General features: G+C 69.6%; 103 protein-coding genes and 1 riboswitch (2 of these 104 cut by a window edge). Of the genes, 41 read left to right on the forward strand and 62 right to left on the reverse strand.

The annotated features are described in order from the left end of the window. On the reverse strand, positions 1-439 hold the 5' portion of the coding sequence (locus AC07O8_RS00490; RefSeq protein WP_495046949.1) for a substrate-binding periplasmic protein. The gene continues 350 nt to the left of window position 1, outside the view; the window shows 439 of its 789 coding nt (coding positions 1-439); the start codon lies at positions 437-439; its stop codon lies beyond the left edge, outside the window. Positions 440-728: 289 nt separating this feature from the next. Between AC07O8_RS00490 and AC07O8_RS00495 the strand changes: the two genes are divergently transcribed. Together AC07O8_RS00495 and AC07O8_RS00500 are read left to right on the forward strand one after the other, a co-directional pair. Beyond that, positions 729-1,346: a helix-turn-helix domain-containing protein gene (locus AC07O8_RS00495; protein ID WP_297531678.1), complete on the forward strand. Its 618-nt coding sequence runs from the start codon at positions 729-731 to the stop codon at positions 1,344-1,346. Positions 1,347-1,396: 50 nt separating this feature from the next. Then, entirely contained in the window at positions 1,397-2,104 is a 708-nt protein-coding gene (locus AC07O8_RS00500) for a response regulator (RefSeq protein ID WP_495046181.1), read from the forward strand. Between the two features lie 39 nt (positions 2,105-2,143). Here the strand turns inward: AC07O8_RS00500 and AC07O8_RS00505 are convergent, their stop codons facing one another. Both AC07O8_RS00505 and hemE read right to left on the reverse strand, forming a co-directional pair. Then, entirely contained in the window at positions 2,144-4,267 is a 2,124-nt protein-coding gene (locus tag AC07O8_RS00505; RefSeq protein ID WP_495046182.1) for a primosomal protein N', read from the reverse strand. 408 nt (positions 4,268-4,675) lie between these two features. Further along, a complete protein-coding gene (gene hemE, locus AC07O8_RS00510; RefSeq protein ID WP_495046183.1) occupies positions 4,676-5,770 on the reverse strand; it encodes a uroporphyrinogen decarboxylase in 1,095 nt (364 codons plus the stop codon). Between the two features lie 95 nt (positions 5,771-5,865). On the opposite strand from hemE, the gene AC07O8_RS00515 reads away from it, so the two are divergent. From AC07O8_RS00515 to AC07O8_RS00525, 3 genes are read left to right on the forward strand one after another with little or no spacing between them, the layout of a single operon-like run. After that, positions 5,866-6,561 carry a LemA family protein gene (locus AC07O8_RS00515; RefSeq protein WP_495046184.1) on the forward strand — a complete coding sequence of 232 codons (696 nt, stop codon included), beginning with the start codon at positions 5,866-5,868 and terminating at the stop codon, positions 6,559-6,561. A 10-nt stretch (positions 6,562-6,571) separates the two neighbouring features. Then, complete coding sequence (locus AC07O8_RS00520) at positions 6,572-7,537, forward strand: TPM domain-containing protein (RefSeq protein ID WP_495046185.1); 966 nt, start codon at positions 6,572-6,574, stop codon at positions 7,535-7,537. Beyond that, on the forward strand, positions 7,537-8,085 hold the full coding sequence (locus tag AC07O8_RS00525) for a TPM domain-containing protein (RefSeq protein WP_495046186.1): 549 nt from the start codon (positions 7,537-7,539) through the stop codon (positions 8,083-8,085). The genes AC07O8_RS00520 and AC07O8_RS00525 overlap by 1 nt, the downstream gene beginning before the upstream one ends. Positions 8,086-8,301: 216 nt before the next feature. Here the strand turns inward: AC07O8_RS00525 and ppk2 are convergent, their stop codons facing one another. The 23 genes from ppk2 to AC07O8_RS00640 all read right to left on the reverse strand — a co-directional run bounded on the left by ppk2 (position 8,302) and on the right by AC07O8_RS00640 (position 26,998). Then, a complete protein-coding gene (ppk2, locus tag AC07O8_RS00530; protein WP_495046187.1) occupies positions 8,302-9,174 on the reverse strand; it encodes a polyphosphate kinase 2 in 873 nt (290 codons plus the stop codon). Between the two features lie 80 nt (positions 9,175-9,254). Then, positions 9,255-9,824 carry a hypothetical protein gene (locus AC07O8_RS00535; RefSeq protein ID WP_495046188.1) on the reverse strand — a complete coding sequence of 190 codons (570 nt, stop codon included), beginning with the start codon at positions 9,822-9,824 and terminating at the stop codon, positions 9,255-9,257. A gap of 36 nt (positions 9,825-9,860) precedes the next feature. Continuing rightward, positions 9,861-10,373: a hypothetical protein gene (locus AC07O8_RS00540; RefSeq protein WP_495046189.1), complete on the reverse strand. Its 513-nt coding sequence runs from the start codon at positions 10,371-10,373 to the stop codon at positions 9,861-9,863. A 134-nt stretch (positions 10,374-10,507) separates the two neighbouring features. Beyond that, a complete protein-coding gene (locus AC07O8_RS00545; protein ID WP_495046190.1) occupies positions 10,508-11,353 on the reverse strand; it encodes a D-hexose-6-phosphate mutarotase in 846 nt (281 codons plus the stop codon). Positions 11,354-11,447: 94 nt separating this feature from the next. Then, positions 11,448-12,110, reverse strand: coding sequence for a DUF799 domain-containing protein (locus AC07O8_RS00550; RefSeq protein ID WP_495046191.1), 663 nt, complete (start codon positions 12,108-12,110; stop codon positions 11,448-11,450). Between the two features lie 20 nt (positions 12,111-12,130). Continuing rightward, the gene (locus AC07O8_RS00555) at positions 12,131-12,547 is read right to left on the reverse strand and encodes a DUF4810 domain-containing protein (RefSeq protein WP_495046192.1); all 417 of its coding nucleotides are present in this window, start codon (positions 12,545-12,547) and stop codon (positions 12,131-12,133) included. Between the two features lie 14 nt (positions 12,548-12,561). Then, on the reverse strand, positions 12,562-13,251 hold the full coding sequence (locus AC07O8_RS00560) for a CsgG/HfaB family protein (RefSeq protein WP_495046193.1): 690 nt from the start codon (positions 13,249-13,251) through the stop codon (positions 12,562-12,564). Positions 13,252-13,461: 210 nt separating this feature from the next. After that, on the reverse strand, positions 13,462-13,878 hold the full coding sequence (locus tag AC07O8_RS00565; RefSeq protein WP_088405913.1) for a F0F1 ATP synthase subunit epsilon: 417 nt from the start codon (positions 13,876-13,878) through the stop codon (positions 13,462-13,464). Between the two features lie 81 nt (positions 13,879-13,959). After that, the gene (gene atpD / locus AC07O8_RS00570; RefSeq protein WP_495046194.1) at positions 13,960-15,372 is read right to left on the reverse strand and encodes a F0F1 ATP synthase subunit beta; all 1,413 of its coding nucleotides are present in this window, start codon (positions 15,370-15,372) and stop codon (positions 13,960-13,962) included. Positions 15,373-15,420: 48 nt separating this feature from the next. Next, positions 15,421-16,296 (reverse strand): F0F1 ATP synthase subunit gamma, encoded by an 876-nt coding sequence (gene atpG, locus AC07O8_RS00575; protein ID WP_297530792.1) that lies wholly within the window; start codon positions 16,294-16,296, stop codon positions 15,421-15,423. A 58-nt stretch (positions 16,297-16,354) separates the two neighbouring features. Beyond that, positions 16,355-17,908, reverse strand: coding sequence for a F0F1 ATP synthase subunit alpha (gene atpA / locus AC07O8_RS00580; protein ID WP_067279194.1), 1,554 nt, complete (start codon positions 17,906-17,908; stop codon positions 16,355-16,357). Between the two features lie 91 nt (positions 17,909-17,999). Further along, positions 18,000-18,533: a F0F1 ATP synthase subunit delta gene (locus AC07O8_RS00585; RefSeq protein ID WP_495046195.1), complete on the reverse strand. Its 534-nt coding sequence runs from the start codon at positions 18,531-18,533 to the stop codon at positions 18,000-18,002. Positions 18,534-18,535: 2 nt separating this feature from the next. Next, positions 18,536-19,006, reverse strand: a complete 471-nt coding sequence (locus tag AC07O8_RS00590; protein ID WP_495046196.1) for a F0F1 ATP synthase subunit B — start codon at positions 19,004-19,006, stop codon at positions 18,536-18,538. A gap of 38 nt (positions 19,007-19,044) precedes the next feature. Beyond that, a complete protein-coding gene (gene atpE / locus AC07O8_RS00595) occupies positions 19,045-19,314 on the reverse strand; it encodes a F0F1 ATP synthase subunit C (protein WP_067066400.1) in 270 nt (89 codons plus the stop codon). Between the two features lie 79 nt (positions 19,315-19,393). Beyond that, positions 19,394-20,263: a F0F1 ATP synthase subunit A gene (gene atpB / locus AC07O8_RS00600; protein WP_495046197.1), complete on the reverse strand. Its 870-nt coding sequence runs from the start codon at positions 20,261-20,263 to the stop codon at positions 19,394-19,396. Positions 20,264-20,279: 16 nt separating this feature from the next. Then, positions 20,280-20,771 (reverse strand): ATP synthase subunit I, encoded by a 492-nt coding sequence (locus AC07O8_RS00605; RefSeq protein ID WP_495046198.1) that lies wholly within the window; start codon positions 20,769-20,771, stop codon positions 20,280-20,282. Between the two features lie 342 nt (positions 20,772-21,113). Beyond that, the gene (locus AC07O8_RS00610) at positions 21,114-22,058 is read right to left on the reverse strand and encodes an SMP-30/gluconolactonase/LRE family protein (protein WP_495046199.1); all 945 of its coding nucleotides are present in this window, start codon (positions 22,056-22,058) and stop codon (positions 21,114-21,116) included. Between the two features lie 83 nt (positions 22,059-22,141). Then, positions 22,142-22,633 (reverse strand): GNAT family N-acetyltransferase, encoded by a 492-nt coding sequence (locus AC07O8_RS00615; RefSeq protein WP_495046200.1) that lies wholly within the window; start codon positions 22,631-22,633, stop codon positions 22,142-22,144. Between the two features lie 58 nt (positions 22,634-22,691). After that, on the reverse strand, positions 22,692-23,318 hold the full coding sequence (locus tag AC07O8_RS00620) for a glutathione S-transferase family protein (protein ID WP_495046201.1): 627 nt from the start codon (positions 23,316-23,318) through the stop codon (positions 22,692-22,694). Then, a complete protein-coding gene (locus AC07O8_RS00625; protein ID WP_495046202.1) occupies positions 23,315-24,070 on the reverse strand; it encodes an alanyl-tRNA editing protein in 756 nt (251 codons plus the stop codon). Before AC07O8_RS00625 ends, AC07O8_RS00620 begins: the two co-directional genes overlap by 4 nt. Positions 24,071-24,148: 78 nt before the next feature. Beyond that, complete coding sequence (locus AC07O8_RS00630; RefSeq protein WP_495046203.1) at positions 24,149-24,799, reverse strand: VOC family protein; 651 nt, start codon at positions 24,797-24,799, stop codon at positions 24,149-24,151. 10 nt (positions 24,800-24,809) lie between these two features. Continuing rightward, entirely contained in the window at positions 24,810-25,649 is an 840-nt protein-coding gene (locus AC07O8_RS00635) for a PhzF family phenazine biosynthesis protein (protein WP_495046204.1), read from the reverse strand. 134 nt (positions 25,650-25,783) lie between these two features. Then, the gene (locus AC07O8_RS00640; RefSeq protein ID WP_495046205.1) at positions 25,784-26,998 is read right to left on the reverse strand and encodes an aminotransferase-like domain-containing protein; all 1,215 of its coding nucleotides are present in this window, start codon (positions 26,996-26,998) and stop codon (positions 25,784-25,786) included. Positions 26,999-27,117: 119 nt separating this feature from the next. Here AC07O8_RS00640 and AC07O8_RS00645 point away from each other — a divergent pair, with 119 nt between their 5' ends. Continuing rightward, positions 27,118-28,560, forward strand: a complete 1,443-nt coding sequence (locus AC07O8_RS00645) for an aminotransferase-like domain-containing protein (protein WP_495046950.1) — start codon at positions 27,118-27,120, stop codon at positions 28,558-28,560. 16 nt (positions 28,561-28,576) lie between these two features. Here the strand turns inward: AC07O8_RS00645 and AC07O8_RS00650 are convergent, their stop codons facing one another. After that, positions 28,577-28,879: an energy transducer TonB gene (locus tag AC07O8_RS00650; protein ID WP_495046206.1), complete on the reverse strand. Its 303-nt coding sequence runs from the start codon at positions 28,877-28,879 to the stop codon at positions 28,577-28,579. Between the two features lie 62 nt (positions 28,880-28,941). Further along, on the reverse strand, positions 28,942-30,669 hold the full coding sequence (locus AC07O8_RS00655; protein WP_495046207.1) for a hypothetical protein: 1,728 nt from the start codon (positions 30,667-30,669) through the stop codon (positions 28,942-28,944). A 168-nt stretch (positions 30,670-30,837) separates the two neighbouring features. Between AC07O8_RS00655 and AC07O8_RS00660 the strand changes: the two genes are divergently transcribed. Next, a complete protein-coding gene (locus AC07O8_RS00660; RefSeq protein ID WP_495046208.1) occupies positions 30,838-31,623 on the forward strand; it encodes a fumarylacetoacetate hydrolase family protein in 786 nt (261 codons plus the stop codon). An 85-nt stretch (positions 31,624-31,708) separates the two neighbouring features. Here the strand turns inward: AC07O8_RS00660 and AC07O8_RS00665 are convergent, their stop codons facing one another. Beyond that, positions 31,709-33,586 (reverse strand): ATP-binding cassette domain-containing protein, encoded by a 1,878-nt coding sequence (locus tag AC07O8_RS00665; protein ID WP_495046209.1) that lies wholly within the window; start codon positions 33,584-33,586, stop codon positions 31,709-31,711. Between the two features lie 174 nt (positions 33,587-33,760). Next, positions 33,761-34,327, reverse strand: coding sequence for a helix-turn-helix transcriptional regulator (locus AC07O8_RS00670; protein WP_495046210.1), 567 nt, complete (start codon positions 34,325-34,327; stop codon positions 33,761-33,763). A gap of 92 nt (positions 34,328-34,419) precedes the next feature. Here AC07O8_RS00670 and AC07O8_RS00675 point away from each other — a divergent pair, with 92 nt between their 5' ends. Further along, positions 34,420-35,625: an MFS transporter gene (locus tag AC07O8_RS00675; RefSeq protein ID WP_495046211.1), complete on the forward strand. Its 1,206-nt coding sequence runs from the start codon at positions 34,420-34,422 to the stop codon at positions 35,623-35,625. Positions 35,626-35,636: 11 nt separating this feature from the next. After that, complete coding sequence (locus AC07O8_RS00680) at positions 35,637-36,095, forward strand: hypothetical protein (protein ID WP_495046212.1); 459 nt, start codon at positions 35,637-35,639, stop codon at positions 36,093-36,095. An 82-nt stretch (positions 36,096-36,177) separates the two neighbouring features. On the opposite strand, the gene AC07O8_RS00685 is transcribed toward AC07O8_RS00680, so the two are convergent. Both AC07O8_RS00685 and AC07O8_RS00690 read right to left on the reverse strand, forming a co-directional pair. Next, positions 36,178-37,173: a Bug family tripartite tricarboxylate transporter substrate binding protein gene (locus AC07O8_RS00685; protein WP_495046213.1), complete on the reverse strand. Its 996-nt coding sequence runs from the start codon at positions 37,171-37,173 to the stop codon at positions 36,178-36,180. Positions 37,174-37,308: 135 nt separating this feature from the next. Continuing rightward, positions 37,309-37,821, reverse strand: coding sequence for a MarR family winged helix-turn-helix transcriptional regulator (locus tag AC07O8_RS00690; RefSeq protein WP_495046214.1), 513 nt, complete (start codon positions 37,819-37,821; stop codon positions 37,309-37,311). Positions 37,822-37,893: 72 nt separating this feature from the next. Here AC07O8_RS00690 and AC07O8_RS00695 point away from each other — a divergent pair, with 72 nt between their 5' ends. Beyond that, positions 37,894-39,180, forward strand: a complete 1,287-nt coding sequence (locus AC07O8_RS00695) for a flavin-dependent oxidoreductase (protein WP_495046215.1) — start codon at positions 37,894-37,896, stop codon at positions 39,178-39,180. 147 nt (positions 39,181-39,327) lie between these two features. After that, positions 39,328-39,789, forward strand: coding sequence for a hypothetical protein (locus AC07O8_RS00700; protein ID WP_495046216.1), 462 nt, complete (start codon positions 39,328-39,330; stop codon positions 39,787-39,789). Positions 39,790-40,271: 482 nt separating this feature from the next. Here the strand turns inward: AC07O8_RS00700 and AC07O8_RS00705 are convergent, their stop codons facing one another. The 6 genes from AC07O8_RS00705 to AC07O8_RS00730 form a co-directional block, all read right to left on the reverse strand. Then, on the reverse strand, positions 40,272-41,015 hold the full coding sequence (locus AC07O8_RS00705) for a metallophosphoesterase family protein (protein WP_495046217.1): 744 nt from the start codon (positions 41,013-41,015) through the stop codon (positions 40,272-40,274). A gap of 33 nt (positions 41,016-41,048) precedes the next feature. Continuing rightward, positions 41,049-41,909 carry an S-formylglutathione hydrolase gene (gene fghA / locus AC07O8_RS00710; protein ID WP_495046218.1) on the reverse strand — a complete coding sequence of 287 codons (861 nt, stop codon included), beginning with the start codon at positions 41,907-41,909 and terminating at the stop codon, positions 41,049-41,051. Between the two features lie 61 nt (positions 41,910-41,970). Continuing rightward, positions 41,971-42,954 carry a glutathione synthase gene (gene gshB, locus AC07O8_RS00715; RefSeq protein WP_495046219.1) on the reverse strand — a complete coding sequence of 328 codons (984 nt, stop codon included), beginning with the start codon at positions 42,952-42,954 and terminating at the stop codon, positions 41,971-41,973. A 22-nt stretch (positions 42,955-42,976) separates the two neighbouring features. Continuing rightward, on the reverse strand, positions 42,977-44,143 hold the full coding sequence (locus AC07O8_RS00720; protein ID WP_495046220.1) for a benzoate/H(+) symporter BenE family transporter: 1,167 nt from the start codon (positions 44,141-44,143) through the stop codon (positions 42,977-42,979). A gap of 179 nt (positions 44,144-44,322) precedes the next feature. Then, the gene (locus AC07O8_RS00725; RefSeq protein WP_495046221.1) at positions 44,323-46,206 is read right to left on the reverse strand and encodes a potassium transporter Kup; all 1,884 of its coding nucleotides are present in this window, start codon (positions 46,204-46,206) and stop codon (positions 44,323-44,325) included. A gap of 116 nt (positions 46,207-46,322) precedes the next feature. Further along, positions 46,323-49,337, reverse strand: coding sequence for a TonB-dependent receptor domain-containing protein (locus tag AC07O8_RS00730; RefSeq protein WP_495046222.1), 3,015 nt, complete (start codon positions 49,335-49,337; stop codon positions 46,323-46,325). Positions 49,338-49,506: 169 nt separating this feature from the next. Here AC07O8_RS00730 and AC07O8_RS00735 point away from each other — a divergent pair, with 169 nt between their 5' ends. Next, positions 49,507-50,415 carry a LysR family transcriptional regulator gene (locus AC07O8_RS00735; RefSeq protein ID WP_495046223.1) on the forward strand — a complete coding sequence of 303 codons (909 nt, stop codon included), beginning with the start codon at positions 49,507-49,509 and terminating at the stop codon, positions 50,413-50,415. A 65-nt stretch (positions 50,416-50,480) separates the two neighbouring features. Here AC07O8_RS00735 and gshA read toward each other — a convergent pair whose 3' ends face one another. The 8 genes from gshA to AC07O8_RS00775 form a co-directional block, all read right to left on the reverse strand. After that, a complete protein-coding gene (gene gshA, locus AC07O8_RS00740) occupies positions 50,481-51,776 on the reverse strand; it encodes a glutamate--cysteine ligase (protein WP_495046224.1) in 1,296 nt (431 codons plus the stop codon). Between the two features lie 88 nt (positions 51,777-51,864). Further along, entirely contained in the window at positions 51,865-55,560 is a 3,696-nt protein-coding gene (locus tag AC07O8_RS00745; RefSeq protein WP_495046225.1) for a hydantoinase B/oxoprolinase family protein, read from the reverse strand. Positions 55,561-55,581: 21 nt separating this feature from the next. Then, entirely contained in the window at positions 55,582-56,820 is a 1,239-nt protein-coding gene (locus AC07O8_RS00750) for an MFS transporter (protein ID WP_495046226.1), read from the reverse strand. Positions 56,821-56,847: 27 nt separating this feature from the next. Beyond that, positions 56,848-57,660: a putative hydro-lyase gene (locus AC07O8_RS00755; protein WP_495046227.1), complete on the reverse strand. Its 813-nt coding sequence runs from the start codon at positions 57,658-57,660 to the stop codon at positions 56,848-56,850. Between the two features lie 123 nt (positions 57,661-57,783). Then, entirely contained in the window at positions 57,784-58,737 is a 954-nt protein-coding gene (locus tag AC07O8_RS00760; protein ID WP_495046228.1) for a LysR family transcriptional regulator, read from the reverse strand. 236 nt (positions 58,738-58,973) lie between these two features. After that, on the reverse strand, positions 58,974-60,515 hold the full coding sequence (amt, locus tag AC07O8_RS00765; RefSeq protein ID WP_495046229.1) for an ammonium transporter: 1,542 nt from the start codon (positions 60,513-60,515) through the stop codon (positions 58,974-58,976). 123 nt (positions 60,516-60,638) lie between these two features. Next, positions 60,639-60,977, reverse strand: a complete 339-nt coding sequence (glnK, locus tag AC07O8_RS00770) for a P-II family nitrogen regulator (protein WP_067279313.1) — start codon at positions 60,975-60,977, stop codon at positions 60,639-60,641. Positions 60,978-60,986: 9 nt separating this feature from the next. Then, a complete protein-coding gene (locus AC07O8_RS00775; RefSeq protein WP_495046230.1) occupies positions 60,987-61,709 on the reverse strand; it encodes a TorF family putative porin in 723 nt (240 codons plus the stop codon). A 377-nt stretch (positions 61,710-62,086) separates the two neighbouring features. Between AC07O8_RS00775 and AC07O8_RS00780 the strand changes: the two genes are divergently transcribed. Beyond that, positions 62,087-63,604, forward strand: a complete 1,518-nt coding sequence (locus AC07O8_RS00780) for a YifB family Mg chelatase-like AAA ATPase (RefSeq protein ID WP_495046231.1) — start codon at positions 62,087-62,089, stop codon at positions 63,602-63,604. Positions 63,605-63,701: 97 nt separating this feature from the next. Here AC07O8_RS00780 and AC07O8_RS00785 read toward each other — a convergent pair whose 3' ends face one another. After that, positions 63,702-64,379: a glycine zipper 2TM domain-containing protein gene (locus AC07O8_RS00785; protein WP_495046232.1), complete on the reverse strand. Its 678-nt coding sequence runs from the start codon at positions 64,377-64,379 to the stop codon at positions 63,702-63,704. Positions 64,380-64,567: 188 nt separating this feature from the next. Then, positions 64,568-67,351, reverse strand: coding sequence for a methionine synthase (gene metH, locus AC07O8_RS00790; RefSeq protein WP_495046233.1), 2,784 nt, complete (start codon positions 67,349-67,351; stop codon positions 64,568-64,570). A gap of 82 nt (positions 67,352-67,433) precedes the next feature. Beyond that, positions 67,434-67,538: riboswitch (S-adenosyl-L-homocysteine riboswitch) on the reverse strand. A gap of 178 nt (positions 67,539-67,716) precedes the next feature. On the opposite strand from metH, the gene AC07O8_RS00795 reads away from it, so the two are divergent. Then, on the forward strand, positions 67,717-68,928 hold the full coding sequence (locus AC07O8_RS00795) for an HD-GYP domain-containing protein (RefSeq protein WP_495046234.1): 1,212 nt from the start codon (positions 67,717-67,719) through the stop codon (positions 68,926-68,928). Positions 68,929-69,032: 104 nt separating this feature from the next. Here AC07O8_RS00795 and AC07O8_RS00800 read toward each other — a convergent pair whose 3' ends face one another. Genes AC07O8_RS00800 through AC07O8_RS00815 form a run of 4 tightly spaced genes read right to left on the reverse strand, consistent with a single transcriptional unit; the run spans position 69,033 to position 72,513 of the window. Continuing rightward, the gene (locus AC07O8_RS00800; RefSeq protein WP_495046235.1) at positions 69,033-70,121 is read right to left on the reverse strand and encodes a homocysteine S-methyltransferase family protein; all 1,089 of its coding nucleotides are present in this window, start codon (positions 70,119-70,121) and stop codon (positions 69,033-69,035) included. Between the two features lie 22 nt (positions 70,122-70,143). Then, the gene (locus AC07O8_RS00805) at positions 70,144-70,806 is read right to left on the reverse strand and encodes a pyridoxamine 5'-phosphate oxidase family protein (RefSeq protein ID WP_495046236.1); all 663 of its coding nucleotides are present in this window, start codon (positions 70,804-70,806) and stop codon (positions 70,144-70,146) included. Further along, the gene (locus tag AC07O8_RS00810; RefSeq protein ID WP_495046237.1) at positions 70,803-71,480 is read right to left on the reverse strand and encodes a DUF4197 domain-containing protein; all 678 of its coding nucleotides are present in this window, start codon (positions 71,478-71,480) and stop codon (positions 70,803-70,805) included. Before AC07O8_RS00810 ends, AC07O8_RS00805 begins: the two co-directional genes overlap by 4 nt. Further along, positions 71,461-72,513 carry a fumarylacetoacetate hydrolase family protein gene (locus tag AC07O8_RS00815; protein ID WP_495046238.1) on the reverse strand — a complete coding sequence of 351 codons (1,053 nt, stop codon included), beginning with the start codon at positions 72,511-72,513 and terminating at the stop codon, positions 71,461-71,463. Before AC07O8_RS00815 ends, AC07O8_RS00810 begins: the two co-directional genes overlap by 20 nt. A 34-nt stretch (positions 72,514-72,547) precedes the next feature. On the opposite strand from AC07O8_RS00815, the gene AC07O8_RS00820 reads away from it, so the two are divergent. The 17 genes from AC07O8_RS00820 (at position 72,548) to pssA (ending at position 91,196) form a co-directional block, all read left to right on the forward strand. Further along, the gene (locus tag AC07O8_RS00820; RefSeq protein ID WP_495046239.1) at positions 72,548-73,474 is read left to right on the forward strand and encodes a hypothetical protein; all 927 of its coding nucleotides are present in this window, start codon (positions 72,548-72,550) and stop codon (positions 73,472-73,474) included. 219 nt (positions 73,475-73,693) lie between these two features. Continuing rightward, entirely contained in the window at positions 73,694-73,999 is a 306-nt protein-coding gene (locus AC07O8_RS00825) for a BTH_I0359 family protein (protein WP_331616858.1), read from the forward strand. Between the two features lie 109 nt (positions 74,000-74,108). After that, on the forward strand, positions 74,109-75,290 hold the full coding sequence (locus AC07O8_RS00830; protein WP_495046240.1) for a TraB/GumN family protein: 1,182 nt from the start codon (positions 74,109-74,111) through the stop codon (positions 75,288-75,290). A 121-nt stretch (positions 75,291-75,411) separates the two neighbouring features. Next, positions 75,412-76,083, forward strand: a complete 672-nt coding sequence (locus AC07O8_RS00835) for a MarC family protein (protein WP_495046241.1) — start codon at positions 75,412-75,414, stop codon at positions 76,081-76,083. Positions 76,084-76,207: 124 nt separating this feature from the next. Next, positions 76,208-76,825, forward strand: a complete 618-nt coding sequence (locus tag AC07O8_RS00840; RefSeq protein WP_495046242.1) for a PhaM family polyhydroxyalkanoate granule multifunctional regulatory protein — start codon at positions 76,208-76,210, stop codon at positions 76,823-76,825. A gap of 26 nt (positions 76,826-76,851) precedes the next feature. Next, positions 76,852-77,991 (forward strand): FIST signal transduction protein, encoded by a 1,140-nt coding sequence (locus AC07O8_RS00845; protein ID WP_495046243.1) that lies wholly within the window; start codon positions 76,852-76,854, stop codon positions 77,989-77,991. Beyond that, the gene (locus AC07O8_RS00850) at positions 77,991-78,941 is read left to right on the forward strand and encodes a substrate-binding periplasmic protein (protein ID WP_495046244.1); all 951 of its coding nucleotides are present in this window, start codon (positions 77,991-77,993) and stop codon (positions 78,939-78,941) included. The genes AC07O8_RS00845 and AC07O8_RS00850 overlap by 1 nt, the downstream gene beginning before the upstream one ends. Positions 78,942-78,998: 57 nt before the next feature. Continuing rightward, positions 78,999-80,525, forward strand: a complete 1,527-nt coding sequence (locus AC07O8_RS00855) for an FAD-linked oxidase C-terminal domain-containing protein (protein WP_495046245.1) — start codon at positions 78,999-79,001, stop codon at positions 80,523-80,525. 74 nt (positions 80,526-80,599) lie between these two features. Next, positions 80,600-81,688, forward strand: a complete 1,089-nt coding sequence (gene glcE / locus AC07O8_RS00860; protein WP_495046951.1) for a glycolate oxidase subunit GlcE — start codon at positions 80,600-80,602, stop codon at positions 81,686-81,688. Positions 81,689-81,764: 76 nt separating this feature from the next. After that, on the forward strand, positions 81,765-83,021 hold the full coding sequence (gene glcF / locus AC07O8_RS00865) for a glycolate oxidase subunit GlcF (protein ID WP_495046246.1): 1,257 nt from the start codon (positions 81,765-81,767) through the stop codon (positions 83,019-83,021). 312 nt (positions 83,022-83,333) lie between these two features. Continuing rightward, positions 83,334-85,040, forward strand: coding sequence for an alkaline phosphatase family protein (locus AC07O8_RS00870; protein WP_495046247.1), 1,707 nt, complete (start codon positions 83,334-83,336; stop codon positions 85,038-85,040). A 127-nt stretch (positions 85,041-85,167) separates the two neighbouring features. Continuing rightward, entirely contained in the window at positions 85,168-87,177 is a 2,010-nt protein-coding gene (locus tag AC07O8_RS00875; RefSeq protein WP_495046248.1) for an ABC transporter ATP-binding protein, read from the forward strand. Positions 87,178-87,355: 178 nt separating this feature from the next. Then, positions 87,356-88,039, forward strand: a complete 684-nt coding sequence (locus tag AC07O8_RS00880) for a hypothetical protein (RefSeq protein WP_495046249.1) — start codon at positions 87,356-87,358, stop codon at positions 88,037-88,039. Between the two features lie 41 nt (positions 88,040-88,080). Then, a complete protein-coding gene (locus AC07O8_RS00885; RefSeq protein WP_495046250.1) occupies positions 88,081-88,368 on the forward strand; it encodes an HPr-rel-A system PqqD family peptide chaperone in 288 nt (95 codons plus the stop codon). Further along, complete coding sequence (locus tag AC07O8_RS00890) at positions 88,365-89,279, forward strand: HprK-related kinase A (RefSeq protein ID WP_495046251.1); 915 nt, start codon at positions 88,365-88,367, stop codon at positions 89,277-89,279. The genes AC07O8_RS00885 and AC07O8_RS00890 overlap by 4 nt, the downstream gene beginning before the upstream one ends. Then, positions 89,276-90,463 carry a nucleotidyltransferase domain-containing protein gene (locus AC07O8_RS00895; RefSeq protein ID WP_495046252.1) on the forward strand — a complete coding sequence of 396 codons (1,188 nt, stop codon included), beginning with the start codon at positions 89,276-89,278 and terminating at the stop codon, positions 90,461-90,463. The genes AC07O8_RS00890 and AC07O8_RS00895 overlap by 4 nt, the downstream gene beginning before the upstream one ends. Before the next feature lie 115 nt (positions 90,464-90,578). Continuing rightward, entirely contained in the window at positions 90,579-91,196 is a 618-nt protein-coding gene (gene pssA, locus AC07O8_RS00900; protein ID WP_495046253.1) for a CDP-diacylglycerol--serine O-phosphatidyltransferase, read from the forward strand. A gap of 53 nt (positions 91,197-91,249) precedes the next feature. On the opposite strand, the gene AC07O8_RS00905 is transcribed toward pssA, so the two are convergent. The 3 genes from AC07O8_RS00905 to AC07O8_RS00915 form a co-directional block, all read right to left on the reverse strand. After that, positions 91,250-93,256, reverse strand: coding sequence for a S41 family peptidase (locus AC07O8_RS00905; RefSeq protein ID WP_495046254.1), 2,007 nt, complete (start codon positions 93,254-93,256; stop codon positions 91,250-91,252). Between the two features lie 170 nt (positions 93,257-93,426). Beyond that, entirely contained in the window at positions 93,427-95,097 is a 1,671-nt protein-coding gene (locus AC07O8_RS00910) for a S41 family peptidase (RefSeq protein ID WP_495046255.1), read from the reverse strand. 121 nt (positions 95,098-95,218) lie between these two features. Then, on the reverse strand, positions 95,219-95,452 hold the full coding sequence (locus AC07O8_RS00915; protein ID WP_495046256.1) for a DUF2917 domain-containing protein: 234 nt from the start codon (positions 95,450-95,452) through the stop codon (positions 95,219-95,221). A gap of 254 nt (positions 95,453-95,706) precedes the next feature. On the opposite strand from AC07O8_RS00915, the gene AC07O8_RS00920 reads away from it, so the two are divergent. Continuing rightward, on the forward strand, positions 95,707-97,179 hold the full coding sequence (locus AC07O8_RS00920) for an aminotransferase-like domain-containing protein (protein ID WP_495046257.1): 1,473 nt from the start codon (positions 95,707-95,709) through the stop codon (positions 97,177-97,179). 6 nt (positions 97,180-97,185) lie between these two features. On the opposite strand, the gene AC07O8_RS00925 is transcribed toward AC07O8_RS00920, so the two are convergent. From AC07O8_RS00925 to AC07O8_RS00945, 5 genes are all read right to left on the reverse strand, one after another. After that, positions 97,186-98,289: an alpha/beta hydrolase family protein gene (locus AC07O8_RS00925; protein ID WP_495046258.1), complete on the reverse strand. Its 1,104-nt coding sequence runs from the start codon at positions 98,287-98,289 to the stop codon at positions 97,186-97,188. After that, positions 98,286-99,269 (reverse strand): DMT family transporter, encoded by a 984-nt coding sequence (locus AC07O8_RS00930; RefSeq protein WP_495046259.1) that lies wholly within the window; start codon positions 99,267-99,269, stop codon positions 98,286-98,288. The genes AC07O8_RS00925 and AC07O8_RS00930 overlap by 4 nt, the downstream gene beginning before the upstream one ends. Positions 99,270-99,290: 21 nt before the next feature. After that, entirely contained in the window at positions 99,291-100,118 is an 828-nt protein-coding gene (locus AC07O8_RS00935) for an AraC family transcriptional regulator (RefSeq protein ID WP_495046260.1), read from the reverse strand. 114 nt (positions 100,119-100,232) lie between these two features. Next, positions 100,233-101,318, reverse strand: a complete 1,086-nt coding sequence (locus tag AC07O8_RS00940; protein WP_495046261.1) for an AraC family transcriptional regulator — start codon at positions 101,316-101,318, stop codon at positions 100,233-100,235. Next, positions 101,315-102,265, reverse strand: a complete 951-nt coding sequence (locus AC07O8_RS00945) for a GGDEF domain-containing protein (RefSeq protein ID WP_495046262.1) — start codon at positions 102,263-102,265, stop codon at positions 101,315-101,317. Before AC07O8_RS00945 ends, AC07O8_RS00940 begins: the two co-directional genes overlap by 4 nt. A gap of 231 nt (positions 102,266-102,496) precedes the next feature. On the opposite strand from AC07O8_RS00945, the gene AC07O8_RS00950 reads away from it, so the two are divergent. After that, positions 102,497-105,130, forward strand: coding sequence for a TonB-dependent receptor (locus tag AC07O8_RS00950; RefSeq protein ID WP_495046263.1), 2,634 nt, complete (start codon positions 102,497-102,499; stop codon positions 105,128-105,130). Positions 105,131-105,153: 23 nt separating this feature from the next. Further along, positions 105,154-106,821, forward strand: a complete 1,668-nt coding sequence (locus AC07O8_RS00955; protein ID WP_495046264.1) for a phytase — start codon at positions 105,154-105,156, stop codon at positions 106,819-106,821. A 65-nt stretch (positions 106,822-106,886) separates the two neighbouring features. Here the strand turns inward: AC07O8_RS00955 and AC07O8_RS00960 are convergent, their stop codons facing one another. After that, positions 106,887-107,477 carry a diguanylate cyclase domain-containing protein gene (locus AC07O8_RS00960; protein ID WP_495046265.1) on the reverse strand — a complete coding sequence of 197 codons (591 nt, stop codon included), beginning with the start codon at positions 107,475-107,477 and terminating at the stop codon, positions 106,887-106,889. Positions 107,478-107,784: 307 nt separating this feature from the next. Between AC07O8_RS00960 and AC07O8_RS00965 the strand changes: the two genes are divergently transcribed. The 3 genes from AC07O8_RS00965 (at position 107,785) to AC07O8_RS00975 (ending at position 111,551) form a co-directional block, all read left to right on the forward strand. Next, entirely contained in the window at positions 107,785-108,339 is a 555-nt protein-coding gene (locus AC07O8_RS00965) for an ECF-type sigma factor (RefSeq protein ID WP_495046266.1), read from the forward strand. Between the two features lie 89 nt (positions 108,340-108,428). After that, on the forward strand, positions 108,429-111,140 hold the full coding sequence (locus AC07O8_RS00970) for a serine/threonine-protein kinase (RefSeq protein WP_495046267.1): 2,712 nt from the start codon (positions 108,429-108,431) through the stop codon (positions 111,138-111,140). A 27-nt stretch (positions 111,141-111,167) separates the two neighbouring features. Next, positions 111,168-111,551: a hypothetical protein gene (locus AC07O8_RS00975; RefSeq protein ID WP_495046268.1), complete on the forward strand. Its 384-nt coding sequence runs from the start codon at positions 111,168-111,170 to the stop codon at positions 111,549-111,551. Between the two features lie 4 nt (positions 111,552-111,555). On the opposite strand, the gene AC07O8_RS00980 is transcribed toward AC07O8_RS00975, so the two are convergent. After that, entirely contained in the window at positions 111,556-112,170 is a 615-nt protein-coding gene (locus tag AC07O8_RS00980; RefSeq protein WP_495046269.1) for a hypothetical protein, read from the reverse strand. A 63-nt stretch (positions 112,171-112,233) separates the two neighbouring features. Here AC07O8_RS00980 and AC07O8_RS00985 point away from each other — a divergent pair, with 63 nt between their 5' ends. The 4 genes from AC07O8_RS00985 to AC07O8_RS01000 form a co-directional block, all read left to right on the forward strand. Beyond that, complete coding sequence (locus AC07O8_RS00985; protein WP_495046270.1) at positions 112,234-112,758, forward strand: hypothetical protein; 525 nt, start codon at positions 112,234-112,236, stop codon at positions 112,756-112,758. Positions 112,759-112,910: 152 nt separating this feature from the next. Next, entirely contained in the window at positions 112,911-113,150 is a 240-nt protein-coding gene (locus tag AC07O8_RS00990) for a hypothetical protein (RefSeq protein WP_495046271.1), read from the forward strand. After that, positions 113,143-113,649 (forward strand): putative toxin-antitoxin system toxin component, PIN family, encoded by a 507-nt coding sequence (locus AC07O8_RS00995; protein WP_495046272.1) that lies wholly within the window; start codon positions 113,143-113,145, stop codon positions 113,647-113,649. The genes AC07O8_RS00990 and AC07O8_RS00995 overlap by 8 nt, the downstream gene beginning before the upstream one ends. A gap of 62 nt (positions 113,650-113,711) precedes the next feature. Continuing rightward, positions 113,712-114,114, forward strand: partial view of an RDD family protein gene (locus AC07O8_RS01000; protein ID WP_495046273.1) — the 5' portion only. It continues 1,574 nt past the right edge of the window; only the first 403 of its 1,977 coding nucleotides appear in the window; the start codon lies at positions 113,712-113,714; its stop codon lies off the right edge, out of view.

A 114,114-nucleotide genomic window follows, 5' to 3' on the forward strand; every position in this document is an offset into this window, starting at 1 on the left:
CCACCACCACGGCCGGCTGGTCGATGTCCTCCCAGCGCTTGACGACACGGCTCGCGCGGCTGGCGATGGCGTAGATGTCGCTCTGCAGATACGGTCGCGTGAAGGACAAGGCCACCTGGCGGTGCGGCAGCACGGCGACGGCGAACATCGCGACATCGCAGCGCTCGCCCTCCAGGTCGGGGATCAGGCGCTGGAACGAGGATTCGACATAGCGCAGACGCACGCCGAGGTCCTTGGCCAGTTCGTTGGACAGGTCGATGTCCAGGCCGCTGAGCGTCTCGTCGCGGGGGTGGCGGTAGGTGATGCCGTAGTAGTCCGGCCAGATGCAGACCCGCAGCACGCCCTGCGCGAGGACGCGCTGCAGCACGGGGCTGGTCGCGGAGGCCGGCGCGGGCACGGGCGCGGACGCCGGGGCGCTCCACGCGCCCGGCGTCGCCATCGCCGCCATCGCCGCCATCGCCGCCACCGCCCCCATGCGGCCGGCCGCCCAGATCCGGACTCCCCGGACCGTCGCGGCCGGTCCGGTCCATCGCTTGGTCATCGCATCTCCTCGGCTCCGGATTGCACCAGAGTTCGCACCGTTCCATGGCGGGGGAAGCCCCCCTCTCCGACCGAAGTCACACCCGATATCACTTTTATCGCTTATAACTGGGGATATTGCCCACCTGCAAGTTTGGTTAATTCGGCAAAATCGACTCATGACTGCCATTGCCCGTACACCTGACGACATGCAAGAGGACTTCAGCACGCGCGAAGTCGCGCAGCGCCTCGGCATGGCCGTCCGATCGGTGCAGCTGATGGTCGACCGCGGTGAGCTGCAGGCCTGGCGCACGCCGGGCGGGCACCGCCGGATCCTGAGGACCTCGCTGGACGCCTGGCTGACGGGCCGGGGCCTGGCGCCGACCAAGCCGGCCGACCTGTCGCCCAACGACGGCGTCCCGCCGCGGCTGAAGGCGCTGCTGATCGAGGACTCGGTCCACTACCAGAACCTCGTGATGCTGCTCGCGCAGCAGGAGTACCCCGACCTCGACCTGCACACGGCCAACGACGGCATCGGCGGCCTGGTCATGTACGGACAGCTGCAGCCCGAGATCCTGCTGGTCGACATCCTGCTGCCCGGCATCGACGGCGCGGCGCTGGTGACCAGCCTGCGCTCGCAGCCGCAGTTCGCCAGCAGCGAACTGATCTTCGTCACCGCGCTCGACGAGCAGCAACGGGCGCCTTATGCCTTCGCGCTAGCGGGCCTGCCGCTGGTGCACAAGCCGCGGCTCGTGACCGATCTGCCGCCGCTGCTCGGCGCCGCCATCCAGCGCATCCAGGCCCGACAGCCGCAGTTCGCCGGTTGACGCCGGCGGGAGCGGGCGGAAGTGGGCGGGTTCTGATCATGGCGTCCCGTGTGCGGGTCCTCCTGGTGGAGGACGATCCCACCCTGCAGCGTTTCGTCGCCATGGCGCTCGAGGACGACGAGGTGCGCATGCAGGGCTGCATCTCCGTGGACGAGGCGCTGCTCGCGCTCGCGACGCAGAGTTTCGACCTGGTCATCAGCGACCTGATGCTGCCGGGTCGGCACGGCCTCGATCTGCTGCAGACGCTCAAGCAACGGCCCGAACTGCGCGGCAACGCGCGGCTGGCCGTGTTCAGCGCGGGGCTCAATCCGACCGTGCGCGAGCAGCTGGAGGCGCTGGGCGTGACGCGATTCCTGTCCAAGCCCTGCTCGCTGGGTGATCTGCAATCCTGCCTGGACGGCCTGCGCGACGCCCCGGCGCCGGCCGCGATGCCGTCGATCCACCACGCCGCCATCGAGCAGTACTTCGGCGGCAATGCCGCGCTGTACCAGGCCTTCCTGGCGCGCTGCCGGATGCAGTTCCCGCTCGACATCGCCAGCGGTCGCGGCGCCTGCGAGCGCGGTGAGCACGTCAAGCTGCGCCACCTCGCGCACAGCCTCAAGAGCGTGCTGCTGACGCTGGGCCACGCGGAGGCGGCCGACGTCGCGCGGCAACTGGAGCTCGATGCGGAACAGGCGGCGACAGGGTCCGAAGACGCCCTCGCCGCCGCGCGCGCCGCCTGGCCGGTGCTGGAAGAGGCGCTGGCGCGGCTCCTTTGATCCTGCCGTCCCGGCCCCCCGCGGCGGGCGCTCCGGGTCCTAGATCGCCAAGGGATCCACGTCCACGGCCCACCGCGTCAGGCCCTTCTGGCGGCGCTTGAGCGCGTGCAGCTCAGGCAGCCAGGCCCGCAGGAAACGCAGCAGCTGCGCACGGCTGCCGGCCTCGATCAGCATCTGGAACCGCTCGCTGTCGGCCACGCGCGCGATGGCCATCGGCACCGGGGGATACAGCAGCAGGCCGAGCGACAAGGGCAGCGCCTGCGCCGCCTCCTGCGCCGCGGTGAGGAAGTCGCGCGCGGCCTCGACGCTGCGGCCTTCCGCGCGCACCAGCGCCAGGTGCGAGAACGGCGGCAGGTTGGCCGTCATCCGCTCGTGCAGCTGACTGCCGGCGAAGGCTTCGAAGTCGTGTTTCAGCAGCGACTGGTAGAGCGCGTGCTCCGGATACCAGGTCTGGATCCACATCTCGCTGCGGGCCGCCTGGGCGGCGTCGCGCCCCGCGCGGCCGCCGGCCTGCATCAGCAGCGAGAAGAGCCGCTCCGGCGCGCGGAAATCGCTGCTGAACAACGCGCCGTCCGGGTTCACCGCGGCGACCAGGGTGATGCGGCGGAAATCGTGCCCCTTGGCGATCATCTGCGTGCCGACGAGGATGTCGACGTCGCCCTCGTGCACCGCCGCGAGCTGCGATTCGAGGCTGCCCTTGAGCCGGGTCGTGTCCGCATCGATGCGGGCCACGCGCGCGCCGGGCAGCGCCTGCGCCAGCTGCTCCTCCAGCCGCTCCGTGCCGCGCCCCAGCGGCGCCACGTCCGGGTTGCCGCAGGACGGGCAGGCGCGCGGCACGCGGGTCGTCACGCCGCAGTGGTGGCAGCGCAGCGTCCTATCCTCCTTGTGGAAGACCTGGTGCGCGCTGCAATGCGGGCAGTCGCTCTTCCAGTTGCACTGGTCGCAATGCAGCACCGGCGCATAGCCGCGGCGGTTCAGGAACACGAGGCTCTGCTCGCCGCGCTCCAGCCGCTTGCGCATCGCGTCCAGCAAGGGCACCGACAGCGCCGTCGTGACACCCTTCTTGCGTTCGAGCCGGTTCATGTCGAAGAGCCGTACCCGCGGCAGCGCGCCGCCGCCGATGCGCTCCGTGAGGTCGATGCGCCGGTAACGCCCGCCGAGCGCGTGTTGCCAGCTCTCCAGCGACGGCGTCGCGGAACCGAGCACCACGGGCACCTTCTCCAGGTGACCGCGATAGACCGCCAGATCGCGCGCCGAGTAGCGCGCACCGTCCTGCTGCTTGTAGGAGGGGTCGTGCTCCTCGTCGACGACGATCAGCCCCAGACGGGGCAAGGATGCGAAGACCGCCAGCCGCGTGCCCAGCACCAGTTGCGCGCGGCCCAGGTGCGCGGCGAGCCAATGGCGCAGCCGCTGCGCCGGGGTCAGCGCGCTGTGCAGCGAGACGATGGAACGGCCGGCGAAGCGTTCGGCGAAGCGCGCCTCGAGCTGCGGCGTCAGGTTGATCTCGGGCACCAGCACGAGCACCTGCTGGCCGCGTTCGAGCGCGGCTTCGGCCGCGCGCAGATAGATCTCGGTCTTGCCGCTGCCAGTCAGGCCCCAGAGCAACGCGGGCTGCGGCGCCTCGCGGCTGGACTGCTCGGCCAGCGCGTCCAGCGCCGACTGCTGCTGCGCGGTCAGCGCGGGGCGCTCGGGCACGGGGGTCGGCGTCTCCGCGTCCCCCTCGGTCGCCACCACGGCGGCCTTCGCCGCCTCCGCATCCGCCTTGTCGAGCTTCTTCAGCCGGGCCTGCAGCTGCTTGGCATCGAGGTCCCGCAGCTGCGGTGGCAGCACCGCCAACGCCAGCTCGCCGATGCTGCGCTGGTAGTAGCCCGCCGCGAACTCGACCAGTCTGCGCCAGCGGTCGGACAGCGGCGGCAGCGCATCGAGCGCCTCGCCGACGGGACGCAACTCGGATTCCGGCAACTGGTCCTGCTCGGGCAAGTCCTGGCCCTCGGCCGGGTCGTCCCACACCAGGCCCATCACGTCGCGACGACCCAGCGTTACATGCACCAGCGTCCCGGGGGTCAAGTCTTGCGGGCCGAGGTAGTCCAGCGGCCCGGTCAGCCCGCTGTGCTGAGGCGCCTCCACGGCCACCCGCACGCGACGCAATGAGGACTCGCTCATCCTGATCACCGCGCCACGCCGAGGTCAGCGGATGTCGGTGGGGCCGGAATGGGGCTGGGGGGTCCTGGAGGGATCCCCCCTGCCCCGTGGAGAGCCCGCGCTTGGCCGCTCGCATGCTGCGGCTCCGCGTCCCTCGAGGCCTCCATCAGCCATGAGGAAAGCGCGCCAAGTGCCTGATTTCCAAGGGTGTTCACAACGGGGTCGAAAGCCTGTGGATAACTTTGTGGGAAACGCCCCGGCTTTTCAGGGGCCGCCGGGATTGCCGCCGCGGAGCCTCGTCGGCGTCAAATCCTGGGGAAACGCGACGCTCCCTTTGAAATCAACGACTTACGCTCCCATCGGGGAAAGCCCTAGCTGCGATGCCCGGCATGTGCTGCGTTTCGGTGACATGCACGGATTTGGGGATAACTACGCCGAGGCCTTGCGCAGTGTGCGCGAATGCTGATGCACTTCGTCGACCAGTTCGGCAACGCTTTCCGGCGGCGTGAACTGGCTGATGCCGTGGCCCAGGTTGAACACGTGCCCGCCCCAGCCGCCGTCCGCGCGCTGCGGCGCGCCGAAGCTGTCGAGCACCGCGCGCGCCTGCTCGCGCACCGCGGCCGGCGGTGCGAACAACACGTTCGGATCAAGGTTGCCCTGCAGCGCGACGCGGTCCTGCACCTGCGCCCGCGCGCGGCCGAGGTTCACCGTCCAGTCCAGGCCGACGACGTCGGCACCGGCGGTGGCGATCTCGTCCAGCCACAGCCCGCCGCCCTTGGTGAACAGGAGCTTGGGAATGCGGCGGCCCTCGTGTTCCCCCTTGAGCTGCGACAGCACGCGGCGCGAGTACGCCAGGCTGAACTGCTGGAACTGGCCGTCGGCCAGCACGCCGCCCCAGGAGTCGAAGACCATCACGGCTTGCGCGCCGGCTTCGATCTGTGCGTTGAGGTAGGCGGCGACCGCATCGGCGTTGATGGCCAGGATGCGGTGCATCAGGTCGGGACGCGCGTACAGGAGGCTCTTGACGTGGCGGTAGTCGTCAGAGCCGCCGCCCTCGACCATGTAGCAGGCCAGCGTCCACGGGCTGCCGGAGAAGCCGATCAGCGGCACGCGCCCGTTCAGCGCGCCGCGGATCGACGTCACCGCGTCGAAGACGTAGCGCAGCTTGTCCATGTCGGGCACGGCCAGCGCGTTCACCGCGGCCTCGTCGCGGACGACCTTCTCGAACTTCGGGCCCTCGCCCTGCGCGAACGACAGGCCCAGGCCCATCGCGTCGGGCACGGTCAGGATGTCGCTGAACAGGATCGCCGCATCGAGCGGATAGCGCTCCAGCGGTTGGAGGGTGACCTCCGTCGCGTAGTCCCTGTTGGTGGCGAGCCCCATGAAGCTGCCGGCCTTGGCGCGCGTGTCGCGGTACTCGGGCAGGTAGCGGCCCGCCTGGCGCATCAGCCAGACGGGCGTGTACTCGGTGGGTTCGCGCAGGCAGGCGCGCAGGAAGACGTCGTTCTGAAGGGGGGCGCTCATGGGGAGGGGATTATGCTCGGGCCCCTGCCCTTGAATTCCGCGGCCCGGCACACGATATGCCGGTGCGCACAAGGAGCAATCAGGAGGAACCGCAGATGACTTCGACCCCGTCCCGCCCGCTCACCACCGTTCGCGCGTCGCTGCGCGCCACCGCGGCCGCCGCGCTGATCGTCGGCGCGCCGATGGCGCTGACCGGCTGCGGCTACAACGAGTTCCAGAGCCTGGACGAACAGGTCAACGCCAGCTGGTCCGAGGTGCTCAGCCAGTACCAGCGCCGCAGCGACCTGATCCCGAACATCGTCAACACGGTCAAGGGCGAGGCCAACTTCGAGCAGGACACCTTGACCAAGGTCGTCGAGGCCCGCGCCAAGGCCACCAGCATCCAGGTCACGCCCGAACTGGCGCGCGATCCGGCCGCGCTGCAGAAGTTCCAGGCCGCGCAGGGCGAGCTCTCCGGCGCGCTGAGCCGGCTGATGGTCGTCAGCGAACGCTATCCGCAGCTGCAGGCCAACCAGGGCTTCCGCGACCTGCGCGTGCAGCTGGAGGGCACCGAGAACCGCATCACCGTCGCCCGCAACCGCTACATCAAGTCGGTGCAGGAGTACAACGTGCTGACCCGCCGCTTCCCGTCCAACCTGACGGCGAAGATCTTCGGTTACGAGACCAAGCCCAACTTCACCGTGCAGAACGAGGCCGCGATCTCCGCGCCGCCGACGGTGAGCTTCGACAAGCCGGCCGCGCCGGCCACGACGCCGGCACCGGCCCCGGCCGCCTCGCCCGCGTCGAACTGAGGCCCCGCGCATGCGGGCGGTTCGATTCCTGGCCCTTGTCCTTTTCGGCCTGCTGATGAGCGTGGGCCTGCTGCCGCGGGCGCGCGCGCAGGACGTCCAGCCGATACCGCCGCTCAGCGGCCGGGTGATCGACCAGACCGGGACCTTGAACGCCGCGCAGCGCGAGGCGCTCGATGCGAAGCTCGCCGCCTTCGAGCGCGAGGCCGGTCCGCAGATCGTCGTGCTGATGGTGCGCACGACCGCGCCGGAGGACATCGCCGCCTTCGCGCAGCGCCTCGGCGACCAGTGGAAGATCGGCCGGCGCGATGTCGGCGACGGGCTGCTGATCATCGTCGCGAAGGACGACCGGCGCATCAACATCCAGACCGCGAAGGCGCTCGAGGGCGCGGTGCCCGACCTCGCCGCCCGGCAGATCATCGAGCGCGACATCACGCCGGCGTTCAAGGCCGGCGATTACGCCGGCGGACTGAACCGCGCGATCGACGCGCTGCAGGCGCGCATCCGCGGCGAGCACCTGCCGGCGCCGACGCAGCGGCCCGCGAAGTCCGGCGGCGGCCACAACATCGACATCGGCGAGATCGCCATGATCGCGTTCCTCGGCGTGCCGCTGGTGGGCGCGGTGCTGACCTCGATCTTCGGCCGCAAGATCGGCAGCCTGTTCACCGGCGTCGGCGCGGGGGCCGTCGGCTGGACGCTGAGCAACAGCCTGCTGCTGGGAGCCGGCGCGGCCGTCGCGTCGCTGATCCTGGTCGGCGTGCTCGGCATCGGCGCGGCGCGACGACGCAGCGCGAGCCCTTCCTCCGGCGGCTACCGGCGCAGCGCGCATGGGTCGGGCGGCATCGTGCCGCCGATCATCTGGGGCGCCGGTGGTGGCAGTGGCGGCGGCAGCTGGGGCGGCGGCAGCAGCGACGGCGGCGGCTTCTCGTCCGGCGGCGGTGGCGACTTCGGCGGCGGCGGCGCTTCGGGAGACTGGTGATGGAACGACCGAGCGACCACGACGTCCGCCACACCGGTGACACGAGCCGGCTCGGGCGCTTCTTCCGCCACCGCTTCTGGGACGAGGCCGACGTGCGGCGGGTCCTGCCCGAGGCGGCGTTGGCACGCCTGTCAGCGCGCGTCACCGAGAGCGAGCTGAACCATGCCGGCGAGATCCGCCTGTGCGTGGAAGCCAGCCTGCCGATCAGCTACCTGTGGCGCGGGCTCACGGCGCGGCAGCGCGCGCTGGCGCTGTTCGGCAAGCTGCGCGTGTGGGACACGGAGCACAACAACGGCGTGCTCATCTATCTGCTGCTTGCGGAGCACGCGATCGAGATCGTCGCGGACCGCGGGCTGAACCAGCGCGTCAGCGCGGCGCAGTGGCAGCCCATCGTCGAGGGGCTGCGGCAGTCGCTGCGCGGCGGACAGTTCGAACAGGGACTGGTGGAGGCGATCCGTGCGGTCGAGGCGCTGCTGGCCAAGCACTTCCCGCCGGAAGCCGGCGCGATGCCGCGCAACGAGCTGCCTGACGCCGTCGTCGTGTTGTAGCGCTTTTTCTTTGACTGCCCAGGCCGCTGGCCCTCACCCCGGCCCTCTCCCGCAAGCGGGAGAGGGAGTGAGCATGCACCGAGCTGACCTCCTCACGGCGCCACCCTTCCCCCTTCCCTTCACTCTCCACCCTTCACCCTTCTTACTCCCTCTCCCGCTTGCGGGAGAGGGTCGGGGTGAGGGCCAGCGGCGGTGGCAGTGCGCAACCCTGCGATCTCAGAGGCTCTTGATCGGCTTGAGCTTCCAGCCAAAGCGCTCTTCCTTCAGCCCGCCGGCCACCGGCGGGAATTCAAGCGGCTTGGCCGGCAAGCTCACATCCGGCAGATGGTCCAGCAGATGCCGGATCAGCGTCAGCCGGCCGCGCCGCTGGTCGTTGAAGTCGACCAGCGTCCACGGCGCCTGCTTCGTGTGCGTGTGCTTGAGCATGCGGTCGCGCGCGCGGCCGTAGTCCTCGTAGTGCTGGCGGGCCTCGAGGTCGATGGGGGAGAGCTTCCACTGCTTGAGCGGATCTTCGGCGCGCTCGGCGAAGCGTTCTTCCTGAAGCTGCTGATCGACCGTCAGCCAGTACTTGAACAGCAGCAGGCCGTCGTCGACGAGCAGGCGCTCCAGGACGGGGGCCTGCTCCAGGAATTCGTCGGTCTGCTGCGGGGTGCAGAACCCCATCACCGCCTCCACGCCGGCGCGGTTGTACCAGCTGCGGTCGAAGAGCACGATCTCTCCCGCGGACGGCAGGTGCGTCATGTAGCGCTGGAAGTACCACTCGCCCTGTTCGCGCTCGCTGGGCTTGCCCAGCGCGACGGTGCGGCACTGGCGCGGGCTCAGCGTCTCGGAGATCGCGCTGATGACGCCGCCCTTGCCGGCGGTGTCGCGGCCCTCGACGATGACCAGCAGCCGCTTGCGCGTGTGCTGCAGCCAGCGTCCGAGGTTGTTGAGCTCGACCTGCATCGGCTGCAGGCGGTCCAGGTAGTCCGACTTCGAGAGCTTGCCGCTGTTTCCGGTCGACTTGCCGGATTTGCCGGACTTGCCGCCCGCGCCGGGCTTCCCAGCCTTGGCGGGCTTGCTGTCCTTGGACTTGCGGGTGTCGGACATGCGGACTCCTTCAACGATGGAGTCCGCAGCTTAGCGCCACGCGCAGCGATCACGACGGCGCCCACGCGGGCGCCGACCGATCACTTCGCCAGTTGCACGCCGGCAGCGGCGACCTTCAGCGCGACCAGGTCGTTGATCAGCTGCGTGATGTTGCTGCGGATCGCGCCTTCGTTGGCGAGCTTCAGCCGCTCGGTACCGATGAAGGCCGAGTTCCATTCCGCCGTGAAAGGCACGGCGACGTCACGCTCGAGCACGGTCTTGCCCGAGGCGCGGTCCACCAGCGTGTACTTCACCGTGGCGGTCACCGTCATGCTGGCGCCGAACAACGGCTGGTCCAGCTTCTGCAGGTTGGCCGTCAACGTGTACTTGCTGCCCTGGCGGTTCCCCGACAGCAGGCCGGCATCCTTCAGCGAGGCTTCCAGCGCGCGCTCGAAGTCGGCGCTCGACACGTTGGACACCCACAGCGGGTTGGTGTCCTTGCCGCCGGTCACGTCCTTGATGCCGATGTTCTCCTTGAGTTCGGACTGGGCCGCGGCCGTGCGGACCTGCAGCGAGCTGCTGACCTGCATCTGGTCGATGCGGGCGGGGCTCGCGCAGCCCACGAGCAGGACGGCGGCGGTCAGGGCGGCCGTCTTTGCGGCGCGATGCATGAGAGTCACGGGGTGCTTTCCTTTGAGGTTCAAGAATCAACGGACGGCGCTGGCGGCGCCTTCCAAGGGGATGGGCGCGGAAGCCGCGGGATCGGCAGCCGCCACCACGGCGAGCGCAGGCGTCGCGCCAGGCGCGGCCGATGGGGCGGGCTGGGCCGCCGCGGCCACCTTGTTGTCGGCGGCACACCGCTTCTGGATCAGCGTCTGCTGGACAGCGTCGTACTCGCCGCGCAGGCGGCCGTATTCGGCCTCCTGGGACTTGGTCCCGCCCAGCGCGAACAGCGCGGGCCAGAAGAGGATGAGGCCGACGCCCATCAAGGTCTTGTCGTTGGTGGCGGCCTGGTCGAGGCGGCCGCCGAGTTCGACATACCGCGCCTGCAGGCGCTGGGTCTCACCGGTCAGCTGTCCGCAGTCGTAGGACTGGTACTGGGCCGGCGACACGTAGGTCGCCGAGATGTCTTTCGACGCGGTGGAACAGCCGGCGACCAATGCGGCGGCGGTGAGCAACGCGGTCGCGCGAACGGCGACCACGCGAATGGAGCTTCGCATGCTTCCTCCCTGGAATCGGAATCGTTATGGCACTACGGGAACGATTCTTGCCCAGGGCGGTCAGCGCGCGATACGTGCGAACCCGGAATCTGGCGATCGACGCGACACCTTCCCCCACATTCGCGGGGGAGCGATCAGAGCAGCTCCAGCGTCTGCATCCCCGCCCAGGTCTCGCCCGGCGGCAGCTCGACGGGCTTGAGCACCTGCGCGGCCTCGACGCACAGCATCTGCTTCCAGCCGCCCTCCGGCATGTCGGCCAGGGCGTCGCCCTTCTCCTGGCCAGGATTCCAGACCACGGCGTCGGTGAAGCCCTGCTGGCGGATGGCGAGGCGGCGGTCGCCGTCGCGCAGGGTCAGGTCGTGCTTCGCGTCCTGGTAGATGCGGTCCGTCTCGCCGTCCAGGCGCAGCAGGTCCTCGTGCTGGGTGCCGGCGCGCTCGGCGGCCGAGTCCCAGTACGCCAGGCCGGACAGCCCCTGCACGGACGCCGACATGATCTGCGTCAGCCGCAGGTAGGTGTGCAGCGCGGCGGTGAAGGACAGCGGCGCTTCCCCCTTGTTCTCGCAGGCGAGCTCGATCTGCAGCACGCGGCCGGCGATGCGGATGCTGATCTCCGCCTCGAAGGCATGCGGCCACACCATGCGGGTGGCGTCGTCGTCGGTCAGGCGCAGGACGGCCAGCGCGTCTTCCTTGCCCGACTCGGCGCTGACCAGCTGCCAGGGCTTGCCGCGCGCGAAGCCGTGGCGCTGCAGCGGTCCACGGGTCGCGAACTGGGGAAAGATCACCGGCACGCCGCCGCGGATCGCCTGGCCGGTCACGAAGGCGCTCCGGGGGGACATGAAGAGCTGCTCGTCGGCGCCGGCGGGCACCCACGACACCAGGTGGGCGCCGTGCAGCAGCAGCGTCGCGCGGGCGCCGCCGGGCGCGCGGAGTTCAAGGGCTTCGAGGCCCTGGTGGCGGGTGATGGCGATCGGAGTGGTCATGCTCAAAAAGAAAAAACCCACCGGCGCGAACCGGTGGGTGGTCGACCCGCCGGCCGCTGAGGGCCGTCGGGTGCCGGGGTTCTTGACGAAGCCCTTAGTTTTTCACAACCGGACGCGCCCGCGGTCCGGGCAGCAGTCCGTTGGGGGCGGTGACCAGACGGTTGCCCGCCAGGCTCGCGATCTGGAAGCTGCGATCGGACAGGTTGGCGGCGATCTGGTCCACCACCGCCTTCACCAGCAGGCCGATCAGGCCGCCCTGGCTGTTGTTGTTCTGCTCGGCGCTGGACGCGGTCGCCTTGCCTTCCCAGAGCAGCGTGCCGGTGCGGAGGTCGATCAGCTTGGCCTGCATCTCGACGACGGTCTCGCTCGACAGCACCTTGTAGACCGAGCCGTACTGCTTCACGCCCACATACAGCGCCGCGTCGGCGCCGAAGATCTGGCGCAGCTTGACGGTGTCGATGTTGTGGGCGTCGGACGGCGTCGTGATGCCGTTGGTGCGCAGGGTCTCGTCGACCAGCGTCACCGGCAGCACGTAGTAGCCGGCTTCGCCCAGCGGCATCGACAGGTTGGACAGCACGCCGTAGGTGGCGTTCACGTCCGGCGTGTCATTCACCGGCGGCAGCACCAGCAGGGACGCCGGCTTGGCTTCCTTGAACGCGGTGTAGTCGTAGGGCTTGGGCGGCGCGGCGCAGGCGGTCAGCGCGGCCAGCACGGCCACGGCGCCCACGCGCTTGATCAGGGACATCAGGGTCGTCATGGTGTCTTTCTCCTGCACGCTCAGACGCCGCTCGCGGCCTTGGCGGGCGCGGCGGCCGCTGCGGCGGCGGTCTTCTCCGAGGGCTTCTTCAGCAGGAAGTCCACGTAGCCGGCGGACTCCGGGAACAGCGCGCGTTCGGCTTCCAGGTGCGCGCGGGCGGCGTCGTCGTTGCCGACCTTCGCGTACAGCAGCGCCAGGTGGCCGTGCAGGCCGGGGGGCGTCGCTTCGTTGGCCGCCTTGTTCTTGATCAGCTGCGATTCGAGCTGCGTGATCTGGTCGCCGGGCGTCGCGCCGTTGGTCTTGAAGTACTGGTAGACGCTGCTCTGGTAGCCGCTCCACTGGTACAGCGGCTTCTGCGGCGTGCCGCAGGCGGTCAGCAAGGCGGCCACGGCCGCGAGGGCGCTCACGCGGAGCGCGCGGGTCATGCGGATGCTCATGATCGGTCTCCGGTTCAGCGGGCGGCTTGCGGCTTCCAGGCGCCGCTGTCGATGCCGGCGACCATCGTGTTGACGGCCTCCTTGATGGCCAGGTCCAGGACCTTGCCGTTCAGCGTCGCGTCATAGCTCGCGGTGCTGCCGAAGCCGACGATCTCGCGGGTCGACAGTTCGTACTCGCCGGCGCCCTGCGCGGAGTACACGACTTCGGAGGTCTGGCTGTTGACGATGTTCAGCGTCACCTTGGCATAGGCGATCTGCTTCTTGCCGCGGCCCAGCACGCCGAAGAGCGCCTGGTCGCCGACTTCCTTGCGGCCGAACTCGGTCACCGAGCCGGTCACCAGGAAATCCGCGCCCTTGATGGCCAGGTTGCTGTTCTTGAACTTGGCTTCCTGCTGCGCCTCGTCGAGGTTGTCGCGGTCCAGCACGCTGAAGCGGTTGGTCTGCTGCAGGTGCGCCACGAGGATCGACTTCGACTGGTTGCCCAGGCGGTCGATGGCGTCGGCGAACATGCCGCGCATGAAGCTGGAGCGGTTCTCGAACTTGCCGACGGCGATCGGGGCGCGCTGACCCTGGTACTGGGCCGGCGGCGGCGTGGTGGCGCGCGGGACCTCGATGCTGCGGGACTGTTCGGTGGCGGCGCAGCCGACCAGGGCGGTCACGGCGAGCGCCAGCGAGGCGCGACGCGCCAGGACGTTGAATGACATGGGAACTCCCTCAAAAAGATGCCGGCTTGATGCCGGCTGCCTCTCCGGTTCGAACCGGATGTGAGCAGTGTGCGCCATCGCACAGAGGCGAATCGGCAACGCCGAAAGGAACATCGGCAGGAGTGCGAGTTTTTCGCAGTCCTGCCGATGCAGTGTGGTGTCCTCGCCGCACCGTGCGGCCGGTGCGACGTGGGGACTGGCCGGGTGGGCTCAGCGCTTGGCGCGGAACTTCCGCAGGGCCGCGATCTGCGCGGCCATCGCGGCGAACTCGCTTTGCGCCTTGGCGAAGTCGATGTCGCTCTTGGCGTTCTTCATCGCGTCCTCGGCGGCCTTCTTCGCGGCCTCGGCACGGGCCTCGTCGAGGTCCTTGCCGCGGATCGCGGTGTCGGCCAGCACGGTCACGACGTCGGGTTGCACTTCCAGCAGACCGCCGGCGACGAAGACGAACTCTTCATCGCCGTTGGGACGCTGGATGCGCACGGCGCCTGGCTTGATGCGGGTGATCAGCGGGGTGTGCTTGGGCAGGATGCCCAGCTCGCCGCCTTCGCCCGGCAGCGCCACGAATTTCGCCTCGCCCGAGAAGATCTGCTCTTCCGCCGAGACCACGTTCACGTGGAGGGTTGCCATTGCGTTTCCTTGATCGAGAAGTGAGAAGTCCGTTCGGAGATCGATGGAGCGCCGCTTTCACGGCGCGCCGTCGATGGCTCTTTACTGGATCTTCTTCGCCTTTTCGAAAGCTTCATCAATCGTGCCGACCATGTAGAAGGCCTGCTCGGGCAGGTGATCACACTCGCCGTTCACGATCATCTTGAAGCCGCGGATGGTTTCCTTCAGCGGGACGTACTTGCCGGGCGCGCCGGTGAACACTTCCGCGACGTGGAACGGCTGCGACAGGAAACGCTGGATCTTGCGGGCGCGGGCCACGGCCTGCTTGTCTTCCGGCGACAGCTCGTCCATGCCCAGGATCGCGATGATGTCGCGCAGTTCCTTGTAGCGCTGCAGCACCGACTGCACCGAACGCGTCACGTTGTAGTGCTCTTCGCCGATGACGTTCGGGTCGATCTGACGCGAGGTCGAGTCCAGCGGGTCCACGGCCGGGTAGATGCCCAGCGACGCGATGTCACGCGACAGCACGACGGTGGCGTCCAAGTGGGCGAAGGTCGTGGCGGGCGACGGGTCGGTCAGGTCGTCCGCAGGGACGTACACGGCCTGGATCGAGGTGATCGAGCCGACCTTGGTCGACGTGATCCGCTCTTGCAGGCGGCCCATTTCCTCGGCCAGCGTCGGCTGGTAGCCCACCGCGGACGGCATGCGACCCAGCAGCGCGGACACTTCGGTGCCGGCCAGCGTGTAGCGGTAGATGTTGTCCACGAAGAACAGCACGTCGCGGCCTTCGTCGCGGAAGGCCTCGGCCATCGTCAGGCCGGTCAGCGCGACGCGCAGACGGTTGCCCGGGGGCTCGTTCATCTGGCCGTAGACCATGGCGACCTTCGACTTGCTCAGGTCCTCCTGGTTCACGACGCCCGCGTCGGACATCTCGTGATAGAAGTCGTTGCCCTCGCGGGTACGCTCGCCGACACCCGCGAACACCGACAGACCCGAGTGAGCCTTGGCGATGTTGTTGATCAGCTCCATCATGTTGACGGTCTTGCCGACGCCGGCGCCGCCGAACAGGCCGACCTTGCCGCCCTTGGCGAACGGGCAGATCAGGTCGATGACCTTGATGCCGGTTTCCAGCAGCTCCTGCGACGGGCTCAGCTCGTCGTAGGCCGGGGCCTTGCGGTGGATGGCCGCGGTCTTCTCGCGCGACACGTCGCCGCGCTCGTCGATCGGGTTGCCCAGCACGTCCATGATGCGGCCCAGCGTGGGCTGGCCGACCGGGACCTGGATCATGTCGCCGGTGTTGTAGACCTCGCTGCCGCGGCGCAGGCCGTCGGACGAGCCCAGCGCGATGGTGCGCACCACGCCGTCGCCCAGCTGCTGCTGAACTTCCAGCGTCAGGGTCGTGCCTTCCATCTTGAGGGCGTCGAACACCTTCGGCATCTGGTCGCGCGGGAATTCCACGTCCACCACGGCGCCGATGCACTGAACGATCTTGCCCACCGATTGAGTGTTAGCCATTTTTTCGTTCCTTCAATTCAAATCTGTTGCCTGCGGTCGATCGCGAGATCAACCGCTGATGGCGGCGGCGCCGCTGACGATTTCCGACAGTTCCTTCGTGATCGCGGCCTGGCGGGTCTTGTTGTAGACCAGCTTCAGCTCACCGATCAGCGTGCCGGCGTTGTCGGTCGCGGCCTTCATGGCCACCATGCGCGCCGATTGCTCGGACGCCATGTTCTCGGCCACGGCCTGATAGACCAGGGCTTCGGTGTAGCGCACCAGCAGCTCGTTGATCACCGTCGGGGCGTCGGGCTCGTACAGGTAGTCCCATGCGTGACCCGCGGCATCCGTCTCCAGCGACTCGGCCGTCAGCGGCAGCAGCTGCTGCACCACCGGCTCCTGCTTCATCGTGTTGACGAAGCGCGTGTAGCAGAGATAGACCGCCGACAGCTTGCCGTCCGCATACGCGTCCAGCAGCGTCTTGACCGGGCCGACCAGCTTCTCGAGCTGGGGGCTGTCGCCGAGCTGCGTCGCATGCGCGACGACCTTGGCGCCGATCCGGTTCATGAAACCGAGACCCTTGTTGCCGATCGCCACCACTTCGGACTTCTGACCCGCGGACTCAACTTCCTTGAGCTTGCCGGTCGCCGCACGAAGCAGGTTGGTGTTCAGACCACCGCACAGACCCTTGTCCGTCGTGACCACCACGAAGCCCACCGACTTGGCGTCCGGATTCGCCACCATGAACGGGTGACGGTATTCCGGGTTGGCCTTCGAGAGATTGGCGGCGATGTTGCCGACCTTCTCCGCGTACGGACGGGCCGCGCGCATCCGATCCTGCGCCTTGCGCATTTTCGAAGCGGCGACCATCTCCATGGCCTTGGTGATCTTCTTGGTGTTCTCGACCGACTTGATCTTGCCGCGAATTTCCTTGCCTGCTGCCATGATTTCTCCTGTGAGGGCCGGGTCTTGCCTGACTTCAACGAGACCCGGTCATGGTTGCTTAGGCGAAGGACTTCTTGAACGACGTGATCGCGGCGTTCAGTTCAGCTTCCGCGTCCTTGTCCATCGCCTTGTCGTTTTCCAGCTTCGTCAGCAGGGCGGCATGCGAGGTCTTCAGGAACTGGTGCAGGCCGTGCTCGAAGGACAGGACCTTCTTGACCTCGATGTCGTCCATGAAGCCCTTGTTGGCGGCGTACAGCGACGCGCCCATCAGGCTGATCGACAGCGGGCTGTACTGCGCCTGCTTCAGCAGTTCCGTCACGCGGGCACCGCGGTCCAGCTGCTTGCGGGTCGCGGCGTCCAGGTCGGAAGCGAACTGCGCGAACGCAGCCAGTTCCCGGTACTGGGCCAGGTCGGTACGGATACCGCCGGACAGCGACTTGATCAGCTTGGTCTGCGCAGCGCCACCGACGCGCGACACCGAGATACCGGCGTTGATCGCGGGACGGATGCCGGCGTTGAACAGGTTGGTTTCCAGGAAGATCTGGCCGTCGGTGATCGAGATCACGTTCGTCGGGACGAAGGCGGACACGTCGCCGGCTTGCGTCTCGATGATCGGCAGCGCGGTCAGCGAACCGGTCTTGCCCTTGACTTCACCCTTGGTGAAGGCTTCGACGTACTCGGCGTTGACGCGGGCGGCGCGCTCCAGCAGACGGCTGTGGAGATAGAACACGTCGCCGGGGAAGGCTTCGCGGCCCGGGGGACGGCGCAGCAACAGCGAGACCTGACGGTAGGCGACGGCCTGCTTGGACAGGTCGTCGTACACGATCAGCGCGTCCTGGCCGCGGTCGCGGAAGTATTCGCCCATCGTGCAGCCCGAGTAGGCCGACACGTACTGCATCGCAGCGGATTCGGACGCGGACGCGGCGACGACGATGGTGTAGTCCATCGCGCCGGCGGCTTCCAGGGCGCGCACGACGTTCTTGATCGAGGACGCCTTCTGTCCGATCGCGACGTACACGCAGGTCATGTTCTGACCCTTCTGGTTGATGATCGCGTCGATCGCCACGGCGGTCTTGCCGGTCTGGCGGTCGCCGATGATCAGCTCGCGCTGGCCACGGCCGACGGGCACCATCGAGTCGATCGACTTCAGGCCGGTCTGCACCGGCTGGTCGACGGACTTGCGGGCGATCACGCCCGGGGCGACCTTCTCGATGACGTCGGTCATCTTGGCGTTGATCGGGCCCTTGCCGTCGATCGGCTGACCCAGCGCGTTCACGACGCGGCCGATCAGCTCGGGGCCGACCGGCACTTCGAGGATGCGGCCCGTGCACTTCACGGTGTCGCCTTCGACGATGTGCTCGTAGGCGCCCAGGATCACGGCGCCGACGGAGTCACGCTCCAGGTTCAGCGCGAGACCGAAGGTCTGCGTGCCGTCGGCGGCGACCGGGAACTCCAGCATTTCGCCTTGCATCACGTCGGACAGGCCGTGCACGCGCACGATGCCGTCGGACACGGACACGACGGTGCCCTGGTTGCGCACGTCGGTGGACGCGCCAAGGCCTTCGATGCGGCTCTTGATCAGTTCGGAAATTTCAGCAGGATTCAGTTGCATTGCTTGCTCCCAGCGGCATCCCGCCGAAGCGGGACACCAGGGTGAATCGGGGGGATCTCAGGCAGTCGGGCCGAAGCCTGAAGCCGAGGCTTCAGGCAGTCAGCGCCACTTTCATGCGTTCCAGACGGGCCTTCACCGAGGTGTCCAGCACCTCGTCGCCGACCACCACACGGATACCGCCGATCAGGCCAGGCTCCAGCTCAACCTGCGCTTGCAGCTTGCGGCCGAAGCGCTTCTCCAGCGACGCGACCACGTCGGCCAGCTGGGCCGGCTCGATCGGGAACGCGCTGAAGATGTGCGCATCGGACACGCCGGACGCGGCGTTGGCCAGTTCGTGGAACTGCTGGACCATCGCCGGCAGCGCCGACAGGCGGCCGTTGGCGATCACCTCGCGCAGGAAGTTCTGAACGCCGGGCACCAGCGTCTGCTTGCTCGCCGCGGACACCACGTCGAACACCTGGTCGGCGCTCACCTTGGGGTCTTCGGCGAACTGGCGCAGTTGGCTGTCGCCGGCGACGAGCGCCAGCGCGGCGAGCTGCTCGTTCCAGGTCTTGAGGTCCTGGGAGGACGCGACCTGGAACAGCGCTTCGGCGTAGGGACGGGCAATGGTTGCGAGTTCAGCCATGATTACAGCTCCGTCTTGAGACGGTTCAGCAATTCGGCGTGCACACCGGCATTGACCTCGCGCTGCAGGATCTGCTCGGCGCCCTTGACGGCCAGCGCGGCGACCTGCTCGCGCAGGGCCTCGCGGGCACGCGCCGACTGCTGCTCGGCTTCGGCCTTGGCAGCGGCGATGATCTTGGCGCCTTCGTCTTCCGCGCGCTTCTTCGCTTCGTCCACGATGGCGGCGCCGCGCTTCTCAGCGTCGGACAGCAGCTTGGTGGTTTCGTTGCGGGTCTGCGCCAGTTGCTCGTCGACCTTCTTGTTGGCGTTGGCCAGTTCGGCCTTGGCCTGGTCTGCGGCGGTCAGGCCGGCACGGATCTTGTCCGCGCGCTCGTCCAGTGCCTTCACGATCGGTGGCCAGATGAACTTCATCGTGACGAACACGAGAAGCGCAAACGGGATCCACTGGATGAAGAGGCTAGCGTTGATATTCACGGCACGATCCTTTCAGTCGTGAAAGGGTTCGGGCTCGATCAGCGAGCGACGGTGGCCAGCAGCGTAGCGGCGAACGGGTTGGCGAACGCGAACAGCAGGGCGATGGCGACGCCGATCAGGAAGGCGGCGTCGATCAGGCCGGCCAGGATGAACATCTTGGTTTGCAGTTCGTTCATCAGCTCGGGTTGACGGGCCGACGATTCCAGGAACTTGCCGCCCATCAGCGCGATGCCGATGGAAGCGCCGATCGCGCCCAGACCAACGATGATGCCGCAAGCCAGAGCGACCAGACCGAGGATGTTTTCCATGTTTTGCTCCTGAGAGAGTTAGATAAAGAGAAAGGGAAAAGGAATCGAGAAATCGCAGGGATCGAGCTGTCCGTCCGGATCAGTGCGCGTCGTGCGCCTGGCCCAGGTAGATCAGCGTCAGCATCATGAAGATGAAGGCCTGCAGCGTGATCACAAGGATGTGGAACAGCGTCCAGACCGTGCCGGCGAGGACGTGGCCGATGGCCAGGCCGATGCCGGTTCCGGTCAGGGCCCAGCCGCCACCCATCAGGGCGATCAGCATGAACACCAGCTCGCCGGCAAACATGTTGCCGAACAGTCGCATGCCATGGGACACCGTCTTGGCGATGAACTCGATGACCTGCATGAGGAAGTTGAACGGCCACAGCAGGAAGTGGTCGCCGAACGGGGCGGCGATCAGTTCGTGGCCCCAGCCGCCCAGACCCTTGATCTTGACGCTGTAGAAGAACACCAGCGCCAGGACGAAGGTCGACAGGCTCAGCGTGGTCGACAGGTCGGCGGTCGGCACGACGCGCTGGTAGGCGTGGTGCGCGTCATGGGCGACGTAGTTGGTGAACAGCGTCGGCAGCCAGTCCACCGGCAGCATGTCCATGAAGTTCATGAAGAAGATCCACACGAACACGGTCAGGGCGACCGGTCCGATGACCCGGCGGCTCTTCTCGTTGTGGATGACCGACTTGGCCTGGTTGTCCACCAGTTCGACCAGCATCTCGATGGCCGCCTGGAAGCGTCCCGGCACGCCGGCATGCGCCTTGCGTGCGACACGCCACAGGACGAACACGGCGATGAGGCCGAGCACCGTCGAATAGATCAGCGAATCGAAGTTGAAGACGCTGAAGTCGACGATGCCCGTCTGCTTCGCATCTTCGAAGGCGAAATTCTTCTGCCAATGCTGCAAATGGTGGGTGATGTATTCACCCGAAGTCGGCGCGTGCCCTTCTGCTGCCATGGTGGTGTTTCCGTCTCTATTTTCTGATTCGACCCCGCCGAAGCAGGGCCAGCCAATTTGCCTTCAGGGTCACGACGAGGGTCGAGAGCAATGCCGCCCAACTCAACGATGCGTAACCCACGACGACCGCCACCAGGATGGCGACCGCCAGAATGATCTTCACCAGCTCCCAGACCGCGAACGTGAGCATCGGCGTGCCCGCGTCCCTGGCTGATTGCCGCGTCATGCCCCACGCCATCAGGGCGTTCGGCACGACGACCGAGACGGCACCGAACAGCGCCGACCAGGTTTTGTCGGCTTGCAGGGACAGCAGTCCCCACAGCGCGACCATGATCGCCCCCATCGCGGCCTGCCAGGTCAACAACGACCAGACGGACATCGCCGGAAGCCGGGCCCGCAAGTCCTGCGCTTCTTCTCGCGTCAAGGGCTTGAAAGCCGGTTCGGCAGCCGCATCTCCTTCGGTTCCATCGTCCCAAGGATCCTGGCTGGCGGTGCCGCGGTCGTTCATCGGAACGGGCCGGGGCGGCTCTGCGGGCGACGCAACAGGTGCGTGCGCTGGATCGGGATTCACGGCGTCAGGGGGCGAGCTGCAAAACCACGGGATTATAGGGGTTCTGGCCTTACGAACCCTTAACAGGCCGTGGCGCCGGCCCATCCGCGCCGACTTGACAGCCCGTGCGATCCACGCCTAGGGCTCTCCCGAGCCCTGTTCATCGGCTTTCGCATCACTTCCAGCACCCGCCCGCGCGCGGTGTGCGCGCAACACCTGGCCCTTTCGGACTTCTTGTTCGGGCTGCTTGTTCGGGCTGCTTGTTCGGGCTGCTTGTTCGGCCTGCTTCTTCGGGCTGCTTCAAATGGGCCAGTGCGCGAACTGGACCGGCAGTCCGGCCACCGCCACCCGCATCTTCAGCACGCAGCCCGCCCAGGGTTGCGACGCGAGTTCGGCCTCGCTGCGCTTTTCCCGTGCGGTGGTGACGAAAAGGGTGCGCATGTCCGCACCACCGAAGGTCGGCATCGTCGCGCAGCGCACGGGCAGCTCGACCCGCGTGAGCACCTCGCCCGACGGCGACAGCCGAAGCAGCTGCTGACCTTCCATCATGGCGATCCAGTACGCGCCCTCGACGTCGACGGCCGCGCCGTCCGGCCGGCCGCCGTAGCTTTCCAGCGACTGTTCCGGCGCGCGCTTCTCGAAACGGGCGAAAACTTCGCGTGGACCGACGGTGCCGGTGTCCGCGTCGAAACTCAACCGGTAGATCTCATGGGCCTTGGTGTCGGCCCAGTACATCGTGCGGCCGTCCGGGCTCCAGGCCAGGCCGTTGGACACGGTGATGCCGTCCTGCACCTGCTCGAAGGCGCTGTCGCGCAGGCAATAGAGCGCCGATTCCGGCTGGCGCGCGTCGTCGATCGTGCCGACCCACAGCCGCCCCTTCGCATCGGCCTTGCCGTCGTTGAAGCGGCGCTTGGACGCGTCATAGGGCGGATCGAGCAGCTTCACGTACGCGCCGGTCGCGGGATCGAAGCGCCAGAGTCCGTTGCGCTGCGGAATCAGCAGCCCGCCGTCGGTCAGCGGCACGATGCAGCCCGGCTCGTCGTTGAGCGGCCAGCGCGTCGGCGCGTCCGCGCCGTTGTCGAGCCGGAACAAGGCCTTGCCCGGGATGTCGACGTAATAGAGGCATTGCTCCAAAGGATGCCAGAACGGCGACTCGCCGAGCAGTGCCGGCGTCAGCGACGCGGGCTCGAGGCGGAAGAGGTCGTCCGAGGACGTCGTCGAAGCGGCATGGGGCTGTGAGCTCATGCCCCGATGCTATGCCGGTAACCCGACGAAACCGGAAACCCTTGCTGGGGACCGGGCGCGATGCCGACGCGGGCCAGCCGGGCTCAGTCCAGATCGACCTTCAGGTAATGCGCGCCGGCGATCGGATTGAAGTAGTACGGCGGGATCTCCTCGAAGCCCAGGCTTTCGTACAGGTCGCGCGCGGCTTCCATGTCGTCGAGGGTGTCGAGCAGCATGGTGGAGTAGCCCGCCGTGGTGGCGCGATCGATCAGCGCCTGCGCCATCGTGCGCCCCAGTCCGAAACGGCGGAACGCAGGGCGGATGAACAGGCGCTTCATCTCGCAGGCGTTGGCGTAGTCGGAATCCGTCATCGGCCGGAATCCGCCGCAACCGGCGATCTGGCCGTCGACCAGTGCCAGCAACAGCGCGCCCTGCGGCGCGTCGTACTCGCCGGGGAGCGAGGCCAGTTCCTCGTCGAAGTTCTGGAAGTCCAGGTCGATGCCCAGGCCCTGCGCGTATTCGCGCAGGATCGCGCGCGCTTCTTCCCACAACGTGGGCGAATCGGGGCTGATCAGTCGTATCTCAGGCGTGTCCACAGCGGGCGAGTGTAGCGAGGCCGTCCCGAGGATCAAGGGGGACGTCTAGAGGCGTTCGTCAAGGACCGGCGGCCGGGCCGTGGGCGGCGAAGCCGGGGCGGGTCATCAGGCGTTGGTACCAGCCTTCCACGGCCGGCAGGTCGGCGTGCGCGATCGGGGCGGCACGCCAGCGATGCGTGGACAAGCCCAGCACGACGTCCGCCAGCGTGAAGGTGTCGCCGAGCACGAACGGCCCGCCCGAGCGCGCGAGCTGGCCGTCGAGCATCGCCATGTGGCGGTTCCAGTTCGCGACGCCGGCGTCGATCAACGCGGCGTCCTGATGCTGCGCGCTCCGGCGCACCGTCGCCATGAATGCATAGCGCCAGCTGTTGTTCAGCTCGCCGCCCTGCCAGTCCATCCACATCTCGACGAGCGCGCGCTGCCGGGGGCCGTCGGGCAGCAGGTCGACGCGGCCTTCGCGGCGCGCAAGATAGCGGCAGATGCTGTTGCTCTCCCACATCGAGAACGACGGGGCCGCTTCGTCGATCAGCACCGGCATCATCGCGTTGGGGTTGAGCGCGCGGAAGGCATCGGCCTTGACGTCGACATCCTCGCGCGTCAGGTCCAGGCCCAGCTCGACGCCGGTCCACAACACCTTGCGCACGTTGATGGACGCCGCGCGTCCGAGCACACGCAGGCCGCTCATGTCGATGCCGTCACCGTTGCCGCGGTCGCGGTCGCGTCCCCGGTCGCAAAACCGAGCACCACGCGGCGTGTCCTGGCCGACTTCTTCTCGATCTTCGTGACGACCACGGCGCCGATCTCCGCCGTGTTGGCCACGTGTGTGCCGCCGCAGGGCTGCAGGTCGACACCGTCGATCGCGAGCAGGCGCACACGGCCGCTGCCGCGCGGCGGCAACACGCTCATGCTGCGCACGAGCGTCGGATTCGCATCGAGTTCCTCGTCGCTGATCCACCGGTGGCCGACCGGATGCGCCTCGGCGACGAGCCGGGCGATGCCGGCCGTCAACGCGTCCTTGTCGAGCGGATCGGTCATGTGGAAATCCAGGCGCGCATAACCCGCGGTGATCGAACAGCCGTCCACCGGGTGCGGCACCAGCGCGCACAGCAGGTGCGTCGCGGTGTGGAAGCGCATGTGGGCGTGGCGACGCGTCCAGTCGATGCGCGCGGTGACCGGCGTGCCGGCGTCCAGGCCGCTCAGGTCCTGCTCCGGCGCGGGCAGGTGCAGGATCTCGCCGCCCTCGCCCTTGCGGGTGTCGGCGATGCGCAGCTCGCGCCCGCCCGGCAGCGTCAGCGTACCCGCGTCGCCGGCCTGCCCGCCGCCTTGCGGATAGAACACGGTGCGGTCCAGCAGCAGGCCGCGTTCATCGGCACGAAGCAGCGTTGCTTCGCACTCGCGCAATTGCGCGTCCTCGCGGAAAAGATCCAGCGTACTCATCGGGTCCTTGTCGGCACTGGTACGGCGGCGCCCGGCGCCACCTCAGTGGGGTCACCGGGGTCACCGGGGTCAGGGGGCTCAGCGGGACGTCGGCAGGGCGTCGTCGAGGTCGCCGGACTGCGTCGGCGCATCGGACAGCGTCCCCTCGATCGCCTCCAGCTCGATCGTGCCCTTGGGCGTCGAGAGCTGCGCGCGCAGGCCGTCGCGGGCCTCGAAACCCAGCAGCTGCACGCCGCTCTCCGGCAGCTTGTCGGTCGGATGGGCGTCGCCCTTCCATTCGATCGGCACCGGCAGGCCTTCCTTGCGCAGCCGGCGGCCGTCCTCGCGCAGCGCGATGCGCCAGCTCAGGTCGCCGCGGGCAGCCTCGACCGCCTCGCCGGCATCGACACCCTCGCCCGCCCAGGTGGCCAGCGTCGCGTCCAGGCTGGCCACCCGCGCGACCCAATGCAGCAGCGACGGGCCGTCCTCCTTCAAGCGCTCGCGCACGGCGGGCTGGTCCAGGTCGAACCAGCGCGGCCGGCCGGGGTCCGGCGCCTCGGGATCGATCGCGATGATTTCCAGGTAGCAGCGCGGATAGGCCGGCGGCCCGCTGATGTTGAGCAGCAGGTTGTGCGTGCCCATCAGCGCATGGCGCCCACCGGGTTGAGGGGACACACCGAGGACACGCTCGCACCAGGCGCGGCCCTCCTCGAGGGTGTTCGCGGCGACAACGAGATGATCGACTTCCATGCTCATGGCTTCACAACCTCACCTGACCGTGGATCAACGGCGTGACATCGCCGCCAATCCAGCAATGTCCGCCCTCTTTCGCCACATGCACCCGGCCCGCACGCCCGAGGGCGGCGCCCTGGGCGGCCACATAGCGGTCGGGCGCCAGACCGGCGCCTTGCAGCCATAGTGCCAGACCCGCGTTGAGGCTGCCCGTCACCGGGTCTTCAGCGGGGCCGAGGCCGGGCACGAAGGCCCGCACCTCGAATTGCAGCGGCGAGCCCGCAGGATAAGCGCCAACGACGCCCAGCTTGAGTTGCCCCATGGCGACGTAATCCGGCTCGACCGCCAGGACCGCCTCCGCGGAGGCCAGGCGCGCCGCCATCCAGTCGGGGCCGTTGTTCACCCAGACGACGTCGAGCAGGTCCGCGTCGGCCATCCGCAGCGCGCGTGCCACCTGTTCGCGCAGCGCCGGTTCGACCGGTCCCTCGCGCCGCAGCGGCGGCGCGGCGAAGGCCAGCCGTCCCCCGTCGCGGCGGATGCGCACCAGGCCGATGGCGCATTCCTGCACCACCTCGCCGGGCCGCTTCGGATCGCCGCCGCTGGACAGCCACGCGTGGCACGAGCCCAGCGTCGGATGTCCCGCGAAAGGCAGTTCGCCGCGCGGCGTGAAGATGCGGACGCGGTAATCGGCGTCGGGATGCGTGGGCGGCAGCAGGAAGGTCGTCTCGGAGAGATTCGTCCATTCCGCGAACTTCGCCATCGTGGCCTCGTCCAGGCCCGCGCCGTCGATCACGACGGCCAGCGGGTTGCCCTTCAGCGGCTCGGCGGTGAAGACATCGACTTGAACGAAGCGGCGGAGTTCGGACATGCGGAACCTCGGGAAAGCGGAAAAACGGGATGAGTCGACCCGTCCCGCCTGACGCGGCGGTGACGGGTGACAGGAACCGGGCACAGCCCTCGCGGATGATCGCGGCGGGCTGCGGGATCAGGCGATCGTGACGATCACGGTGCCGTTTCGGCGGTCGTCAGCGCCAGCGCCTCGTGCAGCACGCGGCCCAGCTTGTCGACGCCTTCGGCGATCAGGTCCGGCGTCAGCGTCACGAAGGACAGGCGCAGCGTGCGCGTGTCCGGCTGGTGCGCGTAGAACGCGGCACCCGGCACGTAGGCGATGCCGGCGTCGACCGCGCGCGGCAGCAGCGCCATCGCGTCCAGGCCCTCGGGCAGGCGGATCCAGAAGAACATGCCGCCTTCCGGGGTCTGCCACTCGCAGCCCGGCGGCAGCGCCGTTTCCAGCGCCTTGGCCATCGCGTCGCGGTTGGCCTTGTAGCGGGCGCGGATCTTGGGCACGTGCTCGTCCAGGAAGCCGCCCTTGATGACCTCGTGCACCACGCGCTGGTTGAAGCCCGGCGTGTGCAGGTCGGCGGCCTGCTTGGCCTGCAGCAGCTTCGGATAGAGCTCGCTCGGCGCGACGATGTAGCCCAGGCGGAAGCCCGGCGTCAGCACCTTGGAGAACGAGCCCAGGTAGAGGCTGCCTTCCGGCCACAGCGAACTGAGCGAGGCCGGCGGCGCCTGGTCGAACCACAGGTCGCCGTAGGGGTTGTCCTCGACGATGGGCACGCCGGCCTTGCGCGCGGCGGCGACCACGGCCTGGCGGCGCCCGGCGCTCATCACGCGGCCGGTCGGGTTCTGGTAGTTCGGCAGCAGGTATGCGAAGCGCGTGCCCGGCGCGTCGTGCGGCAGCGCCTCGATGGCCGAGGGCAGCGGGCCCTCGTCGTCGCTGGCGAGGCTGGCGAAGATCGGCTCGTACGGCGTGAAGGCCTGCAGCGCGCCGAGGTAGGTCGGCGTCTCGACCGCGACCGGCGCGCCCGCGTCGCACAGCAGCTTGCCGACCAGGTCCAGGCCCTGCTGCGAGCCGCTGGTGATCAGCACCTGGTCCGGCGAGGCGTTGATCCCCAGCGTCGCGACCTTGGCCGCGACCCACTCGCGCAGCGGCGCGAAGCCCTCGCTGGCGGCGTACTGCAGCGCTTCCTTCGCGTTGTGCGTCAGCACGCGGTCGCAGGCGGTCCTGATGGCTTCCACCGGGAACGTGTCCGCGCTGGGCAGGCCGCCGGCCATGGACAGGATGCCCGGCTTCTCGGTGACCTTCAGGATCTCTCGGATGATGGACGGGTTCATGCGCGCCGCGCGGCGGGCCTGCGTCCAGGGACTGCGGTTCATGGGGGTTGTCTCCGGTTGAGCGGACCAGTCTAAGGGGTCGACCAGCACAGGACCAATACACTGCGCCATACCACCGCATGATCTGTATCGGCATGGACACCAGCACAGCCAACGGCAGCATGAGCGCCCCCAACAGCGCCAATGTCGCGCCGGTCGCCCTCTCCCGCAATGCCAGCCAGCCGCTCGCGCAGCAGCTGGCGCAGCGCTTCGCGGCGCGGATCCAGCAGCGGCTGCTGCTGCCGGGCGCGCGGCTGCCGTCGGTGCGGGACTGCGCGCGCCACCATGGCGTCAGCCCGTACACGGTCGTGGCGGCCTACGACCAGTTGCTCGCTCAGGGCCTGCTGGAAGCGCGCAAGAAGCGTGGGTTTTTCGTTCGCGAAACCCGGACCCCGCCGCCCCGGGCGACGGTCGCCCACGACGTCGCCCCCGCGCCACTGCCGCCGCCGGTCGACGCCAGCGCGCTGATCCGCGGCATGTTCCAGGCGGACGCCCGACGGTCCCCGGGGCTGGGCACGCTGCCGGCGGAATGGCTGGACCTGGGCCTGCTGCAGTCGACGTTGCGGCGGCTGGCGACGAACGCGGACGACGCGCTGCTGTCCGGCTACGGCGAGCCGCTCGGCGACGAGCGCCTGCGGCGCGCGCTGTCGCGTCGCCTGCTGGACATCGCGGTGCAGGCCGCGCCGGACCAGATCATGAGCACCGTGGGCGCGACGCACGGGCTGGACCTGATCACGCGGGCCTTCCTGGAGCCGGGCGACGCCGTGCTGGTGGACGACCCGGGCTGGGCGATCGAGTACGCGCGCCTGTCGCAGGCCGGCATGCGGCTGCTGCCGGTGCCGCGCGGCGCGCACGGGCCGGACATCGCGGTGATGCGCCGGCTGATCGAGGAGCACCGGCCGCGCATGTACGTGACGGTGTCGGTGCTGCACAACCCGACCGGCGCGACGCTGGACCTGGCGCACGCGCACCAGGTGCTGCAGCTGGCGCACGAGCACGACCTGCTGATCGTCGAGGACGACACCTACGCGCTGTTCGCGCCGAACCACGCGCCGCGGCTGGCCGCCCTCGATCAGCTGCGGCGCACGATCTACGTCTCGGGCTTCTCGAAGATGCTGTCGCCGGCGTGGCGGGTCGGCTTCGTCGCGGCGAGTCCGGACCGCATGGCGCGCCTGACCGACCTGAAGCTGCTGGCCTCGCTGACGACCAGTCCGTTGATGGACCGGGCGGTCGCGCTCTGCCTGGAGCAGGGCCTGTTGCGCAAGCATGCCGAGCGGATCGCCGCGCGGCTGGCGTCGGCGCGGCAGCGCTGCGTGCGGCTGGCCGAGGACGCGGGTTGCCGCTTCGCGGCGGTGCCGGCGGGGCTGTTCGGCTGGGTCGACGTGGGCGTCGACACCGAGCGGCTGGGGCCGGCGATGATGGACCAGGGCTGGCTGATCGCGCCTGGCATCCTCTTCAGCCCGACGCGCACGCCGGGCACGCTGATGCGCATCAACTTCGCGACCTCGCAGGATCCGAAGTTCTGGCACGCGCTGGAGCGGGCGCGGGAGGCGCTCAGGCGCTGAGCAGGCGCCCGGCGGATCAATTGCGATCGCCGTCCTCGGGAACCGGCGCCCAGGGACCGATGAGCCGGTAGCCCTGCCGCCGGGTGCAGATCACGGCCACCGGCTGACCGCGCAGCGTGGCGGGCCGTACCCGCCAATCCTGCATCGCGACTTGGACGTGGGTGATGAAGGTCCGGTTGGGCCCGTCGGCGACGGTCATCGGCTCGACACGCCCTTGCTCGTCGGCCTTGAACAGAACCACGACGTTCGCGGCGTTCCCGTTCATCAGATGGGTCGCCGGGTACAGCGTGTCACTGCCGAACTCGAGATAGGGCGCCACATCGTGCGGCCCCCTGCAGTCGCCGAGCAGCGCCGGCAGCGCGAGCGCACCAGCGCCAGGCCTCACGACGGGACGTGATCGACCGTCAGGCGCTCGCAGGGATCGAAACCCTCGATGAAACGGGCGACGCCCAAGCCCTGCGCCAAGTGGCGGAACGCGAAGCTCTTGGCCCAGAAGTTCCGGTCCCAGCCCGATGCCTGATCACGGCGGAACGGTGACGTCCCATCATCGTTCCGGCCTTCCGTCCGATGAAGCAGCATGGCCAGCGCGGGCGCGGACACCTGCCGGTCTTGCGCGATCCCGATCAGCCGATCCGCCGTCGCGAGGACCGCCGAGCCCTCGTCGGCGAAGGCATCAGCCGCCGCCCCGAGCATCAGGAAGACCAGGAACGATTCGAGTCGCTCACGTTCCACGTTCCTGCAGGCCGACTCCATGTTTGTCGGGGCGCTTTCCACCCATCCCCACAACAGTGTGCCCAGGCGCCGGCATGCGTCGATCCGACGGTCACCCTTTGCGCGAGCAGGCTGCGCAAAGGCAGGGTCCGGCTCGCGCCGCAAGAGCGTCGCCATGTCGTCCTTGGCCCAAGCCCATTGAGAGAAGCAGAACGGCGCCGCCGGGTCGAACGCGATGCCATCGAGCCCCTGTCGCTGCAGCCCATACAACCGGACCCAGGTTCGCCATTCCGGAAGACCAGCCATATACGCCACCGCGCTGACCTCCAAGAGGGCTCTGGACATCGCCGGCGTGGCGCGGCCGCCGAGTGCGGCGCGAGCGGTCGCGCTTAGCACCCGATCCAACTCAGCCAGGCCCAGTGCACGACATCCGACCACGAAGCAGGCGGGATCGACCTCAAGCAAGGTCCACAGGCGCTCGGACACGCGCCGCCCTGCCTTGTGCAGCGCCTGGGCCCAGTGTCCTCCCTGCTCGCTCGGCAGGGGGCTGCCGCTGCGGTGGGAATCGTCGGCGGCGATGACCTCCAACGCCCGCAGCGACTCCTCCCAGGCCTGATGCCACGTCTTGGGCTTGAGGTCGTCGAGCGGCGCCAACACGTCCAACGCCTTCGGCGACTCGCTGCGATCCGCGGTCTCGGAATCGTCGGGCATTCTCAAGGCAGGCGGGAAGTCGAGGTCACCGGGGCTCGGCGGATCGATGTCCCTCAGACGCCTCATGGTTCGCAACTGCCCGGCGTCCTTCACCGGCAGCGTGCCGACTGCGGCGATCCACGGCCAGACCCGGCTTCTCTGGTGGCTCGAGAGTCCGCGATAGGCAGCAACGAGCGGGTCCCCGGCGCTCGACATCCAATTCCTCAGCAATTCGGCGATGCGTGTGCCCTTGCCAGCGTTCGGTCCCCGCCACTCCGACTCGGTGTCGCAGACGCATGTCTGCGCAGCGCAGCCATGCCGCATCGAGGGCAGCAGTGTGATCGCCAGATACAGCATGTCGAATCGATAGCGCGAGAACGGTGCGCCGGCGTCAGGCAGGACGAGGCTGTCGCGCAGAATCTCGCGGCTCCCCAGCGTGCTGGCATCCAGCACCTCGACGTGCCTCGGCAGTCGGAACTTCGGGGGTGCCTGCAGCAGCACCAGGGTGGTCGGGGACTCGAACGTGCGGGGCACCGTCGCCACCCTGTCAGCGAAAAGAAGGCGCATGGGATCGGACCTGCCCGTTTCCGTCGGAGGCGGTTCCAGGGCGATCGCGGCCGCGGAGGCCGCCGCTGGAGTTCCTTCGATCGTCATGCCTGCGAAATCCGTGGAGGGCGATACACCGGGCGAGGTCAAGCTGTTGAGCATGGGGATCCTGAAGATGAGGGGGCAAGGCGCCCGGCCAAAAAGAGCGGCGAAAGAGCGGCGAAAGAGCGGCGAAGGAGGGACGCAAGGGCGACGCAAGATCGGCTGAGTTGTCACCTGCGTCACGCGGTTCGATGGCCGCGCCCGTCGACGCGCCTAAGATCCGCGCTCATGACGATCCCTCGCTCCTCCTCCCCCGCCGACCTCGGTGCCGCGCTCGCCGAGGCCTGGACCGCCGACACCCTGCTCGACGACACCGCGTGGTCGCTGCCCGACGAGGCGGCGGCCTACGCGGCGCAGGCCGAACTCGCGAAGCGGCTCGACTGGCTGCCGCCCGGCCGGGTGCAGTTCTGGAAGTGCGGCGGTTCGTCACGCGAAGGCGCGTTGGGCAGTTCGCCGCTGCCGCCGCAACGCGCGCGCGAAGTGCGCGGCCTGCGCAACGGGGGCGACTTCAGCGAGTTCGCGCTGGTCGGCGCCGAGGCGGAGATCGCCTTGCGCCTCGGTCAAGACGTGACCCCGGAGATGGCCGCCGCGCTGGTGCCCGGTCAGGCCGAACACCTGATCGACGCGATGTGCGTCGCGGTGGAATGGCTGGGCTCGCGCTGGCAGCGCGGCCTGGCGGCGGACAACACGCTGCGCCTGGCGGATGCGCAGACGCACGGTGCGTTGGCGCTGGGGCCGTGGCAGGCGTGGAAGCCGGGCCACGACTGGGCGAACCAGCCCTGCGAACTGATCGTCGAGGGTCAGCCGCCGATGGGCGGCGTGGGTGGCCACGGTCTGAACGACCCGGCCTGGGTGATCGCCGGCTGGCTGCAGATCGCGACGCGCGGCGGGCTGACGGTGCCGGCGGGCAGCGTCGTCACGACGGGCTCGTGGCGCGTGGCCACTAAGATCGCCAAGGGCGTGACGGTCACCGCCCGCTACGAAGGCCTGGGCGAACTGACCGTCCGCGCCTGACGATCAGCGCCCGGCGATCAGCGTCCCGCGGTCAGCGCCGGGCAATCAGCGCCGGGCAATCAGCGCCCGGCGATCGGCCTGACGATCACTTCCCGTCGAGCGCTTCCCAGCGCGTCATCAGCGTCAGCAGCTCGTCGTCGATCTCGGCGGCGCGGTTGGTGACTTCGGTGATGCGTCCCGCACCCTGCTGGTACAGCTCCGTGCTGTTGAGCAGCGCCTGCAGGTGCTTCTGCTCGGTCTCGAGCGCGCCGATCTGCTTGGGGATCTCGTCCAGCTCGCGCTGTTCCCTGTAGCTGAGCTTGCGCTTGGTCGCCACCACCGGTGCCGGCGCGGGGGCCGGCGCAGGCGCCGGGGTGGGCGCGGCGGCCGGGGCCTGGCGCGCCTTGATCTCGGCCGCGCGCTGCGACTGCTGCAGCCAGTCCTCGATGTCGCCTTCGTACTCGCGCCACTTGCCGCCGCCTTCGCTGACGATGGTCGAGGTCACGACGTTGTCCAGGAAGCGCCGGTCATGGCTGACCAGGAACACGGTGCCGTCGTACTCGGCCAGCAGTTCCTCGAGCAGCTCCAGCGTCTCGATGTCCAGGTCGTTGGTCGGTTCGTCCAGCACCAGCACGTTGGCCGGTCGCGCGAAGAGGCGGGCCAGCAGCAGCCGGTTGCGCTCGCCGCCGGACAGGCTGGACACCGGCGATTCCGCCCGCGCCGGCGAGAACAGGAAGTCGCTCAGGTAGCTCTTGACGTGCTTGCGCTGGTTGCCGATCTCGATCCACTCGCTGCCCGGGCTGATCGTGTCGGCCAGCGTCGCGTTGAGGTTGAGCGCGTCGCGCATCTGGTCGAAGTAGGCGACCGACATCTTCGTGCCCAGGCGCACCGCGCCGCTGTCGGGCGGCAGTTCGCCGAGGATCATCTTCAGCAGCGTCGTCTTGCCTGCGCCGTTCGGGCCGATCAGGCCGACCTTGTCGCCGCGCAGGATGGTGCCGGTGAAGCCGTCGACGATCACGCGGTCGCCGAAGCGCTTGGAAACGCCCTCCAGCTCCGCCACGATCTTGCCGCTCGAGTCGCCGGTGGCGACGTCCAGCCGGACCTTGCCCTGCACGTCGCGGCGCGACTGGCGTTCGTTGCGCATCTCATGCAGCCGCTGGACGCGGGCGACGCTGCGGGTGCGGCGCGCCTCGACGCCCTTGCGGATCCAGACCTCTTCCTGCGCCAGCATCTTGTCGAAGCGGGCGTTGGCCAGCGCCTCGTTCTCCAGCTCGTAGGCCTTGGCGGCCTGGAAGGCGGCGAAGTTGCCGGGATAGCCGCGGAGCTGGCCGCGGTCGAGCTCGACGATGCGGTTGGCGACGTTGTCCAGGAAGGCGCGGTCGTGGGTGATCAGCAGCAGCGAGCCCTTGAAGCCGTTCAGCAGCTCTTCCAGCCAGCGGATCGCGTCCAGGTCCAGGTGGTTGGTCGGTTCGTCGAGCAGCAGCACGTCCGGCTGCGCGACCAGCGCGCGGGCCAGCGCGACGCGTTTCTTCAGGCCGCCGGAGAGTTCGCCGATCCTGCGTCCGCCGTCCAGGTCCAGGCGGTGCAGCGTCTCGTCGACGCGCTGCTCCCAGTTCCAGGCGCCGATCTGCTCGATGCGCTCCTGCACCCAGCCGAGGTCGTCGTTCTCGTCGTGCGCCTCGTAGCGCTCGCGCAGCGCCTTGGCCTCGGCGACGCCTTCGCTGACGACGTCGAAGATCGTGGCCTCGGGACGGAGCTCCGGTTCCTGCGGCACGTAGACGCTGGTGAGACCCTTTTCGAGCTGCAGCAGCCCGTCGTCGAGCTTCTCGATGCCCGCGAGGACCTTCAGCATCGAGGACTTGCCGGTCCCGTTGCGACCGATCAGGCCGACGCGGTCGCCGGTTTCGAGTGAGAAATTGGCGCCGTCGAGCAGCGGCACGTGGCCGAAAGCGAGGTGGGCGTTGGAGAGGGAAAGGACAGCCATGGGCGCGATTGTCCTCGAAGGCGGATGGGGCGCCCTCAGACCCAGACGCGATAGGCCCGGAACGCCTCGTCGTGGGCGACGCGGCGACGCCGTGGAAGCGCGGCAAGCGCCGCGATGAATCTTTTATTCGTGGACGAGGTGCGAGGCGGTCCGTAGCCTCGCGGCATGACCGCCTTACGAGATCGTCTCGGTCAACCGGACGAAGCTCCCATCCGACAGCTGGAAGCGCACCCAGCGCATCCGGCTCGGCAGGATGGGCATGTCCTGCTCGACCGCCGCGCCGGTGTCGAACTCGACCGCGGCGGGCGCCGGCTCGTACCAGCCGAGCGCGTCGAGCCGCGCTTCCTGCGCCACGATCTCCGGCGTCGCGTAGCACCACAGCGCGCGACCGATCAGCTCGGCGCGCGGCAGGCGGCAATGGCGCTCCCGCGCATGCGACATCGCCAGCAGGCGATGGCTCAGGTCGCAGATCAGGTGCACCGCGCCGGGCGCGCGCTCGACCAGGCGGCCCAACTCGAAGTCGGCGGCGCTGTCCAGCCGCGCGGTCATCAGCCGACGCAGCGCCTGCTGCTCGTCGAACGAGGGCGCGGCGATCCCCGATTCCCAGCGCGACACCGTCGTCTGCGACACGCTCAGCTCCGCCGCGACGGCGCCCTGCTTCAGGCGGCGCATCGAGCGCCACAGGCGCAGGCTGTGGCCGAGCTGGCGGGCATCGCAGGAAAGCAGCGGCGAGTCGTTCATGGCGAGGCGGCAGAGGGACGCGAGGACGGGCGCGAGGACGTGCGTGGGGACGAGCGATCGATGGTCGGGAAGATCGGCATCGGAGGGCCGAAGTGAGGATTCTGCTGTACTACCTCTGCGGCGTGTTCGCCGCGGCCCAATTGGGCAAGCTGGCCGCGCTGTCGCCGCCGATCGCGCGCGAGCTCCAGCTCGGACTGGCGGCAATGGCCGCGCTGACCTCGCTGCTCGAAGTCTGCGGCGCCACGCTCGGCGGCGTCGCGGGACGCTGGCTGCCGCGCATCGGACTGAAGCGGGCGCTGGCCGGGGCGGTGCTGGCCCTCGCCGCGGGCGCGGCCGCGGCGGGCTTCGCGCACGGCGTGGTCCTGCTCGCGCTGGCGCGGCTGCTCGAGAGCCTGGGCTACCTCGCCATCGTCGTCGCCGCGCCCGTGCTGATCGCCCGCGCTGCCGAGGGCCGGGGCCAGGCGGCCGCGATGGCGCTCTGGAGCACCTTCCTCCCGGTGGGCATGGCGATCGGCGCCTGGGTCTATGCGCATGCGGCGGGCTGGGCCGGCTGGCGGCCCGCGCAGGCGCTGAGCGTCGCCGGCGGCGTGCTGCTGTGGATCGGCCTGCGGTCGATCCGCGTGGACGACGACCCGCACGCCGTCGAGTCCCGCCATCCGCCGGGCGCGACCGGCGCGCTGCTGTGGGCGCTGGTCGCCGCTTTCGGCGCCTACGCGGTCGCCGAGGTGGGCCTGCTCGCGCTGCTGCCCAGCCTGCTCACGCAAGGCGGCATGCCCCTGAGCAGCGCCGGCACCTGGACCGCCGCGGCCGCCCTGGCCAACGTGCCCGCGAGCGCCCTCGGCGCCTGGCTGCTGCGCCGCCACGGCGCGCTGTCCCCGGCGATCGCCGTCGGCATGGCGGTGTCGCTGGGTGCGTCGGGGCTGCTCTACCTCGGCGTGATGCGCGACGGCGGCGACGCCTCCTGGCAGGCGGCGCTGGCCATCGGCATCAACGCGGCGTCGGGCGTGTTCCCCAGCCTGGTCTTCGCGCTGCTGCCGCTGGCCGCGCGCACGCCGGAGCGCCTGGCGCTCGCCAGCGGGCGCCTCACGCAGTTCGGCGCTTCCGGGGCTTTGCTCGGGCCGCCGCTGATGGGCACGGTGGTCGAGCGCTGGGGCTGGAGCGCCGCCGGCCACCTGGGCCTGGGCCTGTCCCTCGTGGCCATGCCGCTCGCCTGGCTGGCGTGGCGAGGCCTGCATGCGACACCGGCCGCGGGAGGTCCGGTCCGAAGCCCGATAAGCTCCGGCTCCGGACATCGCTGACCCGTACCCCCATGACATCGACCGCCGCTTCCTTGACCGCGCTCCTGCTGGCCCTGGCCGCCGGCCCGACCTTCGCCCAGGGCGACGCCGACGTGCTGCGCTGCCTGGACATCGCCGACAACACCGCGCGCCTGCAATGCTTCGACCAGGCCGCGACCGCGCTGCGCACGGCGCGGGCTGCCGGCAAGTCGGTCGAGATCGACATGACGCCCCGCGACAGCAACTTCGGCCAGCTCGGCCCGGCGCCGGACACCCTGGCGAGCCGGATCACCGGGCGTTTCGACGGCTGGAACAAGCTCGACCGCGTGAAACTGGCCAACGGCCAGGTGTGGCAGCTGCTCGACGAAGGCACGTCGATCGGCGCCCGGACCGATCCTCAGGTGCTCATCAAGGCCGGCGCGCTCAAGGCCAGCTACTTCATGACGATCGAAGGCCTGGGCGCCCCGGTCCGGGTCAAGCGCGTGCAGTGACGCGCCGACGCTGTCGCTGCCGCTGCCGCTAACGCCGACGCAGACGCAGACGCAGACGCAGACGCCGACGCGAGCCGCCCGCTCAATCGTCCGACGAGAACCCGGACGCCGCCACGATCGGACCCCACTGCGCGCGTTCGGCGGCCAGCCGGCGCGCGTAGTCGGCCGGCTGCATCGCCAGCGGTTCGAAGCCCAGCTTGGCCAGCCCCTCGACGACCTGCTTCTCACGCAGCGCGACGCGCACCAGGTCGAAGACCTTGTCGACGACGGCGGCCGGTGTCTTCGGCGGCAGGAACAGGCCGTAGGTCTCGACGCCGATGATGCCCTTGAAGCCCTGCTCGCCGAAGGTCGGCACCTCCGGCGCGAAGCGCGAGCGCTCGTGATCGGTGACGCCGAGCACGCGCACCCGGCCGCCGGCGACATAGGGCAGCAGGTCGCCCAGGATGAAACAGCCCGACGCGATCTGCCCGCCCATCAGGTCCTGCAGGCCGGGCGCGGCGCCGCGGTACGGCACATGCGTCAGCGTGATGCCGGCGGCGCGCTTGAACTGGTCGCCGAGGAAGTGCGGCATCGCGCCGGCCGCGGGCGACGCATAGGAGGACTGCTCCGGATGCGCCTTGGCCCAGGCGGCGAAGTCGCCCATCGTCTTCACCGTCGCCGGGACCATCGGTCCCACGCCGAAGCCGCAGGTCGCGTTGGCGATCGGCGAGACCGCGATCGCGTCGGTGTCCGGCTTGTAGGCCAGCTTGCGATAGACGTGCGGATAGATCGTGAACATCGACGACGGACTCATCAGCAGCGTGCCGCCGTCGGCGGGCGCGTCTCGCAGCGCGGTCACCGCGAGGCGGCCGCCCGCGCCGACGCGCTGCTCCACCAGCACGTTCTCCGCGAGCCGTCCACGCCAGGCTTCGGCGACGCGGCGCGCGCAGACGTCGACCGAGCCGCCGGCCGGGAAGCCGACGAGGATGCGCGGCATCGCCGCCGTCTGCGCGCGCAGCGGCACCGCCAGGCCGGCCATCGCGGCGCCGAGCAGCAGGCCGGCGTCGCGGCGGGTGAGCTTCCGATCGGGGTCGTTCATCGCTTGTCTCCGTCGTTGTTGTCTGTCGTTGTCTGTCGTTGTCGTTGTCGTTGTCGTCTGTCGTTGTCGTTGTCGCTGTTGTCTGTCGCTGTCGTCACGCCAGTCGATGTGCTCAGTCGATGGCTGCTGTCGTTCTCATCCGCCGCCGCCCTGCGCCGAGGCGATCTCCGCCAGGCGCTCCAGGTCCGCCTTCAGGCGCGCGGCGCGCTCGCCGAGTTCGCTCATCAGGCGCTCATCGTGCGTGCGCACGCGTCGCTCCAGCACGGCGAGCTGGCGCTTGCCCGCCGTCGTGAGGAACAGGCCCCAGCGGCGCCCGTCCTCGGCGTCGTCGCGGCGCTCCACCCAGCCGCGGCCGGTCAACCAGTCCGTCAGGCGCAGCGCGCCGCTGCGGTGCAAGCCCATCGCCTGCGCGAGCAGCCCTTGCCGCATGCCCGGGTTGCGCCCGACGAGCACCAGGGCGGCGAAGCGCTGCGGGCTCACGTCGAGTGCCGACGTCGCCCGGTAGAAGTCCAGGTAGAGCGCGTTCTGGGCGCGCCGCAGCGCGTAGCCGAGCAGGTCGTCGAGGACGCCGTAGTCCAGCCCGGGGACGGGCAGGAGCGGCGCCTCGGGCGGCTCCGGGTTGGCGTTCGGGGGCGGGGTCCGGCTCATCCCGATCAGCTTAGGTACTGTTGCATAGCGCAACTATCTCGCTTACCCTGAGCCGATCGACTGGAGACCCTCATGGCCCTCGACATCGTGATCGCCGGCGGCGGCATCGGCGGACTGGCCGCGGCGCTGGCGCTGCAACGCGACGGACACCGCGTGACCGTCTGCGAGGCCACTGCGGCGCTCAAGCCGCTGGGCGTGGGCATCAACCTGCTGCCGCATGCGGTGGCCGTCCTCGACGGGCTGGGGCTGATGCCGCAGTTGCAGGCGATGGCGGTGCCGACCTCGGCGCTGATCTTCGCCAACCGGCATGGGCAGACGATCTACGAGGACCGGCGCGGACTCGCCGGCGGCTACAGCCACCCGCAATTCAGCGTGCATCGCGGCGAGTTGCAGCTGATGCTGTGGCGCGAGGCGGCGGCGCGGCTCGGCGCGGAGCGCCTCGTCAGCGGATGGCGCACGAGCGGCGCGCAATCCGACGGCGACCAGGTGATCGTGACGGGGACGGATGCCGGCGGCGCGCCGGTGGCCCGCCGCGCGGACCTGCTGATCGCGGCGGACGGCATCCACTCGGCGATCCGGCGCCAGTTCCACCCCCACGAGGGCGCGCCCCGCTGGAACGGGATGATGATGTGGCGCGGCACCTCGCTGGCGACGCCCTTCCTCGACGGACGCACGATGGTGCAGGCAGGACATCGGCGCGCGAAGTTCGTCGTCTATCCGATCGCGCCGCCGCGGCCGGACGGCTTGCAGCTCATCAACTGGATCTGCGACCGGCGCCTGCGCGAGGACGGACTCGGCGGCGGGCTGACCGCGCCGGACCGCGAGGACTGGAACAGGCCCGGCTCGATCGACGACCTGCTGCCGACCTTCGGCGGCTGGCGCTTCCCTTGGCTCGACGTGCCGGGTGTGATCGGGAGCGCGACGCAACTGCTGGAATGGCCGATGGTCGACCGCGATCCGCTGCCGCGCTGGCGGCAGGGCCGCATCACGCTGCTGGGCGATGCGGCGCATCCGATGTACCCGATCGGCTCGAACGGCGCGACGCAGGCGATCCTCGACGCTGAGGCGATCGCGCGGGCGCTGCGCGAGGAACCGCGCGTGGAGACGGCGCTCGACCACTACGAGGCCGAACGTCGCCCGATGTGCGCGCGGATCGTCGAGCTGAACCGGCAGGAGGGCTTGGACTACATCCTCGACATGGTGGAGGAACGCGCGCCAGACGGCTTCGAGCGCCTGGAGGACGTGATCGATCCGGCGGAGGTGGATGCCTTCGTCAAGCGCTACAAGGCGGCGGCGGGGCACCGGCAGACGGTGCCGGCGGGTCCGCCCGCGGATGCCGCGCCGGCGTCCGCGCCGTAGCATCCGGAACCGCCCTCCTCATCTCGGTCACCCAGTCTCCTTGGATCGGGGGCCACGCCTGGATTTCATGCCGATTGAGGTGAGAGACGTCAGGCGACGCAACTCGAAGAATCACAGCTCCTTCCACAACCAAGCAAGGAGCGGTGAATGGCCTATGCATATTCGGACCGCCTGATGCCTTCCAAGCCGATTCCGCCGCGCGCATCGCAGGCTCATCAGAGCAAACCGCAGCGACCTCACTCGACTGATGCGCAGTGGCTGCACGTCGAAAAACGCCTGGCCGAGTTGGAAGCGCTTCCCGCCGATTGGAATGATGATGGCGCGCCACCCATCGCGGCGTTGGCACTGGCGCTCACCCGGCAACTCCTGGCACTGCGCCCACCGCTCATTCGACTTGGCGAACTGTTTCCCTCTCCCGAAGGCGGCGTGCTGGTGGAATATGTCCGAGGCGCCTGGGACCTCACAGTGGAAGTGAGCCCCGATGGCACAGTGGAGATCTTCGGATTCGAAATCGACGGCAATCTCAAGTTGTTCCCACATCCCTATCCCTCCATGAATGCCGAGTTTCTCGAGGCATTCGACAACGCAGGAGGCCCGGAATGGCGGTGAGCTTGTGCAATGCGGACGAAGTCCTGTTCCGTCAGATCCATCCCACCGGGCTGAACGCTGGAAGCCCCTGCAGCTCCTGCTTCATGCCCTCGAAGGCAGACAACGGTCTGTTGTCTGTCGACCGATCGACGCTCACGACAGCGGAGCAGTCCCATAGGCTCTACACGAGCAATGACAGGGTGTCCGTCGCGGTGTACGGACTCAGCGTTGCCGAGTTCCTGGCATGCGGCGTGACCTGCTTCGAAAATCCCGTGCGAGATCATCCGACTTTGGTGGACAACCCCGCCCATGCACTCGCCGACTTCTCCGCTCAGAGTCAGACAAGTCGGCGAGTTACTGCGAAGGAATTGAAGCGTCTGGCCATCCGACGTGGTCGCCTGTTCGGTGCCTCATGAATGCACAGGATTTCTTCCAAAGGCAGCCGATTCAAGATGACTTTCAGGATCTGGCTGGCAGACCTGCTGCGTCCGCCATTGCCGATCTCAATCGTCCGCCCATCCCGTCCTCAACCACCTCGCCCAATCCGCCCGTCCGTTCCTGGCAGCGATGCTCGCCATCGCTTCGTGGTCGTACGGCACGCTGATGGACTCGGTCACCCAGCCCTGTGCGGTCCGTTCCACGATCGCATAGCGCGCATCGGGCGAGCCGTTCTCCGCGACATGGCGGATCGGATGATCGTCGTCCCACGCCTGCAGGCCGACGCTGCCGGGATTCACCAGCCATTGCCCTCGCGCGCTGCGCAGCACGCGCGGGATGTGCGTGTGACCGCAGCAAACCAGCGCCGACGACTGATCTCCGAGCCGCTCCGCCACCTCACCGGCTGACGGCGTTCTCAAACGCGGACCATCCTGCGTGTCGAGGAAATACGTGATGTCGCTGCGCGGCGTGCCGTGGCACAGGAAGACCTCATCGGTCAGTTGCATCGTCTTCGGCAGCGCGCGGAGCCACGCCAGTTCCGACTCGCCCAGGCGCTCACGCGCAAAACGGTCAGACGCACCGGCCGGCTTGTCCGCGGTGACAGCGAGCAGTTGCCGTTCATGGTTGCCGGCGATCGTGGGCCAGCCTTGCGCCATCAGGTACTGCGCCGTCTCCAACGGCTGCAGCGGCCCCGACAGGATGTCGCCGAGTTTCACGATCTGGTCCACGCCCCGTCGCCGCAGGTCCGCCACGACGGCCTCCAACGCGAGCAGGTTGCCGTGGATGTCGGACAGGAGCGCGATGCGCATGGCGGCCTCGAAGGTGGCGCGCGGGCTGGATGATCAGTCGATCAGCTGCCGCGCGTGATGCGCCAGGTGATCGTCGATCACCGTCGCGATGAAGTAGTAGCCGTGGTCGTAGCCCTCGTGGCGGCGCAGCGTCAGTGCTTGCCCGATCGACGCGCACGCCGACTCCAGCGCTTCCGGATACAGCTGCTCGACGAGGAACTTGTCCGCCAGCCCCTGGTCGACCAGGATCCCATGCGGATACGGCGCCCGCGCCTGCGCCTGGATGAGCGCGCTCGCGTCATGCGCGGGCCAGGCGTCGCGGTCCTCGCCGAGGTAGCCGGTGAAGGCCTTCACGCCCCACGGGCAACGGCTGGGCGCGGCGATCGGCGCGATCGCCGACACCGACGCGAACGCGCCCGGATGCCGCAGCGCCAGCGTCAGCGCGCCGTGGCCCCCCATCGAATGCCCCGCGATCCCGGTCTTCGATGCGTCCAGCCCGAGCGACGCCTGCACCTGCGGGATCAACTCCCGCATCAGGTAGCTCTCCATGCGCCAGTGCGTCGCCCACGGCGCCTGCGTCGCATCCAGGTAGAACCCCGCCGCGACGCCGAAATCCCACGACGCCGTCGCCCCCGGCAGCGCGCTCACCGCGTCGCCGCGCGGGCTCGTGTCCGGCATCAGCAGCGCGAGTCCCAGTTCCGCCGCCTTGCGCTGCGCGCCGGCCTTCATCGTGAAGGTCTCCTCGCTGCAGGTCAGCCCCGCGAGGAACACCAGCAGGCCCTTCACCGCCCGCGCGCCGCCCGGCGGCAGGAACAGCGCGAAGCGCATGGGCAGGCCGATCTCGGCCGAGTTGTGGCGATGGAAACGCTGCACGCCGCCGAAACTGGCGTGCTCGCTGATCAATTCGAAAGTCATGTCGATGTCCCGGTGCGGGCCGCGATCGCCTGCGTGATCGCGGCCGAAAACCTTGCCGCGATCAGCGCGCCGCGGCGATCGCCGCTTCCAGCGCGTCGATGAACACCGCGCCGACGTCGAAGCCCGTCTGCTCCATGATTTCCTGGAAGCAGGTCGGGCTGGTCACGTTGAGCTCGGTCATCTTGTCGCCGATCACGTCCAGCCCCACCAGCAGCAGCCCGCGCGCCGCCAGCACCGGCCCCAGTGCCTCGGCGATGCGGCGGTCGTCGTCGTTCAGCGGCTGCGCGACGCCCTTGCCGCCCGCGGCCAGGTTGCCGCGCACCTCGGTCCCCTGCGGGATCCGCGCCAGCGAGTACGGCACCGGCTTGCCGCCGATCAGCAGGATGCGCTTGTCGCCCTTGACGATCTCCGGCACGAAGCGCTGCACCATCACCGACTGCGCGCCGTTCTTGTTCAGCGTCTCGATGATGCTGCCCAGGTTCAAGGCGTCCGCCTTGACGCGGAAGATGCCCATGCCGCCCATGCCGTCCAGCGGCTTCAGGATGATGTCCTGGTGCTCCGCGTGGAACGCGCGGATCGCCGCCGCCGAGCGCGTCACCAGCGTCGGCGCGATGAACTGCGGGAACTCCAGGATCGCGAGCTTCTCCGGATGGTCGCGCAGCGACGCCGCCTTGTTGAACACGCGCGCGCCTTCGCGCTCCGCCTGCTCCAGCAGGTGCGTGGCGTAGAAGAACTCCGAATCGAAGGGCGGGTCCTTGCGCATCAGCACCGCGTCGACGTCGCCCAGGGCCAGGTCTTGCGTCGCGGTGACCGCGTGCCAGACGGCCAGCTTGGTCCCGGCCTGGCTGGCAACGGCCTCGGGCGTCAGCGTCAGCTGCTTCGCCGCAAGCGCGGTCACGCGACCGCCGCTGACCCACAGCAGGTCGGGCACCTCGCAGACCCAGAGTTCATGACCGCGCCTGGCGGCCTCGCGCATCATCGCGAACGTGGAGTCCTTGTAGGTGTTGAAGGTCGACAGCGGATCGGCGACGAACAGCAGTTTCATGGGCAAGGCTTTCGGCAGGGTCTCAACGATTCCGGAAGTGTTGCACCAAAAGAGAAACCGCACCGGCGACCACGCCCCAGAACGCCGAGCCGACGCCCAGCAGGCTCAGTCCCGACAGTGTCACCAGGAAGGTCAGGATGGCGGCGTCGCGGTGAGCCTCGTCCTTCAGCGCGGCCGACAGGCCGCCGGCGATCGTGCCCAGCAGCGCCAGCCCGGCCACGGCGGCGATCAGCTCCCGCGGGAAGGCCGTCAGCAGCCCCACGACCGCGCCGCCCGCCAGACCGATGACGAGGTAGAACACCCCCGCCATCGCCGACGCCATGTAGCGCCGCGCCGGATCCTCGTGCGCTTCGCGCCCCATGCAGATCGCCGCGGTGATCGCCGCCAGGTTGAACGCATAGCCGCCGAAGGGCGCGAAGACGATGGAGGCGAAGCCGGTCGCGGCGATGCTGGCCGACACCGGCGTCTGGTAGCCCGACGCCCGCTGCGCGGCGACGCCGGGCAGGTTCTGCGAGGCCATCGTGACCAGGAACAGCGGCAGGGCCACGCCCACCAGCGCGGTCACGGAGAACGACGGCGTGACCCACACCGGTGTCGCCCAATCCCAGACGACGGCTTCCAGATGCAGACGCCCCTGCGAGGCCGCGACGGCAATGCCGGCCACCAGCACCAGCGGCGTCGCATAACGCGGCAGGAAACGACGCGCCAGCACATAGGTCAGCGCCATCGTCAGGACCATCGCCGGCGCGGTCTTCGTCGCCAGCACCGCGTCCAGGCCGAAGCGCGCCAGCACGCCGGCCAGCAGCGCGGAGGCGATCGCGATCGGGATGCGGTCCATGATCCGTTCGAACCAGCGTGTCGCACCGGCGATCAGGATCAGCGCGCCGCAGACGATGAAGGCGCCCACCGCTTCAGGCATCGAGATGCCGGAAACGCCCGCGATCAGTGCCGCGCCGGGCGTGGACCACGCCGTCAGCACCGGCTGCCGGGTCCACAGCGACAGGCCGAGGCTGGTCAGCCCCATGCCCAGCCCGAGCGCCCAGATCCACGAGCTGGTCTGGGCCGGTGTCGCGCCCAGCGCCTGCGCGGCCTGGAACACGATGGCCACCGAGCTGGTGAAACCCACCAGCACCGCGACGAAACCCGCGACCACGGCGGACAGGGACAGGTCTTTCATCCAGCGATTCATGCCCGGAGCATACCGACCGGCGACCGGCGACAGGCGACAGGCAACCGGCAACCGGCTCAACCCGGATTCAACGTGCAGTCAGCGGATGCGGGTGGGGCCGGAGTAGGGCTTGGGGTCCCTGGAGGGGTGCCCCATGCCCTGCGGAGCGCCCGCGCTTGGCGATTCGCAGTCGACCCCGCTCAGATCTCGACCTTCGACCCCAACTCCACGATCCGATTCGTCGGCAGATGCAGGAAATCCGCCGCCGCCGCCGCATTGCGGTGCATGCTCGCGAACAGCTTTTCCCGCCACAGCGCCATGCCCGACCCGATCGTCGGGATCACGATATCCCGCGACAGGAAATAGCTGGTTTCCATCTCGTCCAGGTGGACCCCGCGCTGCTCCAGCAGCTTGAGCGCATCCGGCACGTCCGGCTCGTTCTTGAAGCCGAAGTGCAGGTTGACCTGCCAGCAGTCGTTGTCCAGGCTCTCCACCTCGACGCGCTTCTCGAAGCCGATCCACGGCACCTCGTGATGCTTAACGCTGACGAACAGGTTCTGCTCGTGCAGCACCTTGTTGTGCTTGAGGTTGTGCAGCAGTGCGTTGGGCGTGACGCCCACCTCCGCCGACAGGAACACCGCCGTGCCCTGCACCCGCGTCGGCGGGTTGATGAACACTGCCTCGAGGAAGCTCTTCAGGTCGATCGCGTCCTCGCGCAGCTTGTCCGACAGCAGCCGGCGGCCCTGCTTCCAGGTCAGCATCAGCGTGAACATGCCGAAGCCGATCAGCAGCGGGAACCAGCCGCCGTGCGCCACCTTCAGCAGGTTGGACGCCAGGAAGGTCGCGTCGATGACGAAGAAGGCCCCGGTCGCGACCACGCACAGCCACAGCGGATAACGCCAGCCGAAGCGGATCACGAAGAAGGTCATCACCGTCGTGATCGTCATGTCGATGGTCACCGCCACGCCGTAGGCGCCGGCCAGCTTGCTCGACGATTCGAAGAAGGCCACCGCCACGACGACGAAGGCGAACAGCCCCCAGTTGACGAAGGGCACGTAGATCTGGCCGATGTCGCGCACCGACGTGTGCACGATGCGCATGCGCGGCAGCAGGCCCAGCTGCACCGCCTGCTTGGTCACCGAGAACGCCGCCGTGATCAGCGCCTGCGAGGCCACGATCGCCGCCAGCGTCGCCAGGATGAAGAGCGGGATCTCCGCCCAGCTCGGCGCGAGCAGGAAGAACGGGTTCTTGATCGCCTCCGGGTTGTCCAGCAGCAGCGCGCCCTGGCCGAAGTAGTTCAGCGTCAGCGCCGGCATCACGAAGCTGTACCAGGCGATGCGGATCGGCTGCTTGCCGAAGTGGCCCAGGTCGGCGTAGAGCGCCTCGCCGCCGGTCACCACCAGCACCACCGCGCCCAGCGCCACGAAGGCGATCCAGCCGTAGTGGGTGCAGAAGTCGATCGCCCACATCGGGTTGATCGCCTGCAGCACATGCGGATTGCCGACGATCTTCGGGATGCCCAGCAGCGCCAGCGAGGTGAACCACACCAGCATCACCGGCCCGAAGGCCTTGCCCACGCCGCCGGTGCCGAAACGCTGCACCGCGAACAGCCCCGCGATCACGACCAGCGAGATCGGCACCACCGCGTCGTGGTACTGCGGCGCGTAGACCTCGATGCCCTCGACGGCCGAGAGCACCGTCATCGCCGGTGTGATCACCGCGTCGCCGAAGAAGATCGCCGTGCCGAACAGCCCCACCAGCATCAGCCCGCGCCGCAGCGGCGGCTTCTCGCGCACGGCCGTCGTGGCCAGCGCCAGCATGGCGATCAGGCCGCCCTCGCCGTTGTTGTCGGCGCGCAGGATCAGCAGCACGTACTTGAAGGAGACCACGATGGTCATGGTCCAGAACAGCAGCGACAGCACCCCGAGGATGTTGTCGTGCGTCATGGGGACGTGCGCGCCGTGGAAGACTTCCTTCAGCGCATACAGGGGACTGGTGCCGATGTCGCCGTAGACGACACCGAGGGCGCCGATGGTCAGGCCGGCCAGGGCGGCCGGCGTACGGGGCGCGTGGTGTGAACTCACAAGGGTCGCGGCAGCCGCCCGGGCTGCCGGAAGTCGAAAGGACGTATTGTCTGCCTTCCGTTGTGCAGTGCGTCAATGCCCCCCGCCACCGTTGCGGGGGCGGGGGTTGACGGCGATCACTGGAACACGTAGCTCGCGCTCAGGTTGAAGCGGCGGCCCAGCACGTTGGACGCGCCGCTGTCGTAGTAACTGAACACCGTCGGGATGCCGTTGGCGCGGTCGTAGTCGTTGGTCACGTTCATGACGCTGGCCGCCAGGGTCAGGCCCTTGAAGCCGCTGTACGAGGCCCCCAGGTCGATCGTGCGGTCACGTCCCACGCGGCAGCGGTTGAGGTTGCTCAGGAAGGTCCGCTGCGCCGCGGTCAGCGAGCTGCACACCGTGCTCGACAGCGGATCGGCGTGGTTGAAGCGGATCCAGGCGCGCGCCTGGTCGGTGTCCCACTTGAACGTCGCGCTGGCGCGGGTCTTGGAGATGTCCGAGGTGGTCGTGCCGACCTGGTGCTGCACCGCCTGGCCCTTCACCACGAGCTGGTCGTAGCGCGCCGTGTACGTGCCGTTGACGTTCATGCTGAACTTGCCCCACGCCATCGCCGGCAGCCGGACGTTCAGGTCGTAGTCCACGCCCGAGGTCTTGGTCCACTCGTTGTTGCCGTACTGGCGCACCAGCATGATGATCGGGCCGCTGTTGGCCACGCCCGGCAGCCAGGTCTCCGGATTGGGATCGCGCACGACCTGGACGTTCCCCGAGCTGGGGTTGGCGTTGTAGTCATCCATGATGTCCACGCCGCGCTGCGAGCGGATCTCGTTCTTGCGGTGGAAGTACCAGCCGTCGATCGCCAGGTCGGCGTACTTGCTCGGCGTGAAGATCATGCCGGCGGTGAACGAATTGGACTTCTCCGGCTCCAGGTTCGGGTTGGCGCTGATCACTGTCGGGATGCTGCCCGGGTTGGTCGTGCCCGAGGGCACCGCGGTGAAGCCCAGCACGTTGCAGTCGCGGTTCACCGACACCGGCGCCTTGCTGACCGGGGCGTTCGGGTTGCTGGTGTCGCAGCGCAGGCTGTCGAAGACGCGGCGCTCCTGGAAACTGTGGAAGGACAGCGCGAAGGAGTTGCCGATCTGCGAGATCGCCGGCGCGCGGAAGCCCGTCGCCGCCGTGCCGCGGAACACCATCAGCGAGGGCAGCGCCGTCCACTTGAAGCCGGCCTTGCCGGTGGTGCTGTTGCCGAAGTCGTCGTAGTGCTCGTAGCGCGCCGCGGCCTGCAGCTCGAGCTGCTTGACCACGGGCAGGCTCAGCTCGGTGAACGCGGCGTACGACTTGCGGCTGCCGGAAGCGCCGTTGGCCACCAGGCCGATGTAGTCGCCGGTGCCGTAGACGGCGTCGGGGATGGCGTCCAGCTTCTCCTTGCGCAGCTCGGTGCCGATCGCGATCGCGGCCGGGCCGCCCGGCAACTGGAACAGCTCGCGGCTGCCGCGCACGTCCCAGGACACGAGCTGCGACTTGCCCTCGTTGTACGCGGTCGACGACACGCTGTTGATCGCCTCCTGCGAGTTGGGCTTGCCGAAGCGGTAGCTGCCGTTGGCGATCGCCGCGTTCAGCAGCGAGCTGCGCACGCGGCCCTCCTGGAAGCGCTCGTTGTTGTTCTGGCTGACCAGGATCGCGGTGTCGAAGTCCCAGCCGAAGGCCGTGCCTTCCAGGCCCGCGGTCAGGCGCGTGGAGCGCAGGATGTTGATGTCGCCGGTGGGCAGGTCCTCGAAGCGGTAGATCAGCTGCACGGCCTGCGAGTTGGCCGTGCCGTTGGTCGGGTTGTCCGGGTGGCCGACGGGCAGGATGATCGCGTTCTGGCGCAGGAAGCTGCCGTCCAGCTTAGGCCAGGTCGTCGCGACCGGATTGCCCGCGGTGACCAGCGAGGTCGTCAGCGCGTACGGCACGCGCTGCTCCGTCGTCTTGGTCTTGGAGTACATCAGGTCGGCATACGCGGTCAGGTCGTTGCTGATCGCGAAGGTGCCGCGCACCATGCCGCTCTGGCGGTCCTGCTTGGCGATCAGTTCGTCCGCGTCGTCGAGGCTGAAGCGGCACAGGCCCGTGGGCAGCGAACCGGTCGTGGGCAGGAAACCCGCGGGCCGGTTCGGTACGCCCTGGCCGACGGTGCGGTCCGCCGGACAGCCCGCCAGCGTGCCGAGGTAGTTGGTGCCCGACAGGCTGTTGTTGGCGACGCTGATGCCGCCGATCGTGGTGGAGCCGCTCAGGCTCGTCGGCACCTTGTAGTAGTTGCCGTAGAACGACCCCGACGAGTCCGGCGTGAAGCGCGCCAGCGAGCCGTTGGACGTCAGGTACTGGTTCTGCAGCGCGAGGTTGCCGCGGTCCTTCAGCTCGTTGGCCATGACGCTGTCGCGCTTGGAGACCTCCAGGCCGCCGAAGACGTTGAAGCGCTGCGTGTCCAGGTTGCCGAAGCCGAAGGTGATCGCGCCGTTCTTCGTCGCGCCGACGCCCTTGTCGTTGGCGCCGTAGGAGGCGCTGCCCTCGATGCCCTGGTAGTCCTTGCGCAGGATGTAGTTGACGACGCCGGCCATCGCGTCCGAGCCGTACATCGCCGAGGCGCCGTCCTTCAGGATGTCGATGCGCTCGATCGCCTCCTTGGGGATGGTGTTGACGTTGATCATCGTGCCGCGGCCGAAGTTCACGTCCACCGCCGCGACCGGCGCGGTGCGCCGGCCGTTGATCAGGATCAGCGTCCCCTGCGAGCCGAAGCCGCGCAGCGAGATCGTCGACACGCCGCCGACGAAGCCCGACGCCGCACCGTCGCCGATCGAGCCGAGGTCGACGGCGGAGTTCGCACGCAACAGTTCCTCGACGTTGGCATATCCGGAGTTGCGGATGTCTTCGCGCGTGATACTTTGGACGACCGATGGCGTTTCCTTGTCGGTGCGCTTGATCAGCGTGCCGGTGATCTCCACCCGCTCCAGCTTCTTCGAGTCATCGGCCGCAGCGGCCGGCGCCGATGCGGGCGCGGCGGCCGCGGCGGCCGCCTGCTGGGCGTGGGCCTGGCTGGCGAGCGCGAGGGCGACGGCCACCGCGAGTTGCGCGGGCTGCAGGGACCGCAGGCGCTGCGGGCGGGAAATTCGACGGACCATGGAAAGAAAGCTCCTGTGACGTGACGCGGGGAGAACTTGGGAGAGACCTGCTCACGTTAAGGAGGCGTGTCTTTCGAGCCATGAAGCTTTGTGATGGACTTGTGAAACTTTGGTTATGAATGCGTCATCGACGTCACCCGAAGCCGCCGAACACTTCGTCATCCGACGCATGTCGTTGCGCCACGCGCGGGTGCTGCTGGCCCTCAACGACACAGGCAACATCAGTGCTGCCGCCGATCAGTTGCATGTGACGCAGCCCGCAGTGAGCAAGACGCTGGCGGAGCTGGAGCAGGGGCTGGGACAAACCCTGTTCCTGCGGCGCGGACGCAACATGCAGCCCACGCCGCTGGGACGCCGGCTGCTGGCGCTGGCGCGCAAGCTCGATGCCGACCTGCAACGCGCCGCGGGCGACGTCGCCACGATGGTGCGCGGCGCGTCCGGCGAGGTGCGCATCGGGGCGACCAATGCATCGCTGGCACGCTTGCTGCCGGCGGCCATCACGGCGATGAAGCGCGAGAACCCGGGCGTGACGCTGAGCGTGCGCACGCATGCGCTGCGCTCGCTGTTCGCGGAGCTGCAGGCGGGCACGCTGGACCTGGTCGTCGCGCGCGCGATGCCGCAGGACGAGCCGCTGGGACTCGCCCGCGTGTCGCTGCTGGCGCAGCCGGAGGTGCTGACGATGAGCGCGCAGCACCCGCTGGCGCGCACGCCCAAGCTGAGCTGGGAAGTGCTGAGCCAGCAGCGCTGGCTCTGGCAGCTGCCGGGCACGCGCACGCGGATGCTGATGGACCGGCTCTGGCAGGAGATGGACCTCGCCCCGCCGACCGACCTGATCGAGTGCGGGGACGCGATGCTGGCGCTGGGTCTGATGCGGGAGATGCCGCTGGTGGCCGTGATGCCGCACGACATGGCGATGGCGGCCGCCAAGCAGGGCGTGGTGGTGATCCTGCCGCACGCGGTGGACCTCGGGCTCGGACCGATGAGCGTCTGGCACCTGCCCGACACGCAGGTCGAGGCGGTGGAGCGCTTCAGGCAGCTGCTGCTGGAGGCGGCCTGTCCCGGCGGCGGCAAGACCTGACCCGCAGAGCGTTGCAGCGCCGCGGTCAGGCGACGTCAGGCGACGTCAGGCGACGTCAGGCGTCTTCAGGCGTAGTCCTCGGCGTCCGGATCGGTCGTCTCCAGCTCGTAGCTGGCCGCGAGCATCGCGAGGCGGCCGATCACGCCGTACATGTAGAAGCGGTTGGGCGCGCTGGCGCCGGGCTTCTCGCCGGGCGCGGGCAGGTGCGACGAATGCGCGAAGGCCAGCGGCACGAAGCTCGATCCCGGCGCGTTGAGGTTCTCGTCCTCGGCGCGGTCGGCGTGCACGCGGTAGAAGCCGCCGACGACGTAGCGGTCCATCATGTAGACGACCGGCTCGGCGACCGCCTCGTGCATGCGCTCGTGCGTCACGACGCCTTCCTGCACCAGCACCTGTGACAGCGCCGGCACGCCCTGCAGCTTCGCCAGCTTGTCGCGCGCCTTGATCGCCAGCACGTCCAGGTCCTTGGCGTCGCGGATCGTCATCACGCCCAGGCCGTGCGTGCCGGCGTCCGGCTTGACGACGACGAAGGGCTTTTCCTGGATGCCGTATTCCTTGTACTTGCGGCGCGTGCGCGTCAGCGTCGCGTCGACCTGCGCCTGCAGCGCGTCCAGCCCGGCGCCGGTCGCGAAGTCCAGCCCGTCCACCGCCACCGAGTGCGGATAGATCAGCCACGGGTCCATGCCCAGCAGCTTGGCGAACTTCTTCGAGACTTCCTCGTAGGCGCGGAAGTGCTGGCTCTTGCGTCGCTGCGCCCAGCCGGCATGCAGCGGCGGCAGCAGGTACTGCTCGTGCAGGTGCTTCAGCACGTCCGGGGTGCCGGCCGACAGGTCGTCGTTCAGCAGGATGGTGCAGGGATCGAAGTCCTTGAGCATCAGCCGCGAGCGCTGGCGGATCAGCGGCTCCAGCGTCAGCGAGTTGCCGTCCGGCAGCGCCACCGTCGTCGGTTCCTTGACCGACTCGTCCAGCGAGCCCAGCCGCACGTTCAGCCCCGCCATCGAGAAGATGCGGACCAGCGTCGCCAGGTTGGACAGGTAGAAGCTGCCGCGGTTCTTCGCTTCCGGGACCAGCAGCAGGTTCTTGGCCTCGGGGCAGATCTTCTCGATCGCCGCCATCGCCGCCTGCACGGCCAGCGGCAGCATCTCGGGCGTCAGGTTGTTGAAGCCGCCGGGGAACAGGTTGGTGTCCACCGGCGCCAGCTTGAAGCCGGCGTTGCGCAGGTCGACCGAGGTGTAGAACGGGGGCGTGTGCTCCATCCACTCGAGCCGGAACCAGCGTTCGATCGCCGGCATCGACTCGAGCACGCGCTGCTCCAGTTCATTGATGGGCCCGGTCAGGGCGGTGATGAGGTGAGGGACCATGATGAGCGGGCGCCTGGACAGCCGGGGGGCGGTGTTCCGATTCTAGGCACGCCCACATTGGGGTTACTCGCCCCATCTCAAGGGGGCCTCAAAAACTGCCGTACCCTCCCCCGCCGGGCGTCCGGATGACGAAGACGTCGCCCGGCGCCATCTCCACCTGGCCGATGTGGCCCAGGGCCTCGACCCGGCCATCGGCGCGCTCGACCAGGTTCTCCCCGACCGCCCCTGCCTGCCCGCCCGCCATGCCGAAGGCCCCCGACGTCCGCCCGTTGCTCAGGATGGAGGCCGTCATCGGCGTCAGGAAACGGATGCGGCGCTCGCCGCCCTCCCCGCCGGACCAGCGGCCCGCGCCCGCGGACCCCTGACGGATGGCATAGCTGTCCAGCCGCACCGGGAAGCGGAACTCCAGCACCTCGGGATCGGTCAGCCGCGAGTTCGTCATGTGCGTCTGCACGACCGAGGTGCCGTCGAAGCCCGGCCCGGCCCCGGAGCCGCCCGAGATCGTCTCGTAGTACTGGTGCGTCGCGTCGCCGAAGGTGAAGTTGTTCATCGTGCACTGGCCGGCCGCCATCACGCCCAGCGCGCCGTACAAGGCGTTGGTCACGCACTGCGAGGTCTCCACGTTGCCCGCGACCACCGCGGCCGGGAAATGCGGGTTGAGCATGCAGCCCTCGGGCACGATCACGTCGATCGGCTTGAGGCAACCGGCGTTCAGCGGGATCGCGTCGTCGACCAGCGTGCGGAAGACGTAGAGCACCGCCGCCATCGTGATCGACTTGGGCGCGTTGAAGTTGTTGGGCTGCTGCGCGCTGGTGCCGGTGAAATCGACCGTCGCGCGCCGCGCCTCGGCATCCACGGTGACCGCCACCTGGATCCGCGCCCCGTTGTCCAGCGGCAGCGTGAAGGCGCCATCCTTCAACACCGAGATCACGCGCCGCACCGAGGCCTCGGCGTTGTCCTGCACGTGCTGCATGTAGGCCTCGACGGTGGCGCGGCCGAACTGCGCGACCATCGCCTGCAGTTCCTGCACGCCCTTCTCGTTGGCGGCCACCTGGGCGCGCAGGTCGGCCAGGTTCTGCGCCGGGTTGCGGCTCGGGTGCGGGCCGGAGCGCAGCAGCGCCTGCAGTTCGGCCTCGCGCAGCCGGCCCTGCTCGACCAGCTGGAAGTTGTCGATCAGCACGCCCTCCTCGGTGATGTCCCTGGAGAACGGCGGCATCGAGCCCGGCGTGATGCCGCCGATGTCGGCATGGTGGCCGCGGCTGGCGACGAAGAAGCCGGGCGTGGCGTCGTCCTCGTCCAGGAAGACCGGCGTCACGACGGTGATGTCGGGCAGGTGCGTGCCGCCGTGGTACGGGTCGTTGAGCACGTAGACGTCGCCGCGCGTCATGGCCGGGTTGCGCGCGATGACGGAACGGATCGATTCGCTCATCGAGCCCAGGTGCACCGGCATGTGCGGCGCGTTGGCGATCAACTGGCCGTCGGCATCGAACAGCGCGCAGCTGAAGTCCAGCCGCTCCTTGATGTTGACCGAGTGCGCGGTGTTCTGCAGCCGCAGGCCCATCTGCTCGGCGATGTTCATGAAGAGGTTGTTGAAGACCTCCAGCACGACCGGGTCGGCCTCGGTGCCGAGGGCGCGCGTGCGGGCGCGCTCGCGGACCCGCGTCAGCAGGAGATCGCCGGAGGACTGCAGCTCGGCGCGCCAGCCGGCGTCGACGACCGTCGTCGCGTTGCGCTCGGCCACGATGGCGGGGCCGTCGATGCGCGCGCCCGGGCGCAGCGACTCGCGGTGGTGCAGTTCGGCGTCGCGCCAGCCGGCGGGCTGGTCGTCGGCCAGGCAGTACATGCGCACGCGCTCCAGCGGCTCGGGGCGGTGCGCGCTGGCGATCGCGGCCTCGGCCGGCGCCTCCAGCGACGCGCCGGCGGCGAGCGCCTCGACTGAGACCGCCTCGATCACCAGCGCGCGGTCCGGCATCAGGAAGGCGAAGCGACGGCGGTAGGCCGACTCGAAGGCCTCGCGGACGGCGGCGATCGCGGACGACGCCGACCCGTCGAGCGGCAACGGGCAGGTCAGCGCCGTGTCGGTGCCCTGGTAGCGGACCTGCGCCCGCGCGATCGTGCGCAGCGCACCGGCGGGAACGCCTTGCGAGGCGAGCTCGGCGCCGGCCTGCGCGGCCAGGGACGCCGCCGTCCCGCGCGCGGCCGACAGGCCGTCGGCATCGAGCGCGCGCTCGATCGAGGCTTCCCGCATCGCGGTCTGGTCGGCCAGGCCCATGCCGTAGGCGCTGAGCACGCCCGCGAAGGGATGCGCCAGGATGCGCGTCATCCCGAGCGCGTCCGCGACCAGGCAGGCCGCCTGGCCGCCCGCGCCGCCGAAGCATTGCAGCGTGTAGCCGGTGACGTCGTAGCCGCGCGCGACGGAGATCCGCTTGATCGCGTTCGCCATCGCGCCGACGGCGATCTGCAGCGCGCCGGCGGCGGCGTCCTCCGCCGTCATCGGCTTGCCGGCGGCGGACATCTGCGCGGCGAGCTCGTCGAAGCGCGTCTTCACGACCTCGCCGTCGAGCGGCTCGTCCGCGCCCGCGCCGAAGACCTTCGGGAAGTGCGCCGGCTGGATGCGGCCCAGCATCACGTTGGCGTCCGTCGTGGCCAGCGGACCGCCGCGGCGATAGCTCGCGGGACCAGGGTTCGCCCCGGCCGAGGCTGGTCCGACGCGCAGCCGCGCGCCGTCGAAGGCGATCACCGAACCGCCGCCCGCCGCGACCGTGTGGATGCTCATCATCGGCGCGCGCATGCGCACGCCGGCGACCTCGGTGTCGAAGGCGCGTTCGAACTCGCCGGCGAAGTGGCTGACGTCGGTCGACGTGCCGCCCATGTCGAAGCCGATCAGCCGGTCGTGGCCGGCCGCCTCGGCCGTGCGCACCATGCCGACGATGCCGCCGGCCGGGCCGCTGAGGATCGCGTCCTTGCCCTGGAAGCGGCGCGCCTCGGTCAGGCCGCCGGAGCTCTGCATGAAGAACAGGCGCACGCCGGGCATCTCGGCCGCGACCTGGTCGACGTAGCGGCGCAGGATCGGGCTCAGGTAGGCGTCGACGACGGTGGTGTCGCCGCGCGGGATCAGCTTCATCAGCGGACTGACCTCGTGCGAGACCGAGATCTGCGTGAAGCCGACCTCCTGCGCCAGACGCTTGGCGGCGAGCTCGTGCGCCGGGGCGCGCCAGCCGTGCAGGAACACGATGGCGCAGGCGCGCAGGCCGGCGTCGAACGCCGACTGCAGCTCGATGCGCAGCGCCGCTTCGTCGAGCGCGGAAATCTCGTTGCCCTGCGCATCGACGCGCTCATCGGCTTCGATGACGCGTTCGTACAGCAGCTCGGGCAGCTGGATGTGGCGCTCGAAGAGCTTGGGCCGGGCCTGCGTCGCGATGCGCAGCGCGTCGCGGAAGCCGCGCGTCGTCACCAGCAGCGTGCGGTCGCCGCGGCGCTCCAGCAGCGCGTTGGTCGCGACCGTCGTGCCCATCTTGACGCAGTCGACCCGGTCCGCCGTGATCGGCTCGCCGGCCGTCAGGCCGAGCAGGCGGCGGATGCCCTCGACCGCCGCGTCGCGGTAGTGCTCGGGGTTCTCCGACAGCAGCTTGAGCGTCTGCAGCGTGCCGTCCGGCGCGCGTCCGACGAGGTCGGTGAAGGTGCCGCCGCGGTCGATCCAGAACTGCCAGCGATCGGGGGAGCGACCGGGGGAGCGATCGGACGAACGAACGGACGAACGATCGGACGAAGAGGTGGCTTGCATCGTGAGGTCCAAGGAGTTCATTCAGGCCGCCGCGGGGGCGAGTTCACGTCCCCGGGTCTCGGGCAGTGCCAGCGCCGCGACGATCACCAGGCCGTAGCAGAGCGCCGCCATCCAGCCCAGGGTCTGCCCCAGCGGGTACTGCGTGCTGAAGCTGCCGATCAGCGCGGGACAGGCCGCGCCCAGCGCCCGTCCGACGTTGTAGCAAAAGCCCTGGCCCGAGCCGCGGACGTCGCTGGGAAACAGTTCCGCCAGGAAGGCGCCCATGCCGGAGAAGATGCCCGACAGGAAGAAGCCCAGCGGGAAGCCCAGCATCAGCATCATGCCGTCGGTGATCGGCATCTGCGTGTAGGCCAGCACCAGGATGCCGCCCATCAGCGCGAACAGCATGAAGCAGCGGCGACGGCCGATCGCGTCGCAGAGCCAGGCGCTGGTCAGATAACCGCAGAAGGAACCGGCGATCAGCACCAGCAGGTAGCCGCTGGTCCCCAGCACCGAGAGGTGGCGCTCGGTCTTGAGGAAGGTCGGCAGCCAGGTCGTGACCGAGTAGTAGGCGCCCTGCATGCCGGTGGCCAGCAGGCTGGCGAGCACGGTGTTGCGCAGCAGCGCCGGCGAGAAGATCCGCAGGAAGTTGGCGCGCTCGCCGCGGGCCTTGGCGCGTGCCTGCTCGGCCAGGTAGATGGTCGGCTCGTCGAGGTTGCGGCGGATGTAGAGGATCAGCACCGCCGGCAGGAGGCCGATCCAGAACAGCACCTTCCACGCGGTCTCCGGCGGCAGCACCGAGTACAGGCCCCAGAACGCCATCGCCGACGCCGCCCAGCCGATGGCCCAGCTGCTCTGCACCAGCCCGGCCGCCTTGCCGCGGTGCTTCGCCTGGATCGTCTCGGCGATCAGCACCGAGCCGACGGCCCACTCACCGCCCATGCCGAAGCCCTGCATCGCGCGGGTGAAGAACAGTTGCTCGAAGGATGTCGTGAACCCGCTGAGGAAGGTGAACAGCGCGAACCACAGCACCGTCCACTGCAGCACGCGGACGCGGCCGAAGCGGTCCGCGAGCACGCCCGCTGCCCAGCCGCCGATGGCCGAGGTCAGCAGCGCGCCGGTGGCGATCGCCCCGGCCTGACCCTTGCTCATGCCCCAGGCCGCGATCAGCGTGGGGATCAGGAAGGTGTAGATCATGTAGTCGAAACCGTCGACGCCGTAGCCGGCGAAGGTTGCGACAAGGGTGCGCCGCTCGGTGGGCGTGGTGTCTCTGAGCCACATGGTGTCGTTCCTTTTTTCAGGCCGCGATCAGGTCGCGATCAGGTCCCGGTTCAGCAGGTCGGTCACGAGCATGTGACCCGGCGCGTGAGTGATGCAGAACGGCGGACGCGCCGTCGCGATCGCCGATTGGGGCGTGACGCCGCAGGCCCAGAACACCGGCAGCTCGCCGTCGCGGATGTCGACGGCGTCGCCGTAATCGGGGCGGGCGATGTCGTCGATGCCGATGCGCGACGGATCGCCCAGATGCAGCGGCGCACCGTGGACCTGCGGCAGCCTCGACGTGATCTGCACCGCACGGATCGCATCGGCGGCGGTCAGCGGCCGCATCGACACGACGGTCGGCCCGCGGAAGACGCCGGCCGGCGTGGTCTCGATGCTGGTGAGGTACATCGCGACATTGCGGCCCTGCTCGACGTGCCGCAGCGGGATGCCTTCGGCCAGCAACGCGTGCTCGAAGGAGAACGAACAACCGATGACGAAGGCGACCAGGTCGTCGCGCCACCAGCGTGTCACGTCGGTGGGCTCGTCGACGAGTTCACCGTCCCGCCACACGCGATAGCGCGGCACGTCGGTGCGCAGGTCCAGGTCGGCGCCGAGCGCCGCGAGCGTCGGATCCCCGGGCTCGGTGACGCCGAGCAGCGGGCAGGCCTGCGGGTTCAGCGCGCAGTAGCGGCGGAAGTCCGCGGCGAGCGCGGCCGGCAGGATCGCGAGGTTCGCCTGGACGAACTCGCTGGCCAGTCCGCTGGTGTGACCGGTGAAGCCGCCGCGACGCGCGGCGAGCCGGACGTCGAGCGCGCCGGACGACGCGTCGGGATCGAGGGAATCGGTCGATGGGCTCATGGCGGGATCGCGGCGGCTGTCTGACGATGGAGCGGATTGTGGAAGTCGCCCGACCCTGCGATCCAACGGAAATTTTTCTCGTTCGGTCATCGATTTTCTCGATGACGACAGCAGCGCTTCCGCTTAGCGCCGGGACGTCGCCGATGCCATGCGGGCTTTCCCGGAAGACGCGCCGGACGCCTTCCCCGCGCCGTGCCGCGCGACGTGGTCCAGCGCGGAGTCCAGCACCGACTCGGTCAGCTGCGAACTCGGATCCTCGCGGTAGCTGGCATGGATCGGCAGCGGCACCAGGTCGGTGTCGCTGCGCAGCACGCGCAGCGAGGTCCGCTTCGCGAGCTGTTCCGCCACCGCCACCGGCAGCGTCGCGATACCGAAGCCGCCTTCCACCAGCTGCACCATCGCGGAGATCGACGAGATCGCATGCACGCGCGGCAGCGGCAGGCCGGACTCCTGGAACATCTGCAGCAGGGCCTGGTGCGGCTGCGAGCCGCGCTGGAAGGTCAGCAGGTCGTGGCCCGCCAGGTCCGACAGCCCGTAGCGCCGCTTCGTGTGGAGGTCGGCGCGGCCGACGAAGCCCATCGGCATCGAGGCCATGGCCCGCGTGCGCACGCCGCCAGCGTCGGCCGCCGGGATCGCGGCGAAGACCAGGTCCTGCGCGCCCCGTCGCACCTGGTCGACCAGCACCGGCGAGGTCTCCACCGTCAGCTCGAGCTCGAAGTCCGGATTCGCCGCGCGCATCTCCTGCAGCCAGCCGGTGAGCCAGCTGTGCACCACCGACTCGATGGCGCCGATGCGCAGCACCGCCGGCCGGCCCGCGCCGCCGGTGCCGCCCATCTCCTCCTTCACCTGCCGCTGCACGTCGAGCAGCCGCTGCGCCAGCGTCTGGAAGCGCTGGCCGGCGACGGTCAGGCGGAACTGCTTGTCGCGCCGGTCCAGCAGCACGACGCCAAGCTCCTCCTCGAGCGTCGCGATGCGGCTGGACAGCGCGGACTGCGTGATGTGCAGCTTCTCCGCCGCGCGCGTGATGCTGCGCAGAGAAGCAGCCCAGTGGAAGGCTTCGACAAAGCGGAGGTTCATGGCGGCGCATTGTGGAAGCGGTCGAGGCTCGCCGGCACGCGTGAAAGCACCGACGAAAAAAAGCCGCCCTCTTGAGGCGGCTTGAACATTGCAGGAACTGGTTGGTTTTCGGGAGTTTCAGCCTGCGCACGTCAAGCGCGGGCACTCCACGATGCAGGGGGCGTCCCTCCGGGAACCCCCAGCATCATTCCGGCCCCAGTGAGGCTCGCGGGACGCGGGCCTTGGGGCACGGCAGATCACTTGTGATACGCGGTTTCGCCGTGCGAGCTGATGTCCAGACCCTCGCGCTCTTCCTCTTCGGTGACGCGCAGACCGATCACCAGGTCGACCACCTTGAAGGCGATCACCGAGACCACGCCCGACCACACGATGGTCAGCAGGACAGCCTTGAGCTGCGTGAAGACCTGCGTGCCGATCGAGTAGGCGTCCGGCGCGATCGTCGCGGCCGTCACCCAGTCGCCGACGGCCGAGGGGCCGCCCAGGCTCGGGCTGTTGAAGACACCGGTCAGCAGCGCGCCGACGATGCCGCCCACGCCGTGGACGCCGAAGACGTCCAGCGAGTCGTCCGCACCCAGCAGCTTCTTCAGGCCCGAGACGCCCCACAGGCAGGCGAAGCCGGCGACCAGGCCGATCACCAGACCGCCGCCGATGCCGACGTTGCCGGCGGCCGGGGTGATGGCGACCAGACCGGCCACGGCGCCCGAGGCGGCGCCCAGCATGGAGGCCTTGCCCTTGAGCAGCGCTTCACCGATGCACCAGGCCAGCACCGCGGCGGCGGTGGCGAACAGCGTGTTGATGAAGGCCAGCGCGGCGAAGCCGTTGGCTTCCAGCGCGGAGCCGGCGTTGAAGCCGAACCAGCCCACCCACAGCAGCGAGGCGCCGACCATCGTCAGGGTCAGGCTGTGCGGCGTGAACGCTTCCTTGCCGTAGCCGATGCGCTTGCCGACCATGAAGGCGCCGACGATGCCCGCGACCGCGGCGTTGATGTGCACCACGGTGCCGCCGGCGAAGTCCAGCGCGCCCCACTGCCAGAGCAGGCCGGCCTTGCCGTTCATCTCATCGACGACCGCCGCCGAGGAGTAGGCGTCCGGACCCATCCAGAACCAGACCATGTGGGCCATCGGCGCGTAGCTGAAGGTGAACCAGAGGACCATGAACAGCAGCACCGCGCTGAACTTGATGCGCTCGGCGAAGGCGCCGACGATCAGGCAGCAGGTGATGCCGGCGAAGGTCGCCTGGAACGCGGCGAAGACGATCTCAGGGATGTAGACGCCCTTGCTGAAGGTCGCGCCCGGCGCGAAGGTGCCGGCGACGTTGTCCCAGATGCCCTTCATGAACAGCCGGTCGAAGCCGCCGATGAACTTGTTGCCCTCGGTGAACGCCAGGCTGTAGCCGTACAGGGCCCACAGGACGACGATCAGCGAGAAGGTGACCATCACCTGCATCAGTACCGACAGCATGTTCTTGCTGCGGACCAGGCCGCCGTAGAACAGGGCAAGACCTGGCACCGTCATCATGATCACCAGCAGGGTGGAGACCATCATCCAGGTGGTGTCGCCCTTGTTGATGACGGGCGCGGGGGCGGCGGCGGCCGAAGCGGCTTCCGCGGGCGCCGAGGCCGCGGGCGCGGCGGCCGGCGCTGTCGGCGCGGGCGCCTGGGCGGTGGTCTCGCTGGCGACGGCGGCGGGCGCGGAGGCCGCATCCTGCGCCATGGCTGCGGGGGCCAGGCTGGTGAAGGCTGCCGCGGCCAAGGCCAGGCAGGCGAGTAGTTTCTTCATGATCGGGACTCTCTTCGTTGGATCTTGATCGGCGGGCGCGCGGAACTGCGGCGCGCGGGACGGCGAAGGACTGCTGCGGAGGACGGCGCGGCCTCCCTCGGGGGCCGCGGATTCAGGGGGCGGTCAGAGCGCGTCCTGACCGGTCTCGCCGGTGCGGATGCGAATCACCTGGTCCAGCGGGGAGACGAAGATCTTGCCGTCCCCGATCTTGCCGGTGCGGGCGGCGTTCTCGATCGCCTCGATGACCTGCTCGACGACGGTGTCGGAGACCGCCGCCTCGATCTTCACCTTGGGCAGGAAGTCGACGACGTACTCCGCGCCGCGGTACAGCTCGGTGTGGCCCTTCTGGCGGCCGAAGCCCTTCACCTCGGTGACGGTCAGGCCCTGGACGCCGATGGCGCTCAGCGCCTCGCGCACTTCATCCAGCTTGAAGGGCTTGATGACGGCAGTGATCAGTTTCATGTTGGTTCCTCAGAAGACCTTCTTGACGGACACGACCACCCCGTTCTTGCCGAGGTCCTTGCCCTTGCCGCCGATGTAGTTGTCGGTGTTGGTGGCGACAAAGCCCAGGCCGAAGGTGAAGCCTTCCCAGTCCTTGTTCGCCGTCAGCGAGTAGTCCGTGTAGCTGAAGTCGCCGTTGTTCTTCACCTTCTGGTGGCCCACGTGCGGGGTCAGGGTGAAGCCGCCGCCGACGTCGAAGGTGGCGCTGAGGTCGAGGTAGCCGCTCTGCTTGGAGTCGGCGAAGCCGAACAGGTTGCTGATCGCGTGCGAGTACTTCAGCGTGGCGGGGCCGAAGGTGACGGCGCCGTACAGCTCGTTGGTGTTGGCGCTGGTGGGCAGCTTGTTGCTGGGATAGTTGTAGCGCAGGAAGCCGACGTCCACGGTGACGCCGCCGCCGACCTCGGTCTTGTAGCCGGCGTAGGTGTCGATCTCGATGTCGGCGTCGCCGCCGCTGTCCTTGATCCACTTGATGGTGGAGGCCCAGGCGCCGATGTAGAAGCCGCTGGAATGGGCGTAATCGACGCCGCCTTGCAGGGCGGGCTTGAGGCGCGTCTGCGAGATGCCGCGATAGCGGTAGTCGGAGGTGAGGCTGACGTTGAAGGACAGCGGGTTGGCCTCCTGCGCCAGCGCCGGGAGGGCGATGGCGGCGATGGCGGCGACGGCTGCGGCGCGGACGACGGCGATGGGCTTCATGCGCGGGGGCTCCTGATTGTTTGGGGCGACTCGGGGCGACTGCTTCCGGAGCAGGCTTTGCAGCTTTTGTGCCAAGCGGAGCCGGGGGAGTCCCTTCCCCCCGAAGGGGCCCCATTCCGGCTCACGCCGCGACGAACGGTGGCCGATACCGCCCCGTCAAGCGTCAAGGCGCACCAAATGCATGCGCGGACGGGGGATTGGTTAACCCTAGAAACGCCCCAACAGGGTGCTAGGCGTGAAATCGTTCGCTGTGGACACTGCGGAGCTCATGAACCGGAAGGGTGCGGAGCGAATGGCGATGCGAACACAGAGGGAAGGCGACGAGACGGTGCTCAAGGGCTTGCCCAAGCGCTGAGGCGGGTCGACCTTTCATGGCAATGTCCCTCTCCATCATCCACAGCCGCGCGCTGGACGGTCTGTCGGCAGCGGCGGTAGAAGTGGAAGTGCACCTGGCCAACGGCCTGCCGAGCTTCACCCTGGTGGGCTTGGCGGACCTCGAGGTCAAGGAATCCCGCGAGCGCGTGCGCGCCGCGCTGCAGAGCAGCGGGCTGGAGTTCCCGGCGAACAAGCGCATCACCGTCAATCTGTCGCCCGCTGATCTGCCGAAGGAAGGTGCGCGCTTCGACCTGCCGATCGCGCTGGGGCTGCTGGCCGCCAGCGGGCAGATCGACGCGGACATGCTCGCGAACCTCGAATGCGCCGGCGAACTCGGGCTGTCGGGCGAACTGCGACCCGTGAAGGGCGCCTTGGCGATGGCGCTCGCCTTGCGCGCGGCGAAGCTCGATCGGGAGCTGGTCCTGCCGCGCGGCTGCGCCGACGAGGCGGCGCTGGTGCAGGGGCTCGTCGTGCGGGAGGCGGCGCACTTGCTCGATCTCGTGAACGCCCTGCAACCGAAGAGCGAGACACCCCTGCCGCGCGTGCAGCGCGATCCGCCACCGCGCGGCGAGACACCGCTCGATCTTCGCGACATCAAGGGCCAGTCCGGACCGAAACGTGCCCTGGAGATCGCCGCGGCGGGCGGCTTGAGCATCTTGTTGGTGGGACCGCCCGGCACGGGCAAGTCGATGCTCGCGCAGCGGCTGCCGACGCTGTTGCCGCCCTTGTCGGAATCGGAGGCGCTGGAGTCCGCCGCGCTGCTCAGCGCCAACGGGCAGTTCCGTCCGTCGATGTGGGCGCAGCGCGCCTTCCGCGCGCCTCATCACAGCGCCTCGGCCGCCGCGATGATCGGCGGCGGTTCGCCGCCTCGGCCCGGCGAGATCACGCTCGCCCAGCATGGCGTGCTGTTCCTTGACGAGCTGCCGGAGTTCCAGCGCATGTCGCTCGAAGCCCTGCGTGAACCGCTAGAGACCGGTCGCGTGCACATCTCGCGCTCGGCGCATCAGGCCGAGTTCCCGGCGCGCTTCCAGCTGGTCGCGGCCATGAATCCCTGTCCCTGCGGGCACCTCGGCAATCCGACCAAGGCCTGCCGATGCTCACCGGACCAGGTCACGCGTTACCAGAACCGCCTGTCGGGTCCGCTGCTCGATCGCATCGACCTGACCGTGGAGGTGCCTGTGTTGTCCCCGGCCATCCTGTCGGCCGCCGCGGACGGCGAGACCAGCGCCGCGGTCGCAGCCCGCGTCGCCGCGGCGCGCGACCGCGCCGTCAGGCGCCAGGGGTGCTCGAATGCCATGCTGGCCGCCGGGCAACTGGACGGGCATCTGGGCATGTCGCCGGAAGGCGAGGCGATGCTCCATCGCGCCGCGGCGAGGCTCGCCTGGTCCGCACGCAGCTTTCATCGGGTGCTGCGCATCGCACGCACGGTCGCGGATCTCGCCGACTCCGACACCATCACCGCCCTGCACGTCTCCGAAGCGATCCAATGGCGCCGGGCGCTGCCGGGGCGCAACGACTGACCCCACGGACCCGCGGACCCGCGGGACTGCTCGCCCGGAAACGACAACGCCGGCATTGCCGGCGTTGTCGATGCACTCGCGCGAGACCGCGCGGCGCTTACTGGCGGATCAACTGACCTTCGCTGGCACGCACCACGTCGCCGGTCTGCACGCCCGGGTCGTGGCTGAAGGTCATCGTGCGGTTGCTCTGGTCGGCGTTGCGCATCTTGACCACCCACACGGTGGTGCTGCGCTGACGCTTCTCGATCTCGTTGCCGGCGTAGCCGCCCGCGACCGCACCGCCCACGGTGGCGATCTTCTTGCCCGTGCCGCCGCCGACCGCGCTGCCCAGCAGGCCGCCGACCACCGCGCCGCCGACGACGCCGATGCCGGTGCCCTGACCTTGGCGAGCCTCGGTGTGGACCGACAGCACCGTCGCGCAGGACGCGCAGAGGCGGGAGTCGGCCGGAGCCGTGCCGCCCGTGCCGGCGTTGTCCGCATAACCGGTCGACCCGCCGTCACGCGACGGCTGCTGCTGCGCGACACGGCGCGAATCGTTGCCGTTGCCGTTGCCGTTGCGCTGCTGGACGGCGTCATCGCCGGACCGGCGCGCCGCGCGGGATTCGTCCGCGGCGTTGGCGCCGTTGCGGTCGACGATGTTGCCCTGCTCTGTCGCCGCGACCGGCGAATCAGGCCCCGACGGCGCGGCTTGCCGCCCCGCGAAGAAGGCTGCCACGACCAGCACCGTCGCCGCAACCGCCCCAGCCGCGATCTTCTGATTGGTATTCAACGCCATGATTCACCTCTTATGGTTTTCCCCTAGCTCGGGGGATGGGCGAAGAATGCCACGCTGTTACAAGTCGCGGGGGGCGAAAACTGTCCCGTTTGTAAAGGGGTGAAACGCAGCCTGTAGGACAAGGCCGCGTCCTGCCGTTTTCGTTGCGGCCGCGCGTCGCTGGCGCCCTGCGACGACGGGTCGCCGGCTCAGCCGAGCAGCGGCGCCAGCGCCCGCTGCGCGTCCTGGTGATCGAGCGCCATCCGCGCCGCCCAGTCCGCCACCTGGTCGTCCCCGATGCGTCCGACGTTGAAGTACGCCGCCTCCGGATGCGCCAGGTAGAAGCCGCTCACGCTGGCCGCGGGCGTCATCGCCATGCCCTCGGTGAGCGCCATGCCGATGTCCTCGGCCTGGAGCACGCGGAACATGTCCCGCTTGACCAGGTGGTCCGGACACGCCGGGTAGCCCGGCGCGGGGCGGATGCCGCGGTAGGCCTCCTTGATGAGCTCCTCGTTGCTGAGCGTCTCGTACGCCGCATACCCCCAGAGGTCCAGCCGCACGCGCTGGTGCAGCCGTTCGGCGAAGGCCTCGGCCAGGCGGTCCGCCAGCGCCTTCAGCATGATCGCGGAGTAGTCGTCCAGGTCGTCGATGAACTGCCGCTCCTTCTTGTCCACGCCGAGGCCGGCGGTGACCGCGAACAGCCCGATGTAATCCGGCACCGTGCCCCTGGGCGCGATGAAGTCGGCCAGCGCCCGGTTGGGCCGGCGCACCCCGTCCACGACCGGCCGCTCGGTCTGCATGCGCAGGCCGCGCCAGGTCATCAGCACCTCGGTGCGCGACTCGTCGCTGTAGATCTCGATGTCGTCGTCGTTGACCTGCGCGGCGGGGTAGAGGCCCATCACGCCGCTGGCGGTCAGCCAGCGGCCCTCGATCAGCCGCTGCAGCATGCGCTTGCCGTCGCTGAACACGCGCTGCGCCTCGGCGCCGACGACCTCGTCCTTGAGGATCGCCGGGAACGGTCCCGCCAGGTCCCAGGTCTGGAAGAACGGCCCCCAGTCGATGCACTGCGCGAGCTCGGCCAGGTCGTAGTTGCGGAACTGGCGCCGGCCGATGAAACGCGGCACCGCCGGCGTGTAGGTCGTGAAGTCGGCGCGATGCTTGTTGGCGCGCGCCTGCGCCAGCGTCACCAGGGGCGTCTGCTTCTTGTTGGCGTGCAGCTCACGGACCTTCTCGTAGTCGGATTTCAGCTCGTCGATGAAGCGCGTGGCGCGCTCGTCGGACAGCAGTTCCGAGCACACGCCCACCGAGCGCGACGCGTCCGGCACGTAGACCACCGGACCTTCGTAATGCGGCGAGATCTTGACGGCCGTGTGCACGCGGCTGGTGGTCGCGCCGCCGATCAGCAGTGGGATCTTCTTCACGCGGAAGTAGTCGTCGCGCTGCATCTCGGCGGCGACGTACTGCATCTCCTCGAGGCTGGGCGTGATCAGGCCCGATAGACCGATGATGTCCGCGCCCTCGACCTTGGCCTTGGCGAGGATGTCCTGGCACGGGACCATCACGCCCATGTTGACGACCTCGAAGTTGTTGCACTGCAGGACCACCGTCACGATGTTCTTGCCGATGTCGTGCACGTCGCCCTTCACCGTCGCGATGACGATCTTGCCCTTGGAGCGCACGTCGTTGCCCGCCGCGGCCATCTGGCGCTTCTCTTCCTCGATGTAGGGCACCAGGTGGGCGACGGCGGACTTCATCACGCGCGCGCTCTTCACCACCTGCGGCAGGAACATCTTGCCGGCGCCGAACAGGTCGCCCACCACGTTCATGCCGGCCATCAGCGGGCCCTCGATCACGTGCAGCGGCCGGCCGCCCGCGGCGCGGATGCCCTGCCAGGCTTCCTCGGTGTCCTCGACGATGAAGTCGGTGATGCCGTGGATCAGCGCATGCGACAGCCGCGCGCCGACGTCGCCGGCGCGCCAGGCCAGCTTGGCGCTGTCGTCCTTGGCGGCGCCCTTGACCGTCTCGGCGACCTCGAGCAGCCGCTCGGTCGAGTCCTCGCGGCGGTTCAGCACCACGTCCTCGACGCGCTCGCGCAGGTCGGCGGGGATCTCGTCGTAGACGCCGACCATGCCTGCGTTGACGATGCCCATGTCCATGCCGGCCTGGATCGCGTGGTACAGGAACACCGTGTGGATGGCCTCGCGCACCGGCTCGTTGCCGCGGAAGCTGAACGACACGTTGGACACGCCGCCGCTGACCTTGGCGCCGGGAAGGTTGCGCTTGATCCAGCGCGTCGCCTCGATGAAGTCGACGGCGTAGTTGTTGTGCTCCTCGATGCCGGTGGCGATCGCGAAGATGTTGGGGTCGAAGATGATGTCCTCGGGCGGGAAGCCGATCTCGTCGACCAGCATCCGGTAGGCGCGGGTGCAGATCTCGGTCTTGCGCTGGTAGGTGTCGGCCTGGCCGGTCTCGTCGAAGGCCATCACCACCGCGGCCGCGCCGTAGCGGCGGATCAGCTTGGCCTGGCGGCGGAACTCCGCCTCGCCTTCCTTCAGCGAGATCGAGTTGACGATGCCCTTGCCCTGGATGCACTTGAGGCCGGCCTCGATCACCTCCCACTTGGACGAGTCGATCATGATCGGCACGCGCGCGATCTCGGGCTCCGAGGCGATCAGGTTGAGGAAGCGCACCATCGCGGCCTTGCTGTCGAGCATGGCCTCGTCCATGTTGATGTCGATGACCTGCGCGCCGTTCTCGACCTGCTGGCGGGCGACGCTCAGCGCGGCTTCGAATTCGCCGTTCAGGATCAGCCGCGCGAAGGCCTTGGAGCCGGTGACGTTGGTGCGCTCGCCGATGTTCACGAACAGCGTGCCGGCGCCGATGTTCACCGGCTCCAGGCCGGAGAGCTTCATCGGCGGCACGGCGACGGGCGCAGCGCCCGGGGCGGCAAGGTCAGGCGTGGCGGAGGCGGAGGCGGAATTCGGGGCGGACATGGCGGCGGCGCTTTTTCCGAGCTGGACGTGAGCTGAGACGAAAGACGGGGCCGCGCAACTCACCGCAACCCCGCGGAACGCGGGTCGGTGAGCGCCGTTGTGAGGCGGTGTCCGGGAGTCCGACACCGCCGTTCCGAGCCTGGCGGGCACCCGGGTGACGGGACCTGTCGCAACGCTCCTCGGAAACCACCGCCGCCGCAGGGGCGCGGGTGCGGCCTTGCCGGGGGCGGGAACAGCGTGCATTCTACCGATCCGGCCCCGCTTTGTTCGTGCCGTATTGCCTTGCCCCGCCGGCTGCGCCCGTATCCTGCGCGGCGCAACGACACAACAACGACAAGACGACGACACGTCGATGGGAAGGCACCGTGGATCTGGTCCAGCTTCCTCCAAACAGCCTGCGCGTGGGACAGGTGCTGACGTTCTCCCTGCGCGACGCGGGAGGACATCTGCTGTTCGCCTCCGGGCATCCGCTGCCCGACACGCCGCAGGTCCGCGACCTGCTGGCCCGCGGGCCCTGGGTGCAGGCGCACGAGACGCGCGAGTACCAGCGCGCCCTCGCCCACAAGCTCGACACGATGATGCTGCAGGGCGCGTCGATGTCCGCGCTGGCCAACGCGACCGCCGAGTACAAGCCCACGCGTCCGATGCCGATGCCGCAGCAGACGGCGCCGGCGCACACCGCCGTCTGGGCGGACCTGCAGTGGCACGCGCAGCAGGTGCTGCGCGACCCGCGGCGACCGGACTTCCTGATGCGGCTGACGGAGCTGCTCGACAAGGTGCTGGCGCGGTTGACGCAGCAGCCGGACGCCTCGCTGGCGATGCTGGTGCATGACGCCGGCCAGGAGCCGCTGCAGTACAGCGCGCGGCATGCGCTGCTGTCGCTGGCGCTGGTCGAGATGAGCACGCGCCAGCTCGGCTGGGGCGAAGGCCGGCGTCGCACGCTCGGCCTGGCGGCGCTGACGATGAACCTGGACAGCGGCGCGCAGCAGGACCAGCACGCGATGCGGCCTGAAGCCTTGGGCGAGGCGCAACGCGACCAGCTCGCCGGCCACGGCGACCGCGCGGCGGCGACGCTGCGGGCCATCGGCGTCGACGACGAGGACTGGCTGACCGCCGTGCGCCTGCATCACGATGCCGGGCCGGGGCCCTTGGCCGGGCGATCAGACGGTGAGCTGATGGCGCGGCTGCTCCGCCGCGCCGACGTCTATGGCGCGCGCCTGAGCCCGCGGCGCAGCCGGCGGCCGCTGTCCGCGGCGCAGGCGGCGCGGGCGGTCTACCTCGACGAGCTCCAGCAACCGGACGAGGCCGGTGCCGCGCTGATCAAGGCGATCGGGCTCTATCCGCCGGGCTCGCTGGTCCGGCTGGCCAACGGCGAAGAAGGCATGGTGCTCAAGCGCGGGCACAGCGCCAACGCGCCGATGGTCGCGTCGCTGCTCGGGCGCAGCGGCACGCCGCTGACGGCGCCGGTGCTGCGCGACACGCGCCTGCAGGCGCAGGCCATCACGGCCAGCCTCGCGCCGCATGAGATCCGCCTGCGGATCAACATGGACGCGATGTTGAAGCTCTACGGCACCTGAGGTCCTTCGGGCGTCGCGGCGGGCCCAGGCCGCTGGCCCTCACCCCTGCCCTCTCCCGCAAGCGGGAGAGGGAGTTCGCTCAGCACCGGGGTGCGGTGCGTGCGTCAGGCCGCTTCTTCGACCAGCCCGCTGAACAGCTTGCTGCCCCAACGGCGCGGCTGATACGCGGAGACCTTCTGCGCGATCGCCCGGATGTGGTCCGGCGTCGTGCCGCAGCAGCCGCCCGCGATGTTCAGGAAACCCGCCGCGGCGAACTCGCCGACCAGGCGGCCGGTGACGTCCGGCGTCTCGTCGAAGCCGGTGTCGCTCATGGGGTTGGGCAGGCCGGCGTTCGGGTAGCAGGAGATCGGCGTGTCGCCGGCGGCCTTCGAGAGTTCCTCGATGTAGGGCCGCATCAGCGCCGCGCCGAGCGCGCAGTTCAGGCCGACGGCGATGGGCTGCGCGTGCCGCACCGAGTGCCAGAACGCCGTCACCGTCTGTCCCGACAGGATGCGGCCCGACGCGTCGGTCACCGTGCCCGAGATGATCACCGGCAGGCGTTCGCCGGTGTCGTCCATCAGCTCGTCGACCGCGAAGATCGCGGCCTTGGCGTTCAGCGTGTCGAAGATGGTCTCGATCAGGAACAGGTCGACGCCGCCTTCGAGCATCGCCTTGGCCTGGTCGTAGTAGGCCTTGCGCAGGGTATCGAAGTCGACGTTGCGGGCGCCGGGGTCGTTGACGTCCGGGCTGATCGACGCCGTGCGCGGCGTCGGGCCGAGCGCGCCGGCCGCGAAGCGCGGCTTGTCCGGCGTGCTGAACGCGTCGCAGGCCTCGCGGGCCAGCCGCGCGGCGGCGACGTTCATCTCGTAGGCGTGCTCCTGGAGTCCGTAGTCCTCCTGCGCCACGCTGGTCGTGCCGAAGGTGTTGGTCTCGATGATGTCGGCGCCGGCGTCCAGGTACTGGCGGTGGATCTCGCTGATGACCTCGGGCTTGGTCAGCACCAGCAGGTCGTTGTTGCCCTTGAGGTCCTTGGGGTGATCGGCGAAGCGCTCGCCGCGGAAGTCGGCTTCCGTCAGCTTGTAGCGCTGGATCATCGTGCCCATCGCGCCGTCCAGGACGGCGATGCGTTGCGCCAGGATGGCGGGCAAGGCGGCGCCGCGGGTATAGACCACGGGACGGGCGACGACGGGACGGGCGGAGGTCGGGGCGTTCATGACCCCGATTGTAGGAAACGCATCAATACATCGTGCGGCGCTGGCGATCTTCCAGGTCGGCGTCATAGGCGGCACCGTCGAACGACGCGCTCAAGCCGGCCAGGATGGACCCCGTGGACGGCAGCGTCGTGCGCTCGACGTGCCGATCCGAATTCCAGAGTTCGGAGCGCTTGACCGCCCGCGCGCACTGGAAGAAGACCGAACGCACCTCGATCACCAGGACCGACTTCGGCAGTTGGCCCTCGACCGCGAAGCGCTCCCGCAAGGCCGGCGAGGCGCTGATGCGGCCGACGCCGTTCACGCGCAGGCATTCGCCGATGCCCGGGATCAGGAACAGCAGCGCCAGCGACGGGTCGTGGATGAGGTTGCGCAGGCTGTCGATGCGGTGGTTGCCGCGACGATCCGGCAGCAGCAGCGTCCTGGGATCGGCCACCTCGATGAAGCCCGGCGCGTCGCCGCGAGGCGAGGTGTCCAGGCCGTGCGGCCCGCGCGTCGCGAGGACGGCGAAAGGCGACGCCTCGATGAACGGCCGGTACAGCGGATGGACGTGGTCGCATGCCTTGTCCAGCGTGGCGGCCGCGGTGGGCGCCGCGTAGACGGTTCTCAGCGCGTCGACGGTCGACAAGTCGTGCGACCGGTCGAGCCAGGGCGTGTTCATGGCGCCGCTGTCGGGCAACGCGCTCATCCGCCGAAGACCTTCTTCAGGATGGCGCTTCCCGTGCCGACCGGGTCCTGGCGGATCTTCTTCTCCTCCTGGCCGATCATGAAGTACAGGCCGTCCAGCGCCTTGTCGGTGACGTAGCCCTGCAGGTTGGCGTCTTCCTTGCGGATGAGCCCGAAGCCCGAGGCCTTGCCGGCCACCGCGTTGTACTTCTCGCTCAGCGACTGGCGTTCGGTGGCCTTGGTCACGATGGGCAGGAACCTGGTCGTCAGCGGCGAACGGGTTTTCTCCTCGAAGAACTGCGTCACCGCGTTGTCGCCGCCGCGCACGATCTTCACCGCGTCCTCGACGCTGATGTTGCGCACCGTGCTGACCAGCAACTGGCGCGCCTCGGGCATGGCCTGCTCGGCGGCGCGGTTCATCGAGGTGATCAGCTCGTCGATGCGCCTGCCCTGGCCGGTCGTGCGCAACAGCCGCGCGGCGTCCTTGAGCGCGCCGGGGAGCTCGATCTTCACCTGGGGATTGCCCAGGAAACCATCGGTGCGACCCAGGTTGGCGAGCGCCGCCTGGGCGCCGCGCTCGAGCGCCGCGCGCACGCCCGAGGCGGCGTCCCCCTCGCTGAGGCTCAGCGCCATCGCCCACGGCGAGGCGCACCCCGCGCCCAGCAGCGCGATCAGGTCACGGCGAAACAGGTTCATCGGCGTCTCCTTCTTGGTCATCGGGGGCGGAGGTCTCAGCGGTTTCAGAGGACTCGGAGGATTCGGCGGATTCGGCGGATGGAGCGGACTCAGAGGTCTCGACCGTGTCGGCGGCTTCCTCCCGCCCTGCATCTTCCGACTCCGCGAGGTCCATGTCGATGGCGCCGAACGGGCCGGGACCGTCGCCGAGCTTGAACTCGATGCGCAGGCTGTCGCCCGGCTCCAGCGTCACCGGCTTGCCCAGCACCGGCGATCCCGCGCCGACCAGCGTGCCGGCGCGCAGCGGCCGGTTGAGCGCCGCCTCGGCGATCAGGTCACCGAGCGACCACTTCATCCCGGTCTTCGCGTCGACGACCGCCTGCTTGCGCCCGTTGCGCATGACCTGGAGCTGCAAGGCCGCGCGACCGAGGTACCAGGCGCCGGGCAGTTCGTCGGGCGTGACGGCGACTGGCGCGAACTGCAGCGCCGGGCGGCTGTGCAGCGCGGGCCAGCCGTTGGCGAGCTCCTCCTGCTGCACCGGCCGCAGCACCCAGTCGCTGACCAGCATCAGCAGCCGGATCGCCTCCAGCGCCTGCGACGGCACGGCGCCCTGCGCCAGGTCGCCGATGAGCGCGGCGAGTTGCGGCTCGGGCTCCAGGCCCGGCGTGCGCAGGTCGAGCAACTCGGTCGGAGCCAGCAGCGCCTCGGCGCCGCCGGCGCGCAGCAGCGGCGCGCTGAGGCGTTCCGGCCATGCGAGGCCGCGCTCGCGCAAGGCCTGACCCTGCTCCGGGTAGGCCTCGCCGGCGATCCAGCCGGCCAGGCGCGGCAGCGGCGCCAGACACTGCTTCGGGTCGAACGCGAACGCATGCCGCGCGCGACCGTGGTTCAGCGACTGCGACAACACCTCCAGCTGCGGCGCCATGAAATTCCAGTCGTCGAGCACTTGTTGCAGGCGCGTCGCGATGCCGTTGGCATAGCATGCCTGGCTCAGGTCTCGCGACACGACCACGAGTTGGCCGTCGCGGGATCCGTCGCGGTAGGTGGCGAGTTTCATTGTTGTGAACGGACAGTCATTCGTCGGACGATCGGTGGCCGCATTTTCACCTCAGGATCGGATCGCGTTCGCGGCGGCGCTCGCGGGCGCCCTGGCGCTGCATGCGGGCGCCATCGGCGCGCTGTCGCGGCGGGCCTTGCCGCAGGCGATCGACACGCCGGTGGTGACCACGCGCCTCATCGAGGCCCCGCCTCCGACGATGCCCGAACCGGTCGTTCCGGCGGCCGAGCCGCGCTTCGTGCCACGTCTCCCCCCACCTGTCGGGCAACAGCTCGAGCCACACGCCGCGCGGCGCCCGTCTTCGCGTCCAGCGCCCGCTCCCGCGGCCGACACCCGCCCGGTGCCCGCGCTGCTGGCCTTGCCGCTGCACGGCGACGGCGCCCTCGCCTACGCCTTCGTCATCGACGGCCAACCCGGCGAGGCGGCGCTGCGCTTCCACATCGGCGAGGGCCGCTACGACATCACGCTGGAACGCCGCGCCGGCGAGCGCGAACTGCCGGTCTGGCACAGCGAAGGGCGCGTCGGTCCGCAAGGCTTGCAGCCGGAACGACACCGCGTCTGGCGCCAGGGCCGCGAGCGCGAACTGCAGATCTTCGACCGGGACGCCGCGCGGCCGGTTCTGCTTGTCGGCGCGCGCGCCTTTCCGCTGTCGGCGGGCACGCAGGATCGCCTGTCCTGGTGGCTGCAGCTGGCCGCCATGATGGCCGCGGAACCGGCGCCCCATGTCGGATTGCGTCTGCGCGTGCCGGTGGCCGGCCCGGCGGGCATCAACGACTGGGATTTCGAGGTGGTCGCGCGCGACGGCGCGCGGTGGCTGCTGCGGCGCGACCTCGCGCAAGGGGCCGGCCGCCCGGCGCTGCAGTGGTCGGTCTGGCTCGACGGCCAGCGGGGATTCCTGGCCGCGGACCTGCGCTTCAGCCTGGACGACGACGAACAGTGGGCCCTCCGCTTGCTGGAGTGAGGCTGTCAGCCGCGCACATGTCCGCTTGACCTCGATCCCGTGTGTGCGCGTTACGGTTCGTGTATCCGTGAAACCCTGTGCGGTTGGCACCACAAATGCTTGTGACACGGTGCAGCGTGTTCCGCAAGTTCTGCCACCATGGGTCATGGCCTGGGTTGGGAGCGACGGGTCTTGAATCTGTCGCAACAGGCCATAACTCCTCCAACCAAGGAGTCCTTCATGCACATGCTCTACGACTCACCGAGCTACATCGTCGTCCAGTTCGATGTCCCGGTCGCCCCGTCCGCTGGCGATGCTGCGCACGCCGCCCAGGTGGACCACACGAACCTGCCCTCGTTGCAACGTGACGGTTTCGAGATCGTCGACAAGTTCACCCGCAAGGAAATCTTCATCGAGGGCGCCCTGGCCCAGACCTTCCAGGAGGGCGTCGAGGCGCTCATCGAACAGGGTCCCGACGTCGACGACCTCGACGCCTTCATCGAGCAGTACGCGAACCTGGGCCAGCAGCCCGTGATCATGCATTGAACCCCGGGGCTTGTCCCCGGCCTTCCCTGCGCCAAGATCGTGCGGCGCGCCCCGTTCAGGGGTGATCCCCCCGCACACCCCATGGCCAAGCGCTCGCAGCTTGCGCCGGATGCTCCGGGCCGGTCATGAACGCCTCAGCGACACCGCCTTCCTGGCCCGCCACGAGGTGTGGCGCGGCCCGTCCGCCGAAGGCACGCCTCGACCCGGCGCGCTGAGCGGCATCACGAGGCCGGCGAGACCTGACCCCCTCTTCGGCGGGTGCTCCGCCTGCCTGGGGCGAGGCCGGTTCTATGGCATCGTGCCGCCTATGCTGAATCCGTCCCCGTCGACTCTCCTGAGGCGCGCATCGCGCGCGCTCGCCGCCGGCTCGCTCGCCCTGTGGGTGGCACTGACCGGCGGCACCGCGCTGGCAGCGCCGTCCAAGGCATCCTGCCCGCCCGAACCCGCGCCGCTCCCCGCCGATCGCCTCGCCGCGCAGGCCAGGGATCGGGGCCTGATGTGGACGATCAAGCGCGATGGCCGGACCTCCTACCTGTACGCCAGCCTGCACGTCGGCAAGCCGGGCTGGGCCGCGCCCGGACCGCGGCTTCGCAAGGCGCTGGACGAGGTCGACGCGGTGGCGCTGGAGCTCGACCCGCTGGACCGCGACGCCTGGAAGATGCCGGCCATGCCCGAGCTGCCGCTGGACGCCGCGATGCGCCGGCGGCTCGACGCGCAGGCCGCGGCCGTCTGCCTGGCGCCGCAGGCGCTGGCCGCGATGCATCCGCTGCTGCAGACCAGCACCTACATGCTGCTGCGCGCCCGGGCGCTGGGGCTGGACGTGCGCTACGGCCAGGAGATGCTGCTGAGCCAGTGGGCGCGCGACCGCGGCCTGCCGGTCCTGGCGCTGGAGACGCTGCAGGGCCAGCTCGAGGCGCTGCTGCCCGCCGACGCCGACGCGGCGCGGCACGAGTTGCGCGCCAACCTGCAGCAGCTCGAACGCCCGAAGTCGCTGCTGCGCACGCTGGACACGATGGTGACGGTCTACGACCGCGGCGACCTGGGCCGGCTGAACCGGTACGCCGACTGGTGCGACTGCGTGTCCGACGCCGCCGACCGCGCCGCACTGCAGCGCATCAACGACGGTCGCAATCCGGCGCTCGCCCAGCGGATCTCCGAGCTGCACCAGCGCGGTCAATCGCTGCTGGTGGCCGTCGGCGCGATGCACATGACCGGGCCGCGGGCGCTGACCCTGCTGCTCCAGGACCAGGGCTTCGAGGTAACCCTGATGCCGCGATCCGGAACGCAGTGACCGAGTTGCGGCACACTGGCCGCCGCCGGCCGCGGCGGCCTTTCCACTGACCCTGCCCGCTGGCCGTCTTCAACGACCGGTCCTCCGGCCGTTCCCCGACTTTTTCCCTGGAGTCCCCATCTTGGACCCCCTGCCGTCCTTCCTCCAATCGCTGTTCCTGGTGCCGCTGACGCTGCTGCCCATCATCAACCCGGTGGGCGTGGCCCCGATCGTCATCGGCGCGGCCGGCGGCGACGACAAGGTCCTCAAGCGGCTGGCCCGCCAGGTCGCGATCAACGGCTGGGTCGTGATCATGGTGTCGCTGCTGGTGGGCACCTACGTGCTGGACCTGTTCGGCATCTCGCTGCCGGTCGTGCGCGTCGGCGGCGGCCTGCTGGTGGCCTACAGCGCCTGGGTCATGCTGACCCGCAACGAGACCGACGACGTCCAGACGGCCGTCGTCCACGCCTCGCCCGGCGACATCAGCGAGACCGAGATCGTCCGCCGCAGCTTCTTCCCGATCACCTTCCCGCTGACCACCGGTCCCGGCAGCATCGCCGCGGCGATCGCGCTGGGCGCGCAGATCCCGCGCTCGCCGGTGCCGTACCTGATGGGCGCCGGCGTGGCCGCCATCGGCGCGGCCGTCACCGCCGCCGTGGTCTACCTGGTCTACCGCAACGGCGGCCGGCTGCTGATGAAGATGGGCGAGGTCGGCACGCTGGTGATGATGCGGCTGATGGCCTTCGTGCTGCTGTGCATCGGCATCCAGATCCTGTGGACGGGCTGGGCCGACCTGAACCACATTCCGACCTGACGCGGCCACCGTCCGTCCCGATGTCGGACGACCGCCGCCAGGACGTAGGATCGGGCCCATGGCCGCCCCCGGGCCCCCTGCGCACGCCGGGACGACCGGCGAGGACGGCTCCCGAGGAGACACCATGGCGGACACCGACTTCAGCAAATTCGTTCCGGGCTTCGACTTCCTGCAAGGGCTGATGAAGAACGCCAGCGCCGCGATCCCCGGCTTCAACCAATGGGTCGCGCCGACGCTGGATCCCGAGGAGCTGGACAAGCGCATCAGCGAACTGCGCACCGTGCAGTTCTGGCTCGAGAACAACGCCCGCATGCTCACCGCGACCATCCAGGCGCTGGAGGTGCAGCGGATGACGCTGTCGACCCTGCACGCGATGAACGTGCCGATGGCGGACCTGAAGGACGCCCTGAAGACGCCGCCGGTGCCGCCGATGCCGCCAGCAGCGGAGGTCCCACCGGCAGCGGAGGTCCCGCCGACGCCCCGGGAGGACGCCGGCACCGGCGAGCCGCCCGGTCCCAAGCCGGCCGGCGCCGACCCCATGCAATGGTGGAACGCGCTGACGCAGCAGTTCACCCAGGTCGCGTCCAACGCGATGAAGACGGCACAGACCGCGGCCGCGACCGCAGCCGCCCAGCCGGCGGCGACGCCCGCCCCCAAGGCGCCCGCCAGATCCGCGACCCGACCGGCCGCCAAGAAGGCCGCGCCGGCGCGCAAGGCCGCCGCCAAACGCAAGGCACCCTGAGTCCCCCCGTCTCCCGAGGGCCGTTCATGCCTCGCTTTCTCCAGGCGCACGCCACCCATCCCGATCCCCACATGGCGCTGGCGCTGGCCGGCGCGCAGCTGGAGGGGCAACGCGCCGGCATGACGCCGACGCTGGGATTCCTCTACCTCACGCATCCCTACGTGCCGCAGGCGCAGGCGCTGCTCGACGAAGTGCGCGAGCGCTGGCCGGGCTGCGGCTGGGTGGGCGCGTCGGCGCTGGCGGTGAGCGCCAGCGGCGTCGAGTACTTCGACGAACCGGCGCTGGTCGTCATGCTCTGCGACCTGCCCGCCGACCAGTGGCGGATCTTCTCGGGGCTTCGGCCGCTGACGCCGGACTGCGAATCCCGCAGCCTGCTGCTGCATGCCGACGGCGGCACGCCCGACCTGCAGGAACTGATCGGCGAACTGGCCCAGCGCTGCAGCAGCGGCTACCTCTTCGGCGGCCTGGTCAGCGGCGGCGACGACGCGGTGCAGATCGCCGACGGCCTCTTCGCGGGCGGTCTGTCCGGCCTGGCGCTGGGGCCGGACGTGCGCTGGATCTCGCGCGTCAGCCAGGGCTGCCAGCCGCTGGGCCGCGAGCGCCGCGTCACCGGCTGCGACGGGCCGCTGGTCGTCGAACTCGACGGACAGCCCGCGCTCGACGCGCTGCTCGAGGACCTGAAGCTGCCGGCGTACACCGGGGAATCCGGCTCGCTGCGGCAGGCCATGCCCCTGTTCCGCCGCACGCTGGTCGGCCTCAGCGACGAACCCGGCGCCCGGCGCGAGTACGGCGCGGAGGTGCGCGTCCGGCACCTGGTCGGCCTCGATCCGGGCCGGCGCGGCATCGCCGTCGCCGAGCAGATGCGCGAAGGCGAACTGCTGAGCTTCTGCGAGCGCCACCCGGACGCCGCCCGGCGCGACCTCGTCCGCATCTGCACCGAGATCCGCGCCGAGGCCGAGGAGCGCGGCGCCCGCATGGCCGGCGCCCTGTACTTCAGCTGCACCGGTCGCGGCGGTCCACACTTCGGCGCGCCGTCGGCGGAACTGCAATGGGTGCAGCACGCGCTCGGCGACGTGCCGCTGGCCGGATTCTTCGCCAACGGGGAGATTGCCCACGCGCGGCTGCACGGCTACACCGGCGTGCTGACGGTCTTCCTGGACGCCTGATGCGCGGCCGCCGCGACCTGCTGCAGGCCGCCGCGGCCTCGGCCCTCTCCACCGCCCTGCCTGCCCTGTCCCTGCTGCCGGACCGCGCGGCGGCGGCCCGACCCGCTGCCGGCGCCCAGCTCGCCGCGGCGCCGCCGGAGCAGCCGGAGCCGACCACCGTCGTCTATCCGCGCCACCTGCCTCAGCAGGACCGGCAGGTCGACTACTTCATCAGCCTGCTGCACGCCGCGTTGCAGCGCAGCGGCGTCCGCTACGCGCTGGTCCAGACGCAGCCCGAGATGGTGCAGAGCCGCGCGCTGCTGGAGATGGCGAGCAACGATCCCGGCATCGACGTGTTCTGGACGATGACGGACCCGCAGCGCGAGAAGAGCCTGCTGCCGATCCGCGTGCCGCTGGACCGCGGTCTGATCGGCTGGCGCCTGTGCCTGACGCGCGCCGCGGACCGCGACCGCCTGCGCGATGTGCGGGACCTGAAGGACCTGACCCGACTGACCGCCGGGCAGATGCATGACTGGCCCGACACCGCCGTGCTGCGCGCCAACGGGCTGCCGGTGCAGGTGAGCACGCATTACCAGGGCCTGTTCCAGATGCTGTCGACGGGGCGCTTCGACTACTTCCCACGCTCGATCTTCGAGATCGATGCGGAGCTCGCCAGCTTCCCCGATCAGAAGCTCGTCATCGACCCTTACCTGCTGTTGCACTATCCGGCGGCGCTCTACATGTTCGTCCGCCCGGGCCGTCCGCGGCTGGCCGCGGACCTCACCCGCGGCATGAACGCGCTGGTGGCGGACGGCACCTTCGAGCGGCTGTCGCGGCAGATCTTCGGCGATCTGCTGCAGCGCCACCGGATCGACCAGCGCCGCGTGCTGCGGCTGCGCAACCCGCTGCTGCCGCCGCAGACGCCGCTCGACCGCAAGGCCCTGTGGTGGCCCCTGCCCGGCTCCCGCTGACGGTCAGGCGCCGAGGATTCAGTCCGGGGTCAGCGCACAGGGCTACAGTTCGACGCCATGACCGCCGTCCTCCCTTCCACCCACGAGCCGCCCGGCGACCAGGCCGCCGCGCTGGCCGGCTTCCGCGACGGGCGTCGCGCGCAGCTGGTCCAGGCCCTGCGGGCCGAGCTGCCCGCGCACGCGCTGCTCTGGCAGGACGAGCAGACGCGCCCCTACGAATGCGACGGCCTGACCGCCTACCGCGAGCGCCCGCTGGCCGTGGCGCTGCCCGAGACCGAGGCGCAGGTCGCCGGCGTGCTGAAGGCCTGTCATGCGCTGGGCGTGCCGGTGGTGGCGCGCGGCGCGGGCACCGGCCTGTCCGGCGGCGCGATGCCGCATGCCGAGGGCCTGACGCTGGCGCTGGCCAAGTTCAACCGCATCGTCGCGATCGATCCGCTCGCGCGCACCGCCCGCGTGCAGTGCGGCGTGCGCAACCTGGCGATCTCCGAGGCGGCCGCGGCGCACGGCCTGTACTACGCGCCGGACCCGAGCAGCCAGATCGCCTGCACGATCGGCGGCAACGTCGCGGAGAACTCCGGCGGCGTGCACTGCCTGAAGTACGGCCTGACCCTGCACAACGTGCTCAAGGTGCGCGGCTTCACGGTCGAGGGCGAGCCGGTCGAATTCGGTTCCGAGGCGCTGGACGCCGCCGGGCTGGACCTGCTCAGCGTCGTGATCGGCAGCGAGGGCATGCTGGCGGTGGTGATGGAGGTGGTGGTCAAGCTGACGCCCAAGCCGCAGCTGGCGCGCTGCATCATGGCCAGCTTCGACGACCTGCGCCGTGCCGGCGACGCCGTGGCCGCGATCATCGCGGCCGGCATCATCCCCGCCGGCCTGGAGATGATGGACAAGCCGATGACCGCGGCGGTCGAGGACTTCGTCCACGCCGGCTACGACCTCGACGCGGAGGCGATCCTGCTGTGCGAGAGCGACGGCACGCCGGAGGAGGTCGAGGAAGAGATCGCCCGCATGAACGAGGTGCTGCGCGCGAATGGCGCGACGCGGCTCGAGGTCAGCGAGGACGAGGCGCAGCGCCTGCGCTTCTGGAGCGGGCGCAAGAACGCGTTCCCGGCCTCGGGGCGCATCAGCCCGGACTACATGTGCATGGACTCGACGATCCCGCGCAAGCGGCTGGCCGACATCCTGCTGGCGATCCAGGCGATGGAGCGCAAGTACGGACTGCGCTGCGCCAACGTCTTCCATGCGGGCGACGGCAACCTGCATCCGCTGATCCTGTTCGACGCCAACGATCCCGATCAGCTGCACCGCTGCGAGCGCTTCGGCGCCGACATCCTCGAGACCAGCGTCGCGATGGGCGGCACGGTGACCGGGGAACACGGCGTCGGCGTCGAGAAACTCAACAGCATGTGCGTGCAGTTCTCGCCGCAGGAGCGGGAACGCATGCTGGCCCTGAAACGGGCCTTCGATCCGCAGGGGCTGCTGAACCCCGGCAAGGTGATCCCGACGCTGCAGCGCTGCGCCGAATACGGCCGCATGCATGTCAAGCGCGGCGCACTCTCATTTCCAGAACTGGAGCGATTCTGATGGCGGTGCAAGCAGCAGATGTCGCGGCGGCGGGCCCGGGCCCGACCGCCGGCTTCGTCCCCGCGACGCAACTGATGGCCACGCTGGAGGCGATGGCGGCGCGCTTTCTCGAAGGCCGGCCGGTGCGCTTCACCGGCCACGGCAGCAAGGACTTCTACGGCGGCCCGCTGGGCGATGCCGAGCCGATGTCGACCCTGTCGCTCAACGGCGTCATGGCCTATGAACCGAGCGAGCTCTACGTGACCGCCGCCGCCGGCACGCCGGTGGCGGAGGTGGAGGCGCTGCTGGCGCAGCACGGCCAGCACCTGGCCTTCGAGCCGCCGCGGTTCGTCGGCGCGGCCTCGGGCGGCACGGGCACGATCGGTGGCATGGTCGCCAGCGGGCTGTCCGGCCCGGCGCGCGCGACGGCCGGCGCGGTGCGCGATCACGTGCTCGGGCTGACGATGCTCGACGCGAAGGGCGAGCTGCTGCACTTCGGCGGCACGGTGATGAAGAACGTCGCCGGCTACGACGTGTCGCGGCTGATGGCCGGCTCGCTGGGCGTGCTCGGCCTGATCGCGCAGGTCACGCTGAAGGTCCTGCCTCGGCCGGTCGCGACGGTGACGCTGCGCTTCGAAGCCTCGCAGGACAAGGCGCTGCTGCGGATGAACCGCTGGGGCGGCCAGCCGCTGCCGATCTCGGCGAGCGCCTGGTGGGACGGCGCGCTGGTGCTGCGGCTGTCCGGTGCGGAGGCGGCGGTCCGCGCGGCCGCGCACAAGCTGGGCGGCTCCGCGATTCCGGAAGCGATGGCCGCGCCGTTCTGGCAGGGCCTGCGCGACCAGTGCGACGAGTTCTTCCTGGGCGCGCGCCGCGCGGTCCAGGGCGGCGCGACGCTGTGGCGCATCGCCGTGCCGTCGACGACGCCGCCGATGGCGCTGCACGGCGAGCAGCTCGTGGAATGGGGCGGCGCGCAGCGCTGGGTGGTGACGCCGATGGCGCCCGCGCAGGTGCGCGAGGTGGTGGCCGCGGCCGGCGGCCACGCGACGATGTTCTACGCGAACGACAAGTTCGACGGCGCGTTCTCGCCGCTCGGCCCGCAGCTCACGCGCATCCACAAGGAGCTGAAGCGGCAGTTCGATCCGGCGGGGATCTTCAATCCCGGGCGGCTCTATCCCGGCCTCTGATCCGGACCTTTGATCCGGACTCCCGCAGCGAGACGCCCTTCCCCCGACGCGCAGCAAGCCGACAGCAAGCCGACCGATGCAAACCCACCTGGCTCCCGAATTCCAAGGCACCCCGGAAGGCAGCACCGCCGAGGCCATCCTGCGTCGCTGCGTGCACTGCGGCTTCTGCACCGCGACCTGTCCGACCTACCAGTTGCTCGGCGACGAGCTCGACGGCCCGCGCGGCCGCATCTACCTGATCAAGCAGGTGCTCGAAGGCGAGCCGCCCACCGCGGCCACGCAGTTGCACCTGGACCGCTGCCTGACCTGCCGCAACTGCGAGACCACCTGCCCGTCCGGCGTCCAGTACGGTCAGCTCGTGGAGATCGGCCGGCAGATCGTCGATGCGAAGGTCGAGCGCCCGCGCGAGGAGCGCGTCAAGCGCTGGCTGCTGAAGGAAGGCCTGACCTCGCCGCTGTTCAAGCCGGCGCTGCGGATCGGCCAGGCGCTGCGTCCGCTGGTGCCCGGCGCGCTCAAGGACAAGGTGCCGCCCAAGCCGGACGCGCGCGCGCACCAGTGGCCGCAGCGCACCCATGCGCGCAAGGTGCTGATGCTGCTCGGCTGCGTGCAGCCGGCGATGATGCCCAACATCAACGCGGCCACCGCCCGCGTGCTCGACGCCGCCGGCGTGCAGACGCTGGTCGCCGACGAGGCCGGCTGCTGCGGCGCGATCCGCACGCACATGAACGACCACCACGGCGGTCTCGACGACGCCCGGCGCAACATCGACGCCTGGTGGCCCATGGTCGACGGTCACGGCGAGCAGGTCGAGGCCATCGTCATGAACGCCTCCGGCTGCGGCGTGCAGGTCAAGGATTACGGCCGGCTGCTCGCGCAAGACCCGGATTACGCGGAGAAGGCCACGCGCATCGCCACCCTGACCCGCGACCTCAGCGAATACCTGCCGGAGCTGGTCGAACCCTTGCGTTCGCGGCTCGGCAAGCCGGGCGCCGGGACGCCTCGGCCCACGCTCGCCTACCACCCGCCCTGCACGCTCCAGCACGGCCAGCAGCTGCGCGGCGGCGTCGAGGGCCTGATGCGCGAGCTCGGGTTCGAGATCTCGTTCGCGCCCAGCGAGAGCCACCTCTGCTGCGGCTCCGCCGGCACGTATTCGGTGCTGCAACCGGTGTTGTCCAAGCAGCTGCGGGAGCGCAAGCTCGCCGCCCTGGCGCCGCTGGCGGCCGAAGCGATCGTCTCGGCCAACATCGGCTGCATCCAGCACCTGCAAAGCGGCACGGACGTCCCGGTCCGGCACTGGGTGGAAGTGCTGGACGAAGCACTTCTGCATGGATGAGTCATTGACTTCCCCGCCGGATCTCTTGAGGAAGCGTCGCGCCGACGCATCATTTCCCGCCGAAACCCCTCCCCCTTGAGGAGGAGTTCTCACCTCAGGCGCCCCACCTCGGGCAAACCCGGGCATGCCCGTTGCCGGCGGCCCGCAGAATCCGCTCCCATAACAGGAGGGGAGCGCGCAAGCGATTCCAATCAGAAAGTGAAATAGGCCGGTCATCGCGTGGTGACCGGCCTTTTTTCCGTCCGGTCGGCCCGGGTGGATACTCCGCTGTCATATTTGTTTCAGCGGCTTCGTCCGGAGCCCCGATCCGCCATGATCCTGACCCGTCGCATCTGGCTGCTGGCGCCCGTCCTGGCCGCGCTGGCCGCCTGCGCCAACGCCCCGTCCTCCTCGTCCCCGGCCACCGGCGTCGCCCCGGCAACACCTGGCGCCGCGGCCTCCGCGTTCTCGGCGAAGCAGCCGCCCAAGCTGGTCGTGTTCATGGTCGTCGACGGACTGCCGATCCGGCAGGTGCTCGGCTACCGCGACCAGCTCCAGCCGGACGGCTTCAAGCGCTTCCTCGACCGCGGCGCCTGGTTCGCCAACGCGTACTACGGCCACGGCTACACGGTCACGGCGGCCGGCCACTCGATCATGCTGAGCGGCGCCTATCCGCAACGCAGCGGCATCATCGGCAACGAGTGGCGGGATCCGATGACCGCCGCCCCGCAATACAACACCGCCGATCCGCGCTACCAGTACATCGGCAACAAGACCGAACCGCTGGCCGGCACCAGCCCCGCCAACTACAAGGTCGAGACCGTCGGCGACGTGCTGCGCACGCGGCAACCGGGATCCAAGGTCATCGGCATCTCCGGCAAGGACCGCGGCGCCATCCTGCCGGCCGGCCACAAGGGCACGGCCTACATGTACATGGGCGGCAGCGGGGAGTTCGCGTCGTCCACCTACTACATGGACAAGCACCCCGCCTGGGTCGACGCGTTCAACGCCGCCAAGCCGGCCGACAAGTTCTTCGGCAAGACCTGGTCCCCGATGCTGCCGGAAGCGGCTTACGCCCGCAGCGTGCCGGACGGCCAGCCCTGGCAGGCCAACAGCGGCAACGGCAACCGGCTGCCGGCGGTGCTGGGCGCCGGCATGGACGGTCCGGGGCCGCGCTTCTACGGGAACATCCTGCCCTCCCCGTTCGGCGACGAACTGACGCTGGCCTTCGCGAAGGCGGCCGTCGAAGGCGAACAGCTGGGCGCCCGCGACCAGACCGACATCCTCTCCGTCAGCCTGTCCAGCCACGACTACATCAACCACGCGTTCGGCCCCGAATCGCGGCTGTCGCACGACCATTTCCTGCATCTGGACGCCTACCTGCAGGACTGGTTCAAGTACCTCGACGCCAAGGTCGGCCGCGGCAACTACATCGCCGTGCTGACCGCCGACCACGGCTTCACCGACACGCCCGAATGGGCGAAGTCGCAGGGCCGGGACGCCGGACGCATCAATCCGGCACAGGTTGTCGGCATCATCAACGCCGGCTTGTCGAAGCGGTTCGGCGAGTTCCGCTGGGCGCTGAACATGTCGGGCTCGGGCGTGATCTTCGACGAGGTGGCGATCAAGGTTGGCGGACTCGACCCCGACGAGGTCTATGCCGTCGCGAAGGCGTCGGTCGAGCAGATCGCCGGCGTCCAGGCCGCCTTCACCCGCGCGCAGCTGGCGGGGACGGACACCACGACGCCCTACCTCGAGCAGTTCCGCCGCTCCTGGTATCCGGGCATCGCCGCGCCCTTGCAGGTGGTGCCGAAGGCCGGCTGGATGTTCGGGTCCCGCGTGACGGGCACCACCCACGGCAGCCCCTATGAGGACGACACCCACGTGCCGCTGCTGACCTGGGGACCGGCATGGGTCGGCCAGGGCCGGATCGAGCAGCGCGTCGAGATCGTCGACTTCGCGCCGACGCTGTCGGCCATCCTGCACCTCCCCGCGCCGAAGCAGGCGCAGGGCCGGGTGCTGCCCCTGCCCGCGAAGTAGTCTCCCCACCCGAGCGGGGAATCCCCCCGTTCACCCCACCCACCCGCCATCGACGCCGGGGTGGGGTGCGCCCGCCACACGGCTCCTGTAGGCTCAGCGGTCTCGCAGAAGTGACAGGGAGACCGCCGTGTTTGGCTGGTTTGAAAAACTCGTCGATCCGTTTCCGCAGACCCCGGCGCCTCAGCCGCCCCAAGGGTTCTTCGCCTTCGTCTGGGCCGGCTCGCACGGGATGCGCGGACTGGTGGGGGTGCTCATCGTCCTGACGGCCGCCATCGGCGCCTTCGAGGCCCTGCTGTTCTCGATGCTGGGCTCGATCGTCGACTGGCTCAGCCAGGTCCCGCCCGCGCAGTGGTGGGCGACGCAGCGGGACAAGCTGCTGATGCTCGGCGGCATCCTGCTCGCCAGCCCGCTGCTGATCGCGCTGCAGTCGATGAGCAAGTACCAGGGCCTGTCCAGCAACTTCCCGATGCGGCTGCGCTGGAACTTCCACCGGCACCTGCTCGCGCAGAGCATGAGCTTCTACCAGGACGAGTTCGCCGGCCGCGTGTCGGCCAAGCTGATGCAGACGGCCCTGGCCGTGCGCGAATGCTGGCTGATCGTCACCGACATCCTGGTCTTCATCACGATCTACTTCGTGACGATGCTGGGCGTCGTCGGCAGCTTCGACGCGACGCTGCTGCTGCCCTTCCTGGGCTGGCTGGCCTGCTACGTCGTGGCGCTGAGCTACTTCGTGCCGCGCCTGGGCAAGGCCGCGACCGCGCAGGCCGACGCCCGCAGCCTGATGACCGGCCGCATCACCGACGCGTACACCAACATCAGCACGGTCAAGCTGTTCTCGCACTCCAATCGCGAGGCCGGTTTCGCGCGCGGGGCGATGCAGGACTTCCTGAACACCGCCTACCGCCAGATGCGGCTGATCAGCGGCTTCGAGATCGTCAACCACGCGCTGTCGATGGGCCTGATCGCCTCGACCGCCGGCATGACGGTCTGGCTGTGGACGCAGGGCCAGGTCGGGATCGGCGCGGTCGCCGCCGCCACCGCGATGGCGCTGCGGCTGAACGGGATCTCGCACTGGATCATGTGGGAGATGGCCAGCCTGTTCGAGAACATCGGCACCGTGCAGGACGGCATCACGACGCTGTCGCGCCCGATCGCGATCCAGGACGCCGAGGGCGCCCGCGCGCTCGACGTGACCCGCGGCGAGGTGCGCTTCGACCACGTCGACTTCAGCTACGGCGGCCGCAAGACCGTGCTGCACGACCTGACCCTGACGATCCGCCCGGGCGAGAAGATCGGCGTGGTCGGCCGCTCCGGCGCGGGCAAGTCGACCCTGGTCAACCTGCTGCTGCGGTTCCACGACGTGGACAAGGGCCGGGTGCTGATCGACGGCCAGGACATCGCCACGGCCACCCAGGACAGCCTGAGACGGCAGGTCGGCATGGTGACCCAGGACACCAGCCTGCTGCACCGCTCGGTGCGCGACAACCTCATGTACGGCCGCCCCGACGCCACGGAGGACGAGATGCGCGCCGCCGCCGAACGGGCCGAGGCCGTGGACTTCATCGACGGCCTGACCGACCCGAAAGGCCGCCAGGGGTATGACGCCCACGTCGGCGAGCGCGGCGTGAAGCTGTCGGGCGGTCAGCGCCAGCGCATCGCCATCGCCCGGGTGATGCTCAAGGACGCGCCTATCCTGCTGCTCGACGAGGCGACCAGCGCGCTGGACTCCGAGGTCGAGGCCGCGATCCAGCGCAGCCTCTACCGGCTGATGGAAGGCAAGACGGTGGTGGCGATCGCGCACCGGCTGTCGACGATCGCGGCGATGGACCGGCTGATCGTGATGGACCAGGGCCGCATCGTCGAGCAGGGCGACCACGCGTCCCTGCTGGCGCAGGGCGGCCTGTACGCCAAGCTGTGGGCGCACCAGAGCGGCGGCTTCCTGGTCGAGGACGAACTGGACGTGGCAGGTGGGGAAGCCGGGGAAGCCGGGGAAGCCGGGGACGGTACGGAACGGGCCGGTGCGGCCGACACGCTGTCGCCTGAAGGCGTCACCGGCATGAGCCGACTGCCTCATGCCGCCGGATCCATCGTCGGACATGTGGATACGGCATCAACCACGGCAAGGGATTCCGCGTAAGCCGGCGCTGACTTATCTGTCATGTGACGGACGCCGCACGCCACCCGTTCAAGGGGTTGGGCGGGGTATCCGGTGGCAGGCTTGTATGGAACACTGCGATCGCAGGTCGGACGGGAGCGCCGATCCGCTTGAGCGTCCGCAGGAATCAGGACGGCATAGCACCAAGAAAGCTGAGCATATGGACAACAGCAGCGACACCACCCCGCAGTCTTCGGCCACCCCCACCCCGGTCAGCCCGGTCAAGGGTTCCGTCGTCTCGCAACGCCGCCGCCGTTTCATCCAGGCCGGCGTGGTGCCGGTCGGTCTGACGCTGGCCAGCCGTCCCGCGATGGCCTGGCACTGCAATTCCACCTCGGCCTGGGGCTCGGCGATCCTGCGCAACGGCGGCGCCAGCGTGCAGGCGCGTGCCGACGCGGCGGTGATCAACAATACCGAGTGCTGGTACATCTCCAACTGGAAGGACAACTCGGGCCGGTCCCAGGTGCGCGGTGGCAACGCCCCGTGGAAGTACGTGATCGCCCAGTGGTATTCCGGCAAGTCGGTCACTTTTGCGCGAGACAACCTGACCGTCTCCAAGGTGTTCCCGGCCGGTCTGAAAAATGTGGACGGCTCCGCCAACGTCTACAAGATGCTGAAGGATCAGTCGACGAGCTACGGCACCATGATGGTCGTCGCCCGCCTGAACACCCTGTTCGCCGGCAACGGCGTCGCCCAGTGCGTGATGTCCTCCAACAACCAGGACATGCTGGTGCAGATGGCCTCGCAAGGTCCTAACATCTTCAAGCCGACCAACTCGTCCGGCGCGCCCTGGACCGAGGCGGACTTCAGGCGCTATCTGTACGAAAACTACCTCGTGGCCTGATGCCAGGTTCAGCCTGGCGCTGCAGGCAATCGGGCACCGACGTGCTGCTCGCCTGGGAAGGTGAGCAGCACGCTGTCTTTTTCGACTCCGTCAGCGGGGACACCCACTTGATCGCCGCGCTCGGTGCGCAGTTGGCCGAATGGCTGTCCGACCAACCGCTCGACCGCGATCAACTGCTGCGGCGCCTGGCACAGGACGTCGAGTGGGACGAGCCGCCCACCCCCGACGCACTGGCGGACCTTCTGGACCTGCATCTGAGCCGTCTTGCCGACGTGCACCTGCTGGTCGAGCTGCCCGCGAGCGCGCCGACGGGGGAGCCGGTCGCTTGAAGCTTCAGGACCTCGGCACCGCCGGGCTGCGGGCCCGGATGCGCGACGGCGGCGTGACGCTGCGGCTGTCGCCCTTCACCGTGCGCGTGCGCTCGGACATCCCGCACCTGGCCGACGACGTCGCGGCGATGTACCGCGACTTCGATCTCGTCGACGAGGACGACTTCGTCGACTTCCACGTCGCCGTCCTGCGCAGCCCGCATTGGCTGAGCCGCCTGCAAGGCCGCGCCGAGTTCTGGTTCGACGGCCAGCGCTCGTTCACGCCGCTGCCCGCCGCGCAGGCGCTGGCGATGCTCGAATGGGGCATCAACTGGTGCATCGCCGCCCATGCCCACCAGTACCTGCTGATCCACGCCGCGGTGCTCGAACGCGGCGGCCGCGCACTGGTGATGCCCGCGCCGCCGGGGTCCGGCAAGAGCACGCTGTGCGCCGCGCTGGCCCATCGCGGCTGGCGCCTGCTGTCGGATGAACTGGGCCTGCTGGACATGGGCACCGGCCTGGTCCACGGCATGGCGCGGCCGATCAACCTGAAGAACTCGTCGATCCCGCTGATCCGCGCCTTCGCGCCGGACGCGCATTTCAGCGCCTCGATGCCCAACACGTCCAAGGGCACGGTCGCGCTGGTACGCGCGCCGCAGGAGGCGATCGCGCACCGGCTCGCGCCTGCGCGACCCGCGTGGGTCGTGCTGCCCGCCTGGCGCGCCGACGCTCCCGCGCAGCTGATGCCGATCGAACGCGCTCGCGCGTTCATGGACCTTGCCGAGCAGTCCTTCAACTACGACGTCCACGGCCAGGCCGGCTTCCAGGCGGTGGGTCGACTGGTCGACGCCTGCGACTGCTACCGCTTCGAGTACAGCCGGCTCGACGAGGCCGTCGCGCACTTCGAGGCGCTCCTGGAGGCTTCGTCGTGAGCGCGCGTCATGATCACGGCCATCACGGCCATCACGGCCATCATGGTCACCACGGCCATGGCGAACGTCGTCGCCCGCTGCTGGTCCGCGTGCTGCTGCAACCCGCGATCGCCGTCGGGTTGAGCCTGGCCGACTGGGACCTGCTGCTGCGTCAGGCGCGACGGTCCAACCTCGCCGGCAAGCTGGCCGAGCTGATGGAGACCGGCGGCTGGCTGGCCGCCCTGCCCGCGCCGGTGCAGCCGCACCTGCGTTCGGCCCTGCTGCTGTCGCGGCGGCAGGCGCAGATGCTGCGGCGCGAGGTCGACCTGCTGCGCCAGACGCTGGCCGAATTGCCCGGCCCGCTGATCCTGCTCAAGGGCGCGGCCTATGGGCTCGGCGGGCACGCGCCAGCGCCCGGACGCATGTTCAGCGACATCGACGTGCTGATCCCGTCCGAGCAGCTGCCGCGCTGCGAAACGACGCTGCTGGTGCACGGCTGGGATTTCGACGAGGGGCTGGACGCCTACGACCAGCGCTATTACCGCGACTGGATGCACGAGCTGCCGCCGCTGCATCACAAGCGCCGGGGCACCTCGCTGGACGTGCACCACACGCTGCTGCCGCCGACGGCGCGCACGCCGTTGGACAGCCGCGCGCTGTTCGACGCGCCGCGACCCCTGCCGGCTTCCGCCGGTCTCCCGGGCGTCTTCGTGCTGCCGCCCGAGGACATGCTGCTGCACAGCGCCGCCCACCTGTTCCACGAAGGCGAGTTGCCCAACGGCTTGCGCGACCTGTTCGACCTCGACGCGCTGCTGCGCGAGTTCGGCGCGATCGACGGCTTCTGGCCACGGCTGGCCGCGCGTGCGCGCCGGATCGGTCTGTCCCGTCCGCTGTGGCTGGCGCTGCGCTACACCCGGATGCTGCTGGACACGCCGTATCCCGACGCCCTGCCGGCGGAACTCGGTCCGCCGCCCGGGCCGGTGGCGCTGCGGCTGCTGGACGCCTGCTATCGCCGCGCGCTGCGACCCGCCCACGACAGCTGCCGCCTGCCCGGCCACGCACTGGCCGAAGGCGCGCTGTACGTGCGTTCGCACTGGCTGCGGATGCCGTTCGGGCTGCTCGCGCTGCATCTGGCGCGCAAGGCCTGGGGCCGGTTGACGGCGGTCCCCGAGGCGCCCAAGGTCGACACGCCCGGCGACGCCTGAGCGCGCCCATGCCCGCGCCCCCTTGGGGACGAGCGGGGCCCTGCAGGGGAGCAGCACCCCGCCCAGGCGCGGCCTTTGCCACCAGAAGCAAAGCCTTCGCTTATGCTCGCCTCCCATGAACCGACCCAAGCCTTTCTCCATGATCCGCGAGTTCCATCTGGCGGACTGGTTCACCCTGGGCAACGCCTTCTGCGGCGTCGGCGCGTTGTTCTCGGTGATGACCTTCCTGCAGACCGGCGCGGTGCAGCACCTGTATTACGCGTGCGCGCTGATCCCGGCCGCGCTGGTCTTCGACGTCCTCGACGGCCGCATCGCGCGCTGGCGCCAGAAGAGCTCCGCGATGGGGCGTGAGCTCGACTCGCTGGCCGACGTGATCTCCTTCGGCGTCGCGCCGGCGGTGATCGCCTACGGCTGCGGGATGCAGGGCCTGTGGGACCGCATCGTGCTGGGCTTCTTCGTCGCCTGTGGCGTGTCGCGCCTGGCCCGCTACAACATCACCGCCGAGACCCTGTCCGGTGGCAACGACAAGGTCGCCTACTTCGAAGGCACGCCCATCCCGACCTCGCTGCTGATCGTGATCGTGATGGCGGTCGCCGCCTGGCAAGGCGCGATCGGCGAGGCGCTGTGGTTCGGCGTGATCCGGCTCGGCGGCTTCACGCTGCATCCGCTGGTGCTGCTGTTCGCGATCTCGGGCTCGCTGATGATCAGCCGGATCAGGATTCCGAAGCTCTGATCCGGCGCGACGGTCAGGGCGGCCTCAGCGCCGCGAGACCGTCGCCGGCGGCGTCAATCCGCCGTCGTGAGGATCGCGCCGCCGCGGATCGGATCGCGCCAGGGCGCCAGCGGCACGACCGCGGGCGTCTCCTCGCCGGCCGATGCCGGACAGGCCCCGGTCTCTGCATGGTGCAGCGCCGCGGCCAACAGCGCCTCCCTCGGATCGCCGAGCTCATGCGCGAGGTCGTCCACCACCCGGCAACCCGGCAGTCCGTTCGCTCCCGTTCCGCCCGGCACGAAGCCCTCCCCATAGCCGGAGAAGCCCTTCTCGTTGCTGAGCACCTGGTCGAGCGGCAGGAAGGTGTGGCCGCAGTTCTGCACCGGCGTGGTCGCATAAGGCCTGCCGCAGGTGGCGGTACCGATCTGCACGACCTCCACGTCGACCCCCCTCAGCCCGTTGATCAAGGCCTCCGTGGCCCCGCAGGTGCTGCCTTGCGTGAGCACATACACCTTTCGCAAGCGCAATGTCGGCAGCTCGTCGCCGGGCGGGCACTCGGTCTGTCCAGCGCTGCAGCGGTGGAACGGCATGCTCTCCATGCTGCCAGGCTGATTGCGGCCGAATTTCGCGAACGCATTGCCCCGGGTCCAGGGGCCCCCGGCGATCATGTAACCCAGACGACTGGCGACGGACAAGTCACCCCCCTGGTTGAAGCGCAGGTCGATCACCAGTTCGTCGATGTCCGAATCGTTGAAGTGTGCGACGGCTTGCGCGAGTGCGGAGACCGCCTGCGCGTTGTGTTCCTGGAAAAGCAGATATCCGACGCTCTTCCCGCCAGCCGCCACGATCGGTGCCAGCGGCACGGGTTGCCTCACCAAGCCGCTGGTCAGCGGCGCATCCAGCCGTCCAGAGCCGTCCTTGGGGATCAGATGCAAGACGCTGTTGTGCTCGGGGTCGACTCGGTGGGGAAACATGACCTGGGCAAGCGCTTCGTCACTGAGATCACGGACCGGACCGTGGTTGACACCTTGCAAGGCGTCGCCCCGCTTGATGCCGGCCTTGTCCGCAGCGCTGCCCGGCTGCACATAGGCGACGCGAATGTTCCTGGGCGAGGTGTGCGATTCCAATGACCATTCGATGCCGAACCCTGGCACCTCTCTGCCGCCCATGAAGGCATCGAAGGCCGCCGTGGGGACGACCTGGCTGTACTCGTCCCATCGCCTGCCGCTCGACTTGAACGCCGGGGTGAGGAGCGCAGCGAAATAGTTCGACAGGGAGAGGGTCGTCTCCGGATGGTTGTAGAAGTCATCGTTGGCATCGACATGCGGCACGTCCTGGCGCCAGAGGTAGGACTCGTCCATGAGCGAGCGGATCCAGTGCTTCTCCACGGTCAGACTGCCGACGCGCAGACGGGCATCCGCCTGGTCGTTGTCGGGCGCGCATTGCCCCGCATAGGCCGAGCGGTGCTGGAACGTGCGATGGAGCGCGCGCCCCGCGTCAATGCCGTCCCTGCCGTCCCTTCCCGGACGACCCTCAGGACCAGGAAAGCCCTCAGGCCCCGGAAAGCCCGGAGGACCTTGCTCACCAGGTTCGCCTGGACGTCCAGGTTGTCCAGGGGGTCCGTGGAAGCCCGGCTCCCCGCGTTCGCCTTTTTCGCCCCGATCGCCTTTCGTCCCCCCCGGCTGCCCCTCCTTGCCCGCCGGTCCGACCGGGCCGGGAAGCCCACGCGGCCCCATCGGGCCGGGAGCGCCATCCTCACCCGCCATGCCCGCCGGCCCGGGCTCGCCGTCCTGTCCCGCCGGTCCAGGCGCGCCATCCTGGCCGGGGAGGCCGCGCGGCCCGGCGGGGCCTTCCTTGCCGTCCTTGCCGTCCTTGCCGTCCAGGCCGTCCTTGCCATCCGCCCCCGCGGCGCCGGGCAGACCGTCCTTCCCGTCGACACCGTCCTTCCCGCTGATACCGTCCTTGGTCACCACGTCCTCGCCGCTCTCATGGCAGGCCTGCAACAGCGTGCTGCACGCGGCACACATCACGACGATCGATGCGCGCCGCTTCGCGCGCTCGATCCAGGTTTTCTTGGTCATCTCAGTTGTCCGCCGAATCGCTCGGCCGCCTTTGTGGGAGAAGGCGGCTTTGTCCCCGGACGGTCGGCGGGGTTCCGTTGCCCTGCGCAACGAAGCTGCGTGTGCAGCCAACGAAAAAGCCGCTCCAGGGAGCGGCTTTCCAGTGCGCCCGGGCGGCGCGGATCAGGCGTTCAGGGGCGTCCGCCCAGGATCCGGTTGCTGCGCGCCGCCAGCTTCCTGAGGCTCAACGCGACCGCGTCCTCGCCCGCGGCACGCACGCCCATCGCGCGCGCCATGCCGGCCTCCGACGGACTGGCCACCGGGCAGGTGCCGTTGCTGCGGTACTGCAGCGCCGCGGCCAGCATCGCCTCGCCGGTATCGCCCAGCGCATGCCCGAAGTCGTCCGCGACCTGGCACCCCTTGACGCCCGTCGCACCCGTGCCCGCCGGCACGAAGCCGTCCGCATACTCGCCGAAGCCCTTGTTGTTGGTGCCGACGAACTCGATCGGGAAGTAGCTGTAGCCGCAGTTGTCCTTCGCGGTGAAGCCGTAGGGCTTGCCGCAGGTGGTCCCGCCGACCAGCACGACCTCGACGTCGACGCCGCGCAGGCCGTTGATCAGCGCCTCGCTGGCCGAGCAGGTGCCCGACTGCGCCAGCACGAACACCCGCTTCAGGTTCAGCGCCGGCAGCGGCTGCTGGGAGCTGCAGTTGTTGCCCGACAGCAGGCAGGACTGGCTGTAGAACGGCGTCTTCGAATCGGCGCTGTTGGTCTCCGCCGTGCGCTTGCTGTTGTAGCGCAGCTGCTCGAAGGTCTTGCCCGAGGTCGCCGTGCCGCCCGCGATCATGTAGGCCAGTTCGCTGGCGATGAACAGGTAGCCGCCGCCGTTGTAGCGCAGGTCGACGACCAGGTCGCTCACACCGTTGGCGCGGAAGTTCTGCATCGCGGTGATCAGCTGCGCTTCCGCCGTGAGGATATGGTCGTTGAAGACCATGTAGCCCACCTTGGCGCCGTCGGCCGCGGTAATCACCTGGCTGGTCGGGACCGGCGTCTTGGTGATGCTGCCCGCGACCAGCGTGACGTTGCGCGTGGTCCCGGCATTCGAGGTCAGCACGAAGCGGTGGCCGCTGCCGGTGGTGTCCGGGAACAGCGCCGCGTTGAGCGCGTTCACGCCGGCCGTGTCGCCCGCGTCCGCGGCCGCGCCGTCCGCGGTCACCAGCGTGTCGCCTCGACGCACGCCGGCCAGGTCGGCGACGCTGCCGGGCTCCACGAAGGCCACGCGCAGGCCGCGCGGCGGCGTCGGCGACTTCATCGACCACTCGATGCCGTAGCCGACCTCCACGCCGCCCTGCGACAGCGCGTTCCACTCGCGGGTGCTCATCACGAAGCTGAACTGGTCCTTGCGCTTGCCGCTGGCGGTCAGCGCCGGCGACAGCAGGGCGTCGAAGTAGGCGCTCAGCGCCGTCTCGACGTCATTCCCGCTGTATGCGGCGGCCGAGGCGTCGACGCTGGGCACGTCCTCGCGCCACAGGTAGGCCTCGTCGAGGTAGGAGCGGATCCAGCTCTTCTCGGTCCCGAGGGTGCCGTTGCGCAGGTTGGCCGCCGCTTCCGTGTTGTTGGGCGCGCACTTCTGGGCATAGGTGGCGCTGGGCTGGATCGTGCCGTCGCCGCCGGTGCCGCCCCCGGTACCGCCGCCTCCGCCGATGATGGTGCCGCCACCCCCGCCGCCGCTCCCGGCATTGCTGCCGCCGTTCAATGGCGTGCCGCTCTCACCGCCGCCGCCGCCGCAGGCGCTCAGCAGCATCGCACCGACGGCGCCGGCCACGGCCAGACGCGCCACCCGCAACATCGCGGATCGATTCATCGCAACTCCCTCGTGGGACCCCGGGTCCCGTGTCTCTTGTTGCTCCGGCGACATCGTCGGATGTCATCCGGAAACCTACGAGGGCCGAGTTATAGCGAAAAACCGGGGACAGGCCCTGGACTTAATCGAGCGTCTCCGCCTTCAGGGTGACGAGTGATGCGCCCTCGCCACTGATGACGAGGCGCCATCCGGACCCACCCGGCGGCGACGGCAGGTCCAGGGTCTGACCAGGTTCCAGCCAGTGGTCCTCGGGCCAGCCGACGCGGGTGATCCAGGCCCGACCGCCGAACACCCGCAGCCGCACGGCGCGTCTCAGGCGCAGCGCGATCGGACGGCCGTCGGTCGGCAGCACCACGGCACCCGGTCCGGGACCGGGGGGAACGAAAGCCGGGGCGGGCCAGACCAGGGGCGGTGACCGGCGCCGGAGCGGCGAGGGGAGCAGGCGCAGCAGTTGCATGCCGTCACGATAAAAAAAGGCGCTGTCGCGCTCCATCCACAGCCGCCGGCCGATGCGACCCCTACAGCCCGCGCACGGACGTCGCCTGTGCTGGCCGGCTTGCCGCTGATCTGTATTGGTTGGCGCCGGGGGAGAACACACAGAATCGACGCATGGACGCGCCGCTGTTACCGCTGTACATGCAACTCGCCGACCGGATGGCCCGGTCCATCCGCTCGGGCACCCTGAAACGCGGCGAGCGGTTGCCGTCGGTGCGGGACCTGGCCGGTCAGCACGGCGTCTCGCTGTCGACGGCGGTGCAGGCCTACCGCTGGCTGGAGGACGCCCGGCTGATCGAGGCCCGGCCGCGCTCCGGCTACTTCGTCGCGGCGCGCCCGCCGCGGCTGCCGGAGCCGCGGGTCTCGCGACCCGACACGGCGTCCCGGATGGTGCAGCTGGACCAGCTGGGCGTGCAGGTGATGGCGCTGTCGCAGGACCCGACCTTCATCTCCTTCGGCGCCGCCTGTCCGGGGCCGGAGCTGTTCGACCAGGACCGCGTGCGTCGCGCGATGGCGCGCGCGGTGATGCGCCACCGGGACCTGCTGTGCACCTACCCGCTCGGCCCGGGCATGGAGGAGGCGCGACGGGCTGTCGCGCGCCATGCGCTGGGACTGGGCTGCGTGCTCGACCCGGACGAGGTCGTCCTCACCAACAGCTGCATGGAGGCCATCAGCCTGTGCCTGCGCACCGTGTGCAAGCCCGGCGACGTGGTGGCGCTGGAATCGCCGACCTACTACGGCTTCCTGGAGATCCTGCAGAGCCTGCATCTGCGCGCGCTGGAGATCCCCACGCATCCCCGCCACGGCATGTCGCTGGACGCGCTGCAGCTGGCCTTCGAGACCCGGCAGGTCAAGGCGGTGCTGACGGTCCCGACGCTGTCGAACCCGCTGGGGGCGTCGATGCCGGTGCCGGAGCGGCGCCGGCTGGCGGCGATGCTGGCGCAGCACGACGTGGCGCTGATCGAGGACGTGCTCTACAACGACCTGTCCGAGCAGGAGGACAAGCGCCGCGCGGTGAAGTCCTTCGACACGACCGGGCACGTGATGATCTGCGGCTCGTTCTCCAAGACGATTGCGCCGGGCCTGCGGCTGGGCTGGGTCGAAGCGGGCCGTTGGGGCCAGGTGTTGCGGCGGACGAAGGCGGTGCAGTCCGGCGGGCAGACCAGCGTGCTGGAGCTGGCGCTGGCGGACCTGCTCACGCAGGCCGGCGGCGGCGCCGCGCTGCGGCAGCTGCGCGCGACGATCGCCGCGCGCGTCGACCTGGCCCGCCAGATGATCGCCGAGAGCTTTCCCAAGGGCACGCGCGTGTCGGACCCCGCCGGCGGCTTCATCCTGTGGGTGGAGTTGCCCGAAGGGCTGGACACCGCGCTGCTGTACGAGGCCTGCCTGGCGGAGCAGATCGTGATCGCGCCGGGGATGATGTTCTCGGCGAGTCCGCGCTTCCGGAACTGCGTGCGGCTCGGCGTCGGCGGTCAATGGGGCGAGGAACACCCGCGCGCGCTGCGTCGCATCGGGGCGCTGGCCAAGGCGCTGCTCATGAGCCCTTCCAACAGCGCCGGCCCTTCCGACAACGCGCTGGCGGCCTGACGGGCGCTATCCCTGGCGCCACTCGTCCTTCGCGTCCAGGCCCTTCGGAGACCGGAGGCGGGTCAACGCGGCCTCGTCCTCGAGCAGGCGCCAACGCCACCAGTCGGTGCTGATGGACTTGATGAGCGCCGCATGATGCGCGGCGAATTCTTCCGGTGCGCGCTCGCGGTCACGGCCGAGCAGCCGCTGTCCGGATCCGGCGCCGCGCTCGCCGCCGCCCCCGAAGCTCATGTGATCGGCGCCTTCGAGCCACAGCTGCGCCTTGGCGCCGGCGGGCAGCGTGTCGTAGACGACGCGGCGGTAGCGGCCGTCGCGCTCCTGGCCGATCGGGTTGCCGTCGAGGCTGCCGGTCAGGCACAGCATGGGCCGCGTGATGCCCTTGATCCCGCCCGGGAAGTGCCCGGCCGACGGACTGAACGCCGCGAAGGCCTTGAAGTGCGACTCCGACAGGTCGGGCGCGCTGCGCGACTGGAAGTCGCGACCGGCGACCGCCAGCGTCGTCTGCGCGCCGAACGAGTGGCCCGACATGCCCAGCGCCTCCGGACGCACGCGCGCCCACGGGCCGTTGCCGTCCTTCTGCAGCTTCAACAACTGGTCGACGGCGAACTGCACGTCGTGGCCGCGCTCGATCAACTGCTCGGCGCTCGCGGCGGCCTTCACGGCCTGCAAGCCGCCGCGCCAGATCGCGCGGTCGCTGCCGGCGTGCTGCAGATGCAGCGTCGCGATGCCCGCCTCCGCCCAGGCTTGCGCCCATTCGGTGCCGCCATCCAGGCTGCCGCCCAGGCCGTGCGAGAACACCACCAGCGCCATCGGCCGATCGCCCTCGGGCAGGCGCAGGCGCCAAGGGATGTCGCGCAGGCGGGATTGGTCGCGCCAGACGCCCTGTTGGACGCCCTCTTGGATGCCGTGTTGGACGCCTTGTTGGACGCCGGGGACCGGAGCGGGTTCTGAACCGGACGCTGGCGCCGGCGCGCTCTGCGCACGCGCGGGCAGCGTGACGGCGGCACCGAAGGCGGCACCCAGGGCGGCACCGAAAGTGCTCGCCGCAGTCAGGACGGAAGCGCGCTTCAGGAGCGCGCGGCGGGCGGGATCGTGAGGCAGAAAATTCATGCCGACGAGGCGGGCAGATGCCGTTCCCGCCCTGGCGGCACCGGCTTGAGACGCAACGCCCAGCACACGCCGCCGACCAGCAGCGCCACCCCGGCCACGCCCATCAGCGGCGGCCACGCGCCGCGGTGCCACTGCGCATACGCGAGCGCGGCCAGCGTCTCGAAGACGATCAGCTGTCCGACCAGGGCCGTGGGCAGGCGCTGGCTGGCCTCGTTCCAGCACAGCGTGCCCAGCCAGGACGCGAACAGCCCGACGGCCGTCATCAGTCCGACGTAGGGCCACAGCCGCGGCCCGGCCGGGAAGTCGAACCCGGCGGGCAGCAGAGGCAGGCCGGTGCCGTCGGCGATCGCGAGGACGAGGAAGGCCAGCAGCGCCATTGGCAGCGTCACCAGCCCCTGGGCGGTGGCCCAGGCGCGGGGGCCGCGATCGGCATGCGCGCGCAGCCAGTCGGCGTTGCGGATCGGGTACCAGGTCCAGCAGGCCAGGGCGATCAGCGCCAATCCCGCGCCCTGCAGATACCGCCCCAGCGCCTGCGGCGCGACGGCGGCCTGCTCGACCTGGTTGACCAGGCCGATGCCCAGCGCGATCAGCAGCAGCGCCGGCGCCAGGTCGCGCCAGCGGTAGTGCCCGTCGCGGGCGGCGTTGCGGCGGTTGGCGCAGACCGCGATGACGACCGGCAGTGTGCCGATGATCATCGTCGGCAGTGGTCCACCGGCGCGCTGGATGGCGGCGGCCAGGGTCAGGTAGTACAGGAAGTTGCCGATGGCGCTGAGCTTCACTGCGGCGATCCAGTCGGCGCGGGTGAGACGTTTCAGCTCCCGCCAGTCGATGCCTGCCAGCGGCACGGCGAGCAGACCGAACGCGAGGTAGCGGCCGGCCATCAGCATGGCAGCCGGGTACTCCGGCAGCAGCAGGGGCGTGACGAACACCAGGCCCCACATCAGGCCGGCGGCAAGCGCGAACAGGAATCCAGACAGCATGCGACGCAGTGTCGCCCCGCGTCAGGGCCGCCGTCTTGTACCGAGTTGCTGCTGGTAGCGCGCCGGTGTGACGCCGTAGCGGCGCGCGAAGCCCCGCGTCAGGTGCGCCTGGTCCGTGAGCCCGACCGCGGCCGCGACCTGCGCAGGCGCATGGCCGGCGGCGAGCTGCCGCTTGGCCTCGTTGAGCCGCAGTGCCATCAGCGCCTGCTGCGGCGTCGCATGATGCTGCGCCTTGAAGCTGCGCAGGAAGTGGAAGGGGCTCAGCCCGGCGACGGCGGCCAGGCGCGCCGTGTCCAACGATTCGTCGAGGTGCGCCCGCATGTGCTCGATCACCGGCGCGAAGCGCGGCGCGGCGCCGTCGGGGCGGACCGGCGCGCGATGCGCGTGCCGGCTCAGTCCCTGGACCAGTTCGAGCAAGGCGCTGTCGAAGGCCAGCGGCTCCCGCGCGCGCCACAGCGCCGCGATCAGCGCGGCGGCGCGCGTGGCGGCCTGCGCATCGTGCGCGACCGCGGCGTCGAAGCGCCAGGCCGGACCGCCGTACAGCTCGGCCAGCAGCGCCTCGTCGAGGTAGACCATCCGGTAGCCCCAGGCGTCCGACGTGGCGGCCTCGCCGGTGTGGATGTCCTCCGGATTCATGAGCATCAGCGTCGCGCGCGGGGCGAGGTGCTCGCCGCCGCGCCAGCGGAAGCGCCCGACGCCGTCGGTGATCGCGCCCAGGCCGTAGGCCTCGTGCGTGTGCGGCTCGAAGCTGTGGCGCAGGATGTGGGCGTGGTACAGCTCGACGCCCGCGCGATGCGCGGGACGGCGGTACTGGGCCTGATCCTCGGGATGTTCGAACGCCGTGGGCATGGAGCCGAGTCTATGCGCGCGCTCGCACCACGCACGGGCACCCGCCTTCGCGGTTTCGGAAGTCCGTGGCCGGTGCCGCCCAGTTCAGCTCAGCTCAGCTCAGCTCATCTCATCTCAGAGTAGCCCGGGCGTCATCCCGGTCCAGCGCTTGAACGAGCGCCGGAAGTTGCTCTTGTCCGTGAAGCCGAGCGAACGCGCCACGGCGTCGCCGCGCTGGCCACGCAGCAGCATCAGGTAGAGCGCCGCGTGCGCGCGGACCTGATCCAGCTGGGCCTGGTGATGCGTGCCCAACTGGGCGAGCTGGCGCTTCAGCGTCGCCGGGCTCACGCCGAAACGCTGGGCGCTGCGCTCCAGCGACGGATCGCCGCCGACTTCGGCCATCAGGTGGTCGTAGAGCGCCGCGAGCTGGCCGCGGCATGCGGCGTCGGGATCCGCGCCTTGCGCCAAGGCGCCGGCCGCCAGCGCGGGACGGCCGGGGACCGCCGCGGGCCACGGGTCGGTCGCCGCCGACAGCGGCAGGCGCATCGCGTCGACCTGGCAGCCGAAATGCAGATCGGTGCCGAGGTAGGCCGCATGCTGCGAGAGCTCGCGCGGGCGCGTCCGGTTGAAGCTGAAGGTCCACGGCAGCGCTCGCCCGCCGCCCAGCCATTGCGCCATCGCGACGACCGCGCTCATCTGCATGTCCACGAGCAGCGGCTGCAGGCTGGCCGGCGCACCGCAGGACTCGGTCCAGACCAGCAGCAGTTCGTCCGCGGTCTCGACCAGACGCGGCGTCAGCAGCGGCGACAGGCGCGCCGGCCAGTCGCACAGCACGCGCAAGGCCTGCCGCAGGTCGCCGGCCTGCTGCAGCGCCTGGCTCGCGAGCCCGTAATGCCCCGGCAGGCTCAACTGGCCGACGACGAAACCGACGTCGCGCGCCAGCGGCTGCAACGCGGCCAGCATCGACAGCAGCTGCCGGGGAGAGAGCGCCTGCCCCGGCATGACACTGCAGCGACCGAGCCACTCCTGCGGCTCGAACCCCCGGCTGCGGGCGAATTCGGCCAGCAGCGCGCCCTGGTAGGCCCAGGGGATGAACGCGCGATCCGCGCCGTGATGCGGCGTGGCGCTCGCCGGCAGGGTCCGGCGCAGCACCGCCAAGGCGTCATCGGACGCCGCCGGCACGCCGGCGCCGATGCGCGCTTCGGCCTGGTCGACGCTCACCGCAGCCGCTCCAGCAGGCGCAGCAGCTGCGCCTCCGCATCGTCGTGGGGATCCAGCGAGGCGCTGGCCATGCGCGCGCTCAGCCGCGCCCGCGTGCGGCCGTCGGCGCACGGGTGGACATGCGACGACAACGCCGCCAGAAGATCGCCCGGCAGGGTTGGATCGGCGTCCGGCAACAGCGCCACGAAGCGGTCGGCCGCATAGCGGCACAGCAGATCGCCGCCGCGCAGCTGGAGCAGCAGCAGCGGACCGGTCGCCTGCAGCAGACGATCGGCCTCGGCCAGGCCGTGCTGGCGCGCGAGCGCGGCCAGGTCCTGCCAGCCGAGCATCACCAGCATCGTGCCCGTGCCCGTGCTTGTCCCCGCGCTCGTGCCGGTCATCGCTCCCGTCACCGTCCCCGGCCGTGCCAGGCCTTGCTGCCGACGGATCTGATCCAGCAGATAGGCGCCGTCGCCGAGTTGCGTCAGGCCGTCGATCTGGGCGTGCTCGCGATAGCCCCGCTCGCGCCCGGCGCGCAGCGCGTTCAGCGCCAGCTGTTCCTTGCGCCACAGGTGCAGGCCGAAAGTCAGGCCCGTCATGCCGACGACGTGGAAGGTCGACTCCATGCCCATCAGCAGCGTGAACTCGCGCGGGAACTTCCAGAACTCGTCCATCAGATCGGCCCAGCCGCCCAGCAGCATTCCCGACAGGCCCAGGCACAGCCAGGTCGTGACGCGGCCGGCCGGCCGGCTCGCGCGCAGCTGCACGAGCCACAAGGCCAGCATCGCGACGATCGAGGTCTCGCTGAGGATGTCGATCCAGCGCCAGATCGACGTCGGCTTGGCGACGGCCCAGTAGCCGAAGGCCCAGGTGACGCCGGCCATCGCGAGCAGCAGCGCGTGGCCGAAATGACGCGAGCCCGCAACCGGTGCGAGCAGCAACGGCGGGCGAGGGAGAACGACTTTCATGGCGCGTGATGCTAGGCAGCGCGTGTGACAACGGGGGTCACACGGCGGGAACGGCACAGCGGGAACGGGAGCGTCTGATGCGGGCCCGCCACAAGGGGGTCGGAACGGCTCACCGACGGCGGTGCGGCGGAGCCGCCCGCACGTCGCGGTGGCGAGAATCCCGCGCTGTCACGGACCCGCCACCCGCGCTTCCTAAGGTGCGCCCCATCCCTGACTCACCGATCCCCGACCATGCGCACGCCTCCCCGCCCCACCCTGCTCGCCCTCTGCCTGTCCAGCCTGTTCGCCGCCGCACCGGCGCTGGCGCAGCAGGCCGGCGATCCCAAGACCGACGCCAGGCCCGGAACGGCATCGGAACCGAAGTCGGAAGCGAAGTCGGAAGGGAACGCCGAGGCGAAGAGCGATTCCAAGAGCGATTCCAGGAAGGACGCCAAGGACGCGGCATCGGCAGCCCGGCAGCTCGAGACCGTCGTCACCGTCGGCCAGGCCGCGGCGCTGCGCTCCGCGCTCGACAAGCAGGCGGCCGCCACGGGTGTCGTCAACGTCGTGCATGCCGACGGCATCGGCCAGCTGCCCGACAACAACGCCGCCGAGGCGCTGGCCCGCATGCCGGGCGTGTCGGTCGAGCGCGACCAGGGCGAAGGCCGCTTCATCCGCGTCCGTGGTCTGGGCCCGGACTACAACGCCGTCAACATCAACGGCGCGCTGACGCCGGCGTCCGAATCCGACCGCCGCGCGCCCGGCCTGGACCTGGTGCCGGCCGGTCTGATCCGCTCGCTCGAAGTGCAGAAGACACTGACGCCGGACCAGGACGCCAACTCGCTCGGCGGCACGGTGACGGTGCGCACGCTCAGCGCCTTCGACCAGCCGGGGCGCCTCTTCACGATGGAGCTGGGCGGCAACTACGACGCCAACGCGTCCAAGACCAAGCCGCGCGGCTCGGTTGCCTTCGCCGACCGCTTCGCCGGCGGCACGCTGGGCGTGGCGGTGGCGCTGTCGGGCGACCAGCGCCGCTTCGCCAGCGACAACGTCGAGACCGGCGGTGACTGGGACGGCGACAAGCTCAACAGCTTCGAGCTGCGCCGCTACACGATCACCCGCGAGCGCGTCGGCGCCGCGCTCAACCTCGACTTCAAGCCGGATGACGCGTCGCTCTTCTACCTGCGCAGCTTCACCAGCAAGTTCACCGACCAGGAGAACCGCCAGTCGATCGCCGTCGAGTTCGAGGAGCCGCAGACTCCCGGAGAGACCGGCGACGGCACGGTCAGCCGCGGCCTGAAGGCGCGCAAGGAGATCAACAAGTCCAGCGCGGTGGTGCTCGGCACCGAGCTGTCGCGCGGCGACTGGAAGTTCTGGGCCGAAGCCGGCGCCGGCCGCGCCAGCGAGAACAAGCCCGACACGCTGGCCTCGTCCTCGTTCACCGCGGACTTCTCCGGCCTGGGCTACACCGACACCGTCAAGCCGATGCCGACGAGCGTCGCGGGCCTGGACGACCCGTCGCGGTATGCGTTCAACAAGGCCAAGATCGAGCGGAGCAACGCCACCGATCGCGTGCGCCACCTGAAGGCGGACGTGCAGCGCGAGTTCGACCTGGGCGGCTGGGACCTCGACCTCAAGACCGGCCTGAAGGCGACGCGCCGCGACAAGGACAACGAGCAGGAGACCTATGCGCCCAGCGCCAAGGTGCTGAAGAAGGCGCCGTACAGCCTCACCAACGCGCAGCTCGGGCTGGGCAACTTCGTCGACGGCGGATCGGTCGACTACCCGTGGACCTCCTTCGGTCCCGGCATCGACGCCGGCAAGCTGCAAGGCCTGTACGGCGGCTACGACCTGAACGCGTTCCGCGACGAGGTCGATTCGACGGTCAACGACTACGGCATGAAGGAGCGCACCGACGCCGGCTACCTGCAGGCGACGCTGGAGAGCGGCGGCACGCAATGGCTGGTCGGCGTGCGCCACGAGCGCGTGCGCTTCACCGCGGACGGCACCGCGTGGAAGGATGGCGCGCTGAGTCCGGTGCATGAGGAGACGCGCTCGCGGCATTGGCTGCCGGCGGTGCTGCTGCGCCAGAAGCTCAACGACGGGTTGGTGCTGCGCGCGGCGCTGACGCATTCTGTGGTGCGCCCGGCCTTCGGCCAGTTGAGCCCCGGCGTGACCGTCGACGGCGACGAGGCGACCGTCGGCAACCCGCTGCTCAAGCCGCTGCGCGCGCGCAACCTGGACCTCGGCCTGGAGCAGCGCCTGGGCCGCGACGGCGCGATGTCGGCCTACGTGTTCCACAAGAAGATCCGCGACTTCGCGTTCCAGACCGACCTGGCGGGCACACCGGGCTGGGAGGACTTCAGCCATGTCGAGGCCTTCGCCAACGGCGGCGACGCGACGGTGCGCGGCGTGGAGCTCTCCTGGAGCCAGGCGCTCAGCACCCTGCCCGCGCCGTGGAACGGCCTGGTGATCGGGGCGAACGGGAGCTTCGTGAAGTCGCGGGCGACGATCGGCGGCTACGACGGCGGCCAGTTCGTCAGCCGCCGCATCGCGCTGCCGAGCCAGTCGGACCGCAGCGTCAACCTGAGCCTGGGCTGGGAGTCGCCGGCCTTCGGCGCGCGCATCGCGCTGAACCACAAGTCGCCCTACCTGCTCGAGGTCGGCGACGTCCTGGACGCCGCGCAGGATCGCAAGGTCGACACGCAGAACCAGATCGACGCGTCGATGCGGGTGCAGCTCACCAAGCAGCTGCAGCTCCAGTTCGAGGCGCTGAACCTGGGCAACGAGCGCTACTACGTGTACCAGGGCAGCAAGGCCTTCAACACCCAGTACGAGCAGTACGGCCGCGCCTACAAGCTCAGCCTGAAGCTGGCGATGTTCTGAGACGGCGGCCCGGGATGACAACGATGAAGAAGACGATGAGCGCGATCGCGCTGGCGGCCGCGATGTCGGCTGTGATGTCGGTTGTGATGTCGGCCGCGATCGCGGTGGCGGGCGGGGCCGCACAGGCCATCGCTGCGCCCGCGGCGCCCGTGGCGACGCCGGCGACGGTGCTCGAACTCGGCAAGGGCGGCCTGCGCCTGATCGACGACCAGGGCCGGCTGCTGGACGAATTTGGCGTCCGGGCCAAGCGCTGGGACCGCCGCCAACTGGCGGACGGAACGACCGTCGCGCTGCTGCAGGACGCCGACTCCGGCGCGCTGCGCCTGATCGAGGTCCGCGACCGCCGGTTGCGTGAACGCGCGCACTGGACCGGTCCGGCCTTCGATGTCGAGGCCGTCTGCCTCTACCTGGAACCTCGGCAGCAGACGCTGCAGGCGTTCCTGCTGGGCAGCGACGGCCTGGCCGAGCAGTGGTTGCTGACCGCATCGGGCAAGGGCCAGGTGTTGCGCCAGCTCGCGACGGTGCCCGATGCCAAAGGCTGCACGGTGCGCGACGACGAGGCGACGCTGTACGTCCCCGAAGCCGGCGTCGGCCTGTGGGCTTTCGTCGCGGACGCGGAGCGCGCGGGCCGCGAGCTGGTCGCGCCCGGCCTGGCGCCGCAGGACATGGCGCTCTGGCTCGAAGCGCGCGCGGCTCGAGTGCGCCCGGTGATCCCCGTCGCGCTGCCCTCGGCGCAGACCGAGCCGGTGCGCGGCGGCGGCGATGCCGCGGACGACCCGGCGATCTGGGTCCATCCGGCACAGCCGGCCCGCAGCCGCATCCTCGGCACCGACAAGAAGCGCGGTCTCGCGGTCTACGACCTGCAGGGCCGCGAGACGCAGTTCCTGCCGGTCGGGCGGGTCAACAACGTCGACCTGCGGCAGCGCCTGCGCTACGACGGCCGGGCGTGGGACCTCGCGGTCGCGACGCAACGCGACCAGCGCAGCGTGCTCCTCTTCGGCATCGACGGCGCAGGCAAGGTGTCGACGCTGGCCGAGCTGCCGACCGGGCTGGACGAGGTCTACGGCATCTGCAGCGCACGCAATCCGGCGGGCGGGCTGGATGTGTTCGTCAATGACAAGGATGGCCGTCTGCTGCAGTTGCGCGTGACGCGCAAGTCCGGCACGTGGTCGTCGGCGACAGTGGCGTCGATGAAGCTGGCGACCCAGCCGGAAGGCTGCGTGGCGGACGAGCCCGGCCGGCAGCTCTTCGTCGGCGAGGAAAAGCGTGGGCTGTGGCGCGTGGCGCTGGACGCGGACGGCCGGCTCGGCGATGTCGCCATCATCCTGCCGGTGGGCGACGTGCTGCACGCGGACGTCGAAGGCATGGCGGTGCACCGGAGCCCGGCCGGCGCGTGGCTGGTGGTGTCCTCGCAGGGCAACGACAGCTACGTCGTGCTCGACGCGGACGCGCCGCACGCGGTCAAGGGACGCTTCCGCGTCGGACTGAATGCTGCGCGCGGCATCGACGCGGCGTCGGAGACGGACGGGCTGGACGTGACGTCGGCCTCGCTCGGCGGCGAATACGGCGAGGGGTTGCTCGTGGTCCAGGATGGCCACAAGCGCTGGCCGATGGGCCGGCAGAACTTCAAGCTGGTGCCGTGGCGCGAGGTGGTGAAGGCGATCGAGTTGCCGGCCAGGCCGGTGCGCTGAAACGTCCGCTCACCCTGCGCGCCGGCGACGGCTTGATCGCGCGGACACGAGGGCTCACATCGGCCTCAGCGCATCCGCCGGCGCAGATCCTGGCGCGCGCTTTCCGCGAGATCGGTCCCGCGCGCGCCGCCTTCGGGGAACGACGCCATGCCCATCTGCAGTCGCACCTGCATCGTGGTGTCGCCCACCCCGTACGGGCCGTTGAGCGCGGTCGCCAGCCGATGCTGCACCAGGTGCGCCTCGGGGATGCCCGCGTCCAGCAGCAGCACGGCGAAGCTCGTCTCTCCCACCTGCAGGACCATGTCGGTCCCGCGCACCCGGCTGCGCAGGCGACGGCCCACCGCCGTCATCAGCCCGTCCCGGGCCTCGAGCACCGCGGCGCGTTCTGCGGCGCCCTCGCTGTCATTGCTTGCGTCGGCACCCGCCGCGGTCTGCACCGGCGGCACCACCGGCTCGGCTTCCAGCCACAGCACCGACAGGTGACCGCCATAACGGCGGCACTGCGTCAGCTGGCGCGAAATCATGAGGCCGAACTCGGCCAGCGAATCCACCCGCGGCACCCACAGCGCCGGCGTCTGCCGCGGCGGCTTGACGAGTCCGGGCCGGGGCTGCTCCATGGCGTCGGCGGGCGCTACGGCGGCGGTGGACGGGCTCATGCGCAACTGCTCCAGGCGGAAGACGGATCACGCCCGCGCGCCGTGATCGGCTGCCCGCGGGAGCGAATGATTCGGGGTGAGGACACGGCCCGCTGAAGCAGCCCGATCCATGCCGGCCTCCCTTGCCACATTGACCAAGCCGTGTCCTCATCTATCTAAAACGGATCCCCGACAAGGATCCCGACATCCGCTCACAAAAATCTTCTCAGTGGAAACCCTTGAATTGACGCCCAGGGCAAGCTGTTCGCGCCATCCGTCGCACCGACCTCTGTAACAAGGTCATACGAGGCCGCTAGAGTTCCGCTCCATGAAGGACATCACCGAACTGCTGCAAGACGCCGGGCAGGGCGACCGGGCCGCCGCCGACCAGGTGGTGGCGCAGCTGTATGGCGACCTTCAGCGCCTGGCGCGCCAACGCATCCGTCAGGCAGGAGACCTGACCCTGCTGGACACCACCGCGCTGGTGCACGAAGCCTGGCTCCGCCTCGCCGGTTCGCAGGGGCAGACCTTCCCGGACCGCCGCCACTTCCTGGCCTACGCGGCGCGGACCATGCGCCACGTGGTCATCGACCTGGTGCGCGCGCGCCAGGCCGAGCGCCGCGGCGGCGCCCAGCCCGACCTGACGCTGAACACCGCCGTCGTGGAAGGCACGCCCCAATCCGACGACCACATCCTGCGCGTGCACGAGGCGCTGGAGGAGTTGTCGACCATCGATCCGCGGCTGGCCCAGGTGGTCGAGATGCGCTACTTCGGCGGACTGCTTGAGCAGGAAATCGCGGAAGCCCTCGGCGTCACCGAACGGACTGTCCAGCGGGACTGGCAGAAGGCGAGAATCCTGCTTTCGATGAGCCTCAAGGACTGACCCCCGCCGGGTCGGCTCCGCGGCCTTCGTCCTCACCTCGTCCTCACCTCGTCCTCACCTCGTCCTCATCGACACCCGACGCCCGCCCGATGGACGCACTCGATAAACAGCGCTGGATCGCGCTGAGTCCGCTGCTCGACGAACTCCTGGACCTGGAGGGGGAAGCGCGCGCGCGCCGCCTGGCCGAGATCCGGGCCGGGGACGTCGCCATGGCCGAACACCTCGAGGCGCTGCTCGCGCGCGACGAGGCGCTGAACGAGGACCGGTTCCTCGAACAGCCCGCCGCCGAGTCGCTGCAGGGGCCGGTGCCGTCGGCGCTGCCGCCGCTCGATTTCAGCGGCGAATCGCTTGGCCCCTACGAGCTGGAGCGCGAGCTCGGCCAGGGCGGCATGGGCGCGGTGTGGCTCGCGAGCCGGGCCGACGGCCGTTTCGAAGGCCAGGTCGCGGTCAAGTTCCTGAAGTCCGGCCTCTTCGGCAAGGGCGACAGCGGGCGCTTCGAACGAGAGGGCCAGATCCTCGCGCGGCTCTCGCATCCCCACATCGCGCGGCTGCTGGACGCGGGCGTGCACAACGGGCACCAGCCCTACCTGGTGCTGGAGTACGTCGACGGCCTGCCGATCGACCGCTACTGCCAGATCAACGCGCTGGACGTCGAGTCGCGCATCCAGCTCTTCCTCGACGTGCTGGCGGCGGTGGCGCATGCGCATTCGCGGCTGATCCTGCACCGCGACCTCAAGCCCAGCAACATCCTGGTCACGCACGACGGCCAGGTGAAGCTGCTGGACTTCGGCATCGCCAAGCTGCTCGACGACGCCACGCTGTCGGGCGCGGCGACCGAGCTCACGCAGCGCGCCGGCAGCGCCTTCACGCCGCAGTACGCGGCGCCGGAACAGGTCCAGCAGGCCGACGTCACGACCGCGACCGACGTCTACGCGCTGGGCGTGCTGCTCTATCAGATGCTCGGCGGACGCCATCCGACGGCGGACGACACGCAGACCCACCTGGACCGGCTGCGCGCGGTCGTGGAACTCGTGCCCAAGCGGCTGTCGGACGTGGCGCGCGACCAGCTCGACCCCGTCATCGCGCGCCAGGCCAAGCTGCTGCGCGGCGACCTGGACACGATCGTCGGCAAGGCGCTGAAGAAGAAGCCGTCCGAGCGTTACGCCAACGCGGAGTCGATGGCCGTCGACCTGCGGCACTGGCTGGCGCATGAGCCGATCACGGCAAGACCCGACACGCGGTTCTACGTGCTGGGCCGTTTCGTGCGACGGCATCGGTGGAGCGTCGCGGCCAGCAGCGTGGCCGTGCTGGCGATGGTGTCGCTGACCGGCGTCAGCGTGCTGCAGGCCAGGCGCGCGGAGCGGGCGGAGCATCAGGCGCAGGAACGGCGACAACAGGCCGAGGACCTGCTCAGCTACATGCTGGGCGAGTTCGCCGACAAGCTGCGGCCGGTGGGCCGGCTGGAGCTGCTCGACAGCGTGGGCAGCAAGGCGCTGAGCTACCTGGCGCAGGACCAGGACGCCACGCCGATGGAGCGGCTGCAGCGCGCCAAGGCGCTCACCGTGATCGGCGAGGTCCGCGTCTCCAAGCGCAACCTGAAGGAGGCGCTGGAGCCGCTCGTGGCCGCCCGCAAGCTGCTGGAAGGGCAGCCGCCCTCGGACACCCTCACCGCCGAATGGCGCAAGGCGCAAGGCGCCGCCGCCTTCTGGGGGGGGCATGTCCATTACTACTCCCGGGAACTCGACAAGGCGACGCAGGCCTGGCTCGCCTACCGCGACGCCATCCAGGCGTGGGTCGACGCGCAGCCGAAGAACCGCGAGGCGCTGGTCGAGCTCTCCTACGCCTACAACAGCCTGGGGACCGCCCGACTCGACAGCGCCGACCTGCGCGGCGCCACCGACTTCTTCCAGCGCTCGATCGAGCTCAAGCGCGCCCGGGTCACGACCGGCGAGGCCGACAACGCCGCCAAGATGGACCTGGCGGACAGCCTCAGCTGGCTGGGCAGCGTGACGCTGTGGCGCGGCGACGCCCGCTCCGCCGAAGCCATGTTCTCCGAGGGCGCCGCATTGATCGCGGAAGTCCGCAGCAGTGCGCCCAACGACGGCGCGTGGTCCTATCGGGAAGCCGTCATGCGGCGCTGGCGATCCGAGGCGCTGATCAAGATGGGTCGCGCCAAGGAGTCGGTCGCCGAGGCGCGCAGCTCGGTGGAGCTCCTGCGCAAGCTGCATGGACAGGACGCGTCGAACGTGCAGTGGTGGCTGAACCTGCTGCTCAGCGAAGCGACCGCGCTCGACTTCGAATGGCCGCAACTCACTCGGGCCGCGCGCATGGAGCAGACCGCGGCGCTGAAGGTGCAGATGGACGACTTCGCGAAGTCGAGACCCGAAACGAACAAGTCCCGGATCGTGGATCTCTGGGGAAGGTGGTCGGTCATTGCCGCACGCACGCAAGCGGCGGACGGCGACGCGGCGAAAGGCATCCGGACACTCCAGGAGACGGCGGACGCGCAATCGCCGCTCTTGTCTTCACGCGCATCGGACATTCGATTCGTCCTCTTCTATGTCGACACGCGCCGTCGAATGATCGCCATGGCCCGGCGTCACGGGCTCCCCGTGCCGATGGCGGCGTGCCGGGAGATCGATGACATCACAATGAAGATGCCCACGGCAATAGGCGTTCATCTCCAGATCACGCAAGGTTGGGTTGAGGCTCAATCCTGCCTGGGGAGAGGAAGTCGAGACGACGTCCGGCGTGCGGCCGAATGGCTGGCAATGAGTCAATCCAACGATCCTTCTCCCTGACAATCAAACTGCTCAAGGAGAAAAATCATGGCTTACACCATCTATGTCGACGGGAAGATCAGTGCCGACGGCAATTTCGCCGATTGCACCTATTCACTGAACTATGACGGTTCCAATCCGATCCCGGGATCGGAATTGCACATTCCCGTCAATGCCGGCGAATGCGTCTTCAGCCAGGGTGAGAACACGGAACTGTTGTTGATCGGCGCGACGTTCAAGACCATCGGTTCCACGCCCGGCATGAATGCCAGTAACTTCGCGCCGGCCAACGACGAGAACTCGGTCAGCTTCGTCATGCCGGCGAACACGATCACCAAGGGTGTCGTGCTCCTGTTCTCGACGCCCGGCATCGTGGAGAACCTCTATCCCAGCAGCGATCCGCAGGTCATCAACGACCAGCCGACCTGCTGATGCCTCAGGGCCGTGGGGCCCCCGGCGAGAGACTCGGGAGAGCCTCCTCCGCCATGACCCGTCCCAGCAGGGACGGGTTCACCCGATCCATCACGCGCGCGTCGAGCGCGTACTCCTTCTGCTGGGTGTAGGCCACCGCGCCGATCCTGGGCTGACTGCCGGCCGCCTGCGGCCCGAGCATCCCGAACACCGGATAGACGCGCAGGCGCGCGATCAGCAGTCCCTGCGCCGAGTCGGCGAACACCGCCGTCTCCAGCACGCGGGTGCAGCCCCGGCGTTGCACTTCGGCCAGCAGCCCCTGCAGATTGCGCGGCACATCGGTCGCGGACACGGGCAGCACCACGTTGATCACCGGCAGTCCCGCGGCCACCAGCGGCTCGCGCGCCGCGAGGTTGAAGGCGCTGTTGGCCTCGTCCCAGCGGCGGTTGGCGGCGGGCTGGCCGGCGTCGAAGTTGCGTCCCTGGCCGAACAGCAGCACGCACGGCGCGCCGCTTGCCACGGAGGCTGGCGCGGGCGTCGGAGCGGACGTCGGCGTTTGCGCCTGCGACGGCCACGCGGCCACGGCGAAGGCGATGAGGGCGGCGTGCTCAAGCGCCTTCCGGGTGTGCGATCTCGACATGGCGCGGATTGTGCGCTGTCCTGATCGCCGCAAAATGTCCGCTCCGCCTTGCAGGAGACAACGATGCGCAATTGGACGAGCCTGGGCCCCCTGTGCGCCACGACGATGGCCGTGGTGGCGACCGTCGCCCTCGGCGGCTGCGCGACGCCGGTGAAGGACGAACGGATGAGGACCGGCGTGACGACCAGCGCCGACGTGCAGCAGTATTACGGCACGCCGACGCGCGTCTGGCCGGAGGCCGACGGCGGCCGCACGCTGGAGTACGCCACCCAGCCCTTCGGTCAGACCTGCTACATGGTCCGCCTGGATGCGCAGGACCGCCTCGTCGGCACGACGGACGCGCTGTCCGCAGCGAACCGCGCCCGCATCGTGCCGGGCCTGACGACCGATCAGGTCACGCGGATGCTCGGCCAGGAGCGCAAGCGCATCTTCTTCCGGCTCAGTGAGGAGGACGTCTGGGACTGGAATATTCCGCCAGAGATGAGCGGCTACCTGCTGCGCTTCAACGTCCACTTCAAGAACGGCGTGGTGGTGCGCACCTCGCAGAGCGTGGTCTATCCGGATCGGCGCTTCCTGTGGGATGACTGAGCGCGGATGGCGGGTGCCGTCGCGCCCGCCCGACAAGGTCGCAAGTTCAGGTCGGTCTTGCACGAAGACGAGTCATTGAACACGGCGCCTGTCTTGGGGACGATGGTCCATCGACCTGCCCATCGGCAGGTCAACGAGAAAGGACGTCTCCCATGACCGCCATCGAAATCCAACTGCCCCCTCTGCTTGCCCGCGAGGCGGCGCGTGCTGGCTTGCTCGCCCCGGACCGCATTGAGTCCATGTTCCGCAGACAACTCCACATCGAGGACCTCCAGGCATTCTTGAGGGATGAGGAAACCCTCGAAGAACTGGTCATGCAAAAGATTCAGGTGGAAGTCGATGCGGTCCGAGCAGACAGGCGAGCAGCAAAGCGCAGTGCGGCTCGTGCTTGACACGAACGTCGTGGCGTCAGGCCTCATGTGGGAGGGCGCCACGGCCCGGCTGATCGCGCTCATCCGCCATGGCTCCCTTCGTGTCCAGATCGTCTGCAGCGCAGCGTTGTTGGCAGAACTGAGAGACATCGTCGGCCGGCGCAAGTTCTCGAAGCGCTTGTTGTTGAAGTCGACCAGCGCGGACGACTTCGTTGCGGACTACGCCCGCAGGGTGACACTCGTCGCCCCGGCGAACATCCCGCCCACCGTGCATGAGGATCCTGATGACGATGTCGTTCTGGCGACGGCATTCGCCGGACAAGCCCACCTGATCGTCACCGGCGACGCTCACCTGCTGAAGCTGGGCCGGTTCAGGTTCACTCCCATCGTGCGACCCGTCTCGGCGATCGCCATGTTGGGAGGTTCGCCGCTTCGACGCCGGCGACGAGTTCTCCTCCCAAAGGGGGAAGCCCACCCGGTCGCCTGTGACGGAATCAATACAGCGCCGTCGCTGTCTTAGAACCGACGCGCGGAGCGGTTCACGCCCTCTTTACACTTCCGGCCCAAGAGGGAGAGAAGAGGATGTCGAACCAATCCGTCGGCCTGGCGCCCCGCGCCCTGGCCATGGTCATCGACGGCGCATTGATGATCGCCGCGAGCACCTTGTTGATGTGGGCCGTGTACGGCGACCCGGTGTCGAAATGGAGCGACCTGCGCCCCGGTACCATCGCCATCAACTGGCTGCTGCCGCTGATCGTCTGCGTCGTGTTCTGGAGCTGGCAGGGCGCCACGCCCGGCAAGCTCGTCGCGGGCCTCAAGGTCGTCGATGCGCGCAGCGGCGGGCGTCCGTCGCCCGCGCAGGCGCTGATCCGCTGGGTCGGTTACCTGATCTCGGCGATTCCGCTGTTCGCCGGCTTCCTGTGGGCCCGCGTCGACGCCGACGGCCGCACCTGGCATGACCGCCTGTCCCGCACCGCCGTCGAAC

This window comes from Roseateles sp. GW821-FHT09G09 (genome assembly GCF_059415965.1).

Coding starts and splice junctions, on each gene's coding strand:
- glnK (WP_067279313.1), bottom strand. CDS start 60,977: ATGAAACTGATCACTGCCGTCATCAAGCCCTTCAAGCTGGATGAAGTG.
- AC07O8_RS00585 (WP_495046195.1), bottom strand. CDS start 18,533: ATGGCTGAACTCGCAACCATTGCCCGTCCCTACGCCGAAGCGCTGTTC.
- AC07O8_RS00730 (WP_495046222.1), bottom strand. CDS start 49,337: ATGGTCCGTCGAATTTCCCGCCCGCAGCGCCTGCGGTCCCTGCAGCCC.
- AC07O8_RS00495 (WP_297531678.1), top strand. CDS start 729: ATGCAAGAGGACTTCAGCACGCGCGAAGTCGCGCAGCGCCTCGGCATG.
- AC07O8_RS00905 (WP_495046254.1), bottom strand. CDS start 93,256: ATGACCAAGAAAACCTGGATCGAGCGCGCGAAGCGGCGCGCATCGATC.
- AC07O8_RS00825 (WP_331616858.1), top strand. CDS start 73,694: ATGCACATGCTCTACGACTCACCGAGCTACATCGTCGTCCAGTTCGAT.
- AC07O8_RS00640 (WP_495046205.1), bottom strand. CDS start 26,998: ATGAACCGCAGTCCCTGGACGCAGGCCCGCCGCGCGGCGCGCATGAAC.
- AC07O8_RS00775 (WP_495046230.1), bottom strand. CDS start 61,709: ATGAAGCCCATCGCCGTCGTCCGCGCCGCAGCCGTCGCCGCCATCGCC.
- AC07O8_RS00680 (WP_495046212.1), top strand. CDS start 35,637: ATGACATCGACCGCCGCTTCCTTGACCGCGCTCCTGCTGGCCCTGGCC.
- AC07O8_RS00660 (WP_495046208.1), top strand. CDS start 30,838: ATGACGATCCCTCGCTCCTCCTCCCCCGCCGACCTCGGTGCCGCGCTC.
- AC07O8_RS00645 (WP_495046950.1), top strand. CDS start 27,118: ATGAGCGCCCCCAACAGCGCCAATGTCGCGCCGGTCGCCCTCTCCCGC.
- AC07O8_RS00780 (WP_495046231.1), top strand. CDS start 62,087: ATGTCCCTCTCCATCATCCACAGCCGCGCGCTGGACGGTCTGTCGGCA.
- AC07O8_RS00990 (WP_495046271.1), top strand. CDS start 112,911: ATGACCGCCATCGAAATCCAACTGCCCCCTCTGCTTGCCCGCGAGGCG.
- gshA (WP_495046224.1), bottom strand. CDS start 51,776: ATGGTCCCTCACCTCATCACCGCCCTGACCGGGCCCATCAATGAACTG.
- AC07O8_RS00505 (WP_495046182.1), bottom strand. CDS start 4,267: ATGAGCGAGTCCTCATTGCGTCGCGTGCGGGTGGCCGTGGAGGCGCCT.
- atpG (WP_297530792.1), bottom strand. CDS start 16,296: ATGGCAGCAGGCAAGGAAATTCGCGGCAAGATCAAGTCGGTCGAGAAC.
- AC07O8_RS00980 (WP_495046269.1), bottom strand. CDS start 112,170: ATGTCGAGATCGCACACCCGGAAGGCGCTTGAGCACGCCGCCCTCATC.
- AC07O8_RS00925 (WP_495046258.1), bottom strand. CDS start 98,289: ATGAATTTTCTGCCTCACGATCCCGCCCGCCGCGCGCTCCTGAAGCGC.
- AC07O8_RS00540 (WP_495046189.1), bottom strand. CDS start 10,373: ATGCGAAGCTCCATTCGCGTGGTCGCCGTTCGCGCGACCGCGTTGCTC.
- atpA (WP_067279194.1), bottom strand. CDS start 17,908: ATGCAACTGAATCCTGCTGAAATTTCCGAACTGATCAAGAGCCGCATC.
- AC07O8_RS00605 (WP_495046198.1), bottom strand. CDS start 20,771: ATGAACGACCGCGGCACCGCCAGCCAGGATCCTTGGGACGATGGAACC.
- AC07O8_RS00930 (WP_495046259.1), bottom strand. CDS start 99,269: ATGCTGTCTGGATTCCTGTTCGCGCTTGCCGCCGGCCTGATGTGGGGC.
- hemE (WP_495046183.1), bottom strand. CDS start 5,770: ATGAGCGCCCCCCTTCAGAACGACGTCTTCCTGCGCGCCTGCCTGCGC.
- AC07O8_RS00620 (WP_495046201.1), bottom strand. CDS start 23,318: ATGAGCGGCCTGCGTGTGCTCGGACGCGCGGCGTCCATCAACGTGCGC.
- AC07O8_RS00950 (WP_495046263.1), top strand. CDS start 102,497: ATGCGCACGCCTCCCCGCCCCACCCTGCTCGCCCTCTGCCTGTCCAGC.
- AC07O8_RS00720 (WP_495046220.1), bottom strand. CDS start 44,143: ATGAATCGCTGGATGAAAGACCTGTCCCTGTCCGCCGTGGTCGCGGGT.
- AC07O8_RS00520 (WP_495046185.1), top strand. CDS start 6,572: ATGCGGGCGGTTCGATTCCTGGCCCTTGTCCTTTTCGGCCTGCTGATG.
- atpB (WP_495046197.1), bottom strand. CDS start 20,263: ATGGCAGCAGAAGGGCACGCGCCGACTTCGGGTGAATACATCACCCAC.
- metH (WP_495046233.1), bottom strand. CDS start 67,351: ATGTCCGCCCCGAATTCCGCCTCCGCCTCCGCCACGCCTGACCTTGCC.
- AC07O8_RS00970 (WP_495046267.1), top strand. CDS start 108,429: ATGGACGCACTCGATAAACAGCGCTGGATCGCGCTGAGTCCGCTGCTC.
- AC07O8_RS00910 (WP_495046255.1), bottom strand. CDS start 95,097: ATGAATCGATCCGCGATGTTGCGGGTGGCGCGTCTGGCCGTGGCCGGC.
- AC07O8_RS00550 (WP_495046191.1), bottom strand. CDS start 12,110: ATGACGACCCTGATGTCCCTGATCAAGCGCGTGGGCGCCGTGGCCGTG.
- amt (WP_495046229.1), bottom strand. CDS start 60,515: ATGAAGAAACTACTCGCCTGCCTGGCCTTGGCCGCGGCAGCCTTCACC.
- AC07O8_RS00840 (WP_495046242.1), top strand. CDS start 76,208: ATGGCGGACACCGACTTCAGCAAATTCGTTCCGGGCTTCGACTTCCTG.
- atpD (WP_495046194.1), bottom strand. CDS start 15,372: ATGGCTAACACTCAATCGGTGGGCAAGATCGTTCAGTGCATCGGCGCC.
- AC07O8_RS00625 (WP_495046202.1), bottom strand. CDS start 24,070: ATGAGTACGCTGGATCTTTTCCGCGAGGACGCGCAATTGCGCGAGTGC.
- AC07O8_RS00655 (WP_495046207.1), bottom strand. CDS start 30,669: ATGCTCAACAGCTTGACCTCGCCCGGTGTATCGCCCTCCACGGATTTC.
- AC07O8_RS00565 (WP_088405913.1), bottom strand. CDS start 13,878: ATGGCAACCCTCCACGTGAACGTGGTCTCGGCGGAAGAGCAGATCTTC.
- AC07O8_RS00690 (WP_495046214.1), bottom strand. CDS start 37,821: ATGAGCCGGACCCCGCCCCCGAACGCCAACCCGGAGCCGCCCGAGGCG.
- glcE (WP_495046951.1), top strand. CDS start 80,600: ATGGCCACGCTGGAGGCGATGGCGGCGCGCTTTCTCGAAGGCCGGCCG.
- AC07O8_RS00560 (WP_495046193.1), bottom strand. CDS start 13,251: ATGTCATTCAACGTCCTGGCGCGTCGCGCCTCGCTGGCGCTCGCCGTG.
- AC07O8_RS00800 (WP_495046235.1), bottom strand. CDS start 70,121: ATGAACGCCCCGACCTCCGCCCGTCCCGTCGTCGCCCGTCCCGTGGTC.
- AC07O8_RS00630 (WP_495046203.1), bottom strand. CDS start 24,799: ATGGAAGTCGATCATCTCGTTGTCGCCGCGAACACCCTCGAGGAGGGC.
- AC07O8_RS00975 (WP_495046268.1), top strand. CDS start 111,168: ATGGCTTACACCATCTATGTCGACGGGAAGATCAGTGCCGACGGCAAT.
- AC07O8_RS00685 (WP_495046213.1), bottom strand. CDS start 37,173: ATGAACGACCCCGATCGGAAGCTCACCCGCCGCGACGCCGGCCTGCTG.
- AC07O8_RS00665 (WP_495046209.1), bottom strand. CDS start 33,586: ATGGCTGTCCTTTCCCTCTCCAACGCCCACCTCGCTTTCGGCCACGTG.
- AC07O8_RS00985 (WP_495046270.1), top strand. CDS start 112,234: ATGCGCAATTGGACGAGCCTGGGCCCCCTGTGCGCCACGACGATGGCC.
- glcF (WP_495046246.1), top strand. CDS start 81,765: ATGCAAACCCACCTGGCTCCCGAATTCCAAGGCACCCCGGAAGGCAGC.
- AC07O8_RS00785 (WP_495046232.1), bottom strand. CDS start 64,379: ATGGCGTTGAATACCAATCAGAAGATCGCGGCTGGGGCGGTTGCGGCG.
- AC07O8_RS00555 (WP_495046192.1), bottom strand. CDS start 12,547: ATGAGCATCCGCATGACCCGCGCGCTCCGCGTGAGCGCCCTCGCGGCC.
- AC07O8_RS00955 (WP_495046264.1), top strand. CDS start 105,154: ATGAAGAAGACGATGAGCGCGATCGCGCTGGCGGCCGCGATGTCGGCT.
- ppk2 (WP_495046187.1), bottom strand. CDS start 9,174: ATGTCCGACACCCGCAAGTCCAAGGACAGCAAGCCCGCCAAGGCTGGG.
- AC07O8_RS00960 (WP_495046265.1), bottom strand. CDS start 107,477: ATGAGCCCGTCCACCGCCGCCGTAGCGCCCGCCGACGCCATGGAGCAG.
- AC07O8_RS00845 (WP_495046243.1), top strand. CDS start 76,852: ATGCCTCGCTTTCTCCAGGCGCACGCCACCCATCCCGATCCCCACATG.
- AC07O8_RS00745 (WP_495046225.1), bottom strand. CDS start 55,560: ATGCAAGCCACCTCTTCGTCCGATCGTTCGTCCGTTCGTTCGTCCGAT.
- AC07O8_RS00850 (WP_495046244.1), top strand. CDS start 77,991: ATGCGCGGCCGCCGCGACCTGCTGCAGGCCGCCGCGGCCTCGGCCCTC.
- AC07O8_RS00545 (WP_495046190.1), bottom strand. CDS start 11,353: ATGACCACTCCGATCGCCATCACCCGCCACCAGGGCCTCGAAGCCCTT.
- fghA (WP_495046218.1), bottom strand. CDS start 41,909: ATGACTTTCGAATTGATCAGCGAGCACGCCAGTTTCGGCGGCGTGCAG.
- AC07O8_RS00670 (WP_495046210.1), bottom strand. CDS start 34,327: ATGAACGACTCGCCGCTGCTTTCCTGCGATGCCCGCCAGCTCGGCCAC.
- AC07O8_RS00965 (WP_495046266.1), top strand. CDS start 107,785: ATGAAGGACATCACCGAACTGCTGCAAGACGCCGGGCAGGGCGACCGG.
- AC07O8_RS00920 (WP_495046257.1), top strand. CDS start 95,707: ATGGACGCGCCGCTGTTACCGCTGTACATGCAACTCGCCGACCGGATG.
- AC07O8_RS00750 (WP_495046226.1), bottom strand. CDS start 56,820: ATGTGGCTCAGAGACACCACGCCCACCGAGCGGCGCACCCTTGTCGCA.
- AC07O8_RS00855 (WP_495046245.1), top strand. CDS start 78,999: ATGACCGCCGTCCTCCCTTCCACCCACGAGCCGCCCGGCGACCAGGCC.
- AC07O8_RS00755 (WP_495046227.1), bottom strand. CDS start 57,660: ATGAGCCCATCGACCGATTCCCTCGATCCCGACGCGTCGTCCGGCGCG.
- pssA (WP_495046253.1), top strand. CDS start 90,579: ATGAACCGACCCAAGCCTTTCTCCATGATCCGCGAGTTCCATCTGGCG.
- AC07O8_RS00700 (WP_495046216.1), top strand. CDS start 39,328: ATGGCCTATGCATATTCGGACCGCCTGATGCCTTCCAAGCCGATTCCG.
- AC07O8_RS00610 (WP_495046199.1), bottom strand. CDS start 22,058: ATGAGCTCACAGCCCCATGCCGCTTCGACGACGTCCTCGGACGACCTC.
- AC07O8_RS00935 (WP_495046260.1), bottom strand. CDS start 100,118: ATGCCCACGGCGTTCGAACATCCCGAGGATCAGGCCCAGTACCGCCGT.
- AC07O8_RS00705 (WP_495046217.1), bottom strand. CDS start 41,015: ATGCGCATCGCGCTCCTGTCCGACATCCACGGCAACCTGCTCGCGTTG.
- AC07O8_RS00815 (WP_495046238.1), bottom strand. CDS start 72,513: ATGAAACTCGCCACCTACCGCGACGGATCCCGCGACGGCCAACTCGTG.
- AC07O8_RS00760 (WP_495046228.1), bottom strand. CDS start 58,737: ATGAACCTCCGCTTTGTCGAAGCCTTCCACTGGGCTGCTTCTCTGCGC.
- AC07O8_RS00515 (WP_495046184.1), top strand. CDS start 5,866: ATGACTTCGACCCCGTCCCGCCCGCTCACCACCGTTCGCGCGTCGCTG.
- AC07O8_RS00830 (WP_495046240.1), top strand. CDS start 74,109: ATGCTCCGGGCCGGTCATGAACGCCTCAGCGACACCGCCTTCCTGGCC.
- AC07O8_RS00805 (WP_495046236.1), bottom strand. CDS start 70,806: ATGAGCGCGTTGCCCGACAGCGGCGCCATGAACACGCCCTGGCTCGAC.
- AC07O8_RS00735 (WP_495046223.1), top strand. CDS start 49,507: ATGTCGTTGCGCCACGCGCGGGTGCTGCTGGCCCTCAACGACACAGGC.
- AC07O8_RS00945 (WP_495046262.1), bottom strand. CDS start 102,265: ATGAAAGTCGTTCTCCCTCGCCCGCCGTTGCTGCTCGCACCGGTTGCG.
- AC07O8_RS00880 (WP_495046249.1), top strand. CDS start 87,356: ATGGACAACAGCAGCGACACCACCCCGCAGTCTTCGGCCACCCCCACC.
- AC07O8_RS00870 (WP_495046247.1), top strand. CDS start 83,334: ATGATCCTGACCCGTCGCATCTGGCTGCTGGCGCCCGTCCTGGCCGCG.
- AC07O8_RS00535 (WP_495046188.1), bottom strand. CDS start 9,824: ATGCATCGCGCCGCAAAGACGGCCGCCCTGACCGCCGCCGTCCTGCTC.
- gshB (WP_495046219.1), bottom strand. CDS start 42,954: ATGAAACTGCTGTTCGTCGCCGATCCGCTGTCGACCTTCAACACCTAC.
- AC07O8_RS00635 (WP_495046204.1), bottom strand. CDS start 25,649: ATGTCCGAACTCCGCCGCTTCGTTCAAGTCGATGTCTTCACCGCCGAG.
- AC07O8_RS00525 (WP_495046186.1), top strand. CDS start 7,537: ATGGAACGACCGAGCGACCACGACGTCCGCCACACCGGTGACACGAGC.
- AC07O8_RS00695 (WP_495046215.1), top strand. CDS start 37,894: ATGGCCCTCGACATCGTGATCGCCGGCGGCGGCATCGGCGGACTGGCC.
- AC07O8_RS00810 (WP_495046237.1), bottom strand. CDS start 71,480: ATGAACCTGTTTCGCCGTGACCTGATCGCGCTGCTGGGCGCGGGGTGC.
- atpE (WP_067066400.1), bottom strand. CDS start 19,314: ATGGAAAACATCCTCGGTCTGGTCGCTCTGGCTTGCGGCATCATCGTT.